We start from the raw sequence: 115,343 nt of genomic DNA, 5'->3' as shown, positions 1-115,343 counted from the left end.
GTGACGTTATTGCCGGTTTTGGTATGACTGACTAAACTGACACCTAGCGCAATTCTGGTGATGCTGCAGGTGTCAGAAACTTCTCGATATTCTTTTCGATGCGCTCGCGGTTTCAAATGAAAGGCCGGCATCATGGTGGATAACTTGATACTGGCCTTCACCAGCGCTTACCTGATTGCCGACAGACTTGATTAAAGGTTTTATTGCCAAGGAAACGAAATGTCACTCATGGACTCTGTTGCCGGGCCCTTGCACTGGGCTCGAAAAAGACTCGATGTTGTCAGAAAATCCTGTGAAGAAGCGCTGGTTCTGGCCGACCAGAATGGTGGCCACCGAGTGCGCGAGCTGCAGCATCTGTTAGAAGGCGTCAGTTTGTCGTTGCGCCAGCACGCTGATGAGCAATTGCAGAACGTGCAGATCAGGCTCGATAAGCTGAATCGTCTGCTGGCGCAGGAGGCGGTTCCTGACGAGCGAAAATCTCAGGTAGGGCGCTTGGCGCTCGACCAGAAAGCGGCATCCGCTGCTGCGCGATCCGGGCGGGCATTGAAGGGAGCGACAGCAAGAGTGCAATCTATTCGCCCAACGACCAAACCCGGAAAGGCCGGAGCGGCCAAGCCGCCCCGCACCGAAAACGCCGCAACCAAAAAGTCGCGTTAATTCCAGGGCGCCGATAGGGGCGGACGCTACGTCGATCAACGCCCGCCTGAGAAGCTGTTTACGGATTAACCAATTGAGAACAATTCAAAAAAAAACAGGACAAAAGTATTTGACACCCCCGGCCAAATGCTTAAAATGCGCGTCTCATCTGGATGACACGAGCACTGCTTAATGTTGTCCGCGCTGACATGGGTGGTTAGCTCAGCTGGGAGAGCATCGCCCTTACAAGGCGAGGGTCACTGGTTCGATCCCAGTACCACCCACCATTTCAGCGCTTTGTCGGTAACCCCACCGATAAATAGATGATAGTGCGGAGCGGTAGTTCAGCTGGTTAGAATACCGGCCTGTCACGCCGGGGGTCGCGGGTTCGAGTCCCGTCCGCTCCGCCATTTTTTCCCTGGGTGGTTAGCTCAGCTGGGAGAGCATCGCCCTTACAAGGCGAGGGTCACTGGTTCGATCCCAGTACCACCCACCATTTCTTTTTTCCCCTTCCTGTTACTGCAACCCTCACTGATTGTGATTTAAAGCCTCACGTATTCCGTGTTCGCTTCGTTCGGATTAATGCTTTCCAGGCAATTCATGTGGTTCTCATTTGCTGGGCTTTTTTTCATAGCTTGCGTATTATTGCGCTGCAAATGGCGCCGTCTGTAGTCTGGATATGTGCCCATCTGAAAAACCGAAGAAAGGTAAAAGCACAATGTCTCTGCGTCTGAAACGCCTGTTTCGTCTATTCGCTGTTGCCGCTGTAGTCATTATCGGACTCTGGTGGTGGAGCATGGGCAAGGAAACCACAGATGACGCTTTTATAGAGCGCGACGTCGTCTATCTTCGCCCCCGGGTCACTGGCCCGCTGGTGAACGTTGCAGTCGGCGATAACCAGCAGGTCAAAGCCGGTGAGGTGCTGGCGCGTATTGATCCTCAGCCTTTTGAGGTGGCGCTGGAAAACGCCAGAGCACGTGTAGCCAACGCCAAGGCCGCACTGGATAGCGCCCGCGGTTCGCGCGATGCATTTGTGGCGGATTTAGAAGCACGTAAACAGCAAGCAAAGGCGGCGGTTTCAGTTGCACGGGCGCAGGTTGTCCAGCAACAGCGCACGCTGGATGCTCAAGACGCGAGAATTGATCAGGCCCGTCGTGACGTCAAACGCTACGAGGCGCTGGCGAAACGCAAACAGGTGTCGCAGCAGACACTGGAAAATACCCGTACCCAACTGAGCACGCTGGAGAGTGATCGTTCGGCGACTCAAGCAGCCGTCGCCGTGGCAGAAAGCCAGGTGCAGTCTGCCAGGGCCAGCGAAAAAACGGTGGATGCAGACGACAAGCGGCGTCCGGTTCTTCAGGCTTCAGTGGATCAGGCCGAGGCAAGCCTGGCGCAGGCGCAAGCGGATTTGCACCAGGCACAGCTCAATCTTGACTGGACGGCGATTACCGCGCCAGTGGACGGTTGGGTAAGTGAAATACAGAGCAAGACCGGTTCGATGGTCGGGCCTCAGTCAACGCTGGTGATTCTGGTATCCGGTAATCCGTGGATCAAGGCCAATTATAAAGAGACCCAGATTGGCGGCATGACAATTGGCGATCGGGTTTCGGTTGAAGTGGATGCCTATCCCGATCTGGAATTGAGCGGGCATGTGGCATCCTTTCAGCCGGGCACCGGGGCGCGATTTGCGCTATTACCACCGGAGAACGCCACGGGTAATTTTGTGAAGGTGGTACAGCGAGTGCCTTTGCGTATCGAGCTTGATGACGTACCCGAGCAGGTTCAGCTCTGGCCTGGTATGTCAGTGGTCCCCACTGTTCATCTGGACAGCCATTCGCAGCCTGAATAAGGGAAGCATTACATGGCTGAGCCCACTCCTTCGGTGAACGGTGCCGGCAAGCGCGCGATTAATCCCTGGCTGATTGCGCCCATGGTGGCGTTGGCGGCTTTTATGGAAGTGTTGGACATCTCCATTGCCAACGTCTCGCTGCAGCATATTGCCGGTAGCCTCGGCGCCGGACCTGAAGAGTCCACCTGGGTTCTGACCGCCTATCTGGTCACTAACGCTATTGCGCTGCCGATTGCCGGCTGGCTGTCGGAGTATTTCGGGCGTACCCGTTTTTTTATTGCCTGTATTGCCGGCTTTACGCTTGCCTCGCTGGCGTGCGGACTGGCGCCCAATCTGGAAGTGCTGATTCTGTTCCGGGCTATTCAGGGGCTGGCCGGTGGCGCCTTGCAGCCTGTCTCTCAGGCAATTCTGGCTGACGCCTTTCCGCCGGCCAAGCGGGCCATGGCATTCGCGATGTACGGCATTGCGGTTGTGGCGGCACCGGCCATTGGCCCCACGCTGGGGGGCTGGATTACCGATCAGTTCAGTTGGCACTGGATCTTCCTGATCAATGTGCCGGTGGGCATCGTGCTCATCACGCTGATTCGCACGTACGTGCCTGATGAAAAGCCTAATCATGACGGCAGCAAGGTGGATTATCTGGGCTTTGGTCTGATTGCGGTGGGTATCGGCAGCCTGCAATGGATGCTCGATCGCGGGCAGAATGAAGACTGGTGGGATTCGCTGGAAATCCAGTTGCTGACGATTGTGGTTGTCGTTGCGCTGCTGACTTACATTGTACGGTCGTTTGACCAGAGAAATCCGGTTGTCGATCTGCGCCTCTTTCGCTACCGGAACTATGCGATTTCCAATTTGCTGATGTTTATCCTGGGCTTTGTTCTGCTGGGGTCAACGGCCTTATTGCCTTTGTTCATGCAAACGCTCATGGGTTACACCGCGCTGGATGCCGGGCTGGTGATCTCACCCGGCGGGTTCGCCATCATGGCGATGATGCCGATAGTCGGTAAATTGGCGGGCAGGGTGGACCTGCGGTATCTGATTGCTTTTGGTTTGCTTTGCGCAGGTAGCGCGCTCTGGTACATGGGGTCGTTCACCCTGCAGGTGGATCAGTACACCATGGCCATGGTTCGGGCCTGGCAGACGCTGGGGATTGCCTTTCTGTTTATTCCAATTACCTCAATGGCCTACGTGGGGCTGCCGCCCAGTGCTAACAATCAGGCGGCTTCGATGCTCGCGTTTATGCGGAATCTGGGTGGCGGGGTTGGTATTTCAGTGTTGGTGACGCTGATATCGCGATTGGGTGCGCATCACCGGGTGCCGCTGGTGGGGAATACCCAGCCGGGAGATCCCGAATGGGAGCAGCGGGTGTCCGGGATGAGTCAGATGCTGGGCAGTCAGGATCAGGCGCTGGCGCTGCTGAATCGCACAGTAGAAGGGCAGGCGCAGCTGCTGGCGTATATCGACAGTTTCCATTTCATGGGGTTGTTGTTCATTGCCATGATTCCGCTGGTGCTGTTCCTGAAACCCGGGAATCCGGAAGCAGACACGCCGCCGGCCCACTGAGTTTGTGCTGACCATTAAAAAACCTGACGACGGCAACGCCGCGTCAGGTTTTTTTGTGCCGTTTTTATCGTGTTATTTGCCTATTAGCGACTGGCCGCAAACCCGCACAATGTTGCCGGAGACACCGGCCGATTGCGGATTGCAGTACCAGGCGATGGTCTCTGCAACGTCCACTGGCAAGCCGCCCTGGGACAGGCTGTTCATGCGCCGGCCCGCTTCACGAATCGTCATGGGCATGGCGGCGGTCATTTGTGTTTCGATGAAACCGGGCGCGACAGCGTTGATCGTGATGCCATTCTTCAGTGAGCGGGCCATGGCTTCGACATAACCGATAACACCGCTTTTTGACGCGGCATAGTTGGTTTGGCCGAAGTTCCCGGCGATACCGCTAATAGATGAAACGCAGACAATCCGACCGTTCTCGCGGATCAGGTTGCGTGCCAGCAGCTCTTCATCGATGCGTTCTTCGGCGGTCAGGTTGACGGCAATGGTCATGTCCCAGAAATGCTCTGGCATGTTGCCCAGAGTCTTGTCACGGGTGATGCCGGCATTGTGGACGATAAAGTCCAGACCCTTGCCCATATCTTCCACAAACTCGGCAATGATCCGCGGTGAATTGGCTTCGGTAATGTCGCAGGCCAGTGGCTTGCCGCCTACCCGTTTCGCCACGGTTTCAATGTCTGCCATGGCTGCCGGAATATCCAGCACGATCACAGTTGCGCCATCACGCGACAGGGTTTCAGCAATCGATTCGCCGATACCCCGGGACGCACCGGTGACCAGCGCAACCTTGCCCGCCAGTGGCGCGACCGGGTTGGTCGCCATGTTGCCGGTTTCCGATTTTCCAATTCTCACAACTTGCCCCGAAACATAAGCGGAACGCGGCGACAGGAAGAACCGCAGGCTCGAGTCGATGCGCTCTTCTGCGTTGGGTGCGATCCAGATCAGGTTGGCAGTTGCCCCTTTCTTTCCTACTTCCTTGCCGATGCTGCGAACAAAGCCTTCCAGTGCGCGCTGTGACGCAGCCTGGGGTGCCTTGCGGCAATGATGAGGGTCAAGGCCCAGCACCACAACGCGGCTGTTCTTTCCGAGCTTGCGAATGACCGGGTGGAAAAACTCGTAAAGCGCTTTGAGCTCCGTTGTGTCTTTCATGCCGCTGGCATCAAAGACCAGTGCCGAGAACCGCTGGTTGATCTCGGCAGTCACGTCCAGAGGCTTGGCCTTGCTTCCGGCTTTTGACGATTCCTCAAGCGACACCTGCCCGGTGGCATGGAAGACCTGTGCCGGGCTGGCACCCAGAATGCTGCCGATAGACTGAATTGCGCGAGCGCCGCTGGCAGCGCCAATCAAGACATCGCCTTCAATGAAAGGTTGATCGGTCCGCTGCCAGCGCTTCAATGAGATGGGGGCGGGCAGCCCCAGGGTTTGTGCAGCGGATTTACCGACAGAGGTGTTCACAAGTTTGAGATAAAGATCTGACATACACGCTTCCTTGATTTCGTCGATGTTAAGCTTTGAAGGCTGTTGCAACACCCTCTTCGGGAACCGCTGAAAATGAGAGCCCGCGCAAACTGCCAGCGTTCCCAGATCCACGCGACAAGTAGTAACCTGTTGTCATGGTATGGAAACTGAAATCTTTTGGATTGACTCAACGCTCTGATGCCATTGTCAGGGCTGCCAATGAGCGTTTACCCGGTAACGCTAGACTGCCCCTCATCATACGACGAATCACAGGACAATCTCATGGCCCAAGCTAACAATCCTGAACAAAAGAAGCCCGCCAAACGCGGCGGCGCAGCGACAGCTAAAAAGCCGACGCCTAAAAGCGCGCCGCAGACGGTTCGGCGTGTTGCGATTATCGGCGGTAACCGCACGCCTTTCGCCCGTTCCAATACCGCTTACAGCAAGCTCAGCAATCAGGAACTGCTGACGGCGTCATTGCGCGGGCTGGTCGACCGGTTTGGCCTGCAGGGCAAGCGCATGGGCGAAGTGGCCGCCGGTGCGGTGATCAAGCAGTCCCGTGACTTTAACCTGACCCGTGAATCGGTACTCAGTTCCGGTCTGGCGCCGGAAACGCCGGCGTACGATGTACAGCAGGCTTGCGGCACCGGACTTGAGGCCGCCATTCTTGTGGCCAACAAGATCGCACTAGGCCAGATTGATTGCGGTATCGCCGGCGGAACCGATACCACATCCGATGCACCGATTGGACTTGGTGAAGGCCTGCGGGAAATGCTGCTCGATCTGAACCGCGCCAAGACGGCGGGCGAGCGGCTTAAAATTCTGGGCCGTTTTCGTCCCGGTTTTCTGGTGCCTGAGTTTCCTGAGAACGGCGAGCCCCGAACCGGTATGTCGATGGGCGATCACTGTCAGGTGACCGCCCACGAGTGGAAAATCCCGCGGGATGAGCAGGATAAGCTGGCTTATGACAGCCACCAGAACCTGGCTGCGGCTTACGATGCCGGATTTTTCAACGATCTGATGACGCCGATGGCCGGGCTGAACAAGGACAATATTCTGCGCCCGGATACCACGCTGGAGAAACTGGCGACGCTCAAACCCTGCTTTGATCGTGAAAACGGCACCATGACAGCGGCCAACAGCACTGCGCTGACGGATGGCGCATCCTGTGTGCTACTGGCAAGCGAAGACTGGGCAAAGGCAAACAATCTTGAAGTGCAGGCCTATCTGACGTTCTCGGAAACAGCAGCGGTCGATTTTGTCGACAAGAAAGAAGGCCTGCTGATGGCCCCGGCCTATGCGGTGCCAAGAATGCTGGATCGCGCCGGCCTGACCCTGCAGGATTTCGATATCTACGAAATCCACGAAGCCTTCGCGGCCCAGGTGCTATCGACGCTGAAAGCATGGGAAGACCCGGTTTTCTGCAAAGAGCGCCTGGGGCGGGACAAACCGCTGGGTAGCATCGATCGTAGTTTGATGAATATGAAGGGCAGCAGCCTTGCAACCGGACATCCGTTTGCCGCAACCGGTGGGCGCATTATTGCAACGCTGGCCAAGCAATTAGCCGAGAAGGGCAGTGGACGAGGGCTCATCTCTATCTGTGCTGCAGGCGGCCAGGGGGTTACGGCCATACTCGAGCGCTAAATCACGTTTATAGCCGGGGCTTTCCTCAAGTGAAGCCCCGGTTTTCCTTTCTGCTTCCGTTCTGCTTCAGTAACCCGGTGGTGGCGAGAAGCCAGCCAGCCCTTCCTTTTCAAGCAATTGTGCAAACTTCAAGGTGGTCAGATCGCTTCCCGGTGCACCAATGACCTGCACGTTGTAAGGCAGCCCTTCCGCCGTGCGGCCAATCGGTACTGAGGTTGCAGGCAATCCCAGCAGTGTGGCGAACGCAATCCAGCAGAACTGATCAGTGTAGGGCCGCTGCTTGCCGTTGACGGTGATGCGTCGGCTAAAGGCCTCGCCTTTCTGATTGTGTGGCGGAGCCGTTGTTGGCGTGATCGGCGTGAGTAGTACATCGATATCGGCAAACAGCTCATCGATCCGGGCGCGCATCTTCAGCCGTGTTTCAGTCCAGGATGCCCATTGATAGATCGGCTGATTAACGCCACGCCCGTATTCTCCCATGTGCGCTGTCATCGGAAAGAACCGTCTGATCCAGGTCTCAAAGCGGGCGACCATGGCCATCTGGCGGCGCTGTTTGGGTGGCATGTTCCCGCTCACCAGGCTTCCCAGCAAATTGAAATAGGCCGGCAGGATATGGTCCAGGTCGAGTAGATCGTGTTTGGCGTCGGCCACCAGGCTGCCTGCTTGCTCCAGTTTCTGGCCCAGCGACCGGTAAGCGTCTGTCAGGTGGTCGTCAACGGGGCACAGTGGATCGCTCAGCCATAGGCCGACGCGAGCACTGCGCAGATCGGAGATGCGGGCGGGTTCCATGTTACGCGACCAGCTACGGGCGTCTAACGGACGCGGCCCGGCAATGACGTTAAGCAGCATTTCCAGATCGGCAGCTGTACGTGCCATCGGCCCGGGTACTACCAAGTCGGGTGGCGTCAGTGTACCGGGAGGCCCGGGAATGTGGCCGCGCATGGAGATCAGGTTCTGTGTGGCCTTGTGGCCGAAAACGCCGCAAAAATGGGCGGGGGTGCGAATCGAACCCGCCAGATCGCTTCCCACATCCAGCGGGATCAGTCCCGCTGCCAGCGCTGCAGCCGCTCCGCCGGATGAGCCGCCCGGGGTATGCTCCGGATTATACGGGTTGTTCGTTGTGCCGAAGACCCGGTTGTAGCTCTGCAGGTCCATGGCGTAGAACGGCACGTTGGTTTTGCCGAGCACAATGGCGCCTGCGTCCCGCAGCCGTTGTACCAGATCCGCGTTGTGTTCAGGGACGTAATCACGCAGGGCGGGGGCTCCGGCTATGCAGTGCAGTCCCGCGACTTCCCAGGTGTCCTTTAGTGTCATCGGCAAGCCGTGAAGTGGGCCCAGTGATTCACCCCGCTGGCGTTTGGCATCGGCTTCTGCGGCTTGCTTCAAGGCGTCATCCGCAGCGAGGGTAATCAGTGCATTGATCTTCGGGTTGTGGCTGTTAATACGCGCGATCAGGGCTTCTGTCAGCGCTACGCTGGTCATCGCGCCACTGCGAAGACTCTCGAGCATTTCGGTGGCGCTCTGGTAGTGAATGTCCGGCATTATGGAAACAACTCCCTTCAGATTAATGCGTGCTTGGTGGTTCCTTACAAATCCTGACGCCAGCGTTTGATCTGCATCTGGTCTTTCATGACATCAATGATCTCGTTGACCACTTTGATAATTTGCTGCTCTTGCCCTGACGTGTCTTCAGACAGGCCGTCATCCGCTTTGAGGAAAGTGTCCACAATGTCTTCTATAAATCCGTGGTTCCGGGCTGAGGCGAGGTCGTCCATGATCTGGTGAATCACTTGCGCCACGATATCGCCGACAGCTTCCTCAAGGGTTTCTGTGATCTGCGAACCCAGCACCGGAATCAGCCGCAACCTGGACAGCTCTGCGTTGTTGTTCAATGCCTGATCGACACAGTTCTCGAGGTAGTGACGCAGTGCGCCCCGGTTCGGCACGTAGCCGTGTTCTGCCGCTTCGGCCACCCGCTGTGACAGCCAGCTGGTCAGCAAATCCTTGCGGGGTAGCAGAATGTCATTCTGGATCCGGTGCACCATTGGCGAGCCGTGGCTCAGTTCTTCCTGCGCGCCAGACAGCACTTTGATGACGATCCGGTCTGACAGCTCTTCCATAAACGCCTCATAGTAAAACTTGAGGAAGGTATAGAGCCGGGTTTTGGTGAAATCGATGACCTTGTACTTGTGTAGCCGGTACACAATCGATATCACCCGCAGTACCCGCAGGAACCGGTATGACCCGATAGGGATGCATCCCAGTACGTCATACCAGTGGATGAACGGGTAAAAATACCAGCGTCCGTAGAGCTTCGTGCGGATCGCGTAAAGCCAGCGGATCACAAACTCGCTGAGAAAAATCGAGACGAAAATCAGATCGTAGAAAATGAAATTCTTGTGGATGGGCCGGTAGAGCTCGACGATTGTCGGCATGTAGCTGGCCAATAACTCATTAACCGCATCAATAGCGTAAAGCGAATCCAGGATAATCCAGCAGATGTTGATGAACAGCAGCCCCAGCATCACAAAGTCGACAATGAACCAGAATACCTGGTGGCTGTTGCGTAGATTCTCTCGGTTAATCGTGAACATGCGCCTCGCCCGGCCGGAATTGATAATGGCCGATTAGCCTAACACTAAAACCGTCATGATCAGGAGCTTGGGCTGCGCCTGATCATTCGGCAACTACTTCAGTTCGGACGAGCTTTTACCCAGCAGGCGGCGGGCAATAATCAGCAGCTGTATTTGCTGGGTGCCCTCAAATATATCCAGAATCTTTGAATCCCGTGCCCACTTTTCCAATAGCTCCACTTCACTGTAGCCAAGACTGCTGCACAACTCTACACACCGGAGTGTGACCTGATTGCCGACACGGCCTGCTTTGGCTTTGGCCATTGAGGCTTCAATCGAATTCGGCAGCCCGTTGTCGGCCATCCATGCGGCTTTGAGAGTGAGCAGGCGGGCGGCTTCCCATTCCGCTTCCAACAACTGCAGCTCCCGGTGAGCGGCGCTTTGAGTCCAGGTTTGCGTGCTATAGCGCAGCGTTTCACCTGCTTTTTCCAGCAGGGCCAGGGTTTTGTCGAGCGCTGCTCGGGCCACACCGATCGCCATGCCAGCGACGACCGGGCGGGTGTTGTCAAAGGTTTGCATCGCACCTGCAAAGCCCTTGTCGACGCTTACCTCCGGATCGCCCAGCAGGTTTGCGGCGGGCACACGGCAGTTTTCAAAACGAATGGCGGCCGTGTCCGACGCGCGAATGCCGAGTTTTTTCTCGAGCCGCTCGACTGTCATGCCCGGGGTGCCTTTTTCCACCACGAACGACTTGATGGCGGCGCGCCCGACTGAACGATCCAGCGATGCCCAGACCACCACCGCATCGGCCCGCTCACCGGCAGTGACGAATATTTTCTCACCGTTGATGATGTAATCGTCGCCGTCGCGAATGGCTGTTGTGCGGATTGCGGCGCTGTCCGATCCGGCACCGGGTTCGGTGATCGCCATTGCGGCCCAGGTTTTTCCGAGCCTTGCCAGTTGTTCGTCGTCGGCGACAGCGGCAATCGCCGAGTTACCCAACCCTTGCCGGGGGATGGATAGCGCCAGGCCAACATCGCCCCAGCATAACTCGGTCAATCCCAGCACCGTTTTCATATTGGTGCCGTTGCGGTTTCCCGAGCCGTTTCCGTTGTCTGCCCTTGCCAGGCGGCCTGCACCTGCACCGCCATCTTCGGCGCCTTCGTTCATGCCGTCCATGATGGAGGCGAACATGTCCAGTTCTTTCGGGTACGCATGTTCAGCCCGGTCATACTTGCGGGAAATCGGCAGAAAGATCTCACGAGCTACTTGTTGGGCCTGGTTGACGAGCGGACCAAACTTACGGGGAATTTCAAGGTTCATCCGGAACTCCTGTCAGGCGTGCGTGCCGCCGAAATGTGTGGCTGTGGCGCGTAAATCGCGGTACCAGCGTTCTACCGGGTATTCTTTGACAAACCCGTGGCCGCCCAGCAACTGAACACCATTGGTGCCGATTTCCATTGCTTTCTCATTGCATAAAAGGCGGGCAAGGCAGGCTTCGCGATGGTAGTCCTGGCCGTGTTCCGCTCTGCTTGCAGCGCGCCATGTCATCAAACGCATGCTCTCGGTCTCAATCGCCATATTGCTGATAGTGAAGGCAACGGACTGGCGATGACTGATGGGTTCGCCGAAGGCTTCACGGTCGTTGCAGTAGGGGATAACGTAGTCGAGGACTGCCTGTGCGGTGCCGGTAGCGAGCCCGCATCGCATGATCGACGCACGGTCGATAAATGCGGTGTAATTGAAGCTGTCATCTCCCAGCAGGGCCTCCGCATCAAGTGAAACGTCATCCAGGCGAAGGCTGGCGGTCTCAGCGGCTCTAAGCCCCATTGCGGGCTCTTCGGTCCAAGAGAGTCCGGCGGTACCGCGCTCAACGATGAACAACCTTGGGCCCTGATCCTCAAGTTCAGCTGCGATCAGGAAAAGGTCGCTGTCAGCTGCGCGGATTACGCCGCTTTTCACACCATTGAGGCAGAATCCGCTGTCCGTCCTGCGTGCGCGAGTGTTCAGCACTATCGGATCAAACAGTGGGTGGGGTTCGTCAATGGCGACGGTTGCGACCGGTGGCTGCTCTTCGCAGAAGGCAGGCAGGTAGGTGGATTGCTGCGTACCGGTGCCCCATTGAGTGATGGCCTGGGCAACGCTGAAAGGTGCCAGCAGGCTCATGGCAATTGCCATGTCGCCCCGTGCGAGTTGCTCTGCGATCAGAACACTGGTCAAGGGTGACTGGGTTTCAGCAACGCCGCCGAATTCAGCCGGTACCGCATACAGGGTCAAGCCGAGGGCATGGGCCTGAGATGCAATATCCCCAGCCAGAGTGCCGGTGTCATCGCACTCTGCCGCCTTGGGGCGGATAACCTCGCTTGCAAAGCGCTTGAGGCTGTCAACGATCATCTGCTGGTCATCGTCCAGAGTCAGATCGAATAGTGAGCCTGGCGTCTTGCTGGGGAGTTGCTGGCGGGGAAACAGACCCCGCACCCGACGAAATTCCCGATTGGCGACAGCCAGGGTTTTGAATCCTGCCCGTGTGCTCTGGTAGGCCATGCGTTCAACCGGGCGCCTGACGCCAAACCTGTCCAACAGCGGACTCGCCGCCAGACGATTCATTGTGGCCAGTGCAAATGCGATAGGGTCGCGGCTCATACGAGCCCTCCAGTGATGTTGTTTTTGTTTGGCCGACTGGCACCAGCTGTTGTGTCTTGGGCAGTGCCGTCTTCGGTTCAGGTTGCTGAACTGATATCCGATCATGTGATGCTGGCGTCCATACGCCATTGGCGATGAGAGCCGGTGTGTCGGGCAATGGGGTCAATTCGGGTTTGAAGTTGTGGGTGTCGGGACAGGGGCAGATCGCGAACTATCGAGCCAAGGCTTGAAATTGCCGCATTTCAGCGTACGCTTGTAAGCTGAAATATTGACCATTCCTGCAGGAGATTCCCTTTGAGTACGCCGTCACAAATCTCAGACCACCAGCCAGCGGGGCAGGATTACTCCCGTATTGAAGAATGGCTGAATGGTGTCACGCATGGCGTTGCCGCTGTATTGAGTCTGGCGGGCATGATTGTCCTGATAGTGCTGGCCAGCCTGGACGCCGACCCATGGAAAATTGTCAGCGTCAGTATCTACGGTGCCAGCATGACGCTCCTGTTTCTCGCCTCGACGCTTTATCACAGCGCTCGCGATCCCGGGCGCCGGCGGCTATTCAAAATGCTGGATCATTGCGCGATCTTTCTGTTGATCGCCGGCACCTACACGCCATTTCTCCTTGTGAATATGCGTGCAGGGCAGGGCTGGCTGCTATTTGCTGTCATTTGGGGATTGGCTTTCGGAGGGATTACCCTGAAGCTGGTTTATGGTCACAGGTTCAAAGCATTGCAGGTGGGTACCTATCTTTTGATGGGCTGGCTGATTGTGCTCGCTTCAACCGAGCTTTCTGCAACGGTGAATCCATTGGGGCTCAAGCTCGTTGTAGCCGGCGGCATCACCTATACGCTGGGCGTGGTGTTCTATCTGGTTAAACAGATCCCCTATAACCATGCCATCTGGCATCTTTTTGTGGTGGGCGGCGGTGCCTGTCATTTCTTTGCCATTTACTACGGCGTGTTACCCGGTGCGTTGAATTAGAGTGCTTTTTGGTAGATTAATTTAACTTGGATGGCAAGCAGAAAAGCCTGAATGTCTGTAGCATACACCTCATCTGACAAGGTCCCGGGACGGATGAGGTTTTGACGATCAGAACGACATTGTTGCCAGTCTGGTTTGGCTTATTCTGCCTTGTTTGTGTGGCGTCCCCCGCCACCTATGCAGCCGGCCAGGTTGAGGTTGAGGTGAAGGGTGATTTTCCGGCCCTGCAGGACAACGCCGATATTTTTATCGGCGTTGTCACGGAACGCACTGCAGAAGGCTTGCGACGTTACGCTCCCCATGCCATTTCCCAGATCCAGCAGGCTTTCAAGGCGCTTGGTTACTACTCGCCTGAGATCACCTGGAATATTGAATACAGCGACATTCCCGAACTCAAGCTGACGGCCATTCCCGGTGAGCCGGTCCGTATTGAATCCCGTGATATCCAGATCAAAGGCGATATGGGGCAGGACCCCGACTTTTCTTTTACGCCGCCGGCATCCATTGCACCTGGCAAGATCCTTAACCACAGCAACTACGAGAGCACTCGCAAATACATCGAGAATCGTGCGCAAAAGCTGGGTTACTTCGAGGGGAAGTTTACCGAGCACCGGCTGGCCGTAGATCCTGAAAAGCGGACGGCTGCCATTCAACTGGTGTATGTGAGCGGGCCGCGCTACAAATTTGGCGATGTGAGTTTCGACGGCGACACTTACTTTGAGCAAAAACTGATCGATGGCTTTGTAGAGATTCGTCCCGGCGATCCATATGACGCCGATAAAGTGGCAGAACTGGATAGTAATTTGTCGAATAGCGGGTATTTCGGAGCGGTGGTGATTAATGCTTCCGGACAGAACGCTGAAAACCGGACGGTGCCAGTCAACGTGCGGCTGTCCCGCAGAGATCCCCGTTCGGTTGCCGCCGGCGTGGGCTTCTCGACAGACGTGGGCCCTAGGGTAAGGGGTACCTGGGCGGAACACTGGATTAACCCGATGGGGCACCGGCGAGGAGCCGAGGCGGAGATTTCCGAGCCGCGCCAGAATCTGAGTGCCTGGTATGAATTGCCGCTCGATCCGCCGATGACTGATGCCATAAGATTCACCGGCGGCTATCAGTACGAGGATATTGAGGATGTCGTGTCAGAGCGCCTGACGTTTGGGCAGCAGTGGCGGCATCAGCTTGATAACGAGTGGCTGCGAGTGCTGTCGTTGAGGTATGAAAAAGAGCGCTACAATATTGGCGATGAGCCGGGCGACAGCCGATTGTTACTGCCCGGTATCAGCTATTCCAAAATAGAAGCCGATAATCCGATGGATCCGAATCGGGGTTACCGGTTACAGCTGGATGTGACCGGTGCCACACGCAACCTGGCGTCCACTGCGGATGTGCTGCACGTGTTGGGTATCGCCAAGGGACTCGTGACTTTCGCGGATAAACACCGGTTTCTGGTGCGCGCGCAGGCCGGCGCCGTCGGCACCAATGACTTTGATGATGTGCCGCCTTCGTTGCGGTTCTTTGCCGGTGGTGACCAGAGTGTTCGGGGTTATGGCTATGAAACCCTGACGCCAAAAAACGCTGATGATGACTCCCTCGGTGGGCGCTATCTGTTGGTGGGCAGTATGGAATATCAGTATGCGCTGACATCCCAGTGGCGTCTGGCGACCTTCTACGACCGCGGTAATGCTGTAGATAATCTCACCGACCCCTTGGCCACTGGTGTTGGCGTGGGTATCCGCTGGGTGAGCCCGGTCGGCCCGCTGCGACTGGACGTAGCCAAGGGGCTGGATGAAGAGCTGGGCGGTGGCTGGCGGCTGCACTTCTCGATGGGGCCGGAGCTATGAAGCGTTGGCTACTCTGGACGCTGGCGGCAGTGCTGATGCTGATTGTGCTGGTACTGACGGCGTTAGCGGTGATGCTCCGATCCGATGCGGGTACCCGCTGGGTGCTTGAGCAAATACCCGGGCTGACGCTGACCGGCGATAGCGGCTCGCTGGTGGGGCACTGGCAGGCGCAGCATGTGCGCTGGCAAGGCTATGGGGTCATCGCTGAAGTTGATCAACCTGATTTCGAATGGTCTCCAGGCTGCCTGTTTAAAGGTGTCGTCTGCGTAGATCGACTGTTGGTCGAGCGTATCGATATTACGCTTGCACCGTCTGAAGCTCCCGCTGACGATCAACCGTTTCAGCTCCCCTCGATTGATATTCCGCTTGGTATTGCCGTGGGTGACGTCCGGCTCGGGCCATTGAGTGTGAATGAATCGGAAATCTGGCAGTCCTTTACATTGGAAGTCGAGGCGTCGGGAGCCGCCTGGCGTATCAAAGATTTCAACGCGGTTTTCGGTGACGTCGAGGTGGGAGCGGAAGGCACGCTTGAAACCCGAGGCGATTGGCCGCTGAATCTCAACGTTGATGTCAGTCTTCCGTCACCGGATGCTGAGAAGCAGTGGCTGCTCGATCTCAATCTTGCAGGCAGCGCTCATGATCTTAGGATCCAGGGTGAGAGCTCCGGCTACCTCGATGCCAGCCTCAATGGTGTGACCCGTCCGTTTCTACCTGGCTTACCGGCAAAGGCCCATGTCACCAGCGATGCCTTCACGCCCTCAGCCGCTCTGCCGGATACGCTGACCATCAAGCAATGGGTGCTGGATCTGGACGGTAGCCTGGATGATGGCTTTGAGGTGAAAAGCCAGGCCGAACTACCCGGCACGACGGGCGCGGTTCCGGTCAATCTGACCGGTCACGTGACCACCGAGCGGGCGACGGGTATTGAACTCTCGCTCACCGGGCCGGCCAGCACGGCATCGTCCCCTCAGACCGTCACTGCCAATGCGGACGTGGCCTGGGCTGATGGTTTTAATGTGGATGGCAGCCTGAAGCTGGTGGCGTTTCCCTGGCATGTGCTCATCCCTGATATGGCGCCAACCCCGGTGACGCTGAAAACACTGAATGGCGATTTCAGTTATGACGGCAATGCCTATAGCGTCAGTGTTTCCGGTGATGCTGACGGGCCGGCCGGCGATACCCGCTTTGCCGCGAAGGCGGACGGCGACGCAGAGCAGGTGCGTGTTTCCGATATTGAGATTGATACCGGAGGCGGCGGCTTGTCCGGTGAGGCAACGATCGATTACGCAACCACAGTCCGTTGGGACGCGGCAGTCAAGCTTGAACAGTTTGATCCGTCGTTCTGGATGCCGGAAATAGAAGCGACGCTTTCGGGTGCTATCAACAGCAAGGGCGCATTGCCTGATTCAGGTCCACAAGTGACGGCAGACTGGGATCTGAAAGGCGATTGGAAACAGCAGGATGCCAGTACGCGCGGCAAACTGGCATCGGATGGTGGCGGCTGGAACCTTGAGGCGTTGTCCGTATCGGTTGGTGAGAACAAGGTTTCGGGCAGTGGCCGATGGGCTGACCAACTGGAAGGGAAACTGGCGCTTTCCCTGCCTGAACTGGGCCAGCTCTGGCCCGGTATCAGTGGCACATTGAAGGGCGACGTCGCAGTGTCCGGCACGCCTGATAAACCGGGAGGAAAGGTGTCGCTCTCCGGAGACAGTCTGGTCCTGCAAGGCAGCACGATTGACCAGATTAGCCTGCAGGGGGCGCTGGCCAGAGGCGAAACCATCAATCTCACCGCATCGGCGAAAGGCGTCAAAGCCGGTGACCAGCTGATCGGTGACGTGGATGCGGGGCTCAAGGGAACCCGCAAGGCTCACCAACTTGACTTGAAGCTGGTTAACCCGGAAGTAACCGTCAACCTCGGATTTGCAGGGGCTTTGGCGGATATCTGGTCGGGTGCGATCTCAAACGGCGAGGTTCGTACCGGCGATCAGGTATGGCAACTGGAGAGTGCCGCCGAGCTTGAATATACCGGCGCTGGCGAGCTCACACTGGGCGAGCATTGCTGGCGCTGGCAGACAAGCAGTCTTTGTGCTTCTGATCAGGCGCTGTTGCCGGATCAGAAGATCAACTACACCATCAAGAACTTCCCTATGTCAGCGCTTGCGGCGCTTTGGCCAGAGAATTTCCGTTGGCAGGCCAATCTTGACGGTGAGATTGATCTCGAGATGAACGAGCAGGGCCCTGACGGCAAAATCAGACTGGATGTGGGGCCCGGCAGTTTCGATATCCAGCAGGTGGAAGGCTGGCGCTCCATCACCTACCAGACGCTGACCGCCGAAATGGACCTGACCCCAAAACAGGCGAAACTCGGCGTCAAATTGTCCGGTGAGCAGCTTGGTACTATGGCGATCAATCTTAAAGTTGATCCTTCAACCGACGAGAAGCGGATTGATGGCGATTACCAACTGGATGACCTGAAGCTCGGGATTATTGAGCCCTTTGCCCAAATTGAAACCATTGAAGGCGTGATTAGCGGCCGCGGAAGATTGACGGGTCCACTGATGGAGCCTTCGGTTGAGGGAACGCTTAGCCTCGCGGATGGCGAGGTGGTCGATGAACGTATCCCGATGCCGTTTCATGACGTGTTTGCGGATGTTGAGTTCAAGGGGCAGCAGGCCGATATCAAGGGTCGCTGGCAGAGCAATGAACGCAGTAAAGGAACGCTTACCGGCAACGTCGACTGGCGAACTGGCGTGCCCAAGGTTGCCGTCGCGGTTAAGGGTGATCGTATGCCGCTGGTTTATGAGCCTTACGCCCGATTGGAAATGTCGCCGGATATCAAGCTGACGGTAGACGGAAAAAAGGTGAGTGTAGAAGGCAAGATTGACGTGCCACGAGGTGACGTTGAGGTAAGGGAGTTGCCGCCACAGGCTGTTTCCGTGTCGGATGACGAGGTCATTGTCGGTGTGGATGCAGAAGAAGCGGAGGCGCTGGAGTTGATGATGGATGTCACCGTCACTGTGGGAGCAGACAAGGTGACCTTTAAAGGCTTCGGTGTCACCGGGAACCTGAAGGGGGAGCTGCGCATTGGCAACAACCTCGATACCCGCGGTGTACTGAAGCTGGTGGATGGCAACTACAAAGCCTATGGCCAGGAACTGGAGCTCAGACGCGCGCGTCTGTTGTTCGTGGGCCCGGTAAGCGAGCCATATCTGGATATTGAAGCCGTGAGGCGGGTGGATGCCGTGATTGCGGGGATTCGATTAAAGGGCCCAGCCGACGAACCTCAGGCTGAAGTCTTCTCTGAACCCCCCATGTCACAGCAGGAAGCCTTGTCGTATGTGGTGCTGGGGCGTCCGCTCAAAAACAGCGGTGACCAAAGCCAGGTTGGCGCGGCGGCGTTGTCACTGGGGCTGGCCCGAACCAACGATCTGACGCGCGGTATTGGCGAGGTGTTCGGCGTGAAAGATCTGACTCTGGAGGCCGAAGGCTCGGGCGATGAGGCTAGCGTGGTTGCCAGCGGATACCTGACGGAAGACCTCTCGGTCCGGTATGGCGTGGGCGTTTTTGAGCCGGTCACGACGGTGGCACTGCGCTATGATCTGGGGCGTTACTTCTATCTTGAAGCAGCCAGTGGTCTGGCTGCTTCGTTGGATATTTTCTACACCCGGGACTTCTGAAGCCGGAAGCTGTTCCGGTCAGTCAATTTCAAAGGTTGCGCTGACGCTAACGTTCACTGTGCGTTTGCCAACGGCTGTGACTGGCCCTGATTTGCCTCTGGCGTCTGCCATCATCATCGGCATGGGACGGCTGCTGCCGTTGGTGGAGATGGATTTCACCTCTCCACAGCTCTGGTTCAGGCGCTTGGCAATGAATTCACACTGTGCTTTTGCATCGTCAATGGCGTGGCCCAGGGCCTGCTGCTGGAGGCTATCTTCTTTGGAGTGATAGAAGTTGCCGTCTCCTATGTGATATTCCAGATCACTGTCCTGAGCCGCTTCGAGCACCGGGTTGAGTGTGTCCAGCGCTGAAAGCGTGAAGCTGACGGTTTGCGAAGCAACGGAACGGACCTGAGGCTCACCGCCTTCTTTCTGGGGCGGGATGCGCTGAGTGTAAAGGTTCAGCGTTGCATTGTTGTAGTCGTCAAGCTGATTGCGGTAGGCCTTGATGTTTTCTTCCCAGTTGGCAATGGCCTCTCTCACGGCTTGTGTCGCCTTTTGCGGGTCGGCATTCTCCGCGCGGGCACTAAACTGGAGTCGCACGCTATCCGGCGTATACTGAACATTGCCTTCGCCGGTCACGCTCAGCTCACCTGCAAAGGCGAGTGTGGGCGCCAGTGCCGCTGCCAGGACAGCAGTGCGGGCGATTGAGGGCAGATGGCGATAGCTTATAAAACGCATGGCACAATTCCTTGTTTGTGATTGGGATGCCTCTGACCAAGTCTTGCAGAATCGCAAACAAACGTCATCAGAGGTTTCAGGATTCGCCCGACACTTCGTGAACAGGGCTATGGCATAAGATGGATCAGGACGGAGTAAGTTTCATGCTGGTACATGAACAGCAGGTACGCCTCACTCAGCGCGAACGGCAGGTCCTGCTTGAATTGACAGGGCAGGACCCCTCCGGGATTCGCACCCGGGAAGAGTTGCGAGACTACGCTGAAACTTACCTTGCAGAAGCCGATCAGGATGCGGATACACTCAAACGCCTGAAGGCCGTGTTAACCAAATACCTGATGGCAATCTAACGCGGTTCAGAGGAGGTCACCTCCTCTTTTACCGGTGCATCCCGGTCATAGCACCGGGCCTTCGCTGTGGCCAAGTCGCATCAGTTTGTGCTCCCTCACGGCATCAACAAAGCGCTCAAACAAGCGTCGGTGCAGTGGGTGGTACAGCAGATATTCCGGATGCCACTGCACCCCGAGCTGCCATTGCCCGCCTTCATTTTCGATGGCCTGCACAAACAGGTCGTTATCCACCGCCACCACGCGCAAGTCTTTACCCAGCTGTTTGATGGCCTGGCTGTGGATGCGGTTGGCACCAATCGAAGGGTGCTTCATGATCCGCCCCAGCCGGCTGGGTAGAACCAGCCTGACCCGTTGCAGTGGCAACAAAAGAGGCCGATGCCGGGTATTGACCCGCAACGGCGTGACGTCCTGACACAATGACCCGCCACGGAAGATATTAATCAGCTGAGCGCCACGACAGATACCCAGAACCGGCAGATTGAGGGCCTGGGCTTCGCTTAGCAAACGCCAGTCAGTGTTGTCCCGTACACGATCATAGCGGGCCTTTACCTGAGGCTTCTGGCCGTAGCGCTCGGGGTGGACGTGGGTACCACCGGCAAAGACCACCCCGTCAAGCATGGCGACGTTTACCTTGGAGCCGGGGCGGATGAAAATGGTTTCTGCGCCATAGAACCGGAGCGCCAGCCGCATGAGTCGATGTGACAGGCGCTGGCGAGCCGGCCCGCTGACGCCAATCGTCAGACCAGGTTTGTCTGCAGCCATGTGTCGCAGCGTTCCTTCCAGCTAGTAGTGAGGTTCTTTAACGAGAATGTCCGGCTTTCACGGTACAGCGCCATAAGTTCATGCAGTTTTGGCGCATCTGCTGCCAGTTCCTCGACTTTGACCCAATCATTCCAGACCGTCGAGAAGTGCCATTCAGGGTTGTCGATATCACAATCCGGAAGGCGATAGTGCAGAGTGGGGCGCGACTTCACGCGAGGGTCGTCAACATGCCGGCGCAGCAGCTCTTCATCAAGGTGCGCAAACAGCGGCAGCAGGTCCAGAGCGCGGTTGCGGGTAGGATTGTACTTCAGGTAGTCCTCCATCAACTGTTGCTGATCGGGCGCGTAATCTTCCTTCATGATGAGGTCCACATACTCAGTGGCCCAGGGCTCGATATAGGGCGTGAACTTGCGGCTGATATCAAGCTGATGGCGGGCCTTCAGCCACTCATACAACAGGGCAAAAGCGCGGAAATAACTGACCAGTGTGGCGGGCTCAAGATTCGGCAACTCAGGGTTCAGTTGCAGGCCGAAGGCGTATATCAGCGCCTCACGGCTTCCCAGCGCACCGGCTTCGCGAAGACGATTGCACAGGTCTTCCATGGTTTCTAGAGCAGACATGGGCAGCGGAGGCCCAATGATTTCCAGCGGTACGATGCGCTCGGCGGCGGCATCGATCACTTCCATTGCATGGCCACCCAGCTCGCGGATGGCGTCGGGCAGGCTGGGATCCTGCAGGTCCAGCTCCTTGATCGGATCGGAGTCGAGCTCAATAACAAACTCACCTAGTGACGTGTCGAGTTTGCTGACGTAGCGGGACGTAAGTTTAGCCTCTCCGCCCAGCAGCTCAGCGCATAGCGCAACCAGTCGCTCGTATGACAGCCCCGAAATTTCGATTTCAACGCCCACCCGTCGCTCGTCACCGGTGTGGGTATTTTTAATACTGGGCATTCGGCATGCGCTTTCAGACGCCATAGCAGCTCCTTGAAAATAAATCGGATTCTCTGTTGCCACTGTATCACGGCAAACGCTACGTCTCCCGTGAAGCGGGTTTAACCTGACCCATTATGCAGGATGAAGTGGTTTGAGCTGCAAAAGACTTTATGGATGGATGGCCGACCATTAAGATCATTTTAACCTCCGACAAGCCCGCAAGGACCCAACATGCTACTGACGACACTGGAACAATTGCTGGCTGACAATCAGCCTGAAAGATTAATTGTCGCTGGCCAGACAGCGCAGAAAGTAGGGCAGGCCTGGTGTGGGCATACGGACGCGGAGCTGGTTGATCTCACCAATCGTATTGCTGAAGCGCCATCAGAACAGCTTGTGGTGGCGGAACTGGCTTTGGTCACTGAGGTGATGGATACCGTTGATCGTGAACAGGCGCGGCAGTTTATCGGCTGGCTACGCAATGCTGGCGCCCTGAAGGTGGCGGTCTGTGTTGCGGATAGTGAAGACTGGTCATTCAATGACATGCTTGCCCTTGGTTTTGAGCGCTATGCCTCGTTTGATGATCAGTCCGCGCTCTACACCTACGATATCGAGACTTATAACCGGGCCCGTGACTGGAATAATCCAAAGCACTGGGCGAATCCCGAAAACTGGGGAAAATACCGCTGGTAGCCTCTGCGTGATCATCCCGTTGGTACGACCCGATACCCCTACTGCGTGGCGACGAGCATCGAAAAACGCCCCAGCAATGAGTGTGCGTCCGGGGTGGCGTCCACCTCGGCAAGTAACTGGGCTGAATCGACATTTTCATTGTTCAGGATGTCGGTGAGGCGCTGAATATAAGCGGTCATGATGCGGGCGCTGAATTCAGGGTGAAACTGCAGGCCCCATGCGCAATCACCGTAACGAAAGGCCTGGTGTGGCTCATGGTCCGAATACGCAAGTAGTTCTGCCCCATCGGGCAATGCCAGAACGGATTGCATATGCGTCAGATTGGCGCTAAACGTGTCCGGCAGGTCGCGTAGCAGGCGGTCATTCTGACAGGCGTCTGTCTTGCGCACCTTCAGTGTGCCGATTTCCCTTCCACCGGGGTGGTAGTCCACTCTGCCGCCGAGGGCGTGTGCCAATAGCTGGTGTCCATAGCAAACACCGAGTACGGGGGTTTCCATTTTGACCTGCGCCTTGAGCCAGGCAGCTGTTTGTTCACTCCACTCGGCGCGGTCCGATACCATGGCCGGCGATCCCGTCACTACAACGCCATCGGGCGATTCGGGCAGCGGATGACCGGCAGTAACATCCACAACGCAGACATCGAGATCCGGTCGTGACAATGCGCTGATGAACCAATCGTCAAAGTCGCCGTGGAGGTCGCGGATTTCAGGGTAGGTTGTACCTGTCTTAACAATACACAGTGATTTCATAAGGAGCCTGCCGGGTGGAAATGACATCTTTTTCAGCAGACATTTAGGACGGTAAGGTGTAACACATAACCTTATAAAGGGGCGTGCCTGCCCGGACATTTTAAGAATTATGGAGGATGGTGCAATGGCAGAACAAACGATCAGGGCTTATATATCAGGCAAAGTGCAAGGTGTGGGTTTTCGTGCTGCGGTAAAAACCGAAGCTGAAAGCCGGGGCATCACGGGCTATGTGAAGAATCTTGCGGATGGCAGGGTCAAGGTGATTGCGAGCGGCGACGAGAGTGGCGTGGAGGGTTTGGTGATGTGGCTCCACAAAGGTCCCGCACAAGCGAAAGTAGAGAATGTGGAAGTTGGCTCAGTGGAGGGTGAAAAGCTGGAAAAATTCGAGATCAGGTAACCGTTTCTGCTGTCAGAAATATCCGGATGCTGCAGGCTTTACACTGGATGAAATACTGTATATAGTCGGTTTTACTGTATAAAAAGACAGGTAAATCGGCATGAAGCTGACAGCAAGACAAGAACAGGTTCTCGAGGTTATCCGGAAGTCTCTGGATGACACAGGCTATCCGCCGACACGTGCAGAAATCGCGCGTGAGTTGGGCTTCAAGTCTGCTAATGCGGCGGAAGAGCATCTTCGTGCGCTGGCTCGCAAAGGGGCTATCGAGATGGTGCCTGGCGCCAGCCGGGGGATTCGTCTGCCTGAAGCAGAAGAAGACCTGGGGCTTCCGATCGTGGGTCAGGTTGCAGCGGGCAGCCCGATTCTCGCCCAGGAACATATCGACGATTACTGCGCACTTCAGCCCGCCTTTTTCTCTCCGTCAGCGGATTACCTGCTTCGTGTTCGCGGTATGAGCATGAAAGATATTGGCATACTGGACGGCGACCTGTTGGCGGTCCACCGCACTCAGGAAGTCCGTAACGGTCAGGTGGTCGTGGCTCGCGTTGGTGAGAACGTGACCGTCAAACGGTACAAGCGTGACGGCGCGAAAGTCTATCTGCTCCCCGAGAACGACGAGTTTGAGCCAATCGAAGTCGATCTGGCTGAAGAGGAGTTGTTCATAGAAGGGTTGGGCGTAGGCGTTATTCGACGTTCGGACATGCACTGAGCCGCAGGCCAGTGACTTTACAAGATTCGGAGGTGTCTCATGGAGCAGCTCAGCTTTCACCAGAATTTATCTCATCCGGCTTTGGCGCTGGCAAATATTCACGTCGAGGCAACTGAACGGCGTGTTGCGCGCCGTGTAGAAAGCCCCATAGCGCTGAATGAAAGTCGTCGGTTTCAGGAGCCTGTTGCCCAGAATGCCAGCGCGCTGCCAGATGAGTCGGCGCAGGGTAATGTGACAGAAATCATCATGCCCGCAGGTCAGGTGGAAAACATGCAGCTGTTGTTGCCCATGCTGACTCAGCTGAATCAGGAACGACGCTGGCTGGCCTGGATCGATCCCCCACAGGCGTTGATGCACAAGTGGCAGCAGATGCATGGGATTGTGGCGGGCGAGCTGCTGGTCTTGCGCTCAAGTGATCAGCATGATGCACTCACGATCGCCGAGCGTGCGCTGGCGGCCGGAACATGTCATGCGGTGGTGATGTGGACGGCAGGCGCGCTGGGCGCACCTGCTTTCAGTAAGCTGCAATCCGCTTCTGCGGTGGGTAACAGCCACGGTGTGGTGTTGCGTCAGCGCTAACGATTGCTTGATTGAAGGCGTTTCGGCAACAGGCACGGCGAAAAGTGATCTGTTGCCTGATGGTGTAGATGTTTTGAGTTGCCTTTTTCTTTTTCAGATTTTAGAAATCGACTGATTAAAGGCCTGCTTCTGGGTCAGGTCAGTATTCCGGCTGATTAAAGCTGCACTGGCGTCAGCCGGTTCGCGAGTTTAGTGCAGGGTGCGCGAGCTGGCAGCAGGGGCGATATCCATCTCGTCTTCTTCCTCCAGATCGATGTCTTGTGCGATGTTCCCAACTGCCTCAATACCGGCGGTCATCATGGCTTTCGCTACAGACAGATCCTTCTTTTCCATCATGTCCCGCGCTTCCTGGGAAAATGAAATCCGAACCAGTGGCGCATCTTCATCATCGGATCGACGTAACGCGAAGTCACCGTCTGGCAGTTCGACAATTTCAAGAATTGAAGTTGACATAATAATGCTTTGTCCCCGAAGGCTCGCGGCCTCCTGAAAAAATGATTTGACTGCGTCTTCACCACTCGGCGTGGCGTTCCACAATACTCTCTATATAGAGTTTCAGCGCTTGGGCTGATGCCTGCAGTGCGTCCAGGCTCCGGTCAGGGCCGGTGTCTGCTGATACCGCAATCAGGTTGTCCTGGGCGGCTGCTTTATGCGACGTCTTTGTTGGCCGCTGCTGGCGTGAGGCCAGTTGCTCAATATGCTGCCACCAGGAGGTGTGATCTCCTGCGAGCCGGCGCAGCTCATCCAGCTCTGCACAGTTGTTGTCGAGCAGAGCTTCAAGCTCGTCCAGTGTTTGTGGCTGGGCGTTGCGCACTTGATAAACGTCGGCAATGAGCCCCAGCAGCGACTTTCTGGCTTCTCCGAGCAGCGCTACTGCGCCCTGAATAACCGACTCCCGGCTTGGCGCATCGGTTTGCCCGGTGGAAAGGCGCAATAAGGATGAGGCGAGATAAATTTTCTGCTTTGCAAAGGACGGCCAGTCTGATGCCATGCGGTGCTTTTCCTCATCGTTGAACTGTTGCCTATTCTATCAGATTGGTTTCCGGGTTTCGCGGCGAACATAGTCGTAGATGAGTGATGGCTGCTGCGGAAAACGGGGACCTGTAAAAGCCTTAACTCTCTGGACTTTAACAACTTCCTACAATTAATAACTTGTCATTCGCATACTAATCAGGCAAATAAGCGTCCTGACAACGAAATTTTCCGGCAACTCTCCGGACGCCAGCGCTGTGTATTCGGATTATTTACCGACAGTGCTTTTGCTCTTGTGACGTCAATGCCGTTTAGAGGACATCTCATCATGCGTAACCGTTTATTAGTTGCGATCACGCTGCTGCCACTGATGTGGCACGCCGGCGCACAGGCAAAAGTTTCCGAAGGGCAGGCCGCTCGTCTGGATACCGATCTGACACCTGTTGGCGCTGTGCGTGCTGGCAATGAAGCAGGGACTATTCCGGCCTGGACCGGCGGGCTATCGACGCCTCCGCCAAGCTATCAGGAAGGTGAGATCGAGACTGATCCGTTCCCTGATGACAAGCCGCTGTTTGTCATCAACAGCCAGAACGTGGATGAGTATAAAGATAATCTGACAGCCGGTCAGATCCAGATGATCAAGCAGTATGCGCCGGAATATGTTTTGCCGGTGTACAAGACCCGCCGCACGGCAGCATACCCTGAGCGGATCTATCAAAGCTCCAAGGACAATGCACGGACTGCAACGCTGCTTGAAAATGGCAACGGTGTGAAAGACGCCATTGCAACCAGCCCGTTCCCCATACCCGAGAACGGTGTGGAAGTGATCTGGAACCACATCCTGCGTTACCGCGGCAATGAGGTGTCATTCCGGTCCGCATTCGCAACGCCGACTACAGATGGCTCATTCGTGCCGGTTTTGACCGAGTACGACTACTTCTTTGCTTACGCAGAGCCGGGCGTGAAGCTGAAGGATATTGATAACAAGATCTTCTACCTGAAGACCCGGATCATGTCGCCGTCCAGCCTGGCGGGCACACTCAACCTGGTTCACGAAACCCTTGACCAGGTCCGCTCTCCGCGTCTTGCATGGCGTTATCAGGCAGGTGAGCGTCGTCTGCGTCGCTCACCGAATCTGGCCTATGGCACTGATTTACCCAACAGCTCCTCGTTGCGCTCGGTAGACCAGAAAGACATGTATAACGGCGCCCCTAACCAGTACGACTGGAAACTGCTGGGTAAGCGCGAAATGTATGTGCCTTATAACGCATACAAGCTGCATGAGCCGTCCGCAACCGCTGACGATATTATCCAGGCTCGCCATATCAACCAGTCACTGACCCGCTACGAACTGCATCGAGTGTGGGTAATAGAGGCCAATCTACGCACCGGTCTGAACCACATCTTCAGTCGACGGGTGTTCTATATCGACGAGGACAGCTGGGCGATCCTGGCATCCGATGAATACGACGATGACGGCAATCTCTGGCGGGTATCAGAGGGCCATAACATCAGCTACTACACCGTACCCACGTTCTGGACCACCATTGAGCTGACATACGATCTGAAGCAGGAACGCTACTATATCGATGGTCTCGATGATGGTCAGGAGCCTTACGATTTCAACCCCGGCTTCCGTGGGAATGAGTTTACGGCTTCTGCAGTACGTCGCTCGGCACGTCGCTAGAGGTATGCAATCCCCCGGATGTTTGTCTGGCATCACGGTAAGTGGATTGACATAAGGTTCGAGGCCCGTCAGGTTTACCTGTCGGGCTTTTTTTCGGGCAATGATTCCTGGGGGTGCAAAACGTGAGTTCTGCTATCGAGGCGCTGGATAGGTTAATTGATGACTACCGTCATGCGTTATCAATCGAAGATTGGGACGGGTTGAATGTGATTACCGAATCGGTGCAGCCTTGTGTCGATGCTGCCGTGGCGGAGGTCCGTGCCGGAGATGTCAGTGCTGATTTGCTGACAGAGCGGTTGCTGGACTTGCGGCGAATCGCGGAAGAGGTGGCCCAGGGTGCCGGTGTCGCGCGCCAGACGGCTGCCGACGGACTGAAAGAAGTGGGCCGCAGTCGCAGTGCGGTCAATGCTTACGCCGATGTCAGCCACCGAAAACCGCGCTAGGGCGCGTCGCTGGATGCCCGGGATCACCTGAAGAGTTTCTTTTTCTGCGTCATAAAATTGACTCTTGTTAATTCTGCGTCTTAAATACGCGTCATAAAACAGACAACGCGCTCTACGCCCAACGCTCTGCCAAGCCTCCGGAGATAGTTACTGCATGTCCGCCAATAACAACAAGATACTGGTGCTCGCCGAAGATCAGAACAGATGTCGTGATCTGACCACGATTCTGGACTTCCTGGGAGAACAGGTCTGGGAAGTCGATCATGCCGCTCTGGATAAAATGACCGAACTGAACGATGTGGCCGCCGTTATTCTTAATGGCAGCGATCCTGATGTAGTGCCTGCGCTTGAGAAGCTCGTCGCGCTGGATCAGGGAATACCCGTGTTGATGATCGGAGACCCCGATTTATCCGATCTGGATGCTGGCATTTCGGGCCATGTGATCGCGCGCATGGACTGGCCTCTGAATTACACCAAGTTTGTTGATTCCCTCTACCGTGCTCAGGTTTTCCGCGATCAGTATGCTCGATCGCAGGAACGTGGCCAGCAGCGGGCTTTGCAGTTGTTCAGAAGCCTGGTGGGCACGAGTCGAAGCGTGCAGCAGGTGCGGCAGTTGATGAGCCAGGTCGCGGATAAAGAGGTGAGTGTGTTGATCACTGGGGAGTCCGGCACAGGCAAGGAAGTGGTCGCTCGCAACCTTCACTATCATTCGCCCCGCCGGGACAAACCGTTCGTGCCGGTCAATTGTGGCGCCATTCCCGGCGAACTGCTGGAGAGTGAGCTTTTCGGGCATGAGAAAGGTGCCTTCACTGGCGCGATTACGGCTCGTGTAGGGCGCTTTGAGTTGGCTGAAGGGGGCACGCTGTTTCTTGACGAGATTGGCGATATGCCGCTTAGCATGCAGGTCAAGATTCTGCGGGTGTTGCAGGAAAAGACCTTCGAGCGGGTGGGCAGCAATCGCACTGTTAACGCTGATGTGCGGGTCATTGCGGCGACACACAAGAACCTGGAGGACATGATCCAGGGAGGAGAGTTCCGGGAAGATCTCTACTACCGCCTGAATGTATTCCCCATCGAAATGCCTGCTTTGCGGGAGCGGGTCGAAGATATTCCGCTTCTCGTACATGAGTTGGTCGCTCGGATGGAGAAGGAAAAGCGTGGATCACTGCGATTGAACTCTGCCGCCATCATGAGTCTTTGCCGTCATGACTGGCCCGGTAATGTGCGGGAGCTGGCTAACCTTGTCGAGCGACTGGCTATCATGCATCCCTACGGTGTTATCGGTGTTCAGGAGCTGCCCAAGAAATTCCGTTATGTGGATGATTTCGACGAAAACCGGCCGGTAGACGATGTTGGCATGCCCGGAGTACCGGGGCTGATAGGGCTGGATGCGCCGGCGTTGCTGCCGGTCAATGGTATCGATCTGAAAGATTATCTCGGAAATCTGGAGAAGCAACTGATCCAGCAGGCTCTGGATGAAGCTGGCGGTGTGGTGGCCCGGGCCGCGGAGAAACTGCGTATCCGCAGAACGACGCTGGTTGAAAAGGTTCGCAAGTATGGTTTACGTGATGATACGGCGGACGAGGGTGTCTGATGCCGCGATCTGCCACTGACGTGACCTGATAAATCAAAACCCGCAAATGCGGGTTTTTTTATGCCTGTCTCATTTTGATGCTGTGGCGGAGGATGTCATGAAGGCTGCTTCGGTGTCATGACGTCACGCCGTCAATTTCCCGTTGTCGACATATCCCTCGCCAGTATTAACCGCCGGTAATCTGTCATGTTGTTCTTTTGGTTCGGGCTAATAAGCTGAAATAACTGAATAAATTAAATATGGCACAGGAATCGCTTATCTGATCTTAAAGCCATCTGTCCAGAGAGCATCGATGGGATAGTCCTGTCGTCACTTTCGGAGGTCAAGCATGAGTCAGTTGCAGTTTACCGTCGAGTCGTCTGTTCGGGAGGAGTTCTCCAATGCAGCGGCCGATGCCAATGAAAAAGTCACCGCCCTGTTTCCGTCGTCACCGGATGACGCGGCGGTGGATTCTGCGCTTGACCTGTTCAATCAGATGTCCCGTCAGATTACTGATTCCTATCGCACGCTTGAGTCTCGCGTAAATCAGCTTTCAGGCGAGTTGACAGCCGAATCCCGTCAGCGCCAGCAGGAGCTCGAAGAGAAAGAGCGTCTGGCTGATCGCCTGACAACGCTGCTCTCAGTCATGCCTGCAGGTGTGGTGGTACTCGACAGCAAAGGCGCGGTCAGCCAATGCAACCCGGCTGCTGTGTCATTGCTGGGGCAGCCGCTGGAAGGTGAGGCCTGGGTTGATGTGATTCGCCGCTGCTTTGCCCCACGCCGGGATGATGGTCACGAAGTGTCATTGCGTGATGGGCGCCGTGTCAGCATTGAAATCCGCTCGATGGAAAACGAGCCGGGGCAGCTGATTTTGCTGACAGACCTTACCGAAACACGCAAGCTTCAGGGCCAACTCGCCCACGCGCAGCGTCTGTCGTCGATGGGCAAGATGGTGGCTTCACTGGCTCACCAGATTCGGACACCCTTGTCCGCAGCCATTTTGTACGGTGGCCATCTGTCACAACCCGATCTTGATGACGAGTTGCGTGCGCGTTGTGTTGATCGCCTGATGTCGCGTTTGACGCATCTTGAGCAGCAAGTGCGTGACATGCTTGTTTTTGCTCGCGGTGAAACCCGGCTGGCAGAGCAGTTGCCGCTCGCAGCCTTGGGGAGCAGCCTTAAATCAGCGGTTGAAGGGCTCACATTGCGCAATGGCAGCCAGATCCATTGGCAGCTTGAAGATGAAGACAGCCGCGCCGCAGTCCTGTGTAACCGCGATGCGCTGGTCGGTGCATGCGTGAACCTTGTGAACAATAGCCTCGAGGCGGGGGCAACGCAGGTCACGATTGCAATGAAGACGGATGAGGTGACACCTGGCGCAGGTGGCCAACCCAATCAGATGATATTGACAGTGACTGATAACGGGCCTGGCTTTGAGCCCGCCCAGCGTGAACAGTTGCTGGAAGCATTCTATACCACCAAATCCCATGGCACCGGGCTGGGGCTGGCCGTCGTTCAGGCTGTTGTGAAAGCCCATCATGGTGAATTTGTGCTTGAATCCGTGGCGTCCGGAGGCGCGCAGGCCTGCCTGCGTCTGCCACTGGCGCCGCTGGATACGGGCACCTACAGAACTGAGCAGCAGTGAGGCGGAGGCAGCTATGGCCAAATCAACCGTATTGATCGTCGAGGATGACCAGGACCTGCGTGAAGCGCTGGTGACCACCCTGGAGCTCGCAAAATTTCAGGTTCGCGAAGCGGATTGTGCTGAGCAGGCGCTTGAGCGACTGGCAGAAGGTGCTGTCGATCTGGTTGTCAGCGACGTCAACATGCCGGGACTTTCCGGTCACCAACTGCTTGCAGAGGTGCAGCGTCTGTATCCGGGGCTGCCGATGATGCTGATCACGGCTTACGGCCAGATCAGCCACGCAGTATCCGCCATGCAGTCCGGTGCAATCGATTATCTGGTCAAGCCTTTTGAGTCACAGGTGCTGGTTGATGCGGTGTCCCGCGTGGTTGGCGGCACAACGCGCAAGAGTGCCGATGAGCCGGTGGCGGAAGATCCTGTCAGCCAGCGCATGTTCCAGCTGGCGCGCAAGGTAGCCGCAGGCGATTCGACCGTGATGATTTCCGGTGAGAGTGGCACCGGTAAAGAGGTGCTGGCGCGTTATATCCATCAACACTCTCCGCGCGCAAATGCACCGTTTATCGCGATTAACTGTGCGGCCATTCCGGAGAACATGCTTGAAGCCATTCTGTTTGGCCACGAGAAAGGCGCTTTCACCGGTGCCCACGCCTCGTCGCCGGGTAAGTTCGAGCAGGCCAACGGTGGCACGATACTGCTTGATGAAATATCAGAAATGGATCCGGGATTGCAGTCAAAGCTGCTGCGGGTGTTGCAGGAGCGCGAAGTGGAGCGTGTGGGCGGTCGCAAAACCATCCAGCTTGATGTTCGTGTGCTGGCGACCACCAACCGTGATCTTGCCGAATATGTCCGGGAAGGTCAGTTCCGCGAGGATCTGTATTATCGACTGAGCGTTTTCCCGATGCAGTGGCAGCCGTTGCGGGAGCGCCCAAGGGATATAATGCCGCTGGCGAGGCACCTGTTGAAGCAACATTGCAGGAAAATGAAACTCAACGGCATCAGCTTTGGTCGCGACGCAGAGCAGGCGCTTAGCGCCCATCCCTGGCCGGGTAACGTGCGGGAGCTGGATAATGCTATTCAGCGCGCACTGGTGCTACTGCAGGGTCAGACCATAGTGGCTGATGATCTCTGTCTTGATATGGGAATTACCGGCCTGGCGCCGCGCAACCCGGCTCCGGAAGCGGTCAGGCCCGTACTGGCATCAGTGCAATCTTCACCCGATGAAGGCGCGGCGGCTGATGCGGAATCGGCAGCGATGTTAGTTGACGCCGAGGCGGATAGCGGTTCCCTGGGGCAGGAGATCAAGCAGCGCGAGTTCCGGATTATTATTGATGCGCTGCGCCGTGAGCGTGGCCGTCGTAATCGTGCAGCTGAACAGCTGGGGATTAGCCCGCGAACCCTGCGCTACAAGTTGGCCCAGATGCGTGACTACGGTATTGATCTGGAATCCGAACTGGCGATGGCCTGAGCCAGTTTTGATGTGGATGTGTCGCTGAATCCAGAGATTGTGTTGTGATGTTATACCTTTTGAACTAACTCCTTCGTACGGCACCTTCGGGTGCCGTTTTTTTGTTGCCCAAATTCGCCCACCGAAAGATTCTGGCGGTTGCCAGTCAATATATTGTCGTGCGGCTGGGTCGAGAAGCTCTGTTCTTGTTTAAGGCTATGAAATAAATAGTAAAAATAATAGTGGCCCACCAATTGCTTTTAGTTCATTAACACTCGTTCATCGTCGGGCCGGGCACATAGCGTGCGCGACCAGGGGGAATCAAGCATGGTCCAGCGGACAGACATCAACAGCGTACTCTCTGACATCCGTTCTCTGCGGTCGCAGATGATGCAAAATCAGCGCATTGAACATGACAACAACATCAACGGTGCCGTTGACAATGTTCGTAAAACGGATAAATCCCAGCAGCCGCCGGGGTTTGGCGAGATGCTCAGTCAGGCGGTCAATCAGGTCAACGACTTGCAGTCCACCTCAACAGCAATGGCGACTGCATATGAACAGGGTGATCCGAATGTGGATATCACACGGGTCATGATCGCATCACAAAAAGCATCAGTGTCTTTCGAAGCGCTGACCCAGGTGAGAAACCGGGTTGTGCAGGCTTATGAAGACATCATGAAAATGCCGGTTTAATAGCGGAGCACTCCCATGGCAACCCTACCCGCTGAAGCTACAGTCAATACGCCGATGGCCAGCAGTGATGATGGTTCGGAAAGCCAGAGCGATCTGTTGTTCGGTTTCAATCGTCTGACGCTGTTCCGCCAGATTGGCCTGATGATCGGCCTCGCCGCCAGTGTCGCCCTCGGTGTGGCGGTGGTGCTGTGGGCGCAGGAACCGAACTACCAACCCGTGGTGGGTGATCTGTCGGCCTACAATCCGCAGGAAGTCACTGACATTCTGGATCAGGCTGGCATCGAGTATCGGATGGAGCCGCGTTCAGGTGCTCTATTGGTTGCGGCGGATGATGTCTATAGCGCCCGCCTGAAACTTGCAGCTGCCGGTGTCACCGACGAGAAGACCCTGGGTTATGAAATACTGGACCAGGAGCGGGGACTGGGAACCTCCCAGTTTATGGAGAAAATAAGCTATCGTCGTGGGCTCGAAGGCGAGCTCGCCAGAACGATTGCCAGCATGAAAGGGGTGCGCAGCGCCCGTGTACATCTGGCCATTCCGGAGCGGTCCGTATTTGTTCGTGATGCCCGTCAACCGACCGCATCGGTCTTCCTCGATGTGTTCACCGGTCGTCGTCTCGGTGAAGAGCAGATCTCGGCTATCGTCAATATGGTGGCGGGCAGCGTTGCGGAAATGAATGATGCGGATGTCACCGTTGTCGACCAGTCCGGCAACCTGCTCACCCAGCGGGAATCAGACAACAACCGTCAGCAGATGCAGGACCAGTACGAGTATGGCTCGCGGGTGGAGGACAAGCTCACCAAGCGCGTGGCGAGTATTGTCAGTCCGATTGTCGGCGAAGGCCGGTTCCGTGCCGAGGTATCCGCCGATCTGGACTTCGCGGCAGTCGAGAAAGCCGAGGAGCTCTATAATCCCGAGCAGAAAGCCGTTCGCTCAGAGCGTGAGTTGACCGAGCAGCGTGTCAACGGCGGCGCCGGCGGTATTCCCGGTGCGCTCAGTAACCAGCCTCCGGGAGCGGCAACCGCACCGGAAGTCGCGGGTACTGCTGCTAACGGACCGGATGCTGCCCAACCGGCACCGCCGGTGAATACCCGGACCGAGTCTACCCGTAACTACGAAATGGACCGGACTGTCAGCTATGTTCGCCATGAGCAGGGCAAAATCGAGCGATTGACTGTCGCCGTTGCAGTTGATGACATGAAGGTGGTGGATCCGGCTACCGGTGATGTCAGTTATCAGCCCTGGCCCGAAGCTGACTTGCAGCGTCTGACATTCCTGATTCGTGATGCCGTAGGCTATTCCGCAGCCAGAGGCGACAGCGTGACGGTAATGAACACTGCATTTGCCCAGGAAGCGGAAGTGCAGTTCTCTGAGCCGTCATTCTGGGAGCAGCCCTGGTTCTGGAACCTGATGAAGCAGGTGCTGGCGGGGCTGGTTATACTGGTCCTGGTACTTGGATTGCTCCGTCCGACGCTGAAGAGTCTCTCCGGAGGTGGTCGCCAGGGTCGCGATCGGTCACTGGAGGACGATGACGGGTATGATGGTCTTGAAGGCGCGGATAGCGATAGCGCATTGCGCAGCGCTATGGATCGCAGTGATGACCTGCTGTTGCCGAGCGCCGGTGGCGGCTATGATAGTCAACTGAACGCGTTGAAAGGCGTTATCGCTGAAGACCCGGCACGGGTTGCACAGGTCATGCGCCAATGGGTGAATGTTGATGAGTGAGAACAATACTCAAGCCGCACCGGCTGAGTCAGCGCCGGCCAAGCCCCGGCGCAAGATTCCGCGGGTCGAGCAGGCCGCGATTTTGCTGATGTCTCTGGGCGAAGCGGATGCTGCCCAGATCCTCAAGCACATGGGGCCGAAAGAGGTTCAGCGTGTGGGCGTTGCCATGGCGCAGATGAAAGACGTGAGCCGGGACGACGTCAAATATGTGCTGGATGAATTTGTCGAGGCCGTTGGCGGGCAGACAGGTCTGGGGGTCGGCAACGACGACTATATCCGGGCGATGCTGACCCAGGCACTGGGTGACGACAAAGCATCCAGCCTGATCGACCGTATCCTGATCGGCGGCAATACGACCGGTCTGGATACTCTCAAATGGATGGAGCCCCGCGCCGTCGGCGATATCATTCGTTATGAGCACCCTCAGATTCAGGCGATTGTGGTGTCCTATCTGGACCCGGACCAGGCCGCCGAAATTCTGGCAACACTGGACGATAAGGTGCGCCTTGACGTCATGATGCGTGTGGCCTCGCTTGAAAGTATTCAGCCTCAGGCCCTCCAGGAATTGAACGACATCCTTGAGAAACAGTTCTCCGGTGGCTCAGCCGCCCAGACCAGCCGTATCGGCGGGGTCAAGCGTGCTGCGGATATCATGAACTTCATGGATCGCAGTATTGAAGGCGGCCTCATGGATTCCATCAAGGGGATGGATCCGGATCTGGCGACCACCATCGAAGATCTCATGTTTGTCTTCGACAACCTCAAGGATATTGATGATCGGGGCATACAGGCCCTGTTGCGTGAAGTATCCTCGGAGGTTCTGGTGATTGCGCTGAAGGGGTCCGACGAGGAAGTGAAAGACAAGATCTTCAAGAACATGTCCAAACGGGCTGCTGAATTGCTGGCAGACGACCTCGAAGCCAAGGGGCCGGTGCGTGTCAGTGAAGTTGAATCTGCCCAGAAAGACATCATCACGATTGCCCGCCGTATGGCAGAAGCGGGTGAAATCACCCTTGGTGGTTCCGGCGAAGAAATGATGTGATGAAGAATAAAAGTCATCGCGATCGCATTCCGTCTGAAGAGCTGACCGCTTACGAGCGCTGGGAACTGCCCTTGCTCGATGAGCATGGCAACCAGCGCCCGCATTCGCGCGAAGAGGAGCGGGAAGTCAAACCCCTGACGGCGGCTGATCTTGAGGCGATTCGTCAGGAAGCCTGGCAGGATGGTCACAAAGAAGGGCGTGAAGCCGGCTATGCTGAAGGCCTGGAATCGGGGCGCAATGACGGCCTCGCCGCAGGGCGCGAAGAAGGCACTGTTGAGGGACGCGAACAGGGCCACAGCGCCGCCCTGGATCAGACCCGTGATGAAGTGCAGCAACGCCTCGCCCAGCTTGAATCTGTCATGGCTGAGTTGGTTGACCCTATCCAGCGCCATGAAGATGAACTCGAAATCGCGTTGTTTAACCTGGCGACCGTCCTGGCCCGCGCAGTGGTTTACCGTGAACTTAAAACGGACTCGTCCCAGATAAAAAAAGTCGTTCACGACGCCTTGTCCAGTTTGCCATCAACCCGTGAAAATGTGCTTATCCGCGTCAACCCGGCAGATCGTGAATGGGTGGCGGAAGTGGCGGATCGCTTCGAAGCAGAGTCCCGCATTACCGAAGATGACGCTATTTTACCGGGCGGCTGCAAGGTGGAAACCCGGCATAGTCTGGTCGATTTCACTATAGAGAAGCGTTTTCAGAAAGCCGTCCAGCGCATGCTGGATCAACAGCTTGATGGCGATCCGTCGGGCGACAACGCCGAGCTGGACGCCATGATGGGTGACCTGACCGACTTTCATGGTGATCTGCTTCAGCAACCGGAGGAAGCGTCGGAAGCCCCACCTTCGGAGACCTCAACAACACCTCCTGAGCACCCATCCATAGACGATAGCGAAGCCACTGAATCCCGGGAGCGTGATCGTGACGAGCCCATTGGCTGACCGGCTGCGCCGGCTTCAAAGCTTTTTACCTCAGGATATCGAACCCGAACTTTCTGGCCGATTGACTCGAATGGTCGGGCTGACCCTCGAATGCGTCGGCTGCCCCATGGTTGTCGGGGACCGCTGCGTGATCCAGGGGCAGGGCACAGGCAGTGTTGAGGCTGAAGTGGTCGGGTTTGAGGACGATCGGGTCTATTTGATGCCGCTCACGGCTATCGAAGGCCTAAGACCGGGGGCCAGAGTGGTGCCGCTTTCCGCTGCCAGTCGTGTCCCGGTTGGGCCAGAATTGCTGGGGCGCGTCGTGAACGGCACGGGCGCGCCTCTGGACGGTAAAGGTGCGCTCAGGGCCGAGTCGCAGGTCGGCCTGAGCGGCGATATCATCAACCCGCTCCACCGCGCACCCGTGCGTCAATCCCTTGACGTGGGAATTCGGGCCATCAATTCGCTGTTGACGGTGGGGCAGGGCCAGCGTCTGGGGCTTTTTGCCGGTAGTGGTGTTGGCAAGAGTATGCTGCTGGGAATGATGACCCGCTTCACCGACGCCGATATTACAGTCGTTGGACTGATCGGCGAGCGGGGTCGTGAGGTCAAGGAATTTATTGAGGACATCCTCGGGGAAGAAGGTCTTGAGCGATCGGTCGTGGTCGCATCTCCGGCGGATGATTCACCGCTGATGCGTTTGCGTGCTGCGATGCTGACGACTCGCATTGCTGAATACTTCAGAGACCAGGGCAAACGTGTGCTCTTGTTGATGGACTCGTTGACCCGCTATGCCCAGGCACAGCGGGAGATTGCGCTGGCCGTCGGCGAACCGCCGGCCACAAAAGGCTATCCACCCTCGGTGTTCGCCAAGCTCCCACAACTGGTTGAGCGCACCGGTAACGGCAAGCCCGGTGGAGGTTCCATAACCGCTTTTTATACCGTGTTGACCGAAGGTGATGACCAGCAGGATCCGATTGCCGACGCCGCACGGGCGATACTGGATGGCCACATCGTCCTGTCCCGACGGTTGGCGGAAGAGGGGCATTATCCGGCGATCGATGTGGAAGCCTCTGTCAGTCGGGTGATGCCGCAAGTCACCGCCACTGACCATTTCAAAAAGGCTCAGGCCTTCAAGCAGACCTTTGCCCGCTATCAGCAGGCCCGAGACCTGATCAGCGTCGGCGCCTACGTGCCCGGATCGGATCCGGAAACAGACTACGCGATTGAGCGAATCGACGATATGCGCGCCTTTCTGCAGCAGGGCCTGAAAGAAAGCGCGCCGCTGAATGAGTGCATTGCCCAGCTCAAAGCCGTGTTGCCGGACAGGAAAAATGCCGGCGACGCCCGGCAGGGGGCTGAATGAAACCCCGGTCTGAACGCTTGAAAGTCGTTCTGGCGCTCGAGCAGCGCAAGGAAGATCAGGCACTGACGGTCCTCACAGCGGCTCGCCAAAAACTGCAATCACACCAGCAACAGCTTGATGATTTGAAGCGTTACCAGGCGGATTACCGTCAACAGATGCGTCAGGGGCAGCAGGGTGTTGTATCCGTGGCCAAGCTACAGGGTTGGCAGGCATTCATTGCCCAGCTGGACGTGGCTATCAGCCAGCAGGAAAAGCAGGTTCAGCAGGCGACGGTGGCCTTCGAGAAGGCGCGTGCCGGCTGGCGCGAGGCGTACGAGCGCAAGCAGGGGATGTCCCGTCATATTGATGCCTGCAAAGCCCAGGAGCTGCGCGAGCGGGATCAGCACGAGCAGAAGCAGGCGGACGAAGCAGCCGGTCGCATGCACGCCCGCCGTCGCTGATCCCGACAGGTTTGCTCATTACCTTGATGTCGCTCATTTCTTCCCGGCAAACTCACGGTGCATTTACTTGAGTTTTAGCTATTCTCACAATTACGCTTGTTCAATTAATCTCAGAATCAGCGCTTTTACTAACATCACCCTCTCGCCAAAGAGGAAGACGGAGGATATGGCATGGCGATTCAATCGCGGCGCAGTGAGGACGGCCGAACACTGGTTATCAGTATTGATGGCCGATTTGATTTCAGCTCTCACCAGAGTTTTCGCGATGCCTATGAACATGGCGATCAGCAAGTGAACGATTATGTGATCGACATGTCAGACACAACCTACCTCGACAGCTCGGCTCTGGGCATGTTGTTGTTGCTCAGGGATTATGCCGGCGGGGATGCCGGTCGGGTACGCATCGAAAACTGCAACAGTGATGTAAAACGCATTCTGTCGATTTCGAACTTCGAGCAGTTATTTTCCATAAAGTAGACCTGAGAGGCGCCGATTGGAAAGTCCGGACATGGATGAAAGGGCAAACAGCGTCGACGCGGCATCGGAGGCAGACGAGGCGGATGGCGATCCGCTAAGGATCATCATCGCTGATGACAGTCACAGTGATCGCCTGATCCTGCAGGCGATGGTGCGCCGGCTCGGGCACCAGGTCATACTGGCTGAAGACGGCTACGAAGCCGTGGAGCTTTTCCGCGAACACCATCCCCAAATTGTATTGCTTGATGTGATGATGCCGCGCATGGACGGGATGGACGCGGCCCGCCATATTAAAGCGCTGGCGGGTGACACGCTGGTTCCGGTGATTTTTCTCACATCCCTGTCTGATGCCGATGCGCTGGCCCGCTGCCTTGAAGCGGGCGGCGACGACTTTCTGTCCAAGCCTTACAACCGCACCATCATCGAAGCCAAAATCAACGCCTTCAACCGGATGCGCTTGATGCACCGGACCCTGAGTGTTCAGCGTGATCTTATCCGGGCTCACAATGAGCAATTGCTGACAGAGCAGGATATCGCACGCAGGGTATTCGAGAATATTGCGCACACCGGTTGTCTGGATGCGCCGAATATCAACTATCACGTTTCCCCAATGTCGGTTTTCAACGGCGATATCCTCTTCGCCTGTCCTCGGCCATCTGGCGGAATGAATGTGCTCATTGGTGACTTTACCGGTCATGGCTTGCCAGCCGCGATTGGGGCAATGCCGGTTGCCGAAATATTCTATGGCATGACCAGCAAGGGTTTTCACAGCGGAGATGTGCTTCGGGAAATCAACCAGAAGCTCGTCCGGATCCTGCCCAGTGATATGTTCTGTTGTGCTGCGTTTATGGAGTTCGATTTCCACAGCGGCAGCGTGAATGTCTGGAACGGTGGCCTGCCAGCCGGCTTCCTGCTGCGCAAAAATGGCCGCCGCGATTCGCTGCCCTCTACCCATCTTCCTCTTGGCGTGCTGTCGCCTGAACGCTTTTCAGCGGAGGTCCAGCAATACCGGGTCAATGTGGGCGATACGGTATTGTTTGCAACAGATGGCGTACTGGAAGCGGAGAACCATGACGCGGATATGTTCGGTGATGCCCGCTTGCATGCGGCGCTGGATAGCGCGTCGGGCCAGCGTCCGCCGCTCAGGGCCTTGTTGGACAGTGTCAGCGACTTTACCGGTGACCAGCAAAGCAGTGATGACCTGACGCTGGTCTCCGTTGATATTGTGCCGGCAGCTGATCTTGAAGAATTGCCTTTGCGGGTAGCCGCTTCAGCGCTGAGCGGCCCTGCACACTGGGTATGCGAGTATGAAGTCACCGGCGAGACTCTGGCGAACTTCAATCCCTTACCGCTGTTGCTTCACATCTGCATGGAAGTACCGGCCTTGCGACGCAGCAGTGGGGAGGTGTATACGGTCTTGTCAGAGCTTTATACCAACGCCCTTGAGCACGGGGTTCTGGAGCTGCCATCTGACTGGAAGGATTCAGCTGAGGGCTTCGGGCGCTACTATGCAGAGCGCGAACGCAGGTTGAAATCGACTGGCGGACATCGTATCCGCTTCCGGCTGGAACATGAGACCACGGGGAAAGAAGGGCGCCTTAAAGTAATCTGTCAGGATACCGGCGCCGGCTTTAACTATACTGACCAAAAGAGATCCGCTCTGGATCATGATGGATACACAGGGCGGGGCCTCGCGCTGGTGCGACATCTGTGTACAAGTGTCCGCCACCTGGGCGCGGGGAACGAAGTTGAGGCAGAATATCACTGGTCATTGAACCGGCAGCCGGATGTTAAGGGATCGCCGGATAACGAGTCCCGATAGCTCGCCTTGTTTGCAAATTGAGCTGGCCGAAGAGTCGGGACGATAATGTGGAGGTGATCATGAATAAAAAACCGCATCTCGATGATGAAGCGCTATCAGAGCTGCGCGATGTCATGGAGGACGAGTTTGATGTGTTGATCAGAACCTACCTGTCAGATTCCGGCGAACGTATCGATATCTTGCGTTCGGCCCTTTCCAGCCGTGATTCACAGGCGTTCACCCACTCCGCACACAGCTTCAAGGGTAGTTGTATCAACATCGGTGCCCCCCGCTTGGGCGCACTCTGCTCCGAGGCGGAGATTGCCGGCAGGGAAGAGCGCATTGATGATGCTGCCCACCTGCTGGATGATATCCAAAGTGAGTTTCTGACCGTTCGCCAGTTACTTGAACAAACCCTTCTGCGATAACCACCCTCTGGTCCGTACCTTGTTACGGTGTTGGCACCCTAATTGCTGAACTCTGAATAATCGTCTTTATCTGAGCCCAAGCGGCAAGGGGTTGCCATGTCTGGAATATTGCTGACGCCAGCAAGTCTGAAACCCGAGCAAAATCTCGACCGACCGCGCCAGGATCTGGCTTCCGATCAGGCCTCCGAGGGATTTGATGCGGTTTCAGCCCGAGAGAAGCAGCGTCTCGAAGACCGCGCGACCGAAAGCCGGCGCGCTGATCAGCGAGCGCAGGATGCCCGTATTGAAGATCAGCGCCTTGCCGACAGGCGAGCGGCACGCGACGATCAAAGGGATGCAATTGCTGACAAACGAGCGGATGCCAAAACGAAAGGCGCATCCGATAGCAATGCGCGGGACGAAGCGCGGCCCGCAGCGGAATCACGGCAACCCGAAGACACGTCGCGGCAGGAATCTGCCGAGACCCGGGCAGAGAAAGAGGATACCGAAGCCACTGAAGCCCAGGGCCAGGCCGTGGCTGAGGGCGATCAGGAAAAACCTGAGTCTCCGGATGATGAAACCGTGGTGCCTTTGTTTATGAACAGCCCCACGCAACTGACGAACGGGCAGACCGGCAAAATCGCAACCGGCACCACGCCAACGGGTAGTGCGGCGATGGCCCCTATGGCTGCCGGCACCACCCAGCAGTCTCCAGTTGCTATGGCGCTGAAAGCGGGTAAAGGCGGTGGCGAAGGCTTGCCATCCGAATCGGGCGAAACTCTCAAAGGCCTTCTGGGCAAATCAACCGCGGCTGGAGAGGGCAAGGGAATTGAATTTTCCGCTCAGCTTAATCGGCTTCAGGGAGGTGCTGAGTCCGCGTCAAAGTCTGGCCCTGCATCCTTGCAGCAGGCGCAGGGAGCCAAGGAAGTACTGGCGCCACTGAAAAGCTATTCCACCAGCATCGACCTGCCGGTTCAGCATGCTGAATGGGGCGAGAAAGTGGCCGGTAAGCTGGCCTGGCTGACCACTCAGCGTATGTCAGTGGCAGAAATACACATTACGCCCCCGGATTTCGGGCCTATGGAAGTACGGGTTCAGGTTCACAACGATCAGGCTAACGTCGCTATCCACGCGAGTCATTCAGTGGTCAGGGATCAACTTGAGCTTAACGGTCACCGTCTGCGGGATATGCTGCAGGACAGTGGCCTGACGCTCGAGCGTTTTGAGGTTTCTGTTGATGCCTCGGGTCAGGGCCAGCGAGACAGTGCCGGAGAAGGCACCGGGACACACGGCGAAGGTGTTGTGGGTAATGGCGATATGGCAGCACTCGACCAGGATGATGGCGCCGCACTTTCCGGATCGCTGGATTTGAGCTGGCGCGGAGAGGTTGACCTGTACGCCTGATCGCAGCCGATTGCCTGGCTGGGCCACTCAGCTGATCCATCCCGCCCGAAAGGCGATGACCCACCCCATATTACCAACCCGATTCAGGTTTCTGACTCGGGTTTTGTTTTTTCTCTGCGCGGTTCTTTCATTCGGGCGGTTTATGTCTGATGATTCAGACGCTAAACTTCTGTTTTCAATAAGTGTCTGGCATCAAAGCACGTGTGGCTGCGAGTCTCATGGATAAGGGCCGTCTGGTATTTTTCCTTCAACATCGAAGACTGGCCCGTAACTTGCTGCTACCTTGTTAAATAGCCCTTCATTCGCCCGAAAGTGACGGAAAACTGACTGACCACTATGGCCGAAAATAAAGAGAACGCGCCGGCAGGCGGCAAGAGCAAACTGAAGCTCATTATTATTCTGACGCTGGTGGTGCTGATGGCCGTTGGCTTATCGGTTGCCGGTACATACTGGCTTCTGAAAGGGGATTCAGATAGCGGAAGTGATGCGGCTGACAGCGACGAGCCGGCGGAAGAAGTATTTGTTCCCAGCCGGTACCTGACGATCGAAAAGCCCTTCATCGTTACCTTGACGGCTGACGGACGTCAGCGTTACATGCAGATATTTGTTGCTTTCCAAAGCCGGGACCAGGCTGCACTGGATGCGGCAGAAACGCACATGCCACTGATTCGCAGCCGGTTGTTGAGTTTATTTGGTGGTCAGGATTTTGCGGCGATGCAAACGGTTGAGGGTAAGCAGCAACTGCTGGCCGATACGCTATCCGCCGTCAACGGTGTACTTGAACAGGAAGGCGCGTCGCCTGTTGACCGTATTCTGTTCGAGAACTTTGTACTGCAATAATTATTCACCCGGTCCGTCCGTTTTGGATGAACCTGTGAGGTCGGGAATCAGGTATGCAGGATTTACTGTCACAAGATGAAATCGACGCGCTACTCCATGGTGTCGATGATGGTGACATCGACACCTACGATGAGGCCGATGAAGCTGGCGTAAAAGACTACGATCTTGCCAGTCAGGATCGTATTGTTCGTGGCCGGATGCCAACGCTTGAAATGATCAATGAGCGTTTTGCCCGTTACACCCGAATCAGTCTTTTCAATCTGTTGCGTCGTAACGCCGATGTGTCCACCGGCGGTATTCAGATCATGAAGTTCGGCGAGTATGTCCATACCCTTTATGTGCCGACCAGTCTGAACCTGATAAAAATGCGGCCCCTTCGCGGCACAGGTTTGTTTATCCTCGATGCCAAGCTGGTGTTCAAGCTGGTTGATAATTTCTTTGGTGGGGAAGGCCGGCACGCGAAGATCGAGGGCCGGGAGTTTACTCCGACAGAGATTCGCATCGTCCAGATGATGCTGGACCAGGTTTTCATTGATATGCGGGAAGCCTGGAGCGCGGTGCTCAAAATTGATTTCGAATACCTCAGTTCTGAGGTGAATCCGGCGATGGCCAATATCGTCAGCCCCAGCGAAGTGGTGGTCGTCAGTACTTTCCATATCGAGCTGGACGGTGGCGGTGGCGAGCTGCACATGGCATTTCCCTATTCGATGATCGAGCCCATCCGTGATGTGCTGGACGCTGGCGTGCAGAGTGACGTTGATGATGTCGATGAACGTTGGGTTAACGCCCTTCAGGAAGATGTCAGAGCGGTCAGCGTGCCGATTAATACCACGGTTTGCAGGCGAAAAATGTCGTTGCGGGAGCTGGCAAAGCTAAAAGCCGGTGATGTGATTCCGGTTGAGATGCCCGAAGACCTCACGGTCACCGCCAATGGTATTCCCATTTACCGTGCCCAACTGGGTACGCGCGACGGTAATCTGGCACTGAGAATTACCGGCAAGACCCCTCGGCCCCAGGTCAAAAAACAATTGAAGGTGAATAGAGATGGCTGAAGATGACAAAAAGAACGCCGAAGAGATGAGCGAAGACGAGAAGCTCGCGGCGGAGTGGGAGGCAGCCATGACCGAGTCCGGTGACGAGAGTGAGGGATCCGATGCATCCGGAACCGGTGAGCTTGGTGATGAGTGGGCAGCCGCAATGGAAGAAGCCGGTGAAGGTAAGAGCGGCGCCTCGGCCGTGAAGGCAGCTCCCATGGAAGAGTTTGCTGAAGAGGAAGCCTCAGTCGGGCACGGCCCTTCGCCCGATCTTGACGTGATACTGGATATTCCGGTCACTATTTCGATGGAAGTGGGCAATACCCAGATTCCGATCCGCAACCTGCTGCAGCTCAACCAGGGGTCTGTGATCGAACTGGACCGGCTGGCGGGCGAGCCACTTGACGTCTTGGTCAACGGTACGCTGATCGCTCACGGCGAAGTGGTCATGGTAAACGAAAAGTTCGGCATCCGGCTGACGGACGTCATCAGTCCGGGTGAGCGCATCAAGCGACTTTCAAAATAACAATTCACGACCATTAGCCCGCCCACAGCGTCACTGTATTAGTTCGGGGGTGGGCTAGCGGATCGGAGGAACGACATTGCAACGGATCTTCTCGCTCGGTTTACTGCTTGCCAGCCTGCCGGCATGGGCCGAGGAAACCGCGACGCTTGCCGCAAAGGCAGGCGAGCCACCTGTACGTCATGGTCCCGACAACCTTGTTTCGATGTTAAGCCTCGGGTTGGGGCTGGTCGCTGTTATTGCCCTGATATTCATATGCGCCTGGCTGGTTAAGCGCATGACCGGTCTGACGGGCATGAATAACCAGGCTATGAAAATTGTGAGCGTGCTGGCCGTTGGTGCCCGTGAAAGAATTGCACTGGTCGATGTCGGTGGTACCCAGATTCTGGTAGGCATCACGCCATCGGCGATCCGGACCCTTCATGTATTTGATGAGCCGGTGGTGACCAAAGGCGGTTCGCCGGCCGACAGCGATTTTGCCAAACGTCTGCAGGCGATGGTGGGCCGCCACTGGCAAGGCAAGTCTGCAAGTGATTCCCCAATTGACGACGATCCACGCGGAGGCAAGGCATGAGCCGCTTGAGTCGCCTGTTGCCTCTGATCCTGACGTCGCTCCCACTGTTGCTTCTGGCTATGCCGGCACAAGCGGACATGCCCGGCATTCCTGCAATCACCATGACACCGGGTGAAGGCGAGGCACAGGAATATTCGGTGACCCTGCAGGTGTTGGCGCTGATGACCGCGCTGACTTTCCTGCCAGCGATGCTGATGATGATGACGTCGTTTACCCGGATCATCATCGTGTTTTCGATTTTGCGGCAGGCGCTGGGTCTGCAGTCCACTCCATCCAACCAGATTCTTCTGGGGCTTACCCTGTTCCTCACTATATTTATCATGGCGCCGGTATTTCAGGAGGTTAACAGGGCAGCCCTGCAGCCGTATCTGGCAGAAGAAATGGCGCCGCTTGAGGCAGTAGAAGCCGCCAGTGAGCCGTTCCGCAAGTTCATGCTGGCCCAAACACGGGAAAGTGACCTTGCCCTGTTCACCCGAATGGCAGACGTCACCTACCAGACGCCGGATGATGTCGACTTCTTTGTGTTGATGCCGGCTTTCGTGACCAGTGAGTTGAAAACCGCGTTCCAGATTGGCTTTATTCTGTTTATTCCGTTTCTGATTATCGACATGGTGGTCGCCAGCGTACTCATGGCGATGGGTATGATGATGCTGTCGCCCATCATTATTTCCTTACCATTCAAAATCATGCTTTTCGTGTTGGTAGATGGCTGGGCGCTCATCATGGGTACACTGGCGGCCAGTTATGGTTTATAGCCAGCAACAGGAGACTGGACAATGACTCCGGAAACCGTAATCGACATAATGCGTCAGGCGCTGTGGATGATCGTTCTGCTCTCAGCGGTGATTATAGGGCCGGGGCTGGTCGTCGGTCTTATCGTCAGTACCTTCCAGGCGGCTACGCAGATTAACGAGCAGACACTCAGTTTTCTGCCGCGTTTGCTGATCACGCTGATGATGATTATTTTCGCCGGCCCCTGGATGCTGACGCAGCTGCTGGACCATGCCCGCACGCTGATCATGAATATCCCTTATCTGATTGGCTGACCTGATGGGCTTCGAAGTCAGTGCCGATATGGTCGGTCAGTGGGTCGGGCAGCATCTTTGGCCATTGTTCCGGATTGCCAGTTTCATGATGGTGATCCCGTTTGTGGGCTCGGGGCTGGTGCCGACGCGAATCCGGCTCGGTCTGGCACTGCTGATGACCATTCTCATCGTGCCGATGATTGGCGATGTTCCCCGTGTCGATGCGCTGAGTGCCGATGCAGTGGTGATCACCATCAATCAGGTGATGATCGGCGCGGGCATGGGGTTTGCGCTGACCGTGCTGTTCCAGTTGTTTGTGGTGGCCGGTCAGATGATAGCCATGCAGATGGGGCTCGGTTTCGCCTCCATGGTGGACCCGGCAAACGGCATCAACGTGCCCATACTGGCCCAGATTTATACCATCACCATCACCTTGCTGTTTTTGGCCATGAATGGCCATCTGGTGGCGTTCGAGGTTTTTATCGAAAGCTTCAGAACCATCCCTATCGGCATGTCAGGTCTGGGGCCGGACGCCTTTTGGGCATTGGCACACCGGGTCAGTTGGATGTTTGTATCGGCCATGTTGCTGGCGCTGCCAGCGGTAACCGCCGTGCTGATCGTCACTATCTCGTTTGGTGTCATGACCCGTGCGGCCCCGCAAATGAACATCTTTTCGCTCGGTTTCCCGATAGGTTTGTTGTTTGGTCTGTTTGCCATCTGGGTACTGCATACCAACTTTGTGCCTCACTTCGAACAATACACATCTGAAACGTTTGACTTCATGCGTTCGTTACAGGGGCTACCCTGAATGAACAGGTTCACTCTGTCTTTCAACGACCGGTGTGTCCGTCATGGCTGAAGAAAACGACAACAGTCAGGAAAAGACCGAAGAGGCCACCCCCCGAAGGCTTGAAAAGTCCCGGGAGGATGGCCAGACGGCGCGTTCCAAAGAACTGGCGACCATGGCGGTACTGCTGGCCGGTGCCGCGAGTCTGTTGATATTTGGCAGCAGCCTCGGGGCCTCACTCGAGAGCATCATGCGCCACAGCTTCGAGTTTGAGCGCCTGGTGGCATTTGACACCAACTACATGGCGCTCTTTCTGCTGCAGTCCGCAAAAGAGGCCGCATGGGCGTTGGCGCCCATCATGCTGGTGTTATTGATTGCGGCGATAGTGGGGCCGATCGGCATTGGTGGTCTGTTATTCAGTGGCAAGGCGATTGCGCCCAAACTGAACCGCATGGACCCGATGAAAGGTCTGAAGCGAATGTTCTCCGCAAGGGCTCTGGTGGAGCTGGTCAAGGCAGTCGCCAAAGTCGCGTTGGTGCTGGTGATAGCCATTGTTATTCTGGATCTGCGCACTGAAGATTTACTGGCGATCGCTGAAGAGCCAGCCGTTCCGGCGATGGAGCATGTGCTTTGGACGCTGGGCTGGAGTTTCTTTTTGCTGTCCTGCGCGACCATCATTATCGCGGCGATTGATGTACCGTTTCAGATCTATGATCACAACAAAAAGCTGCGGATGACCAAGCAGGAAGTCAAAGACGAGTTCAAGGACACGGAAGGCAAGCCGGAAGTAAAAGGCCGTATTCGTCAGTTGCAACGCGAAATGGCACAGCGCCGGATGATGCAGGATGTGCCGACGGCTGATGTGGTGATCACCAACCCGACCCACTATGCGGTTGCCCTGAAATACGATCAGAGCAAGATGGCGGCGCCGATTGTGGTCGCCAAAGGCGCCGATCAGGTGGCATTCAAAATTATGGAGATCGCCCGCGAACACAAGGTCGATATCATGCGCACGCCACCGCTGACGCGAGCGGTCTATCATAACACGGCCATTGGAGGTGAAATTCCTGCGGGGCTTTATGTTGCGATCGCGCAGGTGCTTGCTTATCTCTATCAGCTGCGTCGCTTCCGCCGCGGGCAGGGCGAACGACCGGGAATGCCGGACCTGCCTATCCCGGGTGATTTGCGCAGTGATACGTAAGAGGGCGACCAACCTGTGACGAACGTCTCCGCATCAGGTTTCAGACGGCGGCTCTGATTACCCGGACCAGTGGCTCGCCGCGACTGTGAGGAATGGCTAATCGGTCATACCAGTTTTCCGGATTAATCACCGAGACATCTGAAAATCCCAACTCTGTCAGGTGGCGCTTTGCGCTGTCCTCATCACTGAAATGAAAGCTGACCTGGGCTCTGGTGATAGTCCCAAGTGCCGATTTGAGCAAATTCAAGCCGGTTCCAAACAGGCTGGGCCCGGGTTGCAGGTAAGTCTCTGACAGGTACTCAGACCCCCTGCGCTGTTCAAGCACTGGTACCAGGCGCTGCCAGAAGCGACTGATGTTCTCTAAAGAGAAATAGCTCGTCAGGCCCTCAGTAATTATCAGCACCGGGCCATCTGCATCGAATTCGGCTTTGATGAGCGCTTCGATGCTGAGCGGGCCGGATTCTGCAAAAATATCGACCGGCCGAACCTGGTGTTGCGCATCAAGATAACCCTCGCTGCGCAGATAGGCTTCCTTTCGCGCTGCCATGGCGGGCAGGTCCGCTTCGACCATATGGATCTGAGGGAAACGTTTGCGCAAGCGAATGCCGCGAGGGGACAGTCCGCATGCCACTTCAAGGACCTGGGTGACCTGACGGTTGTTGATAGCGTCGGCAATCAGTTCATCGATAATCAAATGGCGCTGGAGCAGAAAAATGCGGATATTGCCGCCGGCAAGCATCTGACTTGCGCCTTCGAACGGCGTAAGCAGGCTGTAGAGGGCGTGGCCAGTGGTGGGCGTGAGGCCGGCTTCCGACAATCCGTTGTGTTGCCAGACGGCGCTGGTGTATAGCGCAGTAAAACTGATGCCGGTGCTTTTTATAGGTGGGTGCATAGCAGGTGCTCCTTGAGAGTCCGGCGTCCATGAGCATGGGGTGTCTTTTCCCCATGCGCAGGACGCCGAAGGATACCGCTATTCTGACTGAGCGTTGCCGGGTTCCGGAATGGTTTCATCGCCCCAGCCGCTGCGGCTGCCGGGCAAAATCAGGTTCAGGGCAATCGCGACCAGGCCGCAAAGGGCGATCCCTTCTACCTGGCCAATGACCATGCCACCGATCCCGAATACCAGCGTCACGCCGGTGATTACCAGATTACGGGCTTCCGAAAGGTCAACCTGGTGGCGGATCAGCGTATTCAGGCCAACAACCGCAATAGAGCCAAACAGCAGGCACAGGATGCCACCCATAACAGGGACGGGAATGGTCTGCAGCGCTGCACCGAACTTGCCGATAAAGGCCAGAACGACCGCCGTTACCGCTGCCCACACCATAATGCGGGGGTTGAAATTGCGGGTTAGCATGACCGCGCCGGTGACTTCGGAGTAAGTGGTATTAGGCGGCCCACCTACCAGTGCTGCAGCGCTTGTCGCAACGCCATCACCCAGCAAGGTGCGATGCAGCCCGGGCTTCTTGAGGTAGTCCTTGCCGGTAACCGTGCCAATCGCCAACACATCGCCGATATGTTCAATGGCAGGGGCGATAGCGACCGGAATCATGAACAGAATCGCAGCCCAGCTGAACTCCGGTGCCGCAAACGCAGGAATGCCGAGCCATGGCGCAGCCTGAATCGCCGAGGTATCTACAATACCCATGATAGCCGATAGCGCGTAGCCGGTGATGACACCGAACATAATCGGAATCAGGCGGAAGATACCTTTGGCCATCACAGCGAAAGCGACAGTGGTGGCCAGTGAGATCATCGCAATCCAGATCGCAATATCGTAAGGCACGAGCTGCGCGCTGCCATCGCCGGCTTTGCCCATTGCCATATTGACGGCGACTGGCGCCAGTCCGAGACCAATCACCATAATCACCGGGCCGATTACAACCGGTGGTAACAAGCGGTTCAGAAACCCGGTGCCTTTAAGACGCACCAGACCGCTCAGGATCATATAGAGCACACCGGCGGCGACCAGCCCGCCCATGGTTTCCTCAATGCCAAACCGGGCCTTGGAGGCAATGATCGGCGCGATAAAGGCGAACGACGAGGCGAGGAAAATCGGAATCTGACCGCCGGTAATCAGTTGGAAGAGCAGGGTGCCGACACCGGCGGTGAACAAAGCCACGTTGGGGTCCATACCGGTGATAAGGGGCATCAGCACCAATGCGCCAAACGCAACCAGCAACATCTGGGATCCGGCAAGTGCCTCTCGCCATACGGGTTCGTTGGAAGTTTGCTGCATGCTTAGCTGTCCTTTTGTTTGGTGCCGAAGATCTTGTCACCGGCATCGCCGAGACCCGGAAGAATGTATCCCTTTTCATTAAGCCGCTGATCGACCGAAGCGGTATAGATGGACACATCAGGATGGGCTTCCAGCACTTTGGCTACACCTTCCGGTGCGGCGACAAGGATCAGCGCCCGGATTTCAGTGCTGCCGGCCTTTTTGAGTAGGTCGATTGTTGAAATCAGTGAACCGCCCGTTGCCAGCATGGGGTCGATAATGACCGCCATCCGCTGATCCAGTTCGCCCACCAGCTTTTCCAGATAGGTGCTGGCTTCAAGGGTTTCTTCGTTACGCACCTGGCCGACCACACTGACGCGTGCTCCGGGAATCAGTGACAGTACGCCATCCAGCATGCCCATGCCCGCCCGCAGGATCGGTACGATGGTGACCTTTTTACCGCGCAGGCGTTCGACTTCTACCGGTCCGGCCCAGCCTTCAATCGTTTCTTTTTCAAGCTCAAAGTCTTTGGTGGCCTCATAGGTCAGCAGGGCGCCGACCTCCTGAGCCAACTCGCGAAAGTTTTTGGTGCTGATGTCGGCGCGGCGCATCAGGCCAAGTTTATGGCGGATCAGGGGGTGTTGAACCTCATGGACGGGCATGGCTCACCTTATGTTCAGGAGTACGTGGGGATGTCTGGTCATGACACCTGCTGATGGCAATCAGATGGCGTTATGACTCGAATTGGCGTCAAGGATACCGCACTTGTGATGGTTTCGTCAGCGGCCGGTTTTCCGAAGGTTCGCTCGCGTTGGTATGGATCGTGCAATCACCTGTCGGTATGCAGGTATGTCGTCAAAAAAACGACAGACCAAACGCTGGCAATCGTTGTAACCGGAGATAAACAGGGAATGGACAGAGCGCTCGTCCTGAATAACGTCAAATCTATGGCGAACGGCAGTCTCGGTATTCCGATACTGCTGATGGCGCTGCTCGGCATGATGATTCTGCCGATGCCGGTCTTCCTGCTGGACGTGCTGTTTACCTTCAATATCACCCTGTCTATCGTCATTCTGCTGGTTGGTGTGTATGCACTGCGCCCAATGGAATTTGCGGCCTTTCCGACGGTTCTGCTGGTAGCCACGTTGCTGCGTCTGGCGTTGAACGTTGCCTCTACGCGAATTGTTCTGCTGCACGGCCATGAAGGCGGCGCTTCTGCCGGTAAGGTGATCGAGTCCTTTGGTGAAGTGCTCATCGGCGGCAACTATGCGGTCGGTATCGTGGTGTTTGCGATCCTGATGATCATCAACTTCATGGTTGTCACCAAAGGCGCTGGCCGGGTGTCGGAAGTGAGCGCCCGATTTACCCTGGATGCCATGCCCGGCAAGCAGATGGCTATCGACGCTGACCTGAACGCCGGCCTGATTAATCAGGACGACGCAAAGGCCCGCCGGTCCGAGATCGCGCAGGAAGCTGACTTCTACGGTTCAATGGACGGTGCCAGCAAGTTCGTAAAAGGTGACGCAGTTGCAGGCCTGCTGATTCTGGCGATCAACCTTGTAGGTGGTGTCGCCATTGGCATGATGCAACACGATCTGTCGTTCGCTGACGCCATGCGCAATTATGCACTTCTGACCATTGGTGACGGTCTGGTCGCCCAGATTCCGTCGCTGTTGCTGTCGACTGCAGCTGCCATCATGGTGACGCGCGTCACCTCCAGTCAGGACATGGGTCAGCAGATCCTGTCCCAGATGTTCACAGCACCTCGGGCTTTGGCTATTGCCGCTGCCATCCTTATTATTCTGGGTGTCATTCCGGGTATGCCGCACATTGCGTTTCTCGGCCTGGGTTTTCTTTCCGCTGGTACGGCATACCTGATCTGGAAGAAGCAGGCCCAGACCGAAGAAGACGACAGCGTATTCCCGGCCCGCGGCGGAACCGGTGTACCCCGCACAGCATCGCCGGCAGCGGGACCTCACGGTGGCGAAGGCGCACCCCATGCATTGCCCGGGCCTTCTGAAAATAGAGAGCTGGGTTGGGATGATGTCGCCACGGTCGATATCGTTGGGCTTGAGGTGGGGTATCGCCTCATTCCGCTGGTGGACAAGACCCAGGGTGGGCAACTGCTGACCCGTATTAAAGGTGTGCGCAAGAAGCTGTCGCAGGATCTCGGCTTTTTGATGCCTTCGGTTCATATTCGCGACAACCTGGACCTGATGCCAAACGTTTACCGCATTACGTTGATGGGGGTCACGCTGGCTGAAGCCGAGATTCATCCTGATCGCGAACTGGCGATCGACCCGGGGCAGGTGTTCGGCAAAATTGAGGGCATCGAAGGCAAAGATCCGGCGTTTGGTCTGGATGCCTCGTGGATTGAACCGGACAAAAAAGATCAGGCGCAAACGCTGGGGTATACCGTAGTGGATGCCAGCACCGTGGTGGCGACGCACCTCAACCAGATCCTTCAGAAGCATGCCCATGAGCTGCTGGGACATGAAGAGGTCCAGAAGTGGCTGGAACAACTTGAAAAAATCTCGCCAAAGCTTGCAGAGGAATTGGTTCCAACCACGCTCACCATCAGTCTGCTGCTGAAAGTACTGCAAAGCCTGCTGAAAGAAGAAGTGCCGATCCGCGACATGCGCTCGATTGCCGAGGCCATCGTTAACGTGCAGCCGAAAACCCAGGACGCACGTGTACTGACTACAGCCGCCCGCCAGGCACTGCGGCGGATGATCGTCCAGAGCATCAGCGGCAGTGATTCTGAAATCCCTGTGATCACGCTAGATCCAGAGTTGGAACAGATGTTGCTGAAGTCAGTGCAACAGAGTCAACAATCTGGCGGCCAGGATGATATTGGCCTGGTGCTTGAGCCCAATATGGTTGAAAAGCTGCAGCGGTCATTACAGGACGCCGCCCAGCGCCAGGAAATGATGGGCAAGCCAGCAATACTGCTGGTCTCGGCCCCGCTCAGGCATGCGATGGCGCGGTTCGCCAGCTACGGAATTGAACGCCTGCACGTTCTGTCTTATCAGGAAGTGCCGGATAACAAACAGATTACGATTGTCGCATCGGTCGGCCAGTAAAAGGTCGTAAAGAACAGCGGCGCCGGATAACCGGCACCACCGGAGGTAGCTCACCATGAAAGTAAAACGGTTCTTTGCATCAACTATGACAGAAGCCCTGAAGATGGTGCGTCTGGATATGGGCGAAGACGCAGTTATTCTTTCAAACCGTCGGGTAGACGGTGGCGTCGAAATTGTGACGGCACTGAACTACGACGAAAATCTGGCGCGTCAGCGTTTGGGCAGCGCCGCCATGGAAGCGACCAACGGCTCGCAACTGGCGGAAATGCAGGCTGACCAGCACCTGCGGCTGGAGCAGGAGCTCGAGCGCTCGCGGGATCGCATTCGCGATATTCGTGGGCGTCGTCAGATCAAGCAACCCGTGCCGGACTTCTCAATGCCGGAGGATAACGCGCCTGCTGCGCCTGAACCCCAGCAGGATGCGACCCAGGTTGCACTCGAGGCCATGCGGGCAGAGCTGCACAATCTGCGGGACATGGTCAGCGGTCGTGCGCCCGACTCTTCCGCCACCCAACCCGCATCCGTCTCCAAGGCGCTTGATGCCAGTCAGCAGCGATTGCGTGAGCGTCTGGAAGAGTTCGGTCTTTCGTCCAAGCTGGCGGCGACCCTCTCGCACAATCACGGTTCCGGTCGTCTTGACGAAGGTTGGAAGAAAGCGCTGAGAACACTGGCCGCCGGGGTTAAAACCCAGCAGCAGGAAGTCATTGAAGAGGGCGGTATTGTGGCACTGGTCGGCCCTACCGGTTCCGGCAAGACGACAACTATCGGCAAGATGGCGGCACGTTACGTGTTGCGTCACGGTGCTGACTCAATTGCACTGGTCACTACCGATCGCTACCGGGTCGCGGCCCACGAGCAGTTATTTGTGTTTGGCCGCATACTGAACGTGCCGGTAAGGGTTGTTGACGAAAGCCACTCGCTGGATCAGATTCTTGATGACCTGTCGGATAAACGACTGGTCTTGATTGACACTGCAGGCCTGACTCAATCAGACCGGGGGCACCAGGAGCAACTGAATGAACTTGCTTCCAGCTACCACCCGGTGCGCCCATACCTGGTGCTGGCGGCGACCAGTCAGCCGCGTATTATGAAATCCACATGGCATTGCTATAAGATGGCGAATCCGGCGGGCTGCATCATGACCAAACTTGATGAAGCACTGACACTTGGCGAAGTACTTGGATTTGCTATGGAAACCGGGCTTCGGGTGGCGTACTTTACAGATGGCCAGAAGATTCCGGAGGATATCCATTCGGCGCAGGCCGTATCGCTCGTCAAGTTGGGTGTCGAAAGGTTGCGCGAAGCGCGGGAGCTTGCGCCTGCCGCCGAAGGTGCCTGACCGGAAACAATGATGGCGCAGAAACAGAACGTACAGGGATAAAGTACAGGAATAACGCCGGCTGACAGATATCGGATGTCTGGAGTAAAACAGGCGCGAGACTACAAAAGTAGCTGGCACAGCGCCGGCCATATGGATCCAATTCGTCGTGAGAGACCGCATCCGGTATGAGTAGAGCAAACCCGGTTCAGGTAATCGCCGTATCAGGCGGCAAGGGAGGCGTTGGCAAGAGCAATGTCTCTGTCAATCTGGCTATTGCACTGGCCCAGATGGGGCGCAGGGTTGTCGTACTGGATGCTGATCTTGGCCTGGGAAATATCGACGTACTGCTGGGTGTCACCGCAACGCACAATCTCTCTGACGTCCTGTCGGGGGAGTGCAGCCTGAAGGATGTCCTGGTTGATGGCCCGGGCGGTATAAAAATTGTGCCGGCCTCGTCAGGCACTCAGCGCATGACGCAGCTGTCATCCATGGAGCACGCCGGACTGATTAATGCTTTTAGCGAATTGGGCGATCAGATCGATGTTCTGATTGTTGACACCGCTGCCGGTATTTCCGAATCTGTAGTGAGTTTTCTGCGTGCCTCGCAGGAACTTCTGCTGGTCGTCTGCGATGAACCCACTTCCATTACTGATGCCTACGCCTTGATAAAGCTGATGAATCGGGATTACGGCACCAACCGTTTTCGTATTCTTGCCAATCAGGTACGCAATGAGCAGGAAGGAAAGCACCTCTATGAAAAGCTCACGCGGGTAACCGAACGTTTCCTTGATGTTGGGCTACAATATGTAGGCATAGTGCCTTATGACGAGGCGGTCAAAAAATCGGTGCAACGTCAACGCGCAGTGCTTGACGCCTATCCTCGCGCCAAAGCCTCACTTGCTATCAAGGCGCTGGCCCAAAAGGTGGACGCATGGCCATTGCCATCCTCGCCGCGCGGGCATCTTGAGTTCTTCATTGAACGTCTGGTAGATGCCTGAGACTGTGCCCCATCCCAAGAGCACAGCCGCATGAAGGTCGTCTGAACAATAACAGGTAATCCGGACTCATGACGTTGGTAAAAAGCCTGGGAATCTATAATCGTACCGGCGAACGCGGTCCCCATCAGCTCGTTGAGCAACATGCGCCGCTCGTCAAAAAAATCGCCCTTCACCTGCTCGCCCGTTTGCCGGCGTCAGTGCAGCTTGAAGACCTCATGCAGGCCGGAATGATCGGCTTGCTTGAAGCCGCCCAGAAATACGAGGCAACCAAAGGCGCCTCTTTCGAAACCTATGCCGGCATCCGCATTCGCGGTTCCATTGTTGACGAAATCCGCAAAGGCGATTGGGTGCCTCGTTCCGTCCATCGCAATGCCCGTCGTGTCGCCCAGGCTATCCGCACCGTTGAAAACCGCAAAGGGCGTGAAGCCCAGGATGCTGAAGTGGCGGACGAGCTGGAAATGTCCCTCGACGAATACTACTCATGCCTCGCTGATAGCAGCGGCGGCCGATTATTTAGTCTCGATGAGCTAAATGAATCGGGCGAGCTGCCGATAGACGATGTAGATGCCGTTGCGGATGCGCCCTACGAAAACATTTCTTCAGGTGCGTTTCGCAAGAATCTGGCCGAGGCTATTGATGAGCTTCCCGAGCGGGAGAAGCTGGTGCTCAATCTTTATTATCAGGAAGAACTGAACCTGAAAGAGATTGGTGCTGTTATCGGGGTCAGTGAGAGTCGGGTAAGTCAGATACACAGCCAGGCGGCTTTGAGGCTCAAGTCCAGGCTGGCGGATTGGCAAGACGAATTAAGTACCTGAAATTTTTAGCGTTTGGTAACTAATTTCATACAGATTGCACTGCTCTTAACGAATAGACTGTGCTTTTGGATATGACTGCTAGACTTGGTTGCAAGGTCATAACCCCTTGCATTGCGGACTGTAATCAGTGGAGGTCCCATTGGACAAGAACATGAAAATACTCATCGTGGACGACTTTTCCACGATGCGTCGGATCATCAAGAACCTGCTGCGGGATCTTGGCTTTACCAATACCGATGAAGCCGATGATGGCAACACCGCGCTGCCGATGCTGAAAAGCGGCAAGTATGATTTCCTGGTGACCGACTGGAATATGCCCGGCATGTCCGGCTTCGAGTTGCTGGAAGCGGTAAGGGCTGATGATGCTTTGAAAAGCTTGCCAGTGCTGATGGTAACGGCAGAAGCCAAGCGCGATCAGATCGTTGCGGCGGCGCAGGCGGGGGTCAACGGTTATGTGGTCAAGCCATTTACGGCCGCTGTGCTGAAGGAAAAGATCGAGAAGATCTTCGAACGAATCCAGTCGTAAGCTGAGCGTCGATCATGAGCAAAAAAACGAACAATAAAGGCGCGCTTGATGCTGACGTTGTTGCAAAGCTGCACCTTCAGGCCGATCAGCTCAAAGAGCAGGTTGACGCCGGCAATTATGCTGCAGCGATGGGCCTGATCAACGAATTGAATGATGTGCGCGATCAGAGCCTTTATCAGGAAGTGGGGCGACTGACCCGGAGTCTGCACGAAGCCATTCGCAATTTTCAGATTGATCCGCAGAACGCCGAACAGGACGAAGCACTGTCGAAGATGTCAGATGCGTCCGATCGCCTTGCATACGTGGTGCAGATGACAGGCAAAGCGGCCAACCGCACGATGGATCTGGTCGAAGAGGCGATGCCCAAGGCGCAGGCCATGATCGAGCAGTCGCGAGCCTTTCGCGAAGAGTGGGCAAAGTTGCGCCGGCGTGAAATGAAAGCAGACGAGTTTCGCGAACTCTACCACCGCCTCGATCTTTATTTCGAGAAAACGGCGACTGACGCAGAAGTACTCTATGGCCACCTCTCCGAAATACTGCTGGCTCAGGATTTTCAGGACCTGACAGGTCAGGTGATTCAGAAAGTCACCGCGCTGGTGAAAGAAGTGGAAGATCAGATGTTGAGCCTGGTGGTGATGGCCAGCCATGTCGACAAGATCACCGGCACCGTGCATGAACTTGGCCCCGATGCATCCAAAAAATCGGGTATCGAGAAGGGCGAAGGCCCGCAAATGAATGCCGAAGTGCGCGAAGACGTCGTATCCGGGCAAGACGATGTTGATGACCTGCTGTCCAGTCTGGGATTTTGAGTGAGGATTCCGCATGGCGTTTGATGCTGACGAAGAAATTCTTCAGGACTTTCTGGTAGAAGCTGGCGAGATACTGGAGAAGTTGTCTGAACAACTGGTCGATCTGGAACGCAATCCGGACGACGGTGAGTTGCTGAATGCCATTTTCCGCGGTTTCCACACGGTAAAAGGCGGCGCCGGCTTTTTGCAGCTTGATGCGCTGGTGGGTTGCTGCCATTCCGCCGAGAACGTGTTTGACACACTGCGTAATCGTAAACGCAGAGTGACCTCTGAATTAATGGACGTGGTGCTTGAGGCACTGGACAACGTCAACCTGATGTTTGATCAGGTCCGCAACCAGGAAGACCCTACACCCGCCGCTCCCGAACTGATACAAGCGCTTGACGCGCTGGCCGAACCTGAGGTCGAGGGCGAGTCGGCTGCTGAAGTTGAGGCTGAGCCTGAATCTGTTGTGGCCGAAGAAGCCTCAGAGCCTGAGCAACCGGCTGCCGAGAACGGGGATATTACCGACGACGAGTTTGAACAGCTGCTGGATGCGCTTCAGGGTAAGGATGCGCCGGCAGCAACGCCGGAACCTGCAACCGGTGGTGGCGCAGACGAGATCTCCGATGACGAGTTCGAAAGCCTGCTTGACGATCTGCATGGTAAAGGGAAGCACTCCGGCGGCGCGCCTGCATCAAAGCCTGCGACTGAATCCAGTGCGCCAGCGGCGGGCGGCGACGAGATTTCCGATGACGAGTTTGAGTCGCTGCTTGATGAGCTTCATGGCAAAGGCCAGTTCAAGGCTGCGGCAGCCGAGCCTGAAGCCAGTGCAGCAGGCGGCAACGACGACCTGATCAGCGATGACGAATTCGAGTCACTGTTGGACGACCTGCACGGAAAAGGTAAAAAGCCTGAGGCGCCAAAACCTGCGCCAAAAGTGGCCAAGCCGGCTCCCGAGAAGAAAGCGGAGCCAGCGAAAAAAGTTGAGCCTGCCAAACAACCGGCTGCGCCCGCTGCGCGTGGCGATGAACCCGACGCCAAAACTGCGCCTGCGGCGGCTGGCGAGACGACGGTGCGGGTTGATACCAAACGCCTCGATGACATCATGAATATGGTGGGCGAGCTGGTGTTGGTGCGTAATCGTCTTCAGCGTCTGGGGGGAGCAAGTGAAGACGAGCACATGCAAAAAGCCGTCTCCAACCTGGACGTGGTTACAACCGATCTCCAGTCGGCGGTAATGCAGACCCGGATGCAGCCAATCAAAAAGGTGTTTGGCCGTTTCCCCCGTGTTGTCCGGGACCTGGCGCGAAACCTCAAAAAAGAAATCAATCTGGTGATGCACGGTGAAGACACCGATCTCGACAAAAACCTTGTTGAGGCCTTGTCGGATCCGCTTGTTCACTTGGTGCGCAACTCGGTCGACCACGGCATCGAGCTGCCAGATGTGCGGGAAAAAGCGGGCAAGCCGCGTACCGGCCTTGTCACCCTGTCTGCAGAGCAGGAAGGTGATCACATACTGCTGGTGATTGAAGACGATGGCGCGGGGATGGATCCGAATGTCCTGCGCCGAAAGGCGGTTGAGAAAGGGCTGTTTGAGCAGGATGTCGCAGATCGCCTGACAGAAACCGAATGCTTTAACCTGATTTTTGCGCCCGGCTTTTCAACCAAGGAGCAGATTTCAGATGTGTCCGGCCGTGGCGTTGGCATGGATGTGGTCAAAACCAAAATTGGCCAGCTCAACGGTATGATCAACATCGAGTCGTCGATGGGCAAGGGCTCCCGCATTGTCATCAAGGTGCCCTTGACGCTGGCGATCATGCCGACGCTGATGATCATGCTGGGAGACCAGTCGTTTGCTCTGCCGCTGGTGAACGTGGTTGAGATATTCCACCTTGATCTGACCAAGAAGAACATTGTCGATGGGCGCGAATGTATTGTGGTCCGGGACAAGGTGTTCCCACTGTTCTATATCAAGAAGTGGCTGGTGCATGGCGCCAGCAGTGAGCCTGAAACGACCGAAAGCCATGTGGTCATTGTGGCAATGGGTACCAAACGGGTGGGCTTTGTGGTGGATCAGCTGGTTGGCCAGGAGGAGGTCGTAATCAAGCCTCTGGGCCGCATGCTGAACGGCACCCCTGGTATGTCAGGCGCCACCATCACCGGAGACGGCAGAATCGCACTGATTCTTGATGTACCCAGTCTGCTTCAACACTACGGCTAATCTGATAAGGCTCCTGCATGACGATTTCTGTCCTCGTCGTTGATGATTCGGGTTTTTTCCGCAAGCGGCTGACCGAGATACTGAATGCGTCTGGCAACATTCGGGTTATCGGTGCGGCGACCAACGGTCGTGAAGCCGTTGAGATGGCGGAATCGCTCAAGCCAGACGTGATCACCATGGATTATGAGATGCCGATTATGGATGGCATCTCCGCGGTTCGTGAGATCATGAGCCGGCGTCCGGTGCCGGTGCTGATGTTTTCGTCGCTGACCTACGAAGGCGCCCGGGTCACCCTTGATGCGCTTGATGCCGGCGCTGTCGATTTCCTGCCCAAGAATTTTGAAGAAATTGCCCGCGACTCCAGCGACCTGCAGCGCATCCTGAAAGACCGGATTGTCAGTGTTGCCCGCAGTCGACCCGGCACCAGCGCGGCGCCGTCACCTGCAGCCCGCTCCGCTCCTGGCAGAACACCTCCGCCGCAAGCACCGGAACGACCGGTTGCGCCGGTTCGCCGGGCGTCCGCAGCTGCGAACCCTGAACCGGCGCGCCCTGGCCGGCGGGCGGCACCACGGCACTTCAGTGTTGTGGCAATCGGCACGTCAACCGGTGGACCGATCGCGCTTCAGCGGGTGCTCACCGGATTACGTTCAAATTTTCCTGCGCCCATCGTGCTGGTTCAGCATATGCCTGCCAGCTTTACTCCAGCCTTTGCAGACCGCCTCAACAAGCTTTGCCAGATCGAGGTCCGACAGGCAGAAGACGGCGATAGCCTCAGGCCCGGGCTTGCGTTGCTGGCGCCGGGTGGCACGCAGATGATGATCGAAAACAAGGGGCCTCACGGCCGTGTCCGGATATTGCCGGGTGATGACCGCCTGACGTACAAGCCCTGTGTAGATGTCACGTTTGGGTCCCTGGCTCGCAGCTATCCCGGTAAAACCCTGGGCATCATCCTGACCGGGATGGGCGCCGACGGAAAAGAAGGTTGCCGGATGGTGAAGCAGGGCGGCGGTGTTGTCTGGTCGCAGGATGAGAAATCATCCGTCATTTATGGCATGCCGATGGCTGTAGCGAAGGCGGGACTGAGCGATGAAGTGCTGTCGCTGGAAGAGTTTTGTCCACGGCTGACCGAAGGCGTGAGCTGATGGATTTTCTCAGCATACTGGGTGTCATTCTCGCATTCGCAGCCTTGCTTGGCGGTAACCTGTTGGAAGGCGGTGCTCTTGGTTCGCTGTTCAACGGCCCCGCGGCCCTGATTGTGATTGGCGGTACGCTGGCAGCAACCATTCTGCAAACCTCATGGCCCATACTCAAACGGGCTGCGGGGATCTCTCGCTGGGTATTTGTGCCACCTTATATCGGTCTCGAAGACGGGATCGACAAGGTCATCAGTTGGAGCGTTCGGGCTCGCAAACAGGGTTTGCTGGGGCTGGAAGGGCTGGCAGAGAAAGAACCGGAGAAGTTTGCCCGCAAAGGCCTGCAATTGCTGGTCGATGGTGCGGAACCTGAATCCATACGCAATATTATGGAAGTTGATCTGGATTCGCGCGAACAGAGCGATCTGGAAGCTGCACGGGTGTTCGAAGCCATGGGAGGCTATTCACCAACGATCGGCATCATCGGTGCGGTTATGGGTCTGATTCAGGTCATGACCAATCTGGAAGATCCCAGCACGCTCGGCGCCGGCATCGCAACCGCATTTGTGGCGACGATTTACGGGGTCGCCCTCGCCAACCTGTTGTTTTTTCCTGTTGCTAACAAGCTGCGGTCTATCGTCCGTCAGCGGTCCCGTTATGAGGACATGATGATAGACGGGATTATCGCGATCGCAGAGGGGGAGAATCCCCGCTCCATTGAACTCCGCCTGCGCGGGTTTATCCAGTAAACCGGAGTGATCGCAATGCGGCAACGGCGGCGTAGACAAGAACAGGATATGCATAACAGCGAGCGCTGGCTGATCTCCTACGCTGATTTTATAACCCTGCTGTTCGCATTCTTTGTGGTGATGTATTCCGTTTCTTCGGTCAACGAGGGCAAGTACAAAGTGCTGTCTGAAACACTGACCGGCGTGTTCAATGCCCCCCAACGTTCGGTAGTTCCCATTGCCGTGGGCGAACGCGTTTCTCAGCCCGACAATCGTCCCGACGAGTCCGTTATCAGGCCGCCAGTCGCCCAGTCTCCGGCGAATACCGCCGAGGAAGAAGCGGAGCGAACCGACGCCCTCAGGACAATGGCGAACCAGTTGAGCGATACCTTTGAGGAGTTGATTAATCAGGGGCTGATATCGGTCGAAACCAATGATGAGTGGATCGAACTGACGCTGAGAAACAGCCTGCTGTTCGGTTCAGGCGATGCGGAACCCCATTACGACGCGTTTCCGGTGATTGAGTCTATCGCGAAAGTGCTGGCGGACAAGGACAATGCCATTCGCGTTGAGGGCTTTACCGATGATCGCCCAATCCAGACCCGGGCATTTCCGTCAAACTGGGAGTTGTCCGCTGCCAGGGCGGCAGCGGTTGTGCGTCTGTTGAGCATGAACAAAGTTGACCCGCAGCGCATGGCGGCCATTGGCTACGGGCAGTTTCAGCCGGTGGCGAGAAATGATACGACCGAAGGCCGCAAGCGGAACCGTCGGGTTGTATTGCTGATATCCCGGGATGCCAGTATCAGGGGCGCAGTACGCTAAATTTCGCCCATCCAGGAAGCTGGCACAAAATCTGTATTAGTCCTAAGTAGAAAGCCCGGTTAAAGGCAAATCTTTGCCCTTCATTGGGTAAAGTCGTCAGTGTGGTGTCATAAACGGACGTTGTTTGCCGGCATGAGACCTTTTCCGCTGTCGGGCTTCAATCTTCTAAAGTTTCCGGGGTATCTGTCGATACCCATTCAAGGTCTTCCACGGATTCGGCGGGCTGCAATCTATCGGGCTGGTGACAACATTAGCGGTGTCAGGAGAATTCAACGTGCGAATCTGGGCGGTCGCCAATCAAAAAGGCGGTGTCGGTAAAACAACGTCTGTGGTGACGCTGGGCGGGCTGCTCGCAGAATCCGGCAAACGTGTGCTCGTTGTCGACCTGGATCCCCATGGCTCACTGACCAGCTGGTTCGGCTATGATCCGGATCGTCTCGCCCACAGTGCCTTTGATCTGTTCCAGCATCAGGGAAAAGTACCCGAAGGCTTGCCTGCCCAGCTGCTTCAGCCGACAAGTTGCGAACGCTTGTCGATTTTGCCTGCCAGTGCGGCACTGGCCACGCTTGAGCGCAAAATGGCCGGCGTTGAAGGTATGGGGCTGATTATTTCCCGCTCACTCGCTCAGCTTTGGGATGATTTCGATTACGTGCTGCTGGACAACACCCCGTCACTGGGCGTGTTGATGGTCAATGCTCTGGCGGCATCGCAGCGGCTTATTGTGCCGGTACAGACCGAGTTCCTTGCGATGAAAGGCCTGGAGCGGATGATCAACACGCTGCAAATGATTATGCGCTCCCGGAACAACCCGCTGCCATATACGATCGTGCCGACATTATTTGATCGCCGCACCCAGGCGTCGATGCACAGCCTGAACGCACTGCGCAAAGCCTATCCGGACGAACTCTGGCGCTTTGCCGTTCCGGTTGATACCAAGTTCCGGGATGCCAGTGAACAAGGGCAGGTACCTTCTGCGCTTTACGCTGACACCCACGGCGTTCGTGCCTATCGACGCCTGCTGGACGACTTGCTTTCGCAGGAGAAGGAGCGGGCATGATGTCTCGGCGTCATATTGTTGACGGTATAGCAGAATGACGGGCGCCTGGTGATGGAAAAACAGCATCAGAAGACAGCCTATGCCGACCCTACGTCGGCACTGACGCACTATCTGGATGAGCTGCTACATTCGGCGACAACCCAGTCTGTGGACACGGTTGTGCCGGAAGAGGCTGCTTCTGATTCAGCGGAGCGCGTTGATGTTGGCGATATAGCGGATAGCGCTGAGGCGAAACCCGTTGTTGATGAGGGTCTTCGCGCCGATCGCGTTCTGGCTGAGCAGCAGCGGGTAGCATTGTTACAGGCCGAGCAGCAGCGCCGACGTGAAGAATCGCTGGCGGTCGAAAGGGCTGCACGTCGTGAACGGGCCCGCCAGGCTGCCGCAGCTATCAAGGCGCGACGCGAGGCTGAGAAGCAGAGGGTTGTTGTCGCAGAAAAGCCGCAGCCAGCCCCGGTCGCCATGCCGGAAACCCAGGGCCGTCCAGAATGGGCAGAGAATGCATTCGAGTGTTTGATCTTCCGGGTTGCGGGGCTACAGTTAGCGGTGCCTCTGGTATTACTGGGTGCGATCCATCCGATGGAAGCCGAATTGCACGAGATTCCCGGGCGGCCACGCTGGTTTATGGGAATGATGCCGTTTGGAGGGCGCAACCTGCGGGTGGTGGATACCGCTGAGTGGGTCATGGCGGGACGTGTCCCCGACGATGCGCGCGATGGTTATCGTTTTGTGATCAGGCTGGATGACAGTGACTGGGGACTGGCATGTGATAATGTGGCGCAGTCGTTCAGGTTGCATCCGGATGATGTGAAGTGGCGCTCTGAGCGCAGCCGGCGGCCTTGGCTTGCGGGCACGGTGATTGATCAGATGTGTGCCTTGCTGGATGTCAGGGCGATGTCGCACCTACTGTCCCGCGCCGAGACTGAACACCAGCTCGATCTGAGCTGAACCGAATTAATGCGTCAGCCTTCGATGAGGCTGGCACGCTTTGTGCCCTGTTCTATAGTAAGGGGCATACGTGTTGGAATTTTGACAGTTCATATGCGGTGCCCCCGGGGCGCCCGTGACGGAGACGTAGCACTATGGCAGCCCCAAGCGGACAGCAGACCCAAAGCCAGGAAAACAAAGTACTCCAGTACGTTACTTTCCGGCTTGATGACGAAACTTACGGTATTGATGTAATGCAGATCCAGGAAGTGCTGCGTTACACGGAAATCGCACCTGTACCGGGTGCGCCGGATTATGTACTGGGCATCATCAACCTGCGCGGCAACGTGGTGACGGTGATTGATACCCGCCGGCGCTTTGGCCTAATGGATGCTGAAGTCACCGATGCAACGCGCATTGTCGTGATGGAGTCTTCCCAGCAGGTGATGGGTATTCTGGTGGATTCGGTAGCCGAAGTGGTTTACCTGAAATCCAGCGAGATCGAGACTGCACCCAACGTGGGGAACGAGGAGAGCGCCAAGTTCATCCAGGGTGTATGCAACAAAAACGGTGAACTCATCATACTGGTTGAGTTCGACAAAATGCTGGCAGGTCACGAGTGGGCGGAAATCGCCTCGCTCTGACACCCCCGATACCCCGGGTGTGATGCTGCCAGATCAGGAGAAGAGAGATGGCAGACTGGCAAAGCATGGCACCCTGGGCACTCACCGCAATTGTGATGACACTGCTTGGCATTCAGACAGTGCTCAACCGCCGGCGCATCCAGCGTCTGGAAGCACGTTTTCGTGATAGCTTCGAAACCTTCGGGCGTGAACTGCATGCGACCAGCAGCGGCAGCATGGGCGTAGGGCAGCGGGTTATTGCCTGCGAGCGTGGTGTTCATGAGTTGCGTCGTGCAATGGAAGAAATGCGTCAGAATGATCCGTTGCGCGTCTCTTATGACGAAGCATCGCGACTTGTCGATCTTGGTGCCAACGTTGATGAACTGATGAACAACTGCGGCATTTCCCGCCCTGAAGCGGAGTTGGTCTCGGCGTTGCGCAAGCGTCAGGTTGCCTGATAGGGCGGGTCGAATAGCACAAGCGGGCGGAGCGCTAGGTCTCGGATCTGACGTTGTCCGGTGTTCGGCCCTGCAAGTGGAAAGCGAATGACAGAATTTCGGCGATCACCCGGTACAGGGTTTCCGGAATTTCAGCATCAAGATCCAGCCGGGCAAGAATGCCCGCCAGTTCGGCGTTCTCGAAAAGCGGAACGCCATTCTCTTTTGCGATCCGAATGATCTCTCTCGCCAACTCGTCGGTGCCGGTAGCGGCAATCGTCGGGGCGCGTTTGCCGTCATACTTGAGCGCAACCGCCGAATCCCGACGATACGCTTTGTCATCTGTCTGATGTGTCATGCCTTGATATCCACCAATCGATGATCCAACTGGGTCCGCGCAGTTTGCGGCTGACCACGCCGGCATTCCAGCTCTACCACTTCTAGTCCCAGCTCGGTCAGCCTTTTCCGCAGTGCCGGTAACTCTTCATTTGCCTGTCGCAAGGTATCCGTCTTGTCTGCCCATATGCGGGTTGAAATCTGCTGGTGCTGAAGGGCTGCCTCGAAAGTTACAGCGCCGGCTTCGTCCAGATCGAGAGACAGCGTTAACCGCCATTCGGTTACCTTGCGACGCGCGCGCTGAGCCTGGTTGTTGTCGTCAGGGTCGTGGCGTTCGAGACGCAGCTGTGCTGTCCGGGGCTGCTCCTGGGTATCCAGCCATGGAAGCTCCAGTAGCCAGGTGGGTGCGGCCGGGCCATCTACCGTGGTGCGCGTGGTCAGTGTCTGGCTGTGAAGCTGATTAACCGTAATACGGTTCAGCATGCCGGCGAGCAAACGCAGCATCTGGCCGGTCGTCATGGTGTCCTGACGGGTGACGGGCATCTGCGTGGAGACAGCCTGGGGGAACTGCAGTGGTGACTGCACCAGATCGTCACTGGTCATTGGGGTATAGCGGTTGAAAGCTTCGGGCTGTTCGCCCTGAGCTGTCAGCAATGCTGCCACCACTCGGCCCAGTGCCAGCTTGAGGTCGGTCTGGGCGCCTTCGGGCGAGCGCGTCAGCCTGGATTCGGCAAACAGGCCGCTATCCTGCACCCATTTGCGCAACGTCTGAATTGGATCGCTATTGGTGCCGGGCGTGAGTTCCCCTGCTTTGGGCAGGTGCTGGACCAGCGATTGCAGTGCACTGCGTACGGATTCCAGTGCGCTGGCATTGAGCTGTTGCAGGGGGCTTGCCTGCGAGGCGCTGCTGTTAAGCAGTTGAGATAGCTGTGCCAACCCCTGATCAAGTCGGTGCTGCCACGGCAAGTGTTGGGCAAGTTGCTGGGCTATGCGGGCCTGAGGGGTATTGCCGCCTTGAAGCTGCTCCATCAGTCGCAACTCGTTGCCGATTCTCACCATGCTGAGCCAGTCGCCGGGCTGAAGCTTGGCATCACTGTTGACGACCAGCGGCTTGCCGCGCACATCCAGTAGCAGCTGCTCAGGTAACGAGCCTGTTTTCTCAAGCACCCGGGTGACCTTGGCCAGCACCTGCTGGCTTTGACGAAGCTGCAGCTGATCCAGTAGCTGACGTGCATCAAGGGCCTCGCCCGCCACTTTTCCTGTGGCGGTTGCGGCTGCACTTTTGGCGGGTGTTGGCTCCGGTGTTGGCCGGGGCTGACCGGAATCCGGTAATTTCATCTGCTGTCTTCTGTTCGCTTGGTCATTGCACCGCAGGGTGAGCCCGGGACGGCGCTCTATTGTTCTTCAGTTTCAGGCTTCTAGAGTACGCTAATCCGGCTTTCTTTGCCCATTGGCCGTGCCCCCTTCTGTTAACGAATTAATCCGGCGGGATATCGCGCTGTCTGTTGCTCTGGCGGGGCTTTAAAGCCTCGCTCGTGACGTTTTGTAATATCACCCCAACAATCGGCGACGGGGCAAGGCAAACTGGTGTCAGTTTCGTTATAATTTGCGACGCATATTTTCCGCCCCTGTCGTCAGTATAGTGAATATGACGCGTGGCCATTCCTCGCTATTCAGGATCCCCAATGCCAGTTCCACTTCTACAAGCCAGCGGCCTTTCCTGTGAGCGGGACGACCGGCTGCTTTTTGTCGATCTGGAGCTGGCGGTTGCGCCTGGCGATTTGCTACAGATCGAGGGCCCCAACGGGTCGGGGAAAACCACCTTGTTGCGTATGCTTGCGGGTCTGCATACAGGGTTTGAAGGTGAGATTCGATGGTGTGGCGAACCCCTTGCACGGCAGCGGGAGCATTTTTTGCGCAACCTGCTTTATATTGGCCATCGCCCGGGGATCAAGCCTTTGCTGACGCCGCTGGAGAATCTCCGCGCCCAGCTTTCCGGCAAGCCCGGTGTAGGTGACGAACAGCTCGAATCAGCTCTGGATGCGGTGGCGTTGTTCCCGTTTATTCATGTCCCTTGTCATCATCTTTCAGCAGGGCAGCAGCGGCGTGTCGCACTGGCTGCGTTGTATCTCTCGGATGAGCCGTTGTGGATTCTGGACGAGGCCTTTACCGCCATCGACAAGGATGGCGTGGCATCGCTCGAACGCCTGCTGCATAAACGTATGTCGGCTGGCGGTGCGGTTATTCTGACGACACACCACCCGCTGCATGTAGACGGTGCCCGTTCACTGTCGCTGGCCAGGTTTGCGCCTGCAGCTGAGGATTCATTTTGAGCGCGATGCTGAAATTACCTCGTCTTACCCCCCGTCAGGAAAGCCAGCCTGTTTTACCGGCACTGCTGGGCGTGTTGCGCCGTGATCTGCTGGCCAATTTCCGCCGTCGTCAGGAACTGTTCAATCCGCTGATCTTCTTTGTGATGGTGGTGGCGCTATTTCCGCTTGGCGTCAGTCCGGAGGTTGAGTTTTTACGCCAGTCCGGTGCCGGTATCCTTTGGGTTGCGGCATTGCTGTCGACCTTGTTGTCGCTCGATCATCTGTTTCGTCATGATTTTGACGAAGGGGTACTCGAGCAAATGTTGCTTCAGCCACAGCCGCTCTACCTGATGGTATTGGTCAAGGTGTTCAGTCACTGGCTGGTTACCGGGCTGCCGCTGGTGTTGATGACGCCGGTGCTCGGGGTAATGTTGCATCTCGACGGGAACTCTATCGGGTACCTGTGTCTAACCTTGCTGGTCGGAACACCGGTGTTGAGTTTTATCGGGGCTATTGGTGCGGCACTGACTCTGGGTCTCAGGTCGGCTGGCATACTGCTTTCTTTGTTGATTATTCCGCTTTATATCCCGGTCCTTATTTTCGGTACCGGCACGGTTACGGCAGTGGCAGCCGGTTTACCGGTGGGGAGCTATATCGCGCTGCTGGGGGCTTTGCTGGTCGTCGCTATTACCTGTGCCCCTTTTGCGACCGCTGCTGCACTGCGCATCAGTGTTTCGAACAGTTGATTGGAGTCTGAACAGATGTGGCAGTTTTTTCACAAGCTGGGTTCGCCCAAATGGTTCTACGGTATCGCATCGCGTTTCATGCCGTGGCTGTTGGGCTCCAGCCTTCTGCTTATGGTGGCAGGGATGGTCTGGGGGCTGGCATTTGCACCGCCTGACTACCTGCAGGGCAACAGTTACCGAATCATTTTCATTCATGTACCCACGGCCTTTCTTGCACAGTCTGCCTACGTGATGATGGCAGTTGCCGGCATTGTGACGCTGGTCTGGCGCATGAAGCTGGCGGATGTGTTCGTCAAGGCGGTGGCGCCGGTGGGCGCAGTGCTGACATTTCTGGCGCTGTTTACAGGTGCGGTATGGGGCAAACCAACCTGGGGCACCTGGTGGATCTGGGACGCCCGACTAACCTCCATGCTGATCTTGCTCTTTCTCTACTGCGGCGTAATTGCGCTGGGTAATGCGATTGCTGACGAAAAATCGTCGGCCCGCGCTGTGGCAGTGCTGGTATTGGTTGGCGTCGTCAACATACCGATTATCAAATACTCCGTAGAGTGGTGGAACACGCTGCATCAGCCCGCCACTTTCAAGCTGACCGAGAAACCCAGCATGCCACCGGAAATGTGGGTGCCGCTGCTGGTGATGGTGTTGGCGCTCTATCTTTTCTTTGGCTGGATCGCATGTTTACGTATGCAGAATGAAATTCTTTATCGGGAACGCCGGTCGAGCTGGGTCAAAGCCATCATGGGCACCGGTAACTCCCGCGCGTCGGCCAAGGTGACAGACTGATGGCTTTTGATTCCCTTCAACAGTTTTGGGAAATGGGCGGGCATGGTCCTTACGTGTGGACCTGCTATGGCGTATTCGTTGTGGCCATCGTCGCACTGGTGATCTGGTCGCGGGCACAGCGTCGACAGGTGATTCGCCGTGAACAGTGGCAGCAGCGTCTGCGCAGCCATCAGCAGGCAAAGGCCGCTGAACCGTCCCCCGTATCTGCTTCAGACTTAGACAACGAGACGCTGTAATGCACCCACAACGCAAACGACGACTGACCATTATTCTGTTTCTCCTGATAGGGCTGGGTATCGCGGTCGGGCTGGTCACCTATGCATTTCGCCAGAATATCAACCTGTTCTACGATCCCAGTCAGATAGCGGCAGGAGAGGCGCCGGCTGATGTGCGTATCCGCGCCGGCGGCATGGTCGAGGAGGGCAGTGTTGAACGTGATCCGGACAGCCTTCTGGTGAGTTTTAATGTCACCGATTTCAAACACTCGGTGACCATGCAGTACACCGGTATCCTGCCGGATCTGTTTGCAGAAGGTCAGGGCATCGTGGCGATGGGAAAAATGAATAATGATGGCGTGTTTGTGGCGGACCAGGTGTTGGCCAAACACGACGAGAATTACATGCCGCCGGAAGTTGCCAAAGCAATGAAAGGTAAATCGCCTGCGGCGGATACGTCTACCAACTGAGCTGTGGGCCTTTATCGGGCCGTCAACACAACAAATACATCGTTTTGGAGAAGTGAATGGTTCCCGAGTTTGGCCATTTCGCACTGATACTCGCGTTGCTGCTGGCAGGATTGCTCGCCGTTATTCCCATGGCCGGATCCCTGACGGGGCGGCCGGCGCTGCTGGCATTTGCCCGCCCGCTTGCGTGTGGACAGTTTGTTTTTGTGGCGATTGCGTTCGCAGCATTGACGCAGGCCTTCCTCACGGATGATTTCTCAGTGGCCTATGTGGCCAATAACAGCAACAGCATGATGCCCTGGTACTATAAATTCAGTGCAGTCTGGGGCAGTCACGAAGGTTCTTTGTTGTTGTGGATTCTGATTCTCGCTGGCTGGACTCTGGCCGTTGCCGCCTTTAGCCGCAAGCTGCCATCGGACCTTGTTGCTCAGGTGTTGTCGATTATGGGCGTGATCAGCGTGGGGTTCTTGCTGTTCAGCCTGGTGACCTCCAATCCGTTTGAGCGCCTGTTGCCGAATATCCCCACTGATGGTGCAGATCTGAACCCGCTATTGCAGGATTTTGGTCTGGTCGTGCATCCGCCTATGCTCTACATGGGGTACGTCGGCTTCTCGGTGGCGTTCGCGTTCGCTATCGCCGCCTTGATTAACGGCCGGCTCGATGCTGCCTGGGCTCGCTGGTCGCGCCCCTGGACAACGGTTGCCTGGTGTTTTCTGACCGTCGGCATTGCGCTGGGTAGCTGGTGGGCCTATTACGAGTTGGGCTGGGGCGGCTGGTGGTTCTGGGACCCGGTTGAAAACGCATCATTACTGCCCTGGCTTGCGGGCACTGCGCTCATGCATTCACTTGCGGTGACAGAAAAGCGGGGCGTGTTTAAAAGCTGGACCGTGCTGCTCGCAATTATCACCTTCTCGCTTAGCTTGCTGGGGGCTTTCCTTGTACGCTCGGGCGTTTTGACGTCGGTTCACGCCTTTGCGTCGGACCCGGAGCGCGGTCAGTTCCTGATCGCACTATTGGCGATTACCATAATCACATCGCTCACACTCTACGCGTTCCGTGCACCGGTGGTGCATACCCGCGTGCGCTACGGCTCGATGTCCCGCGAGATTTTCCTGTTACTCAACAATGTACTGCTGATGGCGGCGATGTTGCTGGTGCTGGTTGGAACACTCTACCCGCTGGTACTCGACTATCTCGACGCAGGCTCTCTGTCAGTCGGTGAACCCTTCTTCAACCTTACCTTCAGCCCGGTTGCGATAGCGATATCACTGTTGATGGGTGCGGGCATCTTCTCTCGCTGGAAGAAAACGGATGGCGGCTGGCTAGGGCGCCAGGTGCTCTGGCCGGCATCGATCAGCCTGCTGCTGGCGGTTGCCGTTCCATTGTGGATGGGCGAGCTCAAACCCTGGGCCTTTGCGGGTTGCTTCGCAGCGGCATGGATTCTGGTCGCCACCGGTCGCGATCTGTGGATGAAATCGTCTTCCAAACAGGGGCATTGGCATGGCCTCAAACGTCTTACCCGCAGTTATTACGGCATGGTGATCGGTCATCTGGGTGTGGCCGTCATTATGGCCGGCGCAACCGTGGTGACCGGCTATGGTATTGAGCGGGATGTGCGGATGGTGGAGGGCGATACCACCTCAATCGGTGATCTTACATTCCGTTTCTCAGGTATCAGCCACCATGAAGGACCGAATTACTCTGCCGAGCGCGGCACCTTTGATATCACCCGCGATGGCGAGCCTGTGGCCACCCTGTATCCGGAAAAGCGGGTATACCGTGTTCAGCGGAGCGTGATGACCGAGGCAGGTATTGATGCCGGATTATTCCGCGACCTGTTTGTGGCACTCGGAGAACCTGTAGGTGACGATGCCTGGGCCGTTCGGGTGCAATACAAACCGCTGATGCGCTGGGTATGGTTGGGCGCATTGCTGATGGCGCTGGGTGGTGCGCTGGCAATTTCTGATAAGCGTTACCGGATTCGGGTTAAGCAGAATGCCGCGAAAACCAGTGCTGTATCCTCAAACGACCCGAAATCAGAGCCGGTTACAGGAAACGCCTCATGAAGCGGTTGCTACTGTTTATTCCCTTGTTGTTGGCGGTTGGTCTTGGTGTGGTGTTGTTTGCCGGTATCGGCAAAGACAAGTCGGCGCTTGAGTCCGCGTTGATTGGCAAACCCATGCCGGAATTCGAGTTGGCGTCGTTGCAGAACCCGGACCAGCGATACCGTTCGGATGTATTTGAACAGAAGGTGGTGTTGCTGAATGTGTGGGGCACCTGGTGTCCGTCATGTCGGGTTGAGCATCCGGATCTGGTGCGCCTTGCCCGCGATGAGGGTGTGCCCATATATGGCCTGAATTACAAGGATAACCGTGACGCTGCTTTGCAGTGGTTGGATGAGCTGGGCAATCCTTATGAACTGGTGTTGTTTGATCCCCAGGGCAAACTGGGTTTTGACCTCGGCGTTTACGGTGCCCCCGAAACCTACATTATTGATTCAAAAGGAATCGTCCGGTTCCGTCATGTTGGCGTGGTTGACAATGAGCTCTGGGAAACTGAACTTGAGCCCCGAATCCGCGAATTACGGGAGGACAGTTAATTGAGACCCCTGATTCTTGTGATTCTCCTGTGCGTTGTGGGTACAGTCCAGGCCAGTACGGAGTCTTATCCGTTGGCGTCTGATGCTGACCGCGAGCGGTTTCAGGAGCTGACCAAAGAACTGCGTTGCCCCAAGTGCCAGAACCAGAGTATTGCCGATTCCAATGCGCCAATTGCCAGCGACATGCGCGAGGCTGTGCATAAGCTGGTGCAGGAAGGGCAGAGCAATGAAGACATCATGCTGGCGATGACCTCCCGGTTTGGTGAATTTGTGCGCTATCGGCCTGAACTGGACCCTCGCACCTTCCTGCTCTGGTTTACGCCGTTGATTGTGATTGTTCTGGGTTTGATCGCCGTGGCGATCGTCGTCATAAGGTCGCGCCGGAATGCGACATCAGAACCGGTTTTAACCGAGGACGAGCGCAGTAAGGTGGATGCCATGCTGGCGCAGGTTGACGACCCCGATGCGCCGGACAATGGCCGTTAATGGCGCTGGCGCCTCGAAAGATTAATGATAACCGTGCCAGAAGCGCCCGGTTATCCCTGACTCCTAAATCCTCTGAATGGTTTGATTTATGACAACCGCTTTCTGGCTGGCCATCGTGGCATTGATCGGGCTGGCACTGGTTTTTGTGCTGTATCCGCTGTTTTTCTACCGCCCTGAAAAAGAAGCCGTCAATGATATTCGCCATCAAAATCTGCTGGCCTATCGCTCCCGTATCGCCGAACTGGAGGCCGAAAAGGAAGCCGGTAACCTGGATGACGCGACCTATCAGCAAATGAAAGAAGAACTGGCTGGCAGCCTGCTGGATGATGTCGACAAGACGGCGGGCCGCAAGGTGCCGGCAGGAAAGCGACCGGTGGGGCGTCGCTCGGCGATTGCGATCGGGCTGGCAAGTGTTGTGGCGATCCCGGCGCTGGCGTTCTATCTGTATGACAATTGGGGTGCTGTGCCGCAGATTGAACAATGGCAAACCATGCGCGATATGCAGGCGTCGTCTCAGCCCGAGGGGCAACAGATGGCAGCGCTGGCACAAAAACTCCGGGAGCGGCTTGAAGAGCAGCCCGACAATCTTCAGGGCTGGGCGATGCTGGGCCGGACCTACATGAACCTTGAAAACTATGGCGAGGCAGCCTGGGCTTTCGAGCGTCTGGCCGGGCAGGTCGAGGGGGCACCGAATGAAGCCGCGACGGCCTGGGGTCTGGTAGCGCAGGCGCGATTCTTCGATAGTAAGGGCAAAATGACAGCCCCGGTGACGACGGCAATAGCAAATGCCCAGCAGCGCAACCCTGATGAAGTGAATGCGCTGGGTTTGCTGGGTATCAACGCGTTTGAGAGTGGCGAATACCAGCAATCGATTGATTACTGGGGGCGCATTGTCAAAGCAGCGCCGGACCACCCGCAACTGCCTTCGATTCGCAGTGGTATTGCTGAAGCCTATCGTCGGCTGGGTAAGCCGTTACCCCAGGAGCTGGCGGCACCGGAAGGCGCCAAAGTGACGGTAAGTGTCTCTTTGGCAGAGGTCTTCCAGGATCAGGTGGCACCGCAAACGACGCTATTTATCTTCGCCCAGAATGCCGAGGGTTCGCCGATGCCACTGGCGGTTGCGCGATTACAGGCATCCGATCTCCCTGCGACCGTGACACTGGATGACAGCATGGCCATGGCGCCTACCGCTCAGTTGTCAGATGCCAGCAAGGTAATACTTACGGCACGTCTGTCCCCCGCGGGTTCAGCGCAACCGCAAACCGGCGATTGGCAGGGGCAGATTGGGCAGCCGCTGGTGCTGGCCGACTATGACGGTCAACCCGTGAAACTGGTGATTGATCAGCAACTGCAATAAGACAGAGCGGTAATGTAGCTGCCGAAGCGGGGCTGTTGATCGCCGCATCAGCGGCTGTTGATGTGATAACCGGCCCCGGCGGAGAGGCTGCGGAGCCGGTTTATGCTGATCCCTGTCAGCGTGAACCTGATGCGCTGTGAAGGGCTTGCGGGTAGAGCGGCGCCAGTGACTCATCTTCGGTTGTCGTCTGCGCCTGCTCTCTCAGCGCGTTCAGCTTTTCTTTCAGACCGCTTCCGTCCCATGGGGAGGCCGCTGCGTCCCTGGCGTAAAGGTGCCGCTGCAGCTTGTTCAGTGCAGCTTCAAGTTCGTTATCGCCGCTAAAGCGAGCCACATCTCCAGCACTCCTGAACCTGTGACCGTCAAAACGTGCCGCGGCCCATTGGGGCATCAGCGTCAGCGCTTCGTCGCTTCCCGCTTCAACTGCGCTGGTAAGTTTTTTGAACAATGTGGGTTCGCTGTTGTTCTGAACAGGGCGTTCAGTGCCACCGTCTGCGCTCTGCTTGTGCTTTCTGTTCAGCCACCAGAACAGCACAGTCAGCGCCCAGCCCGTTGCCAATATGAGGCTTATCCAAAGCCAGAGGTTGGCGGATTCAACATTGTTGGCGGTCGTTGTTTGTTCAACCTTGTTCCCTGAAGATGGCGGGGCAGGTGTGCCGGCCTGGTCGGATTTCGCCGGTGGCACGGCTGCGGGCGCCCCTTTACCGGGGGTAATCGTCAGGGTTTGTTCGGGTATAACCGCAACCCGCTCCTGATCATTTACGGTGTCCCACCAGGGCACGCGGGTTTCTGGCAGCGTAATCTTGCCAGGGCTTACCGCCACCAGTGCGGTGGATTGCGTGCGGGACGAGGTTACCGTGCGACTGTCGACGCTGGAGTCCAGCTCGGGGCTGTCCGGATAGCTTCGCACGGCATCCGGATACTGCATCTCCAGCGGGGGCAGAGCCGACCCCAGAAGCCCGAGCGCGCTGAGTTCTACCGTGCGCGTGATGCTCTTGCCCGCTGCGATCGAACGCCCGGGATCGCTCCAGGTTTCATTCAGCTCAAGGCTCGATGCAGGTAGCCAGGTCTTACCTGTGAATGATGCCGGAATATCCTTGACCGGGATATCCAATGGCGCAGAGGTATCACGCAGGAAGTTGAGCCGACCATCGGGACCTCGTGCCTGTCCGTTGAAAGCAATACCTTTGATATGGAGGGTGCCTGCGGTTTGCGGATAGATCACATACTTCCGCTCGACCACATGGTAATTGGCGTTGCTGTGGATGCGGGAATATTCCTTCTGTTCCCCCATGGTTTCAATGATGGCGTCATCCTGCTCGGGCTGGGCAAGGTCACCTCGAATCAGATTGCCCTGGTAATACAATTGCACGGTGAGGATCAGTTGTTCCTGCACATAGACATCAGACTTGTCGGCAGTGACTTCGACAAAAGCGGGCGGCGCTGTGCCATCTGGCGGCGGCGCTGCGCCAGGTCGCACGGTAATCGTTAGTGGGCTCGACTGGGCATCGCGGAAATTGAGCGAGGGTACGGTGAGCGTGCCCGCCTTTTTCGGAACCAGCTGGTAGGTCCAGGTAATGGTCGCGGTTGCATCACCATTGACAGAATTGAGGCTGTATTTCTGATGGTTGCCGACGATTTCGAAGTCTTGTTGCAGTGCCTTGATTTCAGGCTCGGGTAGCTGCAGGTCGTTGAGGTTGAAAAGCGTGTCGAGATCCATCGTGAATGGCATCTGGCCTGTCACTGTCATCGTCAGTGTCTGATTTTCGTGAAGTGTGGTGCGATCCACCTGAACGTCCAGTTGCTCCGCTGCCAGCGCATTGGTGGTCAGCACCAGACCAACGATCAGCGCAATCTGTCGAAACAGAGAGATAAGAGGGCTGCGGGCCCACTGCCTTGCGTGCCTTACCATGGTGTATCGCCTTCCGCTTGTTGCTGATTGCTGCGTTCCCGGTACTGCAGCAGGAATTTTCGGCGCATCAGGCCCGACGGGTCGTCGGGGATGCGTCTGAGCCATTGTTCTTCGCTCTGGGACAGCGGCTGCGTCTCCAGTGGCTCTGCGCTGGAGGCTTGTGATTGTTGCTCTGCACTGTCGCCATTTGCCTGCTCTCCCTGGCCATTTTGTGGCTGGGACGGCTGCTGAGCCTGCGAATCGTCATCCTGCTGGGTCTGGCCGTTTGAGTCAGCCTGGTTTTGAGGGTCTTGCTGATCCTGTCCATCAGAAGACTGGCTTTGGCTGTTGTCCTGCTGCTGATCGCCGTTCTGACCCTGCTGGTTTTGTTGCCCTTGCTGATCGTTTCCGGATTCCGAACTGTCTTGTTGTTGCTTGCCGTCGCCATTTTGTTGCTGGTCTGACTGGTTTTTCGAATTCTTGTTCTCGTCATCCTGCTGCTGTTCTTTTTGTTGTTCCAGTAGCTTCTTCACAAGATCGCGATTGAAGGTTGCGTCGGCATGGTCGGGCTGTTTCGCCAGAGCATCATCGTACGCATCGATGGCCGCCTGGAGTTTGCCCTCGCGGGCGAGGGCATTGCCCCGGTTGTATTCAGCTTCCGCAGTGTCGCTCTGGCTGAAGCGTTCGTTAGCCTTGCTGAAATCACCAGCCCGGTATAGCGCAGAACCTTGCCATTGGGGATCAGTGAATTTGTCAGCTGCAGCCGCTGGATCGTCTGCAATCAGTTGCTCGCCGCGCTGATCCGGTCGGGACCAGAGATCATCCCAATCCATGGCATGGGCCGGTTGCGGAATCAATGGCAACAGCATCAGCGGAACCAGCAGAAGGGCGCCCCGGCGCCAGGCGATGAGTGCCAGAGGCAGCATCAGCCAGAGCAGCCAGTATCCGTCGTCCTGCCAACGCTGGACAGACAGGTCACGATCACTTTTTTGCCAGTCGTCGCTATCGGCCGCCCGAAGGCCCAGCGAGCGTATGTCGGTGTCATCAAGGGTGATTTTCATCCCTGTCCCGCCTAACGACTGAGCCAGCTGATTCATGGGTCCGGATTCGGCTTTCGCGATGACCACCTTGTCCTGATCACGGATAAATCCGCGCTTGGGCAGCGGAATCGGGCCACCCTGTTCGGTGCCGACCGTAATGGCATTGAGGCTGTAGCCGGTGCCTTTGAGTGTCCGCCTGATACTGTCGGGATCATCATCCCGGATGCCATCGGATACCAGCAGTATGCGACCGGCGCCCGGAGCGCCTTGAGCAAGCAGCGTTTTTGCCTGCGCGACCCCCAGATCAGCGCGATTGCCACTGGCGGGCATCATCAGGGGGTCAATAACTCCCAGAAGGCTTTCGATGGTCTTGCGGTCGTCCGTCAATGGAGTAACAACATGGGCGTCGGCGGCGTATACCACCAGCCCGGTGAAGCTGCCTTCGCGCTGGCTCAGAATATCGCGGATTTTGCGTTTGGCCTGGGTGAGGCGATCCGGTTCAACATCGGTTGCCAGCATCGACAATGACATGTCCAGCACAATCACCAGGCTGTCATTCTGCTGCTGCAGCGGGGTAGGTGCCTCCCGCCAACTGGGGCCGGCAAGACTGACCGCGCTCACCAGAATCAGAATGGCCAACAGAATCCCGGGCCGCCGCTGCTTCTGAGTCACCGCATCGGCATCACCAACAAGAGGCGCCAATAGTGCAGCAGGAATGATGCGGTGCCAGCCACTCTGGCCATGGCCCCGGTGACGCATCACCAGTGGAATCAGCGGCAACAGCAGAAGCAACAGCAGGCCCAGTGGGCGCAGGAAATGGAAATCACTCATGCGTGCCCCCCGGTTTTGCGATCGCTGACAAAGGTGATGGCATAACCCAACACTAACAGCGCCAGGGCGATGCCTGCCGGCCAATAGTAGAGCGCCTTGGTCGGGCGGTAATGCTTGCCTTCGAGCTCAATCGGCTCCAGTTGATTGATGTTCTCGTAGATTAACTCAAGCTCGGGGGTGCTGCGGGCGCGAAAATATTGTCCACCGGTTTTGTCAGCAATACGCTTGAGCAGGGCTTCATCCAGATCTCGTGAGGGGTTGACTCGTCGGGAGCCCAAAAATCCTCGCTGTATCATGGATTCCGCGCCCATGCCGATGGTGTAGACCCGCACGCCGGCCGACGCTGCAATATCGGCGGCCTTGTCCGGACTGACCTCGCCAGCCGTGTTGGCACCGTCTGTCAGCAGAATGAGCACACGCTGTTCCTGGGGGCGATTGCGAAGGCGTTTGACGGCCAGTCCAATGGCGTCGCCGATGGCGGTTGCGCGGCCCGCCATCCCGATCTGCGCTTCCTGCAACAGGGTGCGAATCGTATCGTGATCAAACGACAACGGCGCCTGAATATAGGGCTGGGTACCGAAAAGCAGCAATCCCAGGCGATCGCCTTCACGTTGGGTGATGAAACTGTTCAGTACATTTTTGACCGCGATCAGTCGGTTCACCTGGCGCTGGCCCAGCACCATGTCCTCTTCCTCCATACTTGGCGAAATATCAACCGCGAGCAGCAGGTCGCGACCGGTGACCGGGAGTTCTACCGCTTCGCCGATGTATTGCGGGCGGGCCAGGGCGACAACCAGAAGTGTCCATGCCGCCAGGAGCATCAGCGAGTGCCAGATTGAGCGCCGGTTTCCGGAGCGACTGACGCCGGGTAAGTCGCTCAGCCAATGGCCCACAGGGATTTCGGGAGCGGCGACCTGATCGGCCTGGTGCCGTCGCCTGCGCCACCAGAGTAGCGGCAGGAGTATGAGTAATAAGAACCAGGGATAGGCGAGCTCTAGCATCTCTGAGCCCCCAGCCAGGTTTCAGCGACTTTGCAAGCGGTCTCTGTAGAAATTGTGGGCACCGGTTGCCAGCTGCTGGCCACCAGTCCCTGCACCTCTTCTGGCGTCAGCGCCGGTTGGGTTTCCAGCAGGAACTGGCGCCAGCAATCCCCTGACAGGCTCTGCGGATGAGCGTCAGGGTAGCGCTGGCGCGCGCAGCGTTTCAGCAAGGCGTTGAGGTCAGTGAACCATCCGGGATCGGCGGATTGTCGTTGCTTAAGCATTTTCAGTTCGGCGCGAGCGGTTTTAATCCAGCGATTGCGTTGCTGGCGTCGCCGTAGAAATACCGCGAGACAAATCAATGCCACCAGCACCAGCGCCGCCAGAATCCACCAACCCGGGGCTGGTGGCCAGAAACCACCGGGATCGGGTAAGTGGATGTCCCGCAGATTGGCTAGTGGGTCGGGTTGTGCTGTTGGTTGTGTCATTCGTTATCTTTCATTATTGGTTCGATTGGCTGTAGCCACGATCTGCCGGTCGATTTTCACCACAGACGAACGTTTATCCGATTCGGCCCCGAGGGCCCAGAATACTTTTAAGCACGTGTGAGGGCTGCTGGCCCGTGTACAGGTTGCTCACGCCAACGCCCGCCCTGCGAAAACAGTGGCTGATGTCCCGTTCGTGCTGCGCGACTTTTTCTGCAAACGCCCTGCGGAAAGCGGGGTTGCCCGCATCAAACCAAAGAGGGCCATTGGCGCCGGCAACGGCAAAACGGCCCTTTTCCGGCAGCTGCTGTTCCAGCGGATCAATTATCCGCAGCGCACTGACAGTATTGTGCCGCGAAATCTGGGCAATCAGGGCGGGGGTCTCGCTGGAGATGTTCATAAAGTCGCTGATGATGAAGATACGACTCCCGGTGTGGGCGATCCGGCGGGTTTCCTGCAGGGCGTGATCCAGTGCCAGAGCCCGCCCGGCTGGCGCCTCGGCGCTCACGGAGTGTCCGGGCTGGTGATCGTCCTGGCGCTGCACCATTGAATCGAGTAAACGCACGACAGCCTTGCGCCGCCGCTCCGGGCGCAGCACATCGCAGTGGTGGTCCGAAAATACGATCCCGCCCACCTGATCGCCTGCGTGTAAGCCCAGCCACGCAAGAATGCCAGTGACCTGTGCTGCCCGTACCCGTTTGTAGGCGCCTTCGCTACCAAAAAACAGGGAGTCGCCCAGATCGCAAAGCAGGAGTATGGGCCGCTCCCGTTCCTCTTCGTAAAGTTTGGTATGAGGGGATTGGCGGCGGGCTGTAACCCGCCAGTCGATACTGCGGATATCGTCACCGGGCTGGTAAAGGCGCACCTCGGCGAACGCCATACCGCGGCCTTTTTGGGCTGACTTGGCAAGCCCGGCTTTGCGGGTGGCGACCGGCCGGGAGCCTGGCAGTCTTAACGCACGCGCATCAGCCTGCAGTCGGATCAATGCCGGCAGATCAATGCGGGTTAAAGGTGAAGCGTCAGTCATTATGTTAAGCCGGTGATTATGCGGATACAGGGACGCGCTCAATCAGGCGCTGGATCACGTCGTCTGGTGTGATGCCATCGGCTTCGGCTTCAAAGGTCAGGAGTACCCGGTGGCGCAGCACATCAAAGGCGATGCTGCGGACGTCTTCGGGGCTGACAAAGTCGCGACCATCCAGCCAGGCTTTGGCCCGGGCGCAGCGATCCAGGGCAATGGTGCCGCGGGGGCTGGCACCAAAGGCTATCCAGCGTTCGAGCTCGGCGTCCACCGCACCCGGGTTGCGAGTCGCCAGCACCAGCGCGACCAGATAATCCTCAACAGCATCCGCCATAAAGAGTTCGCTGGCATCAAGCCGTGCCTGGAATATATCGTCAGGGCTCAGCCGCAGGTCGCTGGGGGCAATGCCATGCTGATAATCCCGCCGGGCGAGATGCAGGATGTCGCGCTCGGCACCGGCACTCGGGTAGTCAATGGTGACGTGCATCAGGAAGCGGTCGAGCTGTGCTTCCGGCAGGGGATAGGTGCCTTCCTGCTCAATTGGATTCTGGGTTGCCATAACAAGAAACAGCCGGTCCAGCGGAAAGGTTTTCATGCCCACGCTGACCTGGCGCTCACCCATCGCCTCAAGCAAAGCCGACTGAACTTTTGCCGGTGCCCGGTTGATTTCATCTGCCAGCACCAGATTGTGAAAGATAGGGCCTTTCTGGAATTCGAAGAGTCCGGTTTCAGCCCGGTAAATCTCGCTACCGGTGACGTCGGATGGCAGCAGATCCGGGGTGAACTGGATCCTGTGGAAATCACCTACGATGTGATCGGCCAGGGTCTTGATGGCTGTCGTCTTGGCCAGTCCTGGCGCGCCTTCAACCAGCAAGTGTCCGTCGGCAAGAAGGGCAATGAGCAAGCGGTCAACAAGCTTTTCCTGACCTATGATCCTTTTCGCTAATTGGGTTCGTAATTCGCCGAAGATACGCTGTTGAGACATTGATCCTTCCATTTGTATGAACTGCCTGGATGTTTGGGCTGACGCGCTGTGAACGTTATCAGGATTGACACCAATGCCGGCATTCGCTCGTAGCGCCGAAAAACGCTCAGTGTTTGTAACCTGCCGGCAAAAATCAAGGGTTTGACTATGCTAGTGACTATACATGGGACGAAGCCGTTCAGGTGTTTCGGCAGTCTGTCACATTAATGCTGGCTGGGCCGTCAAATGAGACAGGTTTAAGCCAATTTTGTTTATTACCATTCATTCAGAAAGTCGGGGTCGAACATGAATGCGCTGACAGTCGCCAGCAAAGAACAGTTCCACGATCTGCTGGCTGAGGCCATTGCTGAAAAGATTGCCAAATCGGATGCTAAAAAGATCAGTGATTTTGCTGTGCAGCAACTTGCACATCTGCCGCTCAACGAGTTGTTGTCCCGACGATTTTCCGATGTTTACGGTTCGGTGTTGGCCGCCTGGCAGTTTCTTCAGCAGCGCGCGCCCGGTGACACCTCAGTGTCGGTGTTTAATCCCGATCTTGAAAGTGACGGTTGGCAGTCCACCCATTCCGTGGTGTTTATTCTGCATCCCAATATTCCGTTTCTGATCGACTCGATTCGCATTGCTATCAATCAGGAAGAAATTGGCACCCATACGCTCTACCACTCCATTCTGCAGGTTGAACGCGATCGCTCTGGCAAGCTCAAAAAACTGCACAATCGCGACAAAGCCTCGAAAAAGGGTGAGTTTGAAGCACTGATCGTGTTGGAAATTGATCGTCACAGCGATCAGGAGGAACTGCGAGGCCTGGAGCAACAGCTGCAGAACGTGCTGGAGGAAGTGCGTATCGCGGTAGACGACTTCCCCAAAATGAAGACCAAAGCGGCGGAGATTCTGAAGGAGCTGGACAACTGCAAAGCCAAAATCAGTGACGATGATATCGCTGAGGCACACAGCTTTCTTCAATGGCTGGGAGATGACCACTTTACCTTTCTCGGGTACGACGAATACGATTTCGTGAAAGAGAAGGATGGCATTCTGGTCAAGCAGGTGCCCCATTCTGAACTGGGTATTCTGCGGGTTCACAACGAGCGTCCGGCCAAGGTGCGACTTGAGGAGTTGCCTCAGCGCACACGCACGGAGATGACCCGCACAGACGATATCTTTATTTTCGCCAAGTCCGCCCAGCGCTCCCGGGTTCACCGGCCGGCGTATCCGGACTACATCGCGGTCAAAAAATTCAACGCCAAGGGAGAGGTGATCGGTGAACGTCGTTTCCTTGGGCTTTATACCTCACGGGTTTATCAGGAACGCCCTGATGAGATTCCGCTGCTGCGCCGGAAAGTAAATGAGGTGCTTGATCGGTCGGGGTTCCTCCGTGATGACTATGCCGGAAAGGAACTGGACCAGATTCTCGCCGTTTACCCGCGCGATGAATTGTTCCAGATAGAAACGGATAAACTCTATCGTACCGCACTCGACATTCTGTACATCCAGGAACGCCGCATGTTGCGGGTCTTCATGCGGGAGGATGTCTATGGCCAGTTTGTGAACTGCCTGGCGTTCTTCCCGCGTGATATCTACAACACCGAATTGCGCCTGAAGGTTGAGGAAGTATTGATACGCAGTCTCGAGGCGGAAGATATCGAGTTTGTCACCCATTTCTCCGAATCGGTGCTGGCGCGGGTCCAGTTCACCATTCGTGTGCCTCAGGTCGAAAATCGGCAGATACCAGTTGCCGAAATTCAGGAGCAGACGATTGCACTGGCCCAATCCTGGCGCGATGGCCTGTCAGAAGCATTGCATGAAACCTACGGTGAAGAGCGCGGCAACGAATTGATCCGGCTGTATCACAATGCGTTCCCCGGCAGTTACCAGGACATGTTTTCACCCCGTCGTGCGGCGATTGATCTGGAGCACATCGTCAATGTGGCGGACTCTGACCGCATCGGCATGAGTTTTTACCGTGCGTTGGAGGAAGACGAAAGCACGCTCCACTTCAAGCTGTTTGCGCCCAATTCCCAGCTCCCTCTATCCGATGTGATGCCGATCTTCGGCAATCTGGGTTTCCGGGTGATCGGCGAGCATCCTTTCGAGATTGTGGATCGCAGTGGCAAACGTGTCTGGATCCATGATTTCTCACTGCAGGCCTACTCCGGCAAAGTGGTGGACATTCACCGTATTCGTCCGATATTTGAAGATCTGTTCGAGCGGGTCTGGTACGGAGAGGCGGAGAATGACAGCTTCAACCGGCTGGTGCTGGCGTCCTATTTCGACTGGCGCCAGATCGCCACGCTGCGTTCTTACGCGCGCTATATGCGCCAGATCAGAATCTCGAACAGCCAGACCTTTATTGCAACGACGCTTGTTAATCATGTCTCGCTGGCCCAGACCCTGCTGGAATTTTTCAGTGTCCGTTTCGATCCCGAACGCAATCAGAGCCCGGGTAAGAGCGCTGCCGCCCAGCAGAAGCTGGAGCTGGAGTTCAACGCCGGTCTGGACGAGGTTGATAACCTCAGTGAGGACAGGGTGCTGCGCTTGTTCCTTGATCTGATCAAGGCAACCCTGCGCACCAACTATTACCAGCCGGATGCAGACGGCAACGCCAAAACCTATATCAGCTTCAAGTTCCGGCCCACAGATATTCCGGATATGCCGCTGCCGCTGCCAATGTTCGAGATCTTCGTGTACTCGCCGAGAGTCGAAGGTGTGCATTTGCGAGGCGGTAAAGTGGCTCGTGGCGGCTTGCGCTGGTCTGATCGGTTTGAAGATTACCGCACCGAAATACTGGGGCTGGTCAAAGCTCAACAGGTCAAAAACGCGGTGATTGTGCCGGTCGGCGCCAAGGGCGGCTTTGTCGCCAAGCAGTTGCCGGACAGCGGTGATCGCGACGCGTTCCAGAAAGAAGGTATCGAGTCCTACAAGACTTTTATTCGCGGCTTGCTGGATGTCACGGACAATCTCGTGGGTGGCGAAATCAGCCCTCCTGAAAAGGTCATTCGCCACGACGAGGATGATCACTATCTGGTGGTTGCGGCCGACAAGGGCACCGCGACTTTCTCGGATATCGCCAACGGCCTGGCCTCGGATTACAACTTCTGGCTCGGGGATGCATTCGCTTCCGGTGGCAGTCAGGGTTATGACCACAAGAAAATGGGCATTACCGCAAAAGGGGCATGGGTTTCGGTTGAGCGCCACTTCCGTGAGCTGGGCATTAATCCGGCCAAGGATGATTTCACGGTCATCGGGATTGGCGATATGGCCGGGGATGTCTTCGGTAACGGGCTGCTTCGCTCCGATCATGCCAAGCTGATCGCAGCATTCAACCACATGCATATCTTTGTCGATCCGTCACCTGACCCTGCCCGCAGCTTCAAGGAGCGGGAGCGGATGTTCGCGTTACCGCGTTCTGCATGGACGGATTACGACGAAAGCCTGATATCTGAAGGGGGCGGGGTATTTGCCCGCAGTGCCAAATCGATCCCGGTCAGCCCCCAGATGAAAAAACTGTTTGGTATCAAGTCGGATCGTGTACCGCCGAACATGCTGATCAGCCATATTCTGCGCACCCAGGCCGATCTGTTGTGGTTTGGTGGCATCGGCACCTACGTCAAAGGCAGTCAGGAATCCCACAGTGATGTGGGGGACAAGGCCAACGACGGCTTGCGGGTTAACGGCAAAGAACTGCAATGCAAGGTGATCGGTGAGGGCGGTAATCTGGGGATGACCCAGCTGGGCCGTATTGAGTTCGGTCTCACCGGCGGGCGGCTTAATACTGACTTTATTGATAACGCGGGTGGGGTGGACTGCTCTGACCACGAAGTCAACATGAAAATCCTGCTCAATCGGGTTGTAGCTGCCGGCGATCTTACCGAGAAGCAGCGCAATACTATGCTCGAGAAAATGACTGATGACGTCAGCGAACTGGTGTTGCTTAACAACTACCGCCAGACCCAGGCGCTGAGTATTGCCAATACGGAAGCAATCACGCGGCTTGAGGAATATCGCCGGCTGATTATCAATATGGAGTCTGCCGGCAAGCTGAACCGGGAGCTGGAATTCCTCCCGGATGAAGAAACGCTCGCCGAGCGGAAAGTGAAAAAGCAGGGGCTTACCCGTCCCGAATTGTCAGTGCTGATCTCCTACGTGAAAGGGGGTCTCAAACAGGAGCTGATCGAAAGCGACTTGCCGGATGAGCCGTCATTGGCGTCGGAAATGAACAAGGTCTTCCCGACAGCACTGACCAAAAAATTCGGCAAGGAATTGAGCGAACACCAGTTGCGGCGCGAAATTATCGCCACCCAGATCGCCAACGACATGGTGAACCACATGGGGATTACCTTTGTGGATCGGCTGGAGCAATCCACCGGCGCGTCACCTTCGGCTATTGCCCAGGCCTGGATCATCGCCCGGGATATTTACCGTGTAGACGAGTGGTGGAACAAGATTGAGGCGCTCGATTACAAGGTGCCGGCCTCGCTCCAGCTTGAATTGATGAACGATTTGATACGGCTGGTGCGCAGGGCGGTGCGGTGGCTGCTACGCAACCATCGCAGTGAGCTGAGTATTCAGCCCCATGTTGACCGGTTTGCCACGGACATCGCGGATATCAGCAGCCAGCTGCCGGATTATCTGGCCGACCAGTCCCGTGCCGAATGGAAAAAGCGGTTTGATGATCTGGTCACCAAGTCGGTGCCTGAGGATGTTGCGTCGGTAACAGCCGGCATCTCCTATCTTTATTCTGCTTTGGGTATTATTGAGGTTCACGAGCGCACCGAGGTACCGCTGAAGCAGGTCGCGAACCTGTATTACAGTCTTGGTGAAAAGCTGGATCTCAACTGGTTTGCAGGCGCTGTCGTCAAGCTTTCCCCGACCTCCCATTGGGAAGCGCTGGCAAGGGAGAGCTTCCGGGAAGATCTGGACTGGCAGCAGCGTGCGCTAACGTCCGGCGTACTCCGGCTCAGTGGTAAACAGGGCGATGTCGATGCCGCCATCGTTGAGTGGATGGCTCGCAATAAGCCGCTGCTGATGCGCTGGCGGGCGATGCTATCCGAACTGCGAGCCGCACGAGAGCCTGAATATGCGATGTTTTCAGTGGCGCTCAGGGAGCTGCTGGACCTGGCGCAGTCATCGATTCACACGCCAGTGGATGATCAGGGTAATTGAGGGTGCTTGCCCCGGGCTTGAGAATGACGTTCAATCATCGGGGTTTGGCATTGCGGGACGCAATGTCTGATAGCGGACTGGTTTGCCGATAAGACCGTCAGATCAGCCGGTGCCGTCTTATATAGTGTCAACAGTGCAGAAGGATACCATGCGAAAACTGAAACATATCTTCGAAAGCAATCAATCCTGGGCCGACAAGATCAAGCGGGATGATCCGCAGTTTTTCGAACGATTGTCGAATCAGCAAGCACCGGAATACCTCTGGATCGGCTGTGCAGATAGTCGTGTGCCCGCCAACCAGATCGTCGATCTGATGCCGGGCGAGCTGTTCGTTCATCGTAACGTTGCAAACGTTGTTGTTCACACTGACTTTAACTGTTTGTCGGTGCTTCAGTTCGCCGTTGACGTGCTCAAGGTGAAGCATGTGATGGTGGTGGGGCATTACGGCTGCGGTGGTGTTAAAGCGGCGCTCAAGAACGAAGGCCATGGGCTTATCAAAAACTGGCTGCGCCATGTGCAGGACGTAAGGGACAAGTATCAGCCTGTACTGACCGCATTGCCATCAGAGCGGGAACAGATTGACCGGCTGTGCGAACTGAATGTCATGGAGCAGGTGCGGCATGTCTGCCAGACCTCCACCATGCAGGATGCCTGGGCGCGAGGCCAGGAAATATCCGTGCATGGCTGGGTTTATGATGTTGCCGATGGCCTGTTGCGGGATATGGGGCTGACGATTACCACTGAGGCCGAACGCGATGAGCTGTACGACCGCAGTGTTGAATCACTGGTTAAACGGCCGGTACGGTCATTCGACGCTGGCTGAGCCGTCGAACACCTGAACCTGGTTGCGGCCGCTCTCTTTCGCAGTATAGAGGGCGGCATCTGCCTGCTTGAGCCAGTCAAGATAGTGGTCAGTATCCAGCAATATCGGCGCGACGCCCATGCTGATAGTGTATTGGATCGTGCCATCACTGGTGACCACTTCCGCCTTTTCTATTGCTTTTCGAATGCGTTCACAGAGCGCAACGGCACCTTCCACATCAGTTTCCGGCAACAGCATCCCGAACTCTTCTCCGCCGTAGCGACCTGCCACATCGGCCTGGCGCATTGACTGTGTAAGGGTGCTGGCGGTGTGACGGATAACCTCATCCCCCGCCACGTGGCCATAGGTGTCGTTAACGCGCTTGAAATGGTCAATATCAAACATGACCAGTGCAGCGTTGTTTCCGTATCTACGGATCCGCTCAAATTCGCCGGCGAGCTGCTTTTCCCAGGTGACGCGGTTGAGCAGGCCTGTGAGCCCATCGACTTCACTCATCATCGTTAACTGCTTGTTGACCCGCTCGAGCGCCTGACGGCTGGCTGCTATATCCGTGACGTCGTAAATCATCAGGCAAACCTGTTGCACAACGCCGTCGGAGGCCGTCAGAGGGCTGATGGTCAGATTCTGGTACATATAGGGTGCCGTGCCCGTGATGGGGCGCGTATTACCGAAGTGGAACAGGTAAGGCCGTTGCTCCCATGTTGTAAACGCTCGGGTTTTCAGCAGGCGTACCGTTTCGACTTTCCGTTTCAGCCACTTCTCGGGCAAATCAGGAAAGAACTCAAACAGGTTTTTCTCCTTGATGCTTGAGGCTGTGATACCGCTATTGTTCTCCATGAACCCGTTCCAGACGGAAACCCGGTAGTCCATATCGAGAACGACCAGGCCGACCTCTACGGACTCGAGCATGTCCATGAGCCAGTGAAACTCGATCATGCCGGATTGATTGTCTGCCATGAATTACTCCACCAGATACGCAAGTGCTTGCTCGAGCCGCGGCACAGAGTCAGCGGTGAGCAGGATCAGAAGATCGCATACAACGTTGTGGTCTTCGATTTCGTAGTTAATCTCGATAGATAGCAATTGCTGGTCCTGATGCTGATGGTGTTCCAGAAGATCGGCTATCTGGCGATGTTGCCCCAGTACCGTGGGGTGACTGAGACCAAACTTGATATCCATTTGGTCCCCAAGCCCCTTGAGAAACGCGCCGAACAGAATGCTGGACATATCCATCAGCACTTCGACTTCCAACGCATCGCGATTGGCGTCTTCGTATTGCAGTAGCGCGGCCATGTCGTCAAAGCTTGAGTCGGAAAAAAGCAGCAGGGCCTCACCGGCAATGCTGGCACCTGTGAATCCTTGGCAGACGGCTGAATAACTGCGCTGTGAGGCCGCTGCATTGAGCGCCATCGCCAGTTCGCTGTGAGCTATCATGGCAACCCGCGGCACCGGAAGGGTTATGAATACATCCAGTAAGCGGGCCAGCAGGTCGGCCGCCTGGCCCATGGCGACGTTGGCCATTTCCTGCAGGCAGCCGGTGAGAGAAATGTTTTCGACGGACACACTTTCGTCCGCCGGTTCGGGCTTCTGGGCAATCACATCGTCCGGGCGGTAAAGCCCGTATTCGCTGAGGATATCGAGGATTTTCTCGGGCGATGTCGGCTTCTTGATGAAGTCCATAGCGCCGAGTTTCTTTACCCGGTCCCGAGCTTGCGGCTGGATATCCCCCGAAACGACGATCGTCATCACGGGAAGATCATGCCGGTTGATTTCCTCAAGCACGCCGTAGCCGTCAAGCACGGGCATATTGAGATCCAGGAACAGAATATCGCCGGCGCCTTCGCGGATTTTCTCCAGCGCGTCCTCGCCGTGCTCCGCAAACGCGATGTCAATGTCCCAGCCGTCGGGAAGGGCGCGAACCATCTGTTTTCGCGCCATATTGGAGTCATCACAGATCAATACTTTATAGGTCATGTACTCAGCTTCGATGGACGTGTTTCTTCAGTCTAGCAGTCGGAAAAGAGGGGGACCGTAAAATATTCAAAAACTCAACTATTTGAGACGCGATGTTAACGCGTTATCGACAATGCTTACCGGCCGGGCCATTTCGGTTACATCAGGCTTTGAGGAATGTAAATAACTGTAAGACACCGATCACAATCCTGCGCAATATGGCCGGGTTGTAATGGCCTATTGTGACATGCCTCACTCAAATCATTCGGGACCCCACCTATAGTTGGCGGGCAAATGGAAACTGCATGGCGGACCCAAGACCAATAATAAAAGGCCGTCGGTGTTTGCAGTGACTGTAGGACGCAGTCAAATTCACTCAGAGACACTCTCGCCTATGATCGGTGGCATGCGAAATCGCTTGGCATTGGCTGGAATGCTGCTGTTTTCGGCAGCGACGGCTCACGCTGAGCTGAAACCTATTTCCGACGATGAAATGGCGTCCGTTAGCGGGCAGGCCATGATCGCAGTGGATGTCGACGGCACAGCAGCGGAGCGCTTTACGCGCATCACAATGGGCCTGGATGCCGAAATCCAGACCAATATTGATAACGTCGTGTTCGGGGATACCGGCGATGGCAGTGATGTTGCCATCAGTCAGCTTTCGCTGGGCCACATTTCAACGGACGCTGCCAAGATTCAGCTTGATGGTCAGACCTACGCGGTTAATGACATCGTACCTTTCCTGGGATCGGATCCCTATTTTGAGCTTGCTGAGCAGAACGGTGAAATCATCGGTTTCCGGATGGGGTTTAATGAAGCCAGAGGGACGCTGTCAGGCGATATCGACAGTTTCAGTGGCCAGCTGGGGCTTCAGCTGGTTGACGATGCGGGTAACGTGTCGGATGCACAGTTGTTCGGCGCTGATGGTGTGGCAACGTCGCTTCGCGCAACTCACATCGGGTTGAATGATGCTGCGACAGATTGCAGCACCGGTGCGCAATGTACGGCGCTGTCAAACCTCAAAACCCTTGATATTGGCAAGGCCAACGAAGACGGTACTGTCGATGTCGCCACGAACCTGTTTTTTTCTTTCCAGAAAGAAGCCGTTGACTGGACGTCTACCGACGGCACCGGCGACATTATCAGCGCGAACCCTGGCGTGTTCCTGAATATCCCCACCGCCATGCAGCTTGATATTCAGACTCTGCAAAACGGTATTCCCCGAGCGCGAACCGAATACATTGATCGTGGCGTTGGTTTATTCTGACTCCCGCTCCTGATAGACCCGCTGGGGCGCGGTGGCGCTGTCTGATACACTCGACAGCCTTCAATGACATAGCGCTGGGGTCTGAACGCAGTGATCAAAAGTTTTTACTGGCACGACTACGAAACCTTCGGTGTGGACCCCGTCCATGATCGGCCTTCACAGTTTGCGGGTGTGCGCACTGACGCTGACCTGAACATCATCGAAGACCCTCTCGTTATTTACTGCCAGTTGGCAGAAGACTACGTGCCTGACCCGGTGGCCTGTCTGATTACCGGAATCACTCCCCAGAGAACCCGTGCCGAAGGCTATAACGAAGCAGAATTCATGGGCATGATCCATGATGCCTTCAGCCAGCCAGGCACCTGCGTTGTAGGCTACAACAGCCTTCGCTTTGATGATGAAGTGACACGCAATACGCTTTACCGCAATCTGCGCGACCCCTATGGGCGGGAATGGCAGAACGGCAATTCTCGCTGGGATATTATTGATATGGTGCGGCTGACCTATGCGCTGCGCCCTGAGGGAATCGTCTGGCCAAAGAAGGAAGACGGCACGCCGAGTTTCCGCCTTGAGGAACTCACCGCGGCTAACGGGATCGCACATGAAGCCGCGCATGACGCCATGTCCGATGTCGAGGCAACAATCGCGCTGGCCCGTCTGATACGAGACAAGCAGCCAAAGCTGTTTAACTACGTGCTTGAAAACAAGGATAAACACTCGGCTCGCGCCATGCTGGATCTGGCGACATTCAAGCCGGTGTTTCATGTGTCCAGCAAATACCCTGCATCCATCGGATGCTGTGCTCTGGTAGCACCGGTTGCCCAGCACCCGGTGAATCGCAATGCTGTGGTGGTTTTTGATCTGCGTCAGGACCCTGATGAATTGATCAATGCCAGTCCGGAGACCATTCGTCAGCGTGTTTTCTCGTCGCAGGCCGATCTCGGTGAGACTCCGCGCTTTGCTCTCAAGGCGGTACATATCAACAAGTGCCCGGTTCTGGCTCCGGCGACCATGCTGAAGTCGTTGTCGCCGAAGCGGCTTGAGGCGCTGCACCTGAATGGCGAGGTTCTGCGTGCGCACCTCCAGAAACTGCGCAAGGCTCCTGGCCTTTCTGAGCGTATTGCCGAGGCTTTCGCCCCCCAGGATGAGGGGGCTGGTGATCTGACGGATCCTGATGAGCAGCTCTACGCCGGGGGCTTTTTGACCCCTGCCGATCGCAAACGTCTGGATCAGCTGCTCAGGGAACCGGTTGCCCAAATGGCCGAAGCTACGCCGGAGTTCGACGATGAACGGCTTGAGGAAATGGTGTTTCGTTTCAGGGCCAGAAATTACCCTGATACCCTGCAGGATGAAGAGCAGGAGCGCTGGGAAACCTTCCGTCAGGCGCGACTTTTGAATCCGAAGAAGGGGTGGCGATCGCTTGAGGTATTCTTTGCGGACATTCAGACACGGTTACAGGCAGAAGATCTTTCATCCAAAGACCGGACCTTGTTGGAAGAGCTGGCGCTATACGGTGAGTCTATAATTCCTTATGCCTGACTGGCGCTTTGAAACAGGGAGCGGGGAGGTTGCAAAATATCTCCGGCTCCCCGACCTTGTCGCCGAAGCTTTAGCTTTGGTGGGGGCGCAAGGCTCCTGAATTGCCCGCGAGCGCTGGCGCTACTTACTGGCAGCGCTGCGAGCTGCACGAAAGCTCAAGCTTCCGCTACAGTGACGCCCCATCTCCACCTAGCCTCATTTTTTTCTTAACCTGCGTTGAGCTTATTTCTTGCGGGGTGATCGAGGCTTGCTGGCAGGCGCCTTTTTGCGGTCTGCTTTCTTTGCCGTAGTTTTCGGTTTTTTCGCCGCAGGCTTTGCGAGCGTTTCCCGCAACTCTTGGGTTTCCTTCTCCTGTTCGGCAATAAAGTGCAGCGACATTTCAAAGCTCTGGCGCGTGAACGCCAGTACCTTTTCGAAGCCTTCGTCAGACAGTTCCCGCGCGGCATCATGGCTACGGAAGATGTTAATAAACTGTCGTTCTCTTTCGAACTGGAGTGGTAATCGGCCGATTCCCCAGTCATGCAACAATTGCCAGACTTCAGGGTTGTAGTTCCGGGTGTAGCGCATGATGAAGGGCACAGGGTCATTGCGGGCGACCAGGGCGGCGAGCCTCAGGATCAGCTCGAACGACAGTGTTTTGGTGCCGTTCTCAACCGCGGCCAGCATGTCCTTGTCCCGCAGATTCAGCGCTTCGCTCATTTCCGACAGCGTCAACCCGGCCACCTCACGGATATCCCGGAGCGAATCACCCGCCGCAAGCATCATCCTCAGTTTGTCCTGCGAGTTGATCAGTACCTGGGCTGCCTTGCGGGACGTTTCGGTAGTGCGTTGAGCAAGGCGGAAGGCCGACCCTGTAAGACTGGAAAGACGATCAAGTAACGACTCTTCGGTCGCATCGGTAAGGTTGCCGGCAATATCAGAGCTGCTTCCTGAATCGGTGGCAAGTGGTGTGCTGGTTTCAGAGAGGGGAGGTAAGCCCGCCTCTTCAGCCTGATTCATGGACTGGATCGCGTGTAGCGTATCCATGATCAGGCTTTCGAGGGCCCGGGCCTTTTCCTGTTTGCTGCTGGCGTCCTTGCCGTTAGTCATGAGACGTCCCGATGGGAAGGTAAGCCGTCAGAACTTGCTTTCGGCCTGAGCGGTAACTGGCTCAGGTCGGTTGATGGAGGCCATGCGCGAATCAAGCTCGATCATATCCGTCATGATATGACCGCCTTCACGGACGATGAAGTCACTTGAGCTTTCCTTGTCCGGATCAATCGCCTCGGCTTCCTGGTAGTCCTCAAACGCTTTCCAGTCTTTGAACGGCTCTTCGCCTTTCAATTGACGGCGGGCATTGGCGATTTTGAGCTGACGCGTTTCCAGATCGTCCTGATAGGCTTCACGCTCTTTCAGGTTCAGGCTGACGTACTTGCGATCGCGCTGGCTGTCGAGCAACTGGATCTCCTCTTCCAGCAACTGGAAGTCCGGGCTCTTTTCGAAGCGCTTGTCGTGGCGGGTACGCAGCTCATCAATAACGGTACTGAAATCATAGTAACGCTGATGAGGCACTGCTTCGATCTGATCCCAGGGCAGGGCGTCATCTAGTGCGTCTTCACCAATTTCATCCTTGTTGATACGGGTTGGAATAGTGATGTCGGGGATAACACCCTTGTGCTGGGTGGAGCCGCCGGAGACCCGGTAGAACTTGGACTGGGTGATTTTCAGCTGGCCGTGGTTCAGCGGGCGTACGGCCTGAACGGTGCCTTTGCCAAATGTCTGCGAACCGACAACCAGCCCGCGACCGTAGTCCTGAATGGCACCGGCAAAGATCTCCGAAGCCGAAGCGCTCATGCGGTTCACAAGAATGATCAACGGGCCATCGTAAGCGACAGAGGGATCGTCATCTGTGAGTACGTTAACGTCGTTGTCGGCGTTACGGATCTGGACGGTCGGGCCTTCATCTATAAACAGGCCGACAAGGTCGTTGGCTTCCTGCAAGGCGCCGCCGCCGTTGTTGCGCAGGTCAATGACCAGGCCTTCCATGCCGTCGGTTTTAAGCTTTTCGAGCAGCTTGCGCACGTCGCGCGTGGTGCTCTTGTAATTGGGGTCGCCCGCTTGCATGCCTTTAAAGTCGGCATAAAAGGTCGGGATATCAATAACCCCGATCTTGTGGGATTTGCCACCCTGTTCGATCTCGATCATGTTGCTTTTGGCGGACTGCTCTTCGAGCTTCACCTCGTCACGGGTAATGTTGATCGTGCGGGTGATGGTTTCGTCCGAGGCATTTGCCGGGATCACTTCCAGACGAACCATTGACTCCCGAGGCCCGCGAATCAGGTCAACCACCTCATCCAGGCGCCAGCCTATGACATTCACGATGTCTTCGTCTTTGCCCTGTCCAACACCCACGATACGATCCGCCGGTTTGAGCTGCCCTTGCTTGGATGCAGGGCCGCCAGGTACCAGACGAACGACTTTGGTGTATTCGTTATCGCCCTGCAGCACGGCACCAATACCTTCAAGCGACAAGCTCATGTTGATATTGAAGTTCTCGGAGGTGCGCGGCGAGAAGTAGGACGTGTGCGGATCCCAGACACTGGCAAATGCGTTCATATAACTCTGGAAAGCATCTTCACTGCGTGCCTGGTGGGCACGTTTAAGCTGGCTTTCATAACGCCGGGTCAGTGATGTGGTGATCTCTTCGTCAGTTTTGCCATTCAGGCGCTGGGCCAGAACAGCATTTTTGATGCGTCGGGTCCAGATCTGGTCGAGTTCGTTCTGATCTGACGCCCAGGGCTCTTCGGAGCGATCAAGCTCGATCTTTTCATCGTCGTCGAATGAAAACTGGTCGACACCGTCATTAATCAGGCTGAGCGCGAATTCGAGTCGCTCAATAACGCGATGCTGGAACTGGTTATAAATATGGAATGCCGGGTCCAGTTGACCGGTTTTCAGAGCCGAATCCAGCTTGGCACGCCAGGGAGTGAACTCCTCAATATCGCTTTTGAGGAAGTAGATGCGCTGGCTATCAAGCTGATCAAGGTAGCCATCAAATACTCTGGCTGAAAGCTTGCTATCGATGCGCTGGTCCAGAAAATGAGTGAACTGGAGCTGACGCGCAATAAGGATATTCGCCCGGGCCTGATCAATCGTTGGGGTGACCGGTTCGAAGTTTTCACTCTTCCGGGGCTCGTTTGCGGCAATCGCCGCCGAGGAAGAGAGTATGAGTCCCATGGCCAGTGCGGCACCGGAAGAGCGGAGGCAGGTCCGGAACATCCCTGACTTAAGACGGGGAAGAATAGGCTTTCGGATCGTCATTGGCATGTTGTCTGATCTATGCAGGTTAGGGTTTAGGCCATACGTGGATGGCACGCGCCCGGGTTCACATCTTCCCGCAATTCGGTCAACAGGGAAATATGGTGCACGGTAAAACCGGGAACTCCTGATTTCATTGTAGGCAAGCCGGCAATACGTTGCTACCGAAGATCATGAGGAGGGGCATGACAATCTGTCCATGATGCAGACAAGTTTTGCCTGGAAGATGCAGGCGGGAGAGCGAGGGCCTCCCGCCAGATCCTGATTAGAACGGCGTGCCGGACTCCGCATGTTTCAGCAGAAGACCTGGGGGCGTGAAGCGCTCGCCGAACTGGTCTGCCAGCGTTTGTGCCCGTTCTGCAAACTGGCGCACACCGTATTGATTGATGTACTGGATGGCGCCGCCAGTCCAGGGGGCAAACCCGATACCGAAAATACTGCCGATGTTGGCGTCTTCGACGGTGCGCAATACACCTTCTTCCAGACAGCGCACGGTCTCGATGGCCTGAATAAACAGCAACCGGTCTTTCAGTGTTTGCAGGTCGGCTGTCTGTGTGGCCCCGGGTTGGGTGAACAGGGCTGCCAGTTCTGGCCAGAGGTGCTTTTTACCGGAAGCAGGGTAATCGTAAAAGCCGCCACCGGCCGCTTTCCCCTTGCGATCGTGCTCGTTGACCAACGCATCTATCACCGATTCCGCCGGGTGGGCCTGCCAATTCTGGCCTGTTGCCTCGATATCCTTGCGGCTTTGGTTCCGGACGTGCTGAATCAGGGTCAGGCTGACTTCATCACATACCGCAAGCGGCCCGACCGGCATGCCGGCAAGCAGCCCCGCATTTTCAATGCTGGCAGGGTGTATGCCTTCACGCACCATCGCCACCCCTTCATTGACGAAAGTGCCAAACACCCGTGATGTAAAGAATCCACGGCTATCGTTAACGACAATCGGGATCTTGCCGATCTGCTGAACATAATCGAATGCCCGGGCCAGCGTCTCGTCTGAGGTTTTATCGCCCACGATAATTTCAACCAGCTGCATTTTGTCGACTGGTGAGAAGAAGTGCAGGCCGATGAACTGCTCTGGCCGTGCTGAAGCTTTGGCGAGCTGAGTGATGGGGATGGTGGAGGTATTGGACGCGAAGATACCACCTTCCATCAGCTGCGGTTCGGCTTCTTCAGTGACACGTGCCTTGAGAGCGCTGTCTTCAAAAACCGCCTCGATAATCAGGTCACAGCCCGCCAGGTCAGCGGCGGATGCCGTTGCTGTGATTCGGCTGAGCGCTTCTTCCTGAGCTTCTGTGGTCATGCGGCCGCGGCTGACCTTCTTGTCCAGCAGCTTGCGGGAATAGTCTTTGCCTTTCTCAGCGTTTTCCGTGCTGACGTCTTTGAGCACGACGGACACCCCGCGGCTGGCCGTTGAGTATGCGATACCCGCGCCCATCATGCCGGCACCCAGAATACCCACCTTACTGAATTTTGCGGGCTTAATACCTTTGGGCCGGCTTTCGCCTGCCTTGATGGCATTGAGCTGGAACCAGAAGGTGCCGGTCATGTTCTTGGCGACCTGGCCGGTGACCAGTTCGGCAAAGTATCGGGTCTCGATTTTTTCACCGTTATCGTAATCCACCTGAACCCCTTCCACCGCGGCAGACAGGATGGCCTCGGGCGCCGGGTAACAGCCCCGGGTTTTCTGGCGCAGGATGGCGGGTGCGATGGCGAGCTTTTGCGCCATTGCCGGGTGTTGCGGGCCGCCGCCCGGGATCTTGAAGCCTTTTTTGTCCCAGGGCTGAGTGGCTTTCGGGTTGGCTTCGATAAACGCGCGGGCTTGCCGGAGAAGGTCGTCGGTATCGCTGGCAATCGCATCGACAATGCCCGCTTTTAATGCCGCCTGAGGGTTGGCTTTTTTGCCTTCCATCAGATACGGAAAAGCGGCTTCCAGTCCAATCATGCGAGGGAGACGCTGGGTGCCGCCACCACCGGGCAGTAGGCCAAGTGTCACTTCAGGCAGGCCGAGCTGAATGGTGTCGTCATCGAGCACGACCCTGTGGTGGCAGGCAAGGCAAAGCTCAAGGCCGCCACCGAGTGCGGAGCCGTTGATCGCCGCGACCACAGGTTTGCCGCTGGTCTCGAGGATACGCATCTGGCGCTTTAGACTGTTGACCATGTCCTCAAATTCGCCGGCCTGATCCGGTGTAACCCGGAAGAGCTCGTTCAGGTCTCCGCCGGCAAAAAAAGTGCGCTTGCCGGAAGTCAGAATGATGCCGCTGATGTTGGCGAGATCCTGCTGAACGCGCGACACGGTGTCGCTCAGCGCTGCGCGGAAGTCGCTGTTCATGGTGTTGGCAGATTGCCCCGGCATATCGATGGTCAGGGTCAGGATCTTGTTTTCGTCAATGTCGTAACGGATAGCACTCATGTCTTAAATCCTTTGTCTGGCAGTGTCGGCCCGGAATCAGCAGCGTTCAATAATGGTTGCGATACCCATGCCACCACCGACGCAAAGCGTGGCCAGACCGTATCGTTGCTCGCGGCGCTCCAGCTCATCGAGCAGGGTGCCGAGGATCATCGCGCCGGTTGCCCCCAGTGGGTGTCCCATTGCGATGGCGCCGCCGTTAACGTTGACCTTGTCATCAGGCACGTTCAGTTCTTTCTGAAAACGCATCACCACAGAGGCAAAGGCTTCGTTGACTTCGAACAGGTCAATGTCGTCCACCGAAAGGCCTGCTTTCGCAAGTGCTTTACGCGCAGCGGGAGCGGGGCCGGTAAGCATGATGGTGGGGTCTGTGCTGGTGACAGCCGTTGCAATAATGCGCGCCCGTGGTGTGAGTCCCAGTGATTCACCTTTGGCCTTGCTGCCTATAAGCATGGCGGTTGCGCCATCGACCATGCCTGAGGAGTTGCCGGCGTGATGCACGTGATTAATGCGTTCCACTGCGTGGTATTTCTCCCGGGCGACGCTATCGAACCCCATATCGCCGATCATCTGGAACGATGGGTTGAGCTTGCCGAGAGATTCCGCTGTTGTTTCCGGGCGAACATGCTCGTCACGATCCAGAATGACCACGCCATTCTGATCCGTTACCGGCACAATGGATTTCGCGAAGTAGCCGTTGTCCCAGGCGGCACCTGCCTTGCGCTGGGAGTTGGCGGCAAACTGGTCAACGTCGGCACGACTGAAGCCTTCTAGCGTCGCGATCAAATCCGCCCCAATACCTTGCGGCATAAAGCCAGTGTGGAGATTAGTCGCCGGATCTGTTGCCCAGGCGCCGCCGTCGGAGCCCATCGGGACGCGGGACATGGATTCCACGCCGCCGGCAACCACCAGATCTTCCCAGCCGGAGCGAACTTTCATGGCCGCAAGATTGACGGCCTCGAGACCGGATGCGCAGAACCGGTTCAGTGTCACGCCCGCGACTACCTCGTCCCAATCGGCCGCAAGCGCAGCGGTTTTGGCGATATCTGCGCCCTGATCGCCTACTGCTGTCACGCAACCCATGACGATGTCGTCAACTTGTGATGTGTCGAGGTTGTTGCGGGTTTGAAGCGCTTTGAGCACCGTTGTCAGCAAGCTGATGGGTTTGACGCTATGCAGCGAACCATCCTTTTTGCCGCGCCCTCTGGGCGTGCGAACGGCGTCAAATATGTAAGCATCGGTAGTCATGGGGAATCCTCGGAATTGAATGCGCAGCAGGATCTGTCTTTGGCACAGGTCGCGCGCTTGTCGCTTTTGTTATCGGCTTAGTGTGCCCGTAATTGCCTGACGACGCATGGGTAAATCAGCACCTTAACGGCGTGCTGTCTGGCAGGTAATGGCGGGGCCTGCCAATTCGACTGGCGAAATCGCTCACCCGATTGGCAATTATCGATAGGCGAGACTGACAGGGATGCAATCTCCTTCTAATCTAGGAAGACATTGAGGCTGAAAGCCCAGCCTGCGCCAATCTTGCCTGGGCCCCTGTTTCGTCTGTGTTGCTTCATCCTCTGCAGTTGCAAAGAGGAAAGGCAACGCGCTATTTGATCTGAGAGGTTGTTGCGATGTCCCTGTTGGATAACATCAATAATTTTTACGAGCGACTTGTGCTGGAAGCGATCGATGATTCGATGCAGGAAGGCGAGGATGAAGAATTCCTGTCGGATGTCATGTGTGTGGCACTGAACCGGTTGCCGCCCCGATACTACCGCCACAAGATCGATATCATGTTCTACATGGCTGATCCGGAGTTGCAGGAAATGAGGGAGAAGGTGGCCAACGTGGTAGCTGAAGCCAAAACCTTTGTGAAAAGCCGGGGTTCCCATTGAGCGCTTGTGAGTGAAAGTGAATCACTCTGCGATCATCGCGTGGAGGAGATGAGGTGTGCCACCGGCCCTTGAAACCGGAACCGGTGGTATTAATAAAGCTTTTTAACTATCCCGCCACTGGTTCAGGGCGTCGGCCATGCGTGATCGAAGCGCCTCGGCTTCATCTTGTGTAACGTCCTGTACCTGCCAGCAACGAGCCAGCGTATCAATTTCCTGTTCGGTCGATGTTGCGGCACTGCTGCTCGCCATGCCAGCGGCGAGACGCGCAACTTGCTGCTGCATCCGCAACGCCTGATCTTCTTCCGGTGACGAGGCGCCAGTCAGAATCTCAAGCCGAACGGCAATGTCCCGGGGTGATGGTAGAGGTGAGGGCAGGTCGCTCTGCTTCACGTTTTGATCGGCATCGTGACTGCTGAATTGTTCCAGCCATTTGTTGACCTGTTGCTGACGGGATGCGGCATCGACCATGCTCTGCAAGGCTTGGCGTTCGTCGTGCAACGCCTGCTTGAGGTTGTCTGGAAGTCGGCGCGGTAATGTCACCTGCTTTAGCGTCTTCAGCATGTCGGCGCATGCCTCTGGCGATGTATCGCCTTCATTGCGCATTGTCACACTGGTTTCAAGGGCCGCTTTCAGTTCTTCGATTGCGGCTGTATCCTCTTCTGCCTGCTCTTCGCGGCGGGCATCACGACGTGCAAAAATACCGTCGCATGCAGCGCGGAACGCTTGCCACATTTTGCGGTCTTCGCGATGATGTGTAATGCCGATCTGTTCCCACTCTTTCTGCAATGATTTCGCCTGCGTCATCGCATCGCTGAGGGGCTCGTGGGTCAGCAAATCTTCAGCCTGTTTTACAATGTCCAGTTTGAGGGCTTCGTTTTTCTGACGCGCCTCTTCAAGCGGCGCTTCGACTTGCTTTAGCAACCCGTCAAATCGCTTTTGTAGCCCACGATTTGCCTTGAAATCAACTGGCCATGCCTGGCGCCATTCTTCACGTGCAACCCGGTGGATCTGTTCGACGGCTTTCCAGTCCATACTTGACCAATTGGCATTTTCAACAAACTCTGCCAGTTGATCGCAGATGGCTTTACGTGTTTGGAGGTTCGCATCCTTGAGTTCTGATTTCGCCTCGAAATAAGCTTGGCAGGGCGCATATGCTGCATCGGATGCGGCTTTGAATCGCTGCCACAGCGACTGATCGGATGACCCGCCGAGCTCTCGCCACTCCTTTTGCAACTCTTTTATACGCTCGGCTTTCGCTTCGGGCTCCATGTGCTGGTCAGCCAGGTATTCCATGGCGCCGCATAGCTCTTCCTGCTTCGGACGGGTTGCGAAACCACGCCAGTCCTGCAAGTCGTGTAGCTGTCGACCGAGCAGCGTCAGACGAGCTTGGCGGGCACTGGCGTGACGGCGATCCAGGCTGTTGAACGCATGTTGTGCCTGTTTGTGCAATTGAGAGGATTCCTTGAACAGATTCTGCTCGAGGCTCTTCTCCAGTCGGTCCAACAACGAGTCCAGCGCACTGATTTGTTCGCTCTGATCTGCGATTTCTTCCTTGCGGGCCTGCCGCGTTTCGCCTAGCTTGCGCGACAGGTTTTCCAGTGCTTGAGGGCGAGCGAAGCCGGCTGGCCAGTCCACCGTGTTGGCAAGTTCATGGAGCCGAGCTGGCGCCGCGTCTGCAACATCCGGGGAATCCAGCTCTTCGGCCACGGCAAGAAAACGTTGCACGGCTGCGATGTAGTTTCGCAGGCTCAGCATCAGGTTTTGATAGTCCTTTTGCTCAGCTTTGCTCACCTCGGCGTCGCGGGTAGCTTCCAGCCATCGGTTTTCCTGGGTTTTTTGCAGAGCATCAAGCGCGGACAGTGACGGCCCGCGCTCGGGGATTTCCTGCTCAAGGCTGCCCAGCGTTTCCTTCAGAAGCGCGAGTGTGCCGGCTCTTTCTTCCTGCTTCTGTTTTGACGCCTGTTCGGCAAGTGCATCTGCTTCGAGTGCTTTCACTCGTTTCAGGCAAATGTCCAGAGCGGAAAGGAATTGGGTTTGCTGCTCGGTTGATGCGTTGGCTTTGGTGTCACGCCATTGAGCCTGAAGGCTTTCAACCTTGGCGGTATAGAGTCGCATATTGTCGGTTCTGGCGTGTTCTTCAGCGACCCGAACAAGATCTGAAACGGCTTGCTGCTTTTCACGTTCCGCTTCCTGTGCTTCACGCACAGCTTGCAGCTTCTTCTTGACGAGTTGATAGACGCCCTTGTCACGGCCTTTTGCCGATTTCTGGATCTGCTGCAGGCCCGCTTCGTCCTGAACGTGATCGGCTGCTGCGAGGCGAACGGCAGCTGTTTTGCCTTCGATGGCATAGCGTATCAGCTGTTCGGGATCCGTCGCTGCCGAGATTTGATCGACACTGTTGGTGCCGGCGAGGCAAAGCTGTTCAATCAGGGCTTGCTGTGTCGGATCGGTCAAGTGACGCCGGGCTTCCTCAACCTGGTGCGGCGAGGCCTTGGCCAGTTGATTGATGCGTTGGGCGATTCGACCGCGAACAGAGGACGAAACGTCAGGGTAGAGGGGGATCAGCTGCTGAATATGATTGAGTTGTTCCACTGCGGCGTTACGCACCGTGGGATCATCGTTTTCGCGAATGCGCTTTTGCAGGGTCAGCAGGTCCTCCGGGCTATTCGGATCCAATTGACGCGCGGGGCTGGGCTTGCTGGCCGGGCGGTTGGTGTCCGGTTTTTTTGCCTTGAAAAACTTCTTGATGAATGCCGCCATAAAAAAGACTTCCTGTTGATAAGCGCAGTTAGCTGATCGCAGTCTGAAACTGGTCAGAAGCGGTTGGCCCGAAAGGTGTCGGACGCCGGTAGCCAGACTCGCCCGGATCGACGGGCAAGTTGGTGGTGGGTTAGTCTAATAGTTTTGATAAGCCCCTGCACAGGCTTGCGCTTCAAATTTCCGGTGAGAGCCTGAGTGGCGCAGCTCGCGACTCTTGCGTCGGTTCTGCTGTCATTGTGAGCCACTCGTCTGACTTATATTGAAAAACGGATTAATAGAGGGCACCGATGGCATCAGGATTCAAGTCTTCTGCAGATGACGATCCCGAATACCGCACCCGATCCCTGGCACTGAAACTTTTGGCTCGCCGCGAGCATAGCCGCCAGGAATTGTCGCTTAAATTGCTGAAGCGAAAGCTGCCGCGCGATTTGATCGAGGTTGTGCTGGATGAGTATGAAGCGAATGGTTGGCTGGACGACCTTCGATTTGCCGACATCTATGCGCGCCAGCGAATGGAGTCAGGCTATGGGCCTCTGAAAATTGAGAGCGAGCTGCAGAAGCGGGGTATCTTCAGCCGGCCGGAATGTATGCGGGAAGCATCTGACCGCGACTGGTTCATGCTGGCGTTGAACGCCAGGCGCCGGCGTTTTGGTATTGCGGATGAGGCGTTGGAGTGGGATCAGAAAGTGAAGCAGGGGCGTTTCCTGGCCCAGCGCGGCTTTACTGGGGAGCAGGCTGAACAGGCGCTGTCGGCACGTTCGGAGGATCATGTTGAGGAGGATTGAGACTATCGCCGCCAACGGCCGGGTCAGAGCGTCGGCGGTGCGATAGAGAGGGCGCTGGGAATGCTGCCCTGACTCATGGGCGGGCTTGCGGGCGTCGCGCCGTCCGAGGGCAGCGACGGGATGTCATCCTGCTGGGCTAGTTGCTCATGGCTACTCAGGGGCTGCTTCATCCAGGCCAGGACGTCGAAGTAACGTCTGATATTTTGCACGTAGACCACCGGTTCATGGCCGCGGGCATAACCATACTTGGTTTTTGAATACCATTTCTTCTGCGACAGCAGTGGCAGGTACTCCATGACGTCAATCCACCTGTCCGGATTGGCGCCGGCCCCTTCAGCCAGGCGACGGGCATCTTCAAGGTGGCCGTAGCCTACGTTGTAAGATGCCAGGGCAAACCAGGTCCGGTCTGGTTCAGGGATATCCGCTGGAATCTGGTCATGCACCATCTGGAAGTATCGGGCGCCACCATCAATACTTTTCTCAGGGTCCAGCCGGTTGTCGATACCGACATATTGCGCTGTATTGCGTGTGAGCATCATCATGCCGCGCACGCCGGTAGGGGAGACGGCATTCGGTCGCCAATGCGATTCCTGATAACCAATGGCAGCAAGCAGGCGCCAGTCCATGTCGTACTTGCTGGCTGTCGTCTGGAAGCTCAGCTCATAGGTCGGCAGGCGATTCCGCACGTGATAGACAAAGGTGCGGGCACCAACATAGTTGAGTCGGTCCAGGTGGCCGTAGAATCGTTCCTTGAGTTGATCAAGCTTGCCGTTGGCCTGCAGTTTCGAAAAGAACTGACGCGCGGCATTAACGAGCGTGTCATCCTGCTGTGATGGGAATAGCCAGGCAATGGGCTGTGGCTTGTTCAGGTTGAATCCCTTTTTAACGTTCGGGAAAAAGACCTGATTTAAAGCCAGCTCGGTTGAATCAATAACCGCTACCTTGAACTTGCCTGACTCCACACGTTCGAGAATACCGGCAGTATCGAGATCTGGGTGGGCCTCGAACTTGAGTTCCGGGTATAGCTGAGTCAGTTCGGCGATGAACTTGGGGTGATTGCTGTCCGCCACATAGTGAACAGTGCGCGTTCCGATAGATTCGACGTCTCTGGCAGAGTCGGACTTGCGGTTGTAGATCAATGTGGACTGGACGGTCAGCGAAGTTGGAACTGTTTTGAGCTTTTCAGTATTCGCTGCGCTGGAAGCCAGGCCGGCAAGCCCGATGTGGGCGTATCCACGGTTCAGCACGGACAGGATCTGACCATTATTTTCAGCGACGCGCACTCGTAGCTCGACACCCAGTTCCGCTGCAAAGCGTTTGGCGAGCTCATATTCGAAACCGCTCGGGCCGTCACGGCCTTCGTAGTAAACGGAGGTGGAGGGGCGGGCGATTACGTGAAGCACGCCTTCCTGCTTGAGCTCGTCCAGAGTGGAGGGTTTCGAGCAGGCACCCAGAATGCCTGCCAGGCTGAGCACAAACGCGTATCGCAGCCGTCGGATTGCCGATGGCCGAAACAGGCGTCTGATGGGCCTTACCTGTACGACAGGCACGAGGCTGTATTGATTTACTGACAAATCCCTGGTCTCCCGTACTGCGAACCCACTCAGACGCCGGTTTTACCGGGAAGCAATATGCTGATCTGAACGGGCTACTGCCCTATGGGGGTGTGATGCCTGCGACACGCCGGCAGTACCGTCCATTGTCCCTGGACATCATATTTGTTGATCAGGTACACAGAGCTGTTGAAAAATCGATCAACTAACCATCACGCCATAATCTCGAAATCCGTGTGTGCGGTCAATTAGCTATCGGTCCAATGCTGCAAAAGCTTGTAAATTTTAATGATTGATATCTCTCGCTCAATAGGCTGGTCAGAGGGTTGAACAGGCCCTTGAAAAGCCCGCAATTGCAGACGGCTCAGATGGTTGCGGTGCTTGAAGGGAGCATGGGGCGACCATCGGATTGCACAGGCCAACCTGAAATTTCATTAAGTTGTCGAAAAAGCGGTTTCAGGAGCGCTGCCATATCTGTATCCGGGGGCTGCTTTCCGGTATCATTCCGGCCGTTTCTAACGCGGCCAGGTCTTCCATATTGATGGGGACAAGCCCGATTTCACTAGATCAGCGCGATACAGGTTGTTGCCATGCTGGAACTTCGCGGTGCCCCCGCACTCTCATCATTCCGCTCCCAAAAACTGCTGTCCCAGATTCAGTCTGTTGTACCGGGAGTTTCACGGATTTATGCGGAGTTCATGCACTTCGTCGATGTGCCCGACGCTCTCCTTGAAGACGAGCAGGTGATCCTTGATCGCTTGCTGACCTACGGGCCTGCGACAGAAACGCAGGCCGTTGAAGGTGTGCTGTTCCTGGTGGTGCCTCGGCCGGGCACGATCTCACCCTGGTCTACCAAGGCTACCGATATTGCGCGCATCTGCGGGCTTCGACAGATACGTCGTATTGAGCGTGGCACTGCTTTCTATGTGCATGCTGATACCAAGTTAAAGCTTGAACAGCGCGAAGCAATCGCTCGCCTGTTACACGATCGCATGACGCAGCGAGTGTTCCATGAAATGGGCGGCGCAGAGTTGCTGTTCCATCGCGAAGAACCGCGCACCTCCAACCGGATTCCGGTGCTGACGGGCGGTCGTCCTGCATTGGCAGAGGCCAACCAGGCGTTGGGGCTGGCGCTCGCTGATGATGAGATTGATTATCTGGTCAAGTCGTTTACCCAGCTCGAGCGGGACCCAACTGACGTCGAACTGATGATGTTTGCCCAGGCAAACTCTGAGCACTGTCGACACAAAATTTTCAATGCTTCCTGGGATATCAATGGCGAAGGCCAGGAGAAATCCCTGTTTGCGATGATCCGCAACACCTTTGAAATGAACAGCGAGGGTGTGCTCTCAGCCTATAAAGACAATGCCTCGGTTATTCGAGGCAGCCATGCTGGCCGTTTTTATCCGGACCCCGAAACGGGCAGCTACGGTTACCACCCGGAAGATATCCATATCCTGATGAAGGTGGAGACGCACAATCATCCTACGGCTATTTCTCCCTACGCGGGTGCTGCAACCGGTTCCGGTGGTGAAATTCGTGATGAGGGGGCGACCGGTCGAGGCTCCAAGCCCAAGGCGGGTCTCTCCGGGTTTACAGTCTCTAACCTGAATATCCCGGGAGATGAGCAGCCCTGGGAGGAGCATTACGGTAAGCCGGATCGCATCGCCTCTGCGCTCGACATCATGATTGAAGGCCCAATCGGTGGCGCTTCTTTCAATAACGAGTTCGGGCGACCCAATCTGACCGGTTACTTCCGTACCTTCGAGCAAAAGGTTATGGGTGCAGCTGGCGAAGAGGTGCGTGGCTACCACAAGCCGATCATGATCGCCGGCGGCCTTGGCAATATCCGCCCGGATCATATTGAAAAAGGCGAAATCCCTGTTGGCGCCAAACTGATCGTTTTGGGTGGCCCTGCCATGCTGATCGGCCTGGGTGGCAGTGCGGCTTCCTCAATGGACTCCGGTAGCAGTCATGAGGATCTGGACTTCGCATCGGTCCAGCGTGAAAACCCGGAAATGGAGCGCCGTTGCCAGGAAGTGATCGATCGTTGCTGGCAGTTGGGTGATGACAATCCTATTGCCTTTATCCACGACGTCGGGGCTGGTGGTTTGTCCAACGCCATGCCTGAGCTGGTCAAAGATGGCGGTCGTGGCGGGCGCTTTGAGCTGCGCGATATCCCGAGTGATGAGCCGGGCATGTCGCCGCTGGAAATCTGGTGTAACGAATCCCAGGAACGTTATGTCATGGCGGTAGCGCCAGAGAATCTGGAGCGGTTTGACGCCATTTGCAGACGTGAACGTTGTCCATATGCCGTGATGGGCGAAGCGACTGAGGCGCACCATCTGGAGCTGGCGGATGCCTACTTTGATGATCAGCCCGTTGATCTGTCGATGGATGTGTTGTTCGGTAAGCCGCCGAGAATGCATCGAAGTGTCGAGCGTTCGTCGTTTACAAAGCCTATTTTTGACTCCCGCGAGATTGATGTTAACGAAGCGGCTCGCCGTGTTCTGCGGTTGCCGTCCGTCGGCAGCAAGAGCTTCCTGATTACCATCGGCGACCGCACTATTACCGGTCTGGTTGCTCGTGACCAGATGGTCGGGCCCTGGCAGGTGCCAGTGAGTGACGTTGCGGTAACCGCGACATCATTCGACACCCTGGCCGGTGAAGCCATGGCGATGGGGGAGCGCACGCCAGTTGCATCAATTGACGCGCCGGCATCCGGTCGCATGTCCGTAGGTGAAGTCATCACCAATCTTGCAGCTGCGCGGATTGAGAAGTTGTCCGATATCCGGCTGTCTGCAAACTGGATGGCGGCGGCCGGTCACCCCGGCGAAGATGAAAACCTTTACGAAACAGTGCGGGCGGTAGGGATGGAGCTTTGCCCCAAACTGGGCATCACTATCCCGGTTGGCAAAGACTCGATGTCGATGAAGACCGCCTGGGAAGAGGATAGTGGGGAACAGAAGAGTGTAACGGCTCCTCTATCACTGATAATCAGTGGCTTTGCGCCGGTGACGAACGTTCGTAGCACGTTGACACCTGAGCTCAAAACCGACGCAGGCGAGACTGACCTGATTCTTGTTGATTTGGCGGCTGGCCAGAATCGACTCGGTGGGTCAGCGCTCGCACAAGTGTATGGTCAGATGGGCGCAGTTGCGCCGGATCTTGACGACCCTGAAGACATCAAAGCATTTTTCGCTGTTATTCAGGGCTTGAGCGGTGATGACAAGCTGCTCGCTTATCACGATCGTTCGGACGGCGGTGTCTTCACCACATTAGTGGAAATGGCGTTCGCAGGCCGCACCGGTATTGAAATCAAGCTTGACGGGTTGGCAGAGGAGCGCAGCCAGTTTGCGCGGGAACTGTTCAATGAAGAGCTGGGCGCCGTTATTCAGGTGCGCCGTGACGACACCCCGTTCGTGCTCCAGCAATTCACGGCAGCAGGGCTTGGAGAGCATGTTGCGGTGATTGGTACCACAAGTGCTGATGATCGCGTTCGCTTTACGTTTGAGGGGCAGGCCGTGATTGACGCGAGTCGCTCCGAGTATCAACGCCTGTGGTCCGAAACCAGCTATCAGATTCAGTCCTTGAGGGACAATGCCGATTGCGCCAAGCAGGAGTTTGATAACATTCTGGCATCAGGTACGCCGGGCTTGCATGCGAAGTTGAGTTTTGATCCTACCAAAGACATTGCTGCGCCGTACATCAACAGCGGTGCGCGACCCAAAATTGCCGTGTTGCGGGAGCAAGGTGTCAATGGTCAGGTCGAGATGGCAGCGGCGTTCGATCGTGCCGGTTTCGAAGCGACCGATGTCCATATGAGTGATGTGCTTTCAGGTCGAGTGACCCTCGAGAGCTTCAAGGCGTTGGTGGCGTGCGGTGGTTTCTCCTACGGCGATGTCCTGGGAGCAGGCGAAGGCTGGGCTAAATCAATTCTCTTCAATGAGCGTGTCCGCGAACAGTTCTCCGGCTTTTTCTCGCGAAATGACACCATAGCATTGGGTGTCTGCAATGGCTGTCAGATGCTATCGAATCTGCATGAGTTGATCCCGGGTACAGACGGCTGGCCGCGCTTTGTCCGAAATGAATCGGATCAATTTGAGGCGCGTCTGGTGATGGTCGAGGTGGAGCGATCGTCCTCCGTTTTCCTTGATGGTATGGCGGGCTCGCGTATGCCTATCGCTGTCGCCCACGGTGAAGGGCGGGTTGAGTTTGCCAGCGCTGAATCGCCGTCCAACCTGCAGCAAAACGGTATGATCGCATTGCGTTATGTCAGCAACGATGGGCATGCCACCGAACGCTATCCATTCAACCCGAACGGATCGGTATCGGGTATTACCGGCCTGTCCTCCAGGGATGGAAGGGTGACGATCATGATGCCTCACCCGGAGCGGGTGTTCCGCACGGTTCAGCATTCCTGGCATCCGGCTGAGTGGGGTGAGGATGCGCCGTGGCTGCGAATGTTCCGTAATGCACGTAAGCATCTTGGCTGAGTATCTGTCGTCGCGGGATTATTGTTGGCAACGATAGATATATAGAGTGCTGCTCTAATCTCCGGCAACTTTTAAAAACCGGCTCCAATCCTGGAGTCGGTTTTTTTGTATCTGGGCATCAGATGAGCTTCAAATGGTAACGTTTCATGTTACGGCTCGTTACGGGTTATCCACTTTGGTGACAGAGCTGTCATGAAAGTCAGTTTGTTGGCTTCGTTTACCTAACTTTTGCGCCAACTTAAAGATGTAAAATTGTAGTTTCAACGCATTTTTTCTCTTGACTTCATTTTTTTATGCACACATGCGCCTAGCTGTTGTACGCGAGCTGAACAATTCCTTCAAATCAATCGAAAATTTTACTTGAAACATATAACTAATTGAAAAATAACAGTTAATTTGATTAGGTGATTTTGTCGCCAATTTGAGGTGAGGTCTGTAACCACAGGGTCTCGGGGCATGTTCCCAAAATGTTTCCCCAGAGTTATCCACAGTTTCTGTGGGTAAGTGTTACGAGTGTTTGAATCGCTTAATATTTGCGCTTTCTGGTTGTTTTGTACACATTTTGGCGAACATATAGAGATGCCTGATGCAGTTTCAGGCTGAACGTGTCTAAGTATTTGAGGTGCTATAAGGAGACGTTATGTTCAAGTTGTGCTTTTTTGTGCCGGAGTCTCATCTTGAGTCGACCAAGCGGGCAATATTTGATGCCGGCGCCGGGAAAATCGGAGATTACGATAGTTGTGCATGGCAGTGCGCTGGACAGGGTCAGTTTCGGCCGCTTGAAGGAAGTCAGCCCTTCCTGGGGAAACAAGGTGAGGTTGAATGCGTGGATGAGTTCAAAGTCGAAATAGTATGCGCAGACGACAGGATTAAAGAGGCGCTTGCAGCCTTGCGGCGAGCCCATCCTTATGAGGAGCCCGCCTTTGAGGTTTTCAGGATGGAGTCGCTGGACTGACGTCTGACTGATGAGGAATTTTGCGGCGAATGTCGTCTACATGAACCGGAAAAGTGCCCGACTCGATATCCGCCACGAAAAGCTCGAGGGTATCTCTGATGGTGGGGAACGCGAGTTCGGCCCATGGGATCTCGTCCAGGTCGAAAAGTCGGGATTCCAGTGATTCTTCACCGACACCAAACTCGCCGTTGATCATGGTAGCCCGGTAAAATATGTGCACCTGATCAATATGCGGCACATGAAGGATGGTATATATCCCATCTACTTCCACCGGCGCGAGTGCTTCCTCCAGGGTTTCCCTGACCGCTGCCTCCAGGGTGGTTTCCGAGTTTTCCATAAAGCCGGCAGGCAGCGTCCAATAACCCTTGCGGGGCTCAATGGCGCGACGGCACAACAGGACCTGGTTGTTCCAGATCGGAACAGTGCCGGCAACAATTTTGGGGTTCTGGTAATGGATCGTGTCGCAATGATCACAAATATAGCGGGGCCGGTTGTCGCCGGCAGGAATACGATGTGCGACCGGATTGCCGCAATGACTGCAATAATTCATTCGCCACCTCAATTCTGTATTATCCCAGTATACTTGGGCGAGCGATGGCGTCGACCCGAAAAATGAAACCGCTGATCGTTCTCCGTTCTGCCGGTCGACCTGTCAGGCCGTCTGCGCAGCGAATATGAAGTAGGGATCCGAATTTTGCTAAACCATTTCAAGCGGCGCCTAGATCGCTATGTGCCGAAGTTGCTGACGCTGGACTACCCGGAGGCCGGGGTGCTGGTGCCTGTCACAGACAACGCCTCAAACCCTGAATTGATTCTCACGCAACGGGCTGCTCATCTGAAAACTCATAGAGGGCAGGTCGCTTTTCCCGGCGGTAAGCGTGACCTGACCGATAGCTCTCTTGAATACACGGCTTTGCGCGAGACGCATGAAGAGATCGGATTGCTGCCGTCGTACGTTCAGGTTGCAGGGCCATTGAGTCAGGTTGTTTCGCGTCACCGGATACTCGTAACCCCATTTGTAGGGATTGTTCCGGAGCATGCGCCGCTGGAACCGAATTTTGGGGAAATTGACAGCATCTTCCGGACGCCTGTGAGTTTCTTTATGGAGGATCGGCGTTTTCGCACGGATGAAATATCGTTTCAGGGCGAAACCTTGTATGTGCCCTGCTATGAATGGGAGGGGTACCATATTTGGGGGCTGTCGGCTGTCATTCTGGTCGATTTTCTGAATGCTGTGTACGATGCCGGCATTGATATCCTTGAGCCGCAAAAGTGAGGGCGCTATGAAATACCGTTTGGGCAAGCATGAACCGCAGCTGGAAGGTGAGGGTCAATTTATTGCGGATAACGCCACAGTTATTGGTCAGGTGGTGTTGCAGGAAAAGAGCAGTATCTGGTTCAACGTTGTGATACGCGGGGATAATGACCTGATTACTGTTGGGCCAGAAACGAATGTTCAGGACGGTAGCGTGCTTCATACTGACTCGGGTATCCGGCTGACGCTGGGGCGGGGAGTGACGGTTGGGCACAAGGTGATGCTGCATGGCTGTGAAGTGGGCGACTATTCCCTGATTGGCATTAATGCTGTTGTTCTCAATGGTGCAAAGATTGGTAAGCATTGCCTGATCGGGGCGAATACTTTGATCCCGGAAGGCATGGTGGTGCCGGATGGATCAATGGTTGTTGGGTCGCCGGGGAAAGTGAAGCGAGAGCTCAATGACAACCAGAAAAAAATGCTTGAACTCAGTGCGGCCCATTATGTCCACAATGCACAGCGTTACCTCTCCGATTTTGAGGCTGTAGACTGAGTATGGTGGCAAGAAAAGATCGTGTTCGATCACCCTGTGTCAGTATTTGTGCGCTCGACAGCGATGACATATGCATCGGGTGCCAGCGTTCCGTGGAAGAGATAACCCGTTGGAGTCAAATGTCCGATGCTGAGCGTTCTGAGGTTCTGAAGCTCGTGGCGGAGCGGGAAGAGAAAGTGGCGCTTTAGCTTTAGCGCAGTCCAATATTCGTAATAGGTGAGTATTCATGGTCAGTATTGGTACGCCATTAACCGACACCGCTTTTCGAGTCCTTTTTTGTGGCGCTGGCGAGCTCGGCAAGGAAGTCGTCATTGAGTTGCAGCGGTTGGGTGTCGAGGTAATCGCTGTCGATCGCTATGCTAATGCGCCCGCAATGCAGGTGGCACACAGAAGTCATGTTGTCGATATGCTCGATTCCAAAGCGCTGCGTCAGATCATCGAGCGCGAGAGACCGCACCTTGTAGTGCCCGAAATTGAGGCTATTGCAACGCCAGAGTTGGTCGAGCTGGAGAAAGAGGGGGTGCGAGTCATCCCGACCGCCCGCGCAGTGAATCTGACAATGAACCGGGAAGGTATTCGTCGCCTTGCTGCTGAAGAGTTGGGGTTGCCGACGTCCCCTTATCAATTTGCTGATTCTATAGAAGCCTATCGTGCAGCAGTAGCCGAAGTGGGGTTACCGCTGGTCGTTAAGCCGGTCATGAGTTCAAGTGGAAAAGGGCAAAGTACAGTAAGGCAGGAAGATGAAGTTGATGCTGCCTGGGAGTATGCGCAATCCGGTGGCCGTGCCGGTAAAGGGCGGGTCATTGTTGAGGGGTTTGTCGAATTCGATTACGAAATCACCTTGCTGACGGTGCGTCATGCAGGTGGAGTTTCATTTTGTGCTCCCATCGGCCATACACAGGAGGATGGTGATTATCGGGAGTCCTGGCAGCCTCATCCGATGACGACCCTTGCTCTGGCCAGGTCAAAGGAAATTGCAGAAAAGGTCACCGGTAATCTGGGCGGCTTTGGCGTTTTTGGTGTCGAGCTTTTTGTAAAAGGGGACGACGTCTACTTTTCTGAAGTCTCTCCGCGCCCTCATGACACCGGGCTGGTGACGCTTGTGTCTCAGGATTTGTCGGAGTTTGCTTTACATGCCCGTGCAATTCTTGGTCTTCCTGTGCCCGCCATTCGCCAGCAAGGGGCAAGTGCAAGCGCGGTTATTTTGCCATCCGGTACGTCTGCAGCCCCGGTGTTTCATTATCTGGAGAAAGCGCTGGAAACGCCGGATACCTTTATTCGCCTGTTCGGTAAGCCTGAAATAGCGGGTCGTCGCCGCATGGGTGTGGCGCTGGCGCATGGTGCGGATATAGAGGAGGCAAGAGCAAAGGCGCGAGCGGTCGTAGCGGCCATTGATGTCAGCTTCTGAAAACTTTTTCGCTTTTTTTAAATAACGCGTTGACACCGTCAGGGTAGTCTGTAGAATGCGCATCTCTTTCGGGGGTAACGGCCTTCAAGGCAACACCGAAAGAGTCGTTAACTGACTGATTTGAAAAGAATTAAAGAGTTTCAAATTAGTGGTTGACAAGGTTGAGGATCGCTGTAGAATACGCGCTCTCAACAGGGCTACACGCCCCGCTCTTTAAAAAGTTGACCAAGTAA

Annotated in this window: 101 protein-coding genes and 3 tRNA genes; 73 read left to right on the top strand and 31 right to left on the bottom strand. The window is 56.2% G+C overall.

Annotated features, from left to right (window positions below):
• Positions 1–219: 219 nt before the first annotated feature.
• From ACUN9X_RS16400 to ACUN9X_RS16375, 6 genes are all read left to right on the top strand, one after another.
• Entirely contained in the window at positions 220–657 is a 438-nt protein-coding gene (locus ACUN9X_RS16400) for a hypothetical protein (protein ID WP_445473776.1), read from the top strand.
• Between the two features lie 190 nt (positions 658–847).
• Positions 848–923, top strand: a tRNA-Val gene (locus ACUN9X_RS16395).
• 46 nt (positions 924–969) lie between these two features.
• Positions 970–1,046 (top strand) — tRNA-Asp (locus tag ACUN9X_RS16390).
• Between the two features lie 10 nt (positions 1,047–1,056).
• Positions 1,057–1,132 (top strand) — tRNA-Val (locus ACUN9X_RS16385).
• 222 nt (positions 1,133–1,354) lie between these two features.
• Entirely contained in the window at positions 1,355–2,485 is a 1,131-nt protein-coding gene (locus tag ACUN9X_RS16380; protein ID WP_445473775.1) for an HlyD family secretion protein, read from the top strand.
• Between the two features lie 12 nt (positions 2,486–2,497).
• Entirely contained in the window at positions 2,498–4,048 is a 1,551-nt protein-coding gene (locus ACUN9X_RS16375; protein WP_445473774.1) for a DHA2 family efflux MFS transporter permease subunit, read from the top strand.
• A 72-nt stretch (positions 4,049–4,120) separates the two neighbouring features.
• On the opposite strand, the gene ACUN9X_RS16370 is transcribed toward ACUN9X_RS16375, so the two are convergent.
• Positions 4,121–5,530 carry a 3-oxoacyl-ACP reductase gene (locus ACUN9X_RS16370; protein WP_445473773.1) on the bottom strand — a complete coding sequence of 470 codons (1,410 nt, stop codon included), beginning with the start codon at positions 5,528–5,530 and terminating at the stop codon, positions 4,121–4,123.
• Positions 5,531–5,791: 261 nt separating this feature from the next.
• On the opposite strand from ACUN9X_RS16370, the gene ACUN9X_RS16365 reads away from it, so the two are divergent.
• A complete protein-coding gene (locus tag ACUN9X_RS16365) occupies positions 5,792–7,153 on the top strand; it encodes an acetyl-CoA C-acetyltransferase (protein ID WP_445473772.1) in 1,362 nt (453 codons plus the stop codon).
• Positions 7,154–7,219: 66 nt separating this feature from the next.
• Here the strand turns inward: ACUN9X_RS16365 and ACUN9X_RS16360 are convergent, their stop codons facing one another.
• From ACUN9X_RS16360 to ACUN9X_RS16345, 4 genes are all read right to left on the bottom strand, one after another.
• Positions 7,220–8,695, bottom strand: a complete 1,476-nt coding sequence (locus ACUN9X_RS16360) for an amidase (protein WP_260034825.1) — start codon at positions 8,693–8,695, stop codon at positions 7,220–7,222.
• A gap of 44 nt (positions 8,696–8,739) precedes the next feature.
• Positions 8,740–9,747 (bottom strand): hypothetical protein, encoded by a 1,008-nt coding sequence (locus ACUN9X_RS16355; RefSeq protein ID WP_260034826.1) that lies wholly within the window; start codon positions 9,745–9,747, stop codon positions 8,740–8,742.
• Between the two features lie 93 nt (positions 9,748–9,840).
• Entirely contained in the window at positions 9,841–11,049 is a 1,209-nt protein-coding gene (locus ACUN9X_RS16350) for an acyl-CoA dehydrogenase family protein (protein WP_445473771.1), read from the bottom strand.
• A gap of 12 nt (positions 11,050–11,061) precedes the next feature.
• Positions 11,062–12,369: an acyl-CoA dehydrogenase family protein gene (locus ACUN9X_RS16345; RefSeq protein ID WP_260034828.1), complete on the bottom strand. Its 1,308-nt coding sequence runs from the start codon at positions 12,367–12,369 to the stop codon at positions 11,062–11,064.
• Positions 12,370–12,663: 294 nt separating this feature from the next.
• Here ACUN9X_RS16345 and trhA point away from each other — a divergent pair, with 294 nt between their 5' ends.
• The 3 genes from trhA to ACUN9X_RS16330 all read left to right on the top strand — a co-directional run bounded on the left by trhA (position 12,664) and on the right by ACUN9X_RS16330 (position 18,865).
• Entirely contained in the window at positions 12,664–13,347 is a 684-nt protein-coding gene (gene trhA, locus ACUN9X_RS16340) for a PAQR family membrane homeostasis protein TrhA (protein ID WP_260034829.1), read from the top strand.
• Between the two features lie 101 nt (positions 13,348–13,448).
• Positions 13,449–15,188 carry an autotransporter assembly complex protein TamA gene (locus tag ACUN9X_RS16335; protein WP_279306947.1) on the top strand — a complete coding sequence of 580 codons (1,740 nt, stop codon included), beginning with the start codon at positions 13,449–13,451 and terminating at the stop codon, positions 15,186–15,188.
• Positions 15,185–18,865: a translocation/assembly module TamB domain-containing protein gene (locus tag ACUN9X_RS16330; RefSeq protein ID WP_445473770.1), complete on the top strand. Its 3,681-nt coding sequence runs from the start codon at positions 15,185–15,187 to the stop codon at positions 18,863–18,865. Before ACUN9X_RS16335 ends, ACUN9X_RS16330 begins: the two co-directional genes overlap by 4 nt.
• An 18-nt stretch (positions 18,866–18,883) precedes the next feature.
• Here ACUN9X_RS16330 and ACUN9X_RS16325 read toward each other — a convergent pair whose 3' ends face one another.
• Positions 18,884–19,585 (bottom strand): SIMPL domain-containing protein, encoded by a 702-nt coding sequence (locus ACUN9X_RS16325; RefSeq protein WP_260034832.1) that lies wholly within the window; start codon positions 19,583–19,585, stop codon positions 18,884–18,886.
• Between the two features lie 143 nt (positions 19,586–19,728).
• On the opposite strand from ACUN9X_RS16325, the gene ACUN9X_RS16320 reads away from it, so the two are divergent.
• Positions 19,729–19,932: a hypothetical protein gene (locus ACUN9X_RS16320; RefSeq protein WP_260034833.1), complete on the top strand. Its 204-nt coding sequence runs from the start codon at positions 19,729–19,731 to the stop codon at positions 19,930–19,932.
• Between the two features lie 45 nt (positions 19,933–19,977).
• Here the strand turns inward: ACUN9X_RS16320 and ACUN9X_RS16315 are convergent, their stop codons facing one another.
• Complete coding sequence (locus tag ACUN9X_RS16315) at positions 19,978–20,694, bottom strand: gamma-glutamyl-gamma-aminobutyrate hydrolase family protein (protein WP_260034834.1); 717 nt, start codon at positions 20,692–20,694, stop codon at positions 19,978–19,980.
• Positions 20,670–21,668 (bottom strand): amidoligase family protein, encoded by a 999-nt coding sequence (locus ACUN9X_RS16310; protein WP_260034835.1) that lies wholly within the window; start codon positions 21,666–21,668, stop codon positions 20,670–20,672. Before ACUN9X_RS16310 ends, ACUN9X_RS16315 begins: the two co-directional genes overlap by 25 nt.
• A 189-nt stretch (positions 21,669–21,857) precedes the next feature.
• Here ACUN9X_RS16310 and ACUN9X_RS16305 point away from each other — a divergent pair, with 189 nt between their 5' ends.
• Positions 21,858–22,319, top strand: coding sequence for a DUF6231 family protein (locus tag ACUN9X_RS16305; protein ID WP_445473769.1), 462 nt, complete (start codon positions 21,858–21,860; stop codon positions 22,317–22,319).
• Positions 22,320–22,357: 38 nt separating this feature from the next.
• Here the strand turns inward: ACUN9X_RS16305 and ACUN9X_RS16300 are convergent, their stop codons facing one another.
• Positions 22,358–23,068, bottom strand: coding sequence for a glutamine amidotransferase (locus ACUN9X_RS16300; RefSeq protein WP_445473768.1), 711 nt, complete (start codon positions 23,066–23,068; stop codon positions 22,358–22,360).
• A 124-nt stretch (positions 23,069–23,192) separates the two neighbouring features.
• On the opposite strand from ACUN9X_RS16300, the gene yccX reads away from it, so the two are divergent.
• From yccX to ACUN9X_RS16285, 3 genes are all read left to right on the top strand, one after another.
• Positions 23,193–23,465 (top strand): acylphosphatase, encoded by a 273-nt coding sequence (gene yccX / locus ACUN9X_RS16295; protein WP_260034839.1) that lies wholly within the window; start codon positions 23,193–23,195, stop codon positions 23,463–23,465.
• A 100-nt stretch (positions 23,466–23,565) separates the two neighbouring features.
• Positions 23,566–24,174 carry a transcriptional repressor LexA gene (lexA, locus tag ACUN9X_RS16290; RefSeq protein ID WP_260034840.1) on the top strand — a complete coding sequence of 203 codons (609 nt, stop codon included), beginning with the start codon at positions 23,566–23,568 and terminating at the stop codon, positions 24,172–24,174.
• 39 nt (positions 24,175–24,213) lie between these two features.
• Positions 24,214–24,753, top strand: a complete 540-nt coding sequence (locus tag ACUN9X_RS16285; RefSeq protein WP_445473767.1) for a cell division inhibitor SulA — start codon at positions 24,214–24,216, stop codon at positions 24,751–24,753.
• Positions 24,754–24,942: 189 nt separating this feature from the next.
• Here ACUN9X_RS16285 and ACUN9X_RS16280 read toward each other — a convergent pair whose 3' ends face one another.
• On the bottom strand, positions 24,943–25,206 hold the full coding sequence (locus ACUN9X_RS16280; protein WP_260034843.1) for a hypothetical protein: 264 nt from the start codon (positions 25,204–25,206) through the stop codon (positions 24,943–24,945).
• A gap of 58 nt (positions 25,207–25,264) precedes the next feature.
• Positions 25,265–25,744 (bottom strand): DUF6586 family protein, encoded by a 480-nt coding sequence (locus ACUN9X_RS16275; protein WP_445473766.1) that lies wholly within the window; start codon positions 25,742–25,744, stop codon positions 25,265–25,267.
• A 309-nt stretch (positions 25,745–26,053) separates the two neighbouring features.
• On the opposite strand from ACUN9X_RS16275, the gene ACUN9X_RS16270 reads away from it, so the two are divergent.
• From ACUN9X_RS16270 to flhB, 23 genes are all read left to right on the top strand, one after another.
• The gene (locus tag ACUN9X_RS16270) at positions 26,054–27,412 is read left to right on the top strand and encodes a DUF1329 domain-containing protein (protein ID WP_445473765.1); all 1,359 of its coding nucleotides are present in this window, start codon (positions 26,054–26,056) and stop codon (positions 27,410–27,412) included.
• A 122-nt stretch (positions 27,413–27,534) separates the two neighbouring features.
• Positions 27,535–27,855 carry a hypothetical protein gene (locus ACUN9X_RS16265; protein ID WP_260034849.1) on the top strand — a complete coding sequence of 107 codons (321 nt, stop codon included), beginning with the start codon at positions 27,535–27,537 and terminating at the stop codon, positions 27,853–27,855.
• A 154-nt stretch (positions 27,856–28,009) separates the two neighbouring features.
• Positions 28,010–29,449 carry a sigma-54 dependent transcriptional regulator gene (locus ACUN9X_RS16260; RefSeq protein ID WP_260034850.1) on the top strand — a complete coding sequence of 480 codons (1,440 nt, stop codon included), beginning with the start codon at positions 28,010–28,012 and terminating at the stop codon, positions 29,447–29,449.
• Positions 29,450–29,777: 328 nt separating this feature from the next.
• Positions 29,778–31,073 carry a sensor histidine kinase gene (locus tag ACUN9X_RS16255; protein WP_445473764.1) on the top strand — a complete coding sequence of 432 codons (1,296 nt, stop codon included), beginning with the start codon at positions 29,778–29,780 and terminating at the stop codon, positions 31,071–31,073.
• Positions 31,074–31,086: 13 nt separating this feature from the next.
• A complete protein-coding gene (locus ACUN9X_RS16250) occupies positions 31,087–32,538 on the top strand; it encodes a sigma-54-dependent transcriptional regulator (protein ID WP_445473763.1) in 1,452 nt (483 codons plus the stop codon).
• 306 nt (positions 32,539–32,844) lie between these two features.
• Positions 32,845–33,213: a flagellar hook-basal body complex protein FliE gene (gene fliE, locus ACUN9X_RS16245; protein WP_260034855.1), complete on the top strand. Its 369-nt coding sequence runs from the start codon at positions 32,845–32,847 to the stop codon at positions 33,211–33,213.
• A 15-nt stretch (positions 33,214–33,228) separates the two neighbouring features.
• On the top strand, positions 33,229–34,938 hold the full coding sequence (fliF, locus tag ACUN9X_RS16240) for a flagellar basal-body MS-ring/collar protein FliF (RefSeq protein WP_260034857.1): 1,710 nt from the start codon (positions 33,229–33,231) through the stop codon (positions 34,936–34,938).
• On the top strand, positions 34,931–35,980 hold the full coding sequence (gene fliG / locus ACUN9X_RS16235; protein ID WP_260034859.1) for a flagellar motor switch protein FliG: 1,050 nt from the start codon (positions 34,931–34,933) through the stop codon (positions 35,978–35,980). Before fliF ends, fliG begins: the two co-directional genes overlap by 8 nt.
• On the top strand, positions 35,980–36,921 hold the full coding sequence (locus ACUN9X_RS16230; RefSeq protein WP_260034860.1) for a flagellar assembly protein FliH: 942 nt from the start codon (positions 35,980–35,982) through the stop codon (positions 36,919–36,921). Before fliG ends, ACUN9X_RS16230 begins: the two co-directional genes overlap by 1 nt.
• Positions 36,902–38,266 (top strand): flagellar protein export ATPase FliI, encoded by a 1,365-nt coding sequence (gene fliI, locus ACUN9X_RS16225; protein ID WP_347710177.1) that lies wholly within the window; start codon positions 36,902–36,904, stop codon positions 38,264–38,266. Before ACUN9X_RS16230 ends, fliI begins: the two co-directional genes overlap by 20 nt.
• Complete coding sequence (gene fliJ / locus ACUN9X_RS16220) at positions 38,263–38,706, top strand: flagellar export protein FliJ (RefSeq protein ID WP_260034862.1); 444 nt, start codon at positions 38,263–38,265, stop codon at positions 38,704–38,706. Before fliI ends, fliJ begins: the two co-directional genes overlap by 4 nt.
• A gap of 171 nt (positions 38,707–38,877) precedes the next feature.
• On the top strand, positions 38,878–39,183 hold the full coding sequence (locus ACUN9X_RS16215; protein WP_260034864.1) for an STAS domain-containing protein: 306 nt from the start codon (positions 38,878–38,880) through the stop codon (positions 39,181–39,183).
• A gap of 31 nt (positions 39,184–39,214) precedes the next feature.
• Positions 39,215–41,005 (top strand): ATP-binding SpoIIE family protein phosphatase, encoded by a 1,791-nt coding sequence (locus ACUN9X_RS16210; protein WP_445473762.1) that lies wholly within the window; start codon positions 39,215–39,217, stop codon positions 41,003–41,005.
• Positions 41,006–41,064: 59 nt separating this feature from the next.
• Complete coding sequence (locus ACUN9X_RS16205) at positions 41,065–41,412, top strand: Hpt domain-containing protein (RefSeq protein ID WP_260034867.1); 348 nt, start codon at positions 41,065–41,067, stop codon at positions 41,410–41,412.
• 96 nt (positions 41,413–41,508) lie between these two features.
• Positions 41,509–42,795, top strand: coding sequence for a flagellar hook-length control protein FliK (locus ACUN9X_RS16200; RefSeq protein WP_445473761.1), 1,287 nt, complete (start codon positions 41,509–41,511; stop codon positions 42,793–42,795).
• A 336-nt stretch (positions 42,796–43,131) separates the two neighbouring features.
• Positions 43,132–43,635, top strand: coding sequence for a flagellar basal body-associated FliL family protein (locus ACUN9X_RS16195; RefSeq protein ID WP_260034871.1), 504 nt, complete (start codon positions 43,132–43,134; stop codon positions 43,633–43,635).
• A gap of 53 nt (positions 43,636–43,688) precedes the next feature.
• A complete protein-coding gene (fliM, locus tag ACUN9X_RS16190; RefSeq protein ID WP_260034873.1) occupies positions 43,689–44,687 on the top strand; it encodes a flagellar motor switch protein FliM in 999 nt (332 codons plus the stop codon).
• Positions 44,680–45,195 (top strand): flagellar motor switch protein FliN, encoded by a 516-nt coding sequence (gene fliN, locus ACUN9X_RS16185; protein WP_260034875.1) that lies wholly within the window; start codon positions 44,680–44,682, stop codon positions 45,193–45,195. Before fliM ends, fliN begins: the two co-directional genes overlap by 8 nt.
• Before the next feature lie 76 nt (positions 45,196–45,271).
• Positions 45,272–45,766, top strand: coding sequence for a flagellar biosynthetic protein FliO (gene fliO, locus ACUN9X_RS16180; protein WP_260034877.1), 495 nt, complete (start codon positions 45,272–45,274; stop codon positions 45,764–45,766).
• Between the two features lie 5 nt (positions 45,767–45,771).
• Positions 45,772–46,521 (top strand): flagellar type III secretion system pore protein FliP, encoded by a 750-nt coding sequence (gene fliP, locus ACUN9X_RS16175; RefSeq protein ID WP_279306977.1) that lies wholly within the window; start codon positions 45,772–45,774, stop codon positions 46,519–46,521.
• Positions 46,522–46,542: 21 nt separating this feature from the next.
• Positions 46,543–46,812, top strand: coding sequence for a flagellar biosynthesis protein FliQ (gene fliQ, locus ACUN9X_RS16170; protein ID WP_260034879.1), 270 nt, complete (start codon positions 46,543–46,545; stop codon positions 46,810–46,812).
• Positions 46,813–46,816: 4 nt separating this feature from the next.
• A complete protein-coding gene (gene fliR, locus ACUN9X_RS16165) occupies positions 46,817–47,599 on the top strand; it encodes a flagellar biosynthetic protein FliR (RefSeq protein WP_445473855.1) in 783 nt (260 codons plus the stop codon).
• A 43-nt stretch (positions 47,600–47,642) separates the two neighbouring features.
• Positions 47,643–48,779: a flagellar biosynthesis protein FlhB gene (gene flhB, locus ACUN9X_RS16160; protein WP_445473760.1), complete on the top strand. Its 1,137-nt coding sequence runs from the start codon at positions 47,643–47,645 to the stop codon at positions 48,777–48,779.
• A gap of 40 nt (positions 48,780–48,819) precedes the next feature.
• Here flhB and ACUN9X_RS16155 read toward each other — a convergent pair whose 3' ends face one another.
• The 3 genes from ACUN9X_RS16155 to upp form a co-directional block, all read right to left on the bottom strand.
• The gene (locus ACUN9X_RS16155; protein ID WP_445473759.1) at positions 48,820–49,671 is read right to left on the bottom strand and encodes a class I SAM-dependent methyltransferase; all 852 of its coding nucleotides are present in this window, start codon (positions 49,669–49,671) and stop codon (positions 48,820–48,822) included.
• A 78-nt stretch (positions 49,672–49,749) separates the two neighbouring features.
• On the bottom strand, positions 49,750–51,018 hold the full coding sequence (locus ACUN9X_RS16150; RefSeq protein ID WP_260034884.1) for a uracil-xanthine permease family protein: 1,269 nt from the start codon (positions 51,016–51,018) through the stop codon (positions 49,750–49,752).
• A gap of 2 nt (positions 51,019–51,020) precedes the next feature.
• On the bottom strand, positions 51,021–51,659 hold the full coding sequence (upp, locus tag ACUN9X_RS16145) for a uracil phosphoribosyltransferase (RefSeq protein WP_260034885.1): 639 nt from the start codon (positions 51,657–51,659) through the stop codon (positions 51,021–51,023).
• Positions 51,660–51,908: 249 nt separating this feature from the next.
• Between upp and flhA the strand changes: the two genes are divergently transcribed.
• The 14 genes from flhA (at position 51,909) to ACUN9X_RS16075 (ending at position 66,497) form a co-directional block, all read left to right on the top strand.
• Positions 51,909–54,080 (top strand): flagellar biosynthesis protein FlhA, encoded by a 2,172-nt coding sequence (gene flhA / locus ACUN9X_RS16140; RefSeq protein ID WP_445473758.1) that lies wholly within the window; start codon positions 51,909–51,911, stop codon positions 54,078–54,080.
• A gap of 55 nt (positions 54,081–54,135) precedes the next feature.
• On the top strand, positions 54,136–55,419 hold the full coding sequence (gene flhF, locus ACUN9X_RS16135; RefSeq protein WP_445473757.1) for a flagellar biosynthesis protein FlhF: 1,284 nt from the start codon (positions 54,136–54,138) through the stop codon (positions 55,417–55,419).
• A 167-nt stretch (positions 55,420–55,586) separates the two neighbouring features.
• Complete coding sequence (locus ACUN9X_RS16130) at positions 55,587–56,399, top strand: MinD/ParA family protein (RefSeq protein ID WP_445473756.1); 813 nt, start codon at positions 55,587–55,589, stop codon at positions 56,397–56,399.
• Between the two features lie 68 nt (positions 56,400–56,467).
• Positions 56,468–57,214, top strand: a complete 747-nt coding sequence (locus ACUN9X_RS16125) for an RNA polymerase sigma factor FliA (protein WP_445473755.1) — start codon at positions 56,468–56,470, stop codon at positions 57,212–57,214.
• Positions 57,215–57,353: 139 nt separating this feature from the next.
• Positions 57,354–57,740 carry a chemotaxis response regulator CheY gene (cheY, locus tag ACUN9X_RS16120; protein ID WP_260034895.1) on the top strand — a complete coding sequence of 129 codons (387 nt, stop codon included), beginning with the start codon at positions 57,354–57,356 and terminating at the stop codon, positions 57,738–57,740.
• Between the two features lie 14 nt (positions 57,741–57,754).
• Positions 57,755–58,549: a protein phosphatase CheZ gene (locus ACUN9X_RS16115; protein WP_445473754.1), complete on the top strand. Its 795-nt coding sequence runs from the start codon at positions 57,755–57,757 to the stop codon at positions 58,547–58,549.
• A 13-nt stretch (positions 58,550–58,562) separates the two neighbouring features.
• Positions 58,563–60,752 (top strand): chemotaxis protein CheW, encoded by a 2,190-nt coding sequence (locus ACUN9X_RS16110; RefSeq protein ID WP_445473753.1) that lies wholly within the window; start codon positions 58,563–58,565, stop codon positions 60,750–60,752.
• A gap of 17 nt (positions 60,753–60,769) precedes the next feature.
• Positions 60,770–61,894, top strand: coding sequence for a protein-glutamate methylesterase/protein-glutamine glutaminase (locus tag ACUN9X_RS16105; protein ID WP_445473752.1), 1,125 nt, complete (start codon positions 60,770–60,772; stop codon positions 61,892–61,894).
• Positions 61,894–62,634 carry a flagellar motor protein gene (locus ACUN9X_RS16100; RefSeq protein WP_260034902.1) on the top strand — a complete coding sequence of 247 codons (741 nt, stop codon included), beginning with the start codon at positions 61,894–61,896 and terminating at the stop codon, positions 62,632–62,634. Before ACUN9X_RS16105 ends, ACUN9X_RS16100 begins: the two co-directional genes overlap by 1 nt.
• Before the next feature lie 15 nt (positions 62,635–62,649).
• Positions 62,650–63,435, top strand: coding sequence for a flagellar motor protein MotD (gene motD / locus ACUN9X_RS16095; protein WP_445473751.1), 786 nt, complete (start codon positions 62,650–62,652; stop codon positions 63,433–63,435).
• A 274-nt stretch (positions 63,436–63,709) separates the two neighbouring features.
• Entirely contained in the window at positions 63,710–64,492 is a 783-nt protein-coding gene (locus ACUN9X_RS16090; RefSeq protein WP_260034906.1) for a ParA family protein, read from the top strand.
• 51 nt (positions 64,493–64,543) lie between these two features.
• Entirely contained in the window at positions 64,544–65,437 is an 894-nt protein-coding gene (locus ACUN9X_RS16085; RefSeq protein WP_260034908.1) for a chemotaxis protein CheW, read from the top strand.
• A 134-nt stretch (positions 65,438–65,571) separates the two neighbouring features.
• Positions 65,572–66,060, top strand: coding sequence for a chemotaxis protein CheW (locus ACUN9X_RS16080; RefSeq protein ID WP_260034909.1), 489 nt, complete (start codon positions 65,572–65,574; stop codon positions 66,058–66,060).
• A gap of 47 nt (positions 66,061–66,107) precedes the next feature.
• Positions 66,108–66,497, top strand: a complete 390-nt coding sequence (locus ACUN9X_RS16075) for a DUF2802 domain-containing protein (protein ID WP_260034911.1) — start codon at positions 66,108–66,110, stop codon at positions 66,495–66,497.
• Positions 66,498–66,531: 34 nt separating this feature from the next.
• On the opposite strand, the gene ACUN9X_RS16070 is transcribed toward ACUN9X_RS16075, so the two are convergent.
• Entirely contained in the window at positions 66,532–66,834 is a 303-nt protein-coding gene (locus ACUN9X_RS16070; RefSeq protein WP_260034912.1) for an EscU/YscU/HrcU family type III secretion system export apparatus switch protein, read from the bottom strand.
• Positions 66,831–68,150, bottom strand: coding sequence for a flagellar hook-length control protein FliK (gene fliK, locus ACUN9X_RS16065; protein WP_445473750.1), 1,320 nt, complete (start codon positions 68,148–68,150; stop codon positions 66,831–66,833). Before fliK ends, ACUN9X_RS16070 begins: the two co-directional genes overlap by 4 nt.
• A gap of 347 nt (positions 68,151–68,497) precedes the next feature.
• Here fliK and ccmA point away from each other — a divergent pair, with 347 nt between their 5' ends.
• From ccmA to ccmI, 9 genes are all read left to right on the top strand, one after another.
• Positions 68,498–69,145: a cytochrome c biogenesis heme-transporting ATPase CcmA gene (ccmA, locus tag ACUN9X_RS16060; RefSeq protein WP_445473749.1), complete on the top strand. Its 648-nt coding sequence runs from the start codon at positions 68,498–68,500 to the stop codon at positions 69,143–69,145.
• 5 nt (positions 69,146–69,150) lie between these two features.
• A complete protein-coding gene (ccmB, locus tag ACUN9X_RS16055) occupies positions 69,151–69,870 on the top strand; it encodes a heme exporter protein CcmB (protein ID WP_260034917.1) in 720 nt (239 codons plus the stop codon).
• A gap of 15 nt (positions 69,871–69,885) precedes the next feature.
• The gene (locus ACUN9X_RS16050; RefSeq protein ID WP_445473748.1) at positions 69,886–70,653 is read left to right on the top strand and encodes a heme ABC transporter permease; all 768 of its coding nucleotides are present in this window, start codon (positions 69,886–69,888) and stop codon (positions 70,651–70,653) included.
• The gene (gene ccmD / locus ACUN9X_RS16045) at positions 70,653–70,889 is read left to right on the top strand and encodes a heme exporter protein CcmD (RefSeq protein WP_445473747.1); all 237 of its coding nucleotides are present in this window, start codon (positions 70,653–70,655) and stop codon (positions 70,887–70,889) included. The genes ACUN9X_RS16050 and ccmD overlap by 1 nt, the downstream gene beginning before the upstream one ends.
• On the top strand, positions 70,889–71,338 hold the full coding sequence (gene ccmE / locus ACUN9X_RS16040) for a cytochrome c maturation protein CcmE (RefSeq protein WP_445473746.1): 450 nt from the start codon (positions 70,889–70,891) through the stop codon (positions 71,336–71,338). The genes ccmD and ccmE overlap by 1 nt, the downstream gene beginning before the upstream one ends.
• A 56-nt stretch (positions 71,339–71,394) precedes the next feature.
• On the top strand, positions 71,395–73,401 hold the full coding sequence (locus tag ACUN9X_RS16035) for a heme lyase CcmF/NrfE family subunit (protein ID WP_445473745.1): 2,007 nt from the start codon (positions 71,395–71,397) through the stop codon (positions 73,399–73,401).
• Positions 73,398–73,934, top strand: coding sequence for a DsbE family thiol:disulfide interchange protein (locus ACUN9X_RS16030; protein ID WP_445473744.1), 537 nt, complete (start codon positions 73,398–73,400; stop codon positions 73,932–73,934). Before ACUN9X_RS16035 ends, ACUN9X_RS16030 begins: the two co-directional genes overlap by 4 nt.
• Positions 73,935–74,420 carry a cytochrome c-type biogenesis protein gene (locus ACUN9X_RS16025; protein ID WP_260034927.1) on the top strand — a complete coding sequence of 162 codons (486 nt, stop codon included), beginning with the start codon at positions 73,935–73,937 and terminating at the stop codon, positions 74,418–74,420.
• 88 nt (positions 74,421–74,508) lie between these two features.
• On the top strand, positions 74,509–75,777 hold the full coding sequence (gene ccmI, locus ACUN9X_RS16020; RefSeq protein ID WP_445473743.1) for a c-type cytochrome biogenesis protein CcmI: 1,269 nt from the start codon (positions 74,509–74,511) through the stop codon (positions 75,775–75,777).
• Positions 75,778–75,892: 115 nt separating this feature from the next.
• Here ccmI and ACUN9X_RS16015 read toward each other — a convergent pair whose 3' ends face one another.
• The 6 genes from ACUN9X_RS16015 to ACUN9X_RS15990 all read right to left on the bottom strand — a co-directional run bounded on the left by ACUN9X_RS16015 (position 75,893) and on the right by ACUN9X_RS15990 (position 83,007).
• The gene (locus ACUN9X_RS16015; protein ID WP_445473742.1) at positions 75,893–77,686 is read right to left on the bottom strand and encodes a BatD family protein; all 1,794 of its coding nucleotides are present in this window, start codon (positions 77,684–77,686) and stop codon (positions 75,893–75,895) included.
• Positions 77,680–79,536 carry a VWA domain-containing protein gene (locus ACUN9X_RS16010; protein WP_445473741.1) on the bottom strand — a complete coding sequence of 619 codons (1,857 nt, stop codon included), beginning with the start codon at positions 79,534–79,536 and terminating at the stop codon, positions 77,680–77,682. Before ACUN9X_RS16010 ends, ACUN9X_RS16015 begins: the two co-directional genes overlap by 7 nt.
• Positions 79,533–80,537: a vWA domain-containing protein gene (locus tag ACUN9X_RS16005; RefSeq protein ID WP_260034933.1), complete on the bottom strand. Its 1,005-nt coding sequence runs from the start codon at positions 80,535–80,537 to the stop codon at positions 79,533–79,535. The genes ACUN9X_RS16010 and ACUN9X_RS16005 overlap by 4 nt, the downstream gene beginning before the upstream one ends.
• The gene (locus ACUN9X_RS16000; RefSeq protein WP_445473740.1) at positions 80,531–81,004 is read right to left on the bottom strand and encodes a DUF4381 domain-containing protein; all 474 of its coding nucleotides are present in this window, start codon (positions 81,002–81,004) and stop codon (positions 80,531–80,533) included. The genes ACUN9X_RS16005 and ACUN9X_RS16000 overlap by 7 nt, the downstream gene beginning before the upstream one ends.
• 73 nt (positions 81,005–81,077) lie before the next feature.
• A complete protein-coding gene (locus ACUN9X_RS15995) occupies positions 81,078–82,028 on the bottom strand; it encodes a DUF58 domain-containing protein (RefSeq protein ID WP_260034935.1) in 951 nt (316 codons plus the stop codon).
• A 16-nt stretch (positions 82,029–82,044) separates the two neighbouring features.
• The gene (locus tag ACUN9X_RS15990) at positions 82,045–83,007 is read right to left on the bottom strand and encodes an AAA family ATPase (protein WP_260034937.1); all 963 of its coding nucleotides are present in this window, start codon (positions 83,005–83,007) and stop codon (positions 82,045–82,047) included.
• 285 nt (positions 83,008–83,292) lie between these two features.
• Here ACUN9X_RS15990 and ACUN9X_RS15985 point away from each other — a divergent pair, with 285 nt between their 5' ends.
• Both ACUN9X_RS15985 and can read left to right on the top strand, forming a co-directional pair.
• Positions 83,293–88,170, top strand: coding sequence for an NAD-glutamate dehydrogenase (locus ACUN9X_RS15985; protein WP_445473739.1), 4,878 nt, complete (start codon positions 83,293–83,295; stop codon positions 88,168–88,170).
• A 148-nt stretch (positions 88,171–88,318) separates the two neighbouring features.
• Positions 88,319–88,993, top strand: coding sequence for a carbonate dehydratase (can, locus tag ACUN9X_RS15980; protein ID WP_260034941.1), 675 nt, complete (start codon positions 88,319–88,321; stop codon positions 88,991–88,993).
• Here the strand turns inward: can and ACUN9X_RS15975 are convergent.
• Both ACUN9X_RS15975 and ACUN9X_RS15970 read right to left on the bottom strand, forming a co-directional pair.
• Complete coding sequence (locus ACUN9X_RS15975) at positions 88,976–89,950, bottom strand: sensor domain-containing diguanylate cyclase (RefSeq protein WP_260034942.1); 975 nt, start codon at positions 89,948–89,950, stop codon at positions 88,976–88,978. The two genes, can and ACUN9X_RS15975, sit on opposite strands and share 18 nt — an antisense overlap.
• A 3-nt stretch (positions 89,951–89,953) precedes the next feature.
• Positions 89,954–90,967, bottom strand: coding sequence for a response regulator (locus tag ACUN9X_RS15970; protein ID WP_260034944.1), 1,014 nt, complete (start codon positions 90,965–90,967; stop codon positions 89,954–89,956).
• Positions 90,968–91,352: 385 nt separating this feature from the next.
• On the opposite strand from ACUN9X_RS15970, the gene ACUN9X_RS15965 reads away from it, so the two are divergent.
• Together ACUN9X_RS15965 and sbcB are read left to right on the top strand one after the other, a co-directional pair.
• Positions 91,353–92,213 (top strand): DUF6160 family protein, encoded by an 861-nt coding sequence (locus ACUN9X_RS15965; protein ID WP_445473738.1) that lies wholly within the window; start codon positions 91,353–91,355, stop codon positions 92,211–92,213.
• A 90-nt stretch (positions 92,214–92,303) separates the two neighbouring features.
• Positions 92,304–93,752: an exodeoxyribonuclease I gene (gene sbcB, locus ACUN9X_RS15960; RefSeq protein WP_445473737.1), complete on the top strand. Its 1,449-nt coding sequence runs from the start codon at positions 92,304–92,306 to the stop codon at positions 93,750–93,752.
• Between the two features lie 222 nt (positions 93,753–93,974).
• Here the strand turns inward: sbcB and ACUN9X_RS15955 are convergent, their stop codons facing one another.
• The 4 genes from ACUN9X_RS15955 to ACUN9X_RS15940 all read right to left on the bottom strand — a co-directional run bounded on the left by ACUN9X_RS15955 (position 93,975) and on the right by ACUN9X_RS15940 (position 100,707).
• The gene (locus ACUN9X_RS15955) at positions 93,975–94,841 is read right to left on the bottom strand and encodes a helix-turn-helix domain-containing protein (RefSeq protein WP_260034947.1); all 867 of its coding nucleotides are present in this window, start codon (positions 94,839–94,841) and stop codon (positions 93,975–93,977) included.
• Between the two features lie 27 nt (positions 94,842–94,868).
• The gene (locus tag ACUN9X_RS15950; RefSeq protein ID WP_260034997.1) at positions 94,869–97,010 is read right to left on the bottom strand and encodes a carboxy terminal-processing peptidase; all 2,142 of its coding nucleotides are present in this window, start codon (positions 97,008–97,010) and stop codon (positions 94,869–94,871) included.
• 304 nt (positions 97,011–97,314) lie between these two features.
• Positions 97,315–99,462 (bottom strand): 3-hydroxyacyl-CoA dehydrogenase NAD-binding domain-containing protein, encoded by a 2,148-nt coding sequence (locus ACUN9X_RS15945; protein ID WP_445473736.1) that lies wholly within the window; start codon positions 99,460–99,462, stop codon positions 97,315–97,317.
• A 36-nt stretch (positions 99,463–99,498) separates the two neighbouring features.
• A complete protein-coding gene (locus ACUN9X_RS15940) occupies positions 99,499–100,707 on the bottom strand; it encodes an acetyl-CoA C-acetyltransferase (RefSeq protein WP_445473735.1) in 1,209 nt (402 codons plus the stop codon).
• Between the two features lie 374 nt (positions 100,708–101,081).
• Here ACUN9X_RS15940 and ACUN9X_RS15935 point away from each other — a divergent pair, with 374 nt between their 5' ends.
• Complete coding sequence (locus ACUN9X_RS15935; RefSeq protein ID WP_445473734.1) at positions 101,082–101,345, top strand: late competence development ComFB family protein; 264 nt, start codon at positions 101,082–101,084, stop codon at positions 101,343–101,345.
• 102 nt (positions 101,346–101,447) lie between these two features.
• On the opposite strand, the gene ACUN9X_RS15930 is transcribed toward ACUN9X_RS15935, so the two are convergent.
• Positions 101,448–104,105: a DUF349 domain-containing protein gene (locus ACUN9X_RS15930; protein WP_445473733.1), complete on the bottom strand. Its 2,658-nt coding sequence runs from the start codon at positions 104,103–104,105 to the stop codon at positions 101,448–101,450.
• A gap of 287 nt (positions 104,106–104,392) precedes the next feature.
• Here ACUN9X_RS15930 and ACUN9X_RS15925 point away from each other — a divergent pair, with 287 nt between their 5' ends.
• Positions 104,393–104,890 carry a regulatory protein RecX gene (locus ACUN9X_RS15925; RefSeq protein ID WP_445473732.1) on the top strand — a complete coding sequence of 166 codons (498 nt, stop codon included), beginning with the start codon at positions 104,393–104,395 and terminating at the stop codon, positions 104,888–104,890.
• Between the two features lie 23 nt (positions 104,891–104,913).
• On the opposite strand, the gene mltF is transcribed toward ACUN9X_RS15925, so the two are convergent.
• On the bottom strand, positions 104,914–106,464 hold the full coding sequence (gene mltF, locus ACUN9X_RS15920) for a membrane-bound lytic murein transglycosylase MltF (RefSeq protein ID WP_445473731.1): 1,551 nt from the start codon (positions 106,462–106,464) through the stop codon (positions 104,914–104,916).
• A gap of 569 nt (positions 106,465–107,033) precedes the next feature.
• Between mltF and purL the strand changes: the two genes are divergently transcribed.
• Both purL and ACUN9X_RS15910 read left to right on the top strand, forming a co-directional pair.
• Entirely contained in the window at positions 107,034–110,939 is a 3,906-nt protein-coding gene (gene purL, locus ACUN9X_RS15915) for a phosphoribosylformylglycinamidine synthase (RefSeq protein WP_445473730.1), read from the top strand.
• A 640-nt stretch (positions 110,940–111,579) separates the two neighbouring features.
• Positions 111,580–111,894, top strand: coding sequence for a Nif3-like dinuclear metal center hexameric protein (locus tag ACUN9X_RS15910; protein WP_260034957.1), 315 nt, complete (start codon positions 111,580–111,582; stop codon positions 111,892–111,894).
• On the opposite strand, the gene ACUN9X_RS15905 is transcribed toward ACUN9X_RS15910, so the two are convergent.
• Complete coding sequence (locus tag ACUN9X_RS15905) at positions 111,872–112,444, bottom strand: NUDIX hydrolase (RefSeq protein WP_260034958.1); 573 nt, start codon at positions 112,442–112,444, stop codon at positions 111,872–111,874. The two genes, ACUN9X_RS15910 and ACUN9X_RS15905, sit on opposite strands and share 23 nt — an antisense overlap.
• A 144-nt stretch (positions 112,445–112,588) precedes the next feature.
• On the opposite strand from ACUN9X_RS15905, the gene ACUN9X_RS15900 reads away from it, so the two are divergent.
• The 4 genes from ACUN9X_RS15900 to purT are packed head-to-tail and all read left to right on the top strand — an operon-like array spanning position 112,589 to position 115,110.
• A complete protein-coding gene (locus ACUN9X_RS15900) occupies positions 112,589–113,170 on the top strand; it encodes an NUDIX hydrolase (RefSeq protein WP_445473729.1) in 582 nt (193 codons plus the stop codon).
• A 7-nt stretch (positions 113,171–113,177) separates the two neighbouring features.
• Positions 113,178–113,702 carry a gamma carbonic anhydrase family protein gene (locus ACUN9X_RS15895; RefSeq protein WP_260034961.1) on the top strand — a complete coding sequence of 175 codons (525 nt, stop codon included), beginning with the start codon at positions 113,178–113,180 and terminating at the stop codon, positions 113,700–113,702.
• Between the two features lie 2 nt (positions 113,703–113,704).
• Positions 113,705–113,890 carry a DUF1289 domain-containing protein gene (locus tag ACUN9X_RS15890; RefSeq protein ID WP_260034962.1) on the top strand — a complete coding sequence of 62 codons (186 nt, stop codon included), beginning with the start codon at positions 113,705–113,707 and terminating at the stop codon, positions 113,888–113,890.
• 38 nt (positions 113,891–113,928) lie between these two features.
• Positions 113,929–115,110: a formate-dependent phosphoribosylglycinamide formyltransferase gene (gene purT, locus ACUN9X_RS15885; protein ID WP_260034964.1), complete on the top strand. Its 1,182-nt coding sequence runs from the start codon at positions 113,929–113,931 to the stop codon at positions 115,108–115,110.
• The last annotated feature ends 233 nt before the right edge of the window (positions 115,111–115,343 follow it).

Source organism: Marinobacter sp. V032, from assembly GCF_052645435.1.
Note: the sequence above shows the minus strand (reverse complement) of the source record. Positions and strands in the feature narration are given on the sequence as shown.

What these genes read in the sequence shown, in the direction of transcription:
- ACUN9X_RS16215 (WP_260034864.1), top strand. Translation starts at nt 38,878, where the DNA reads ATGGCGATTCAATCGCGGCGCAGTGAGGACGGCCGAACACTGGTTATC.
- fliN (WP_260034875.1), top strand. Translation starts at nt 44,680, where the DNA reads ATGGCTGAAGATGACAAAAAGAACGCCGAAGAGATGAGCGAAGACGAG.
- ACUN9X_RS15985 (WP_445473739.1), top strand. Translation starts at nt 83,293, where the DNA reads ATGAATGCGCTGACAGTCGCCAGCAAAGAACAGTTCCACGATCTGCTG.
- ACUN9X_RS15990 (WP_260034937.1), bottom strand. Translation starts at nt 83,007, where the DNA reads ATGTCTCAACAGCGTATCTTCGGCGAATTACGAACCCAATTAGCGAAA.
- ACUN9X_RS16005 (WP_260034933.1), bottom strand. Translation starts at nt 80,537, where the DNA reads ATGCTAGAGCTCGCCTATCCCTGGTTCTTATTACTCATACTCCTGCCG.
- ACUN9X_RS16015 (WP_445473742.1), bottom strand. Translation starts at nt 77,686, where the DNA reads ATGGTAAGGCACGCAAGGCAGTGGGCCCGCAGCCCTCTTATCTCTCTG.
- ACUN9X_RS16310 (WP_260034835.1), bottom strand. Translation starts at nt 21,668, where the DNA reads ATGGCGTCTGAAAGCGCATGCCGAATGCCCAGTATTAAAAATACCCAC.
- ACUN9X_RS16035 (WP_445473745.1), top strand. Translation starts at nt 71,395, where the DNA reads ATGGTTCCCGAGTTTGGCCATTTCGCACTGATACTCGCGTTGCTGCTG.
- fliG (WP_260034859.1), top strand. Translation starts at nt 34,931, where the DNA reads ATGAGTGAGAACAATACTCAAGCCGCACCGGCTGAGTCAGCGCCGGCC.
- ACUN9X_RS15945 (WP_445473736.1), bottom strand. Translation starts at nt 99,462, where the DNA reads ATGAGTGCTATCCGTTACGACATTGACGAAAACAAGATCCTGACCCTG.
- ccmB (WP_260034917.1), top strand. Translation starts at nt 69,151, where the DNA reads ATGCTGAAATTACCTCGTCTTACCCCCCGTCAGGAAAGCCAGCCTGTT.
- purL (WP_445473730.1), top strand. Translation starts at nt 107,034, where the DNA reads ATGCTGGAACTTCGCGGTGCCCCCGCACTCTCATCATTCCGCTCCCAA.
- ACUN9X_RS15955 (WP_260034947.1), bottom strand. Translation starts at nt 94,841, where the DNA reads ATGACTAACGGCAAGGACGCCAGCAGCAAACAGGAAAAGGCCCGGGCC.
- ACUN9X_RS16010 (WP_445473741.1), bottom strand. Translation starts at nt 79,536, where the DNA reads ATGAGTGATTTCCATTTCCTGCGCCCACTGGGCCTGCTGTTGCTTCTG.
- ACUN9X_RS15930 (WP_445473733.1), bottom strand. Translation starts at nt 104,105, where the DNA reads ATGGCGGCATTCATCAAGAAGTTTTTCAAGGCAAAAAAACCGGACACC.
- upp (WP_260034885.1), bottom strand. Translation starts at nt 51,659, where the DNA reads ATGCCCGTCCATGAGGTTCAACACCCCCTGATCCGCCATAAACTTGGC.
- ccmI (WP_445473743.1), top strand. Translation starts at nt 74,509, where the DNA reads ATGACAACCGCTTTCTGGCTGGCCATCGTGGCATTGATCGGGCTGGCA.
- ACUN9X_RS16375 (WP_445473774.1), top strand. Translation starts at nt 2,498, where the DNA reads ATGGCTGAGCCCACTCCTTCGGTGAACGGTGCCGGCAAGCGCGCGATT.
- fliR (WP_445473855.1), top strand. Translation starts at nt 46,817, where the DNA reads ATGGGCTTCGAAGTCAGTGCCGATATGGTCGGTCAGTGGGTCGGGCAG.
- ACUN9X_RS16125 (WP_445473755.1), top strand. Translation starts at nt 56,468, where the DNA reads ATGACGTTGGTAAAAAGCCTGGGAATCTATAATCGTACCGGCGAACGC.
- ACUN9X_RS16300 (WP_445473768.1), bottom strand. Translation starts at nt 23,068, where the DNA reads ATGAAATCACTGTGTATTGTTAAGACAGGTACAACCTACCCTGAAATC.
- motD (WP_445473751.1), top strand. Translation starts at nt 62,650, where the DNA reads ATGCGGCAACGGCGGCGTAGACAAGAACAGGATATGCATAACAGCGAG.
- ACUN9X_RS16330 (WP_445473770.1), top strand. Translation starts at nt 15,185, where the DNA reads ATGAAGCGTTGGCTACTCTGGACGCTGGCGGCAGTGCTGATGCTGATT.
- flhA (WP_445473758.1), top strand. Translation starts at nt 51,909, where the DNA reads ATGGACAGAGCGCTCGTCCTGAATAACGTCAAATCTATGGCGAACGGC.
- fliE (WP_260034855.1), top strand. Translation starts at nt 32,845, where the DNA reads ATGGTCCAGCGGACAGACATCAACAGCGTACTCTCTGACATCCGTTCT.
- ACUN9X_RS16030 (WP_445473744.1), top strand. Translation starts at nt 73,398, where the DNA reads ATGAAGCGGTTGCTACTGTTTATTCCCTTGTTGTTGGCGGTTGGTCTT.
- ACUN9X_RS16205 (WP_260034867.1), top strand. Translation starts at nt 41,065, where the DNA reads ATGAATAAAAAACCGCATCTCGATGATGAAGCGCTATCAGAGCTGCGC.
- ACUN9X_RS16115 (WP_445473754.1), top strand. Translation starts at nt 57,755, where the DNA reads ATGAGCAAAAAAACGAACAATAAAGGCGCGCTTGATGCTGACGTTGTT.
- fliF (WP_260034857.1), top strand. Translation starts at nt 33,229, where the DNA reads ATGGCAACCCTACCCGCTGAAGCTACAGTCAATACGCCGATGGCCAGC.
- ACUN9X_RS16110 (WP_445473753.1), top strand. Translation starts at nt 58,563, where the DNA reads ATGGCGTTTGATGCTGACGAAGAAATTCTTCAGGACTTTCTGGTAGAA.
- fliJ (WP_260034862.1), top strand. Translation starts at nt 38,263, where the DNA reads ATGAAACCCCGGTCTGAACGCTTGAAAGTCGTTCTGGCGCTCGAGCAG.
- fliK (WP_445473750.1), bottom strand. Translation starts at nt 68,150, where the DNA reads ATGAAATTACCGGATTCCGGTCAGCCCCGGCCAACACCGGAGCCAACA.
- ACUN9X_RS16320 (WP_260034833.1), top strand. Translation starts at nt 19,729, where the DNA reads ATGCTGGTACATGAACAGCAGGTACGCCTCACTCAGCGCGAACGGCAG.
- ACUN9X_RS16085 (WP_260034908.1), top strand. Translation starts at nt 64,544, where the DNA reads ATGGAAAAACAGCATCAGAAGACAGCCTATGCCGACCCTACGTCGGCA.
- ACUN9X_RS16050 (WP_445473748.1), top strand. Translation starts at nt 69,886, where the DNA reads ATGTGGCAGTTTTTTCACAAGCTGGGTTCGCCCAAATGGTTCTACGGT.
- can (WP_260034941.1), top strand. Translation starts at nt 88,319, where the DNA reads ATGCGAAAACTGAAACATATCTTCGAAAGCAATCAATCCTGGGCCGAC.
- ccmE (WP_445473746.1), top strand. Translation starts at nt 70,889, where the DNA reads ATGCACCCACAACGCAAACGACGACTGACCATTATTCTGTTTCTCCTG.
- ACUN9X_RS16250 (WP_445473763.1), top strand. Translation starts at nt 31,087, where the DNA reads ATGGCCAAATCAACCGTATTGATCGTCGAGGATGACCAGGACCTGCGT.
- ACUN9X_RS16080 (WP_260034909.1), top strand. Translation starts at nt 65,572, where the DNA reads ATGGCAGCCCCAAGCGGACAGCAGACCCAAAGCCAGGAAAACAAAGTA.
- ACUN9X_RS16070 (WP_260034912.1), bottom strand. Translation starts at nt 66,834, where the DNA reads ATGACACATCAGACAGATGACAAAGCGTATCGTCGGGATTCGGCGGTT.
- ACUN9X_RS16355 (WP_260034826.1), bottom strand. Translation starts at nt 9,747, where the DNA reads ATGTTCACGATTAACCGAGAGAATCTACGCAACAGCCACCAGGTATTC.
- ACUN9X_RS15925 (WP_445473732.1), top strand. Translation starts at nt 104,393, where the DNA reads ATGGCATCAGGATTCAAGTCTTCTGCAGATGACGATCCCGAATACCGC.
- ACUN9X_RS16195 (WP_260034871.1), top strand. Translation starts at nt 43,132, where the DNA reads ATGGCCGAAAATAAAGAGAACGCGCCGGCAGGCGGCAAGAGCAAACTG.
- ACUN9X_RS15940 (WP_445473735.1), bottom strand. Translation starts at nt 100,707, where the DNA reads ATGACTACCGATGCTTACATATTTGACGCCGTTCGCACGCCCAGAGGG.
- ACUN9X_RS16360 (WP_260034825.1), bottom strand. Translation starts at nt 8,695, where the DNA reads ATGCCGGACATTCACTACCAGAGCGCCACCGAAATGCTCGAGAGTCTT.
- ACUN9X_RS15935 (WP_445473734.1), top strand. Translation starts at nt 101,082, where the DNA reads ATGTCCCTGTTGGATAACATCAATAATTTTTACGAGCGACTTGTGCTG.
- ACUN9X_RS15965 (WP_445473738.1), top strand. Translation starts at nt 91,353, where the DNA reads ATGCGAAATCGCTTGGCATTGGCTGGAATGCTGCTGTTTTCGGCAGCG.
- ACUN9X_RS16200 (WP_445473761.1), top strand. Translation starts at nt 41,509, where the DNA reads ATGTCTGGAATATTGCTGACGCCAGCAAGTCTGAAACCCGAGCAAAAT.
- ACUN9X_RS16130 (WP_445473756.1), top strand. Translation starts at nt 55,587, where the DNA reads ATGAGTAGAGCAAACCCGGTTCAGGTAATCGCCGTATCAGGCGGCAAG.
- ACUN9X_RS15905 (WP_260034958.1), bottom strand. Translation starts at nt 112,444, where the DNA reads ATGAATTATTGCAGTCATTGCGGCAATCCGGTCGCACATCGTATTCCT.
- fliQ (WP_260034879.1), top strand. Translation starts at nt 46,543, where the DNA reads ATGACTCCGGAAACCGTAATCGACATAATGCGTCAGGCGCTGTGGATG.
- ACUN9X_RS15975 (WP_260034942.1), bottom strand. Translation starts at nt 89,950, where the DNA reads ATGGCAGACAATCAATCCGGCATGATCGAGTTTCACTGGCTCATGGAC.
- ACUN9X_RS16370 (WP_445473773.1), bottom strand. Translation starts at nt 5,530, where the DNA reads ATGTCAGATCTTTATCTCAAACTTGTGAACACCTCTGTCGGTAAATCC.
- ACUN9X_RS15970 (WP_260034944.1), bottom strand. Translation starts at nt 90,967, where the DNA reads ATGACCTATAAAGTATTGATCTGTGATGACTCCAATATGGCGCGAAAA.
- ACUN9X_RS16400 (WP_445473776.1), top strand. Translation starts at nt 220, where the DNA reads ATGTCACTCATGGACTCTGTTGCCGGGCCCTTGCACTGGGCTCGAAAA.
- ccmD (WP_445473747.1), top strand. Translation starts at nt 70,653, where the DNA reads ATGGCTTTTGATTCCCTTCAACAGTTTTGGGAAATGGGCGGGCATGGT.
- ACUN9X_RS16075 (WP_260034911.1), top strand. Translation starts at nt 66,108, where the DNA reads ATGGCAGACTGGCAAAGCATGGCACCCTGGGCACTCACCGCAATTGTG.
- ACUN9X_RS16350 (WP_445473771.1), bottom strand. Translation starts at nt 11,049, where the DNA reads ATGAACCTTGAAATTCCCCGTAAGTTTGGTCCGCTCGTCAACCAGGCC.
- ACUN9X_RS16345 (WP_260034828.1), bottom strand. Translation starts at nt 12,369, where the DNA reads ATGAGCCGCGACCCTATCGCATTTGCACTGGCCACAATGAATCGTCTG.
- flhF (WP_445473757.1), top strand. Translation starts at nt 54,136, where the DNA reads ATGAAAGTAAAACGGTTCTTTGCATCAACTATGACAGAAGCCCTGAAG.
- lexA (WP_260034840.1), top strand. Translation starts at nt 23,566, where the DNA reads ATGAAGCTGACAGCAAGACAAGAACAGGTTCTCGAGGTTATCCGGAAG.
- ACUN9X_RS16100 (WP_260034902.1), top strand. Translation starts at nt 61,894, where the DNA reads ATGGATTTTCTCAGCATACTGGGTGTCATTCTCGCATTCGCAGCCTTG.
- ACUN9X_RS15910 (WP_260034957.1), top strand. Translation starts at nt 111,580, where the DNA reads ATGTTCAAGTTGTGCTTTTTTGTGCCGGAGTCTCATCTTGAGTCGACC.
- ACUN9X_RS16305 (WP_445473769.1), top strand. Translation starts at nt 21,858, where the DNA reads ATGCTACTGACGACACTGGAACAATTGCTGGCTGACAATCAGCCTGAA.
- ACUN9X_RS16365 (WP_445473772.1), top strand. Translation starts at nt 5,792, where the DNA reads ATGGCCCAAGCTAACAATCCTGAACAAAAGAAGCCCGCCAAACGCGGC.
- ACUN9X_RS16230 (WP_260034860.1), top strand. Translation starts at nt 35,980, where the DNA reads ATGAAGAATAAAAGTCATCGCGATCGCATTCCGTCTGAAGAGCTGACC.
- ACUN9X_RS16275 (WP_445473766.1), bottom strand. Translation starts at nt 25,744, where the DNA reads ATGGCATCAGACTGGCCGTCCTTTGCAAAGCAGAAAATTTATCTCGCC.
- ACUN9X_RS16315 (WP_260034834.1), bottom strand. Translation starts at nt 20,694, where the DNA reads ATGGCTGCAGACAAACCTGGTCTGACGATTGGCGTCAGCGGGCCGGCT.
- ACUN9X_RS15890 (WP_260034962.1), top strand. Translation starts at nt 113,705, where the DNA reads ATGGTGGCAAGAAAAGATCGTGTTCGATCACCCTGTGTCAGTATTTGT.
- ACUN9X_RS15995 (WP_260034935.1), bottom strand. Translation starts at nt 82,028, where the DNA reads ATGACTGACGCTTCACCTTTAACCCGCATTGATCTGCCGGCATTGATC.
- ACUN9X_RS16260 (WP_260034850.1), top strand. Translation starts at nt 28,010, where the DNA reads ATGTCCGCCAATAACAACAAGATACTGGTGCTCGCCGAAGATCAGAAC.
- ACUN9X_RS16210 (WP_445473762.1), top strand. Translation starts at nt 39,215, where the DNA reads ATGGATGAAAGGGCAAACAGCGTCGACGCGGCATCGGAGGCAGACGAG.
- ACUN9X_RS16280 (WP_260034843.1), bottom strand. Translation starts at nt 25,206, where the DNA reads ATGTCAACTTCAATTCTTGAAATTGTCGAACTGCCAGACGGTGACTTC.
- flhB (WP_445473760.1), top strand. Translation starts at nt 47,643, where the DNA reads ATGGCTGAAGAAAACGACAACAGTCAGGAAAAGACCGAAGAGGCCACC.
- ACUN9X_RS16105 (WP_445473752.1), top strand. Translation starts at nt 60,770, where the DNA reads ATGACGATTTCTGTCCTCGTCGTTGATGATTCGGGTTTTTTCCGCAAG.
- ACUN9X_RS16150 (WP_260034884.1), bottom strand. Translation starts at nt 51,018, where the DNA reads ATGCAGCAAACTTCCAACGAACCCGTATGGCGAGAGGCACTTGCCGGA.
- ACUN9X_RS16325 (WP_260034832.1), bottom strand. Translation starts at nt 19,585, where the DNA reads ATGCGTTTTATAAGCTATCGCCATCTGCCCTCAATCGCCCGCACTGCT.
- yccX (WP_260034839.1), top strand. Translation starts at nt 23,193, where the DNA reads ATGGCAGAACAAACGATCAGGGCTTATATATCAGGCAAAGTGCAAGGT.
- ACUN9X_RS15895 (WP_260034961.1), top strand. Translation starts at nt 113,178, where the DNA reads ATGAAATACCGTTTGGGCAAGCATGAACCGCAGCTGGAAGGTGAGGGT.
- fliM (WP_260034873.1), top strand. Translation starts at nt 43,689, where the DNA reads ATGCAGGATTTACTGTCACAAGATGAAATCGACGCGCTACTCCATGGT.
- ACUN9X_RS16270 (WP_445473765.1), top strand. Translation starts at nt 26,054, where the DNA reads ATGCGTAACCGTTTATTAGTTGCGATCACGCTGCTGCCACTGATGTGG.
- ACUN9X_RS16285 (WP_445473767.1), top strand. Translation starts at nt 24,214, where the DNA reads ATGGAGCAGCTCAGCTTTCACCAGAATTTATCTCATCCGGCTTTGGCG.
- ACUN9X_RS16000 (WP_445473740.1), bottom strand. Translation starts at nt 81,004, where the DNA reads ATGACACAACCAACAGCACAACCCGACCCACTAGCCAATCTGCGGGAC.
- ACUN9X_RS16155 (WP_445473759.1), bottom strand. Translation starts at nt 49,671, where the DNA reads ATGCACCCACCTATAAAAAGCACCGGCATCAGTTTTACTGCGCTATAC.
- ccmA (WP_445473749.1), top strand. Translation starts at nt 68,498, where the DNA reads ATGCCAGTTCCACTTCTACAAGCCAGCGGCCTTTCCTGTGAGCGGGAC.
- ACUN9X_RS16380 (WP_445473775.1), top strand. Translation starts at nt 1,355, where the DNA reads ATGTCTCTGCGTCTGAAACGCCTGTTTCGTCTATTCGCTGTTGCCGCT.
- ACUN9X_RS15950 (WP_260034997.1), bottom strand. Translation starts at nt 97,010, where the DNA reads ATGTTCCGGACCTGCCTCCGCTCTTCCGGTGCCGCACTGGCCATGGGA.
- purT (WP_260034964.1), top strand. Translation starts at nt 113,929, where the DNA reads ATGGTCAGTATTGGTACGCCATTAACCGACACCGCTTTTCGAGTCCTT.
- ACUN9X_RS16255 (WP_445473764.1), top strand. Translation starts at nt 29,778, where the DNA reads ATGAGTCAGTTGCAGTTTACCGTCGAGTCGTCTGTTCGGGAGGAGTTC.